This is a genomic window from Fodinibius sp. GM108 (genome assembly GCF_058386985.1).
Genome location: NZ_JBYEIR010000007.1, coordinates 1 through 115,343 on the forward strand (window position 1 = coordinate 1; position 115,343 = coordinate 115,343).

The window sequence follows — 115,343 nt, forward strand, 5'->3', positions numbered from 1 at the left end:
TACGGCTTCCGCCCTCAATTCAGAGGACAGCCCCGCGGCACCTACAAACTGATATTCAATCCGCTCTTTATCAGTACCATGGATGACGGAATAATTGATTATAATAGCTCCTTAGAAATTAGTCGATAAACTAAAATGAGAAATGAATGGGAAAGGTGATGAAATGAAGATATTAAAGAAGGTTATATTATCAATAATTTTGGTTGGTATATTTGGGACAACACTTACTGCAACTGCCCAAGATTCACAGGAAACAGTCCTTAGAGAGGGATATCAAACTCCGTCGGAGGATATTGCAGAAGAGGTTCTAATGCCACGCCACAAAAATGTATCGCTAGATGATAACAATCTATCCCCCAGCGGTAACTATTTTTACAATACGATCGATGAATCTGGAATGGCGTCTCTTGCATCCTATGCCAAGCCATACTACAATTTGGCCGGCTTACAAGTAGATCGAGAAGCCAATCGCCTACGCCGCATGACGACACAATCTACTGTGGGACTTGAACTCATTGACGCCCTGAACGGTGAAAAACACTCAATTGATACACCGGATAATGCACGTATTTCCGGCATCACTTGGTCACCGGACGGATCAAAGCTAGCGTATTATGCTCATTTCAAAGATGCCACCCATATTTATGTAGCCGACGTCAATAGCGGCGAATCGCGCCGGATTAGCGATCATGTTGTTCTTGCTACGCTGCAAGCATCCATTGAATGGTCGGGCGACAGCCGCTATGTATTTGCCGTGCTGCTGCCCGAAAATCGCGGCGATGAACCCGCCAAACCTACTATACCGGATGTTATTGAAGTTCGGAACACAACTCCTGATGAAAATCGACTTCGCACCTATCAGACCTTACTGAAAAATCGTAATGAAGCAAATCTCCTTGAATTTTATATAACAGGTCAGCTGGTTCGTATCGATACCCGTAACAACGATATCCAAGAAATTGGGGATCCGGCTATGATCAGATCCATAAATCCAGCGCCGAGCGGGGAACATTTAATCGTGAGCACTGTACAGCGCCCGTTTTCTTACATCGTACCCTATTATAGCTTCGGATGGGCCGAGGAGATTTGGGATATTGACGGAAATGCACTCACCGAACTGCGCAACAGTGAAGCCCGGGAAGGAATACCCGACCATGACAAGATTGAAGATTATAATCGAAGCAATATTAAATGGCGGCCGGACGGTAAAGGATTGAGTTTCGTACTAACGCCCGGAGAAGACGAGGATGAAGAGGGGAAAGGAGATGATAATGATGAGGAAGAACCGGAAGAAAACGAAGAAAAATCTCAAAGGGATTTATACAAGATTGCCCAATGGACACCCCCATTTGAAGACAGTGACATTCAATTTCACTATGAAACCGAAGAAGAAATTCGATCGGTAAATTACAGTGAGGGTGCGAATATCTTCTTTGTATCAGGCAGTCAAAATGGCAAAGAACATCTTTATGCTGTTTTCTCCGATCAGACCGATACTACGTTCACTATCTACAAATATGATCGGGATGATTTTTATGAGAATCCGGGAAATGTTGTTAACAAACCCGGAGAGCTGGGTGAACCTGTAATCCGTACCAGCAGTGATGGCACACAGATCTATCTCATCGGTACGCAGTACCACGAAAATTATAACGAAGAGGCACCCCGACCCTTTCTCGACCGGGTTAAAATTCGTTCCGGCAAAAAGGAGCGAATCTTTCAAAGTTCGGAAGATGTGTACGAGGAAATAGCTGCTATGCTTGATGATGATGCCTCTCAAATGGTACTTGAACGTCAAACACCTGAAATGTACCCCGACTTCTGGTTACATGAAACCTCTAGTGGCGATCGTACAAAATTAACGGATAACGTTGATTACCATGAAGAGATTACCACAGCTCAGCGTGACCGATTCAAGGTAAAACGTGCAGACGGTTTTGAGTTCTGGGTTGAAGTCACGCTGCCGGTTAACTGGGATGGCGAACCAAAACCGGGATTAATCTGGCACTATCCACGAGAGTATGACGATCAGGAAGATTATAATAAAGGCCTGCGTGACTATAATAAGAATGATTTCCCCGGCATCTATCGTCGCTCTCCAGAGATCTTGGCAAAACGCGGATATTTAGTCATTAATCCCGACTGGCCTATCGTTGCAGAACGCGGTGGTTCCAATGATGGATTCGTCTGGAGCATTGTCCAAAACAGTACTGTGGTTATCGACAGTGTAGTCAAGAAAGGGTATGCAGATCGGGATCGAATGGCCATCGGCGGACACAGCTACGGAGCTTTCGGGACGGCCAATGCCATGATCCATACTTCTTTCTTTAAAGCTGGCATTGCGGGAGACGGTAATTATAACCGTACGCTTACTCCCATGGGATTCCAGCGTGAGCCAAAAGATCTCTGGCGGGGACTAAGTCGCTACCTTGAAATGTCACCGATTTTCTGGGCTGATCGTTTGGATGGTGCCCTCTTGATGTATCATGGCGAAGAGGACCAAAACGTCGGAACCTGGCCTACCCACTCCAGAAGGATGTTCCATGCGCTCAATGGCATGGGCAAGCCGGCGGCGATGTATATGTATCCTCATGAAGCTCACGGACCTGCTGCCGAGGAAACGATGCTCGATCTCTGGTCTCGCTGGTCAGACTGGTTGGATCACTACGTGAAAAACGGCGGTGATCATGTTTTGGAGACTGAGTTGGGAGAAGTGGATAAGGACCAAACAGTTACCAGTGGGAATTAATAATATTAGTAATAAGGTGGTCTAATAAAGCGAATTTAATCCAGATTGGGGCATCTGTCCGGAATAAATGATTAGCAGATATTCTCAATAAAAAGGCGGCTTTCGGGCCGCCTTTTTACTTTATAAGAGAAAACACTTTTTTGAGTGTATTTAATATCTGTAGATTACAGCTGGATATCCTTCTCTTGAAATAAGGCATACAAATACATCTAGGTAATAAGATATTCCAGGAACTTTGGCTTTTCCAACAACTGTTTCCACAGGTCCACTTCGTCATCTGCACCAACAAAGATCACTATTTCCACCTGGTCTATGATGCCAACAAGATCATCTGGATCCTGCTGTATGAGTTTGACGATCAGATGCTCTTTGACGAGAAGCAGGTTGACGTGGATATCCAGTGGAACGGGTTATCCGGATCGGAAGATTAGTCCCCAATTGCCGTTGTTCTTCCATGCCTTGCCTACGAAGGTCCCGAAGACGGTAATCTCTTCCCACTCATCAGGAGTTATGGAGATCGGCTCGTAGGCCGGATTTTCCGGCTGAAGCAGGACGCCGTCTGCTTTCTTACGGATGGTTTTTAAGGTGGTTTCTCCGTTATAGAGGATTGCCCCGATTTCCCCGTCTTTCGGCGGGCGGGGATCAATGATGATATAATCGCCATCGCGGATGTCTGCATCGATCATGCTTTCCCCGTCCACGATCAACGCAAAGTAGTGATCAGATTTGGAAGGATGAATTTCGACGGGAAGGTGCCCCAGGTTTTCGCTTATCGCCTGATGCATGCCACCGGCCGCAATGCGCCCCTTAATGGGAATGCCCGGGTAAAAACCAGGAAGCCGGTTTCGCTTGCTGGGATGGATATCATAATTGCCCCGGCCTTTCTTGATCAGATAGTTTTTCTTCTCCAGGGCGTTGAGATGTTGAAAGATGCTATTGGTAGAACTGTAGCCGAACTCCTCCTGCATCTCGGCATAGGAGGGGAATTGGCTGTAGTCTTCCAAATAGTCAATGATGAATTCCCAAAGCTCGGACTGTTTGTCGGTCAGTGATTTCATAGGAAGGGATTATACAAAGAAAAACATGAAAAGCAATATGAAGAAGGTCTTACTGATGAACACGTAGTGTTTTCTTTTGTAGCGTCGGCCCGTTGAGAGGGGCGGGAAAAGGCTATCCCTTTAACTAGGGATGGCCTTTTTTATGCGGTAGTAAATTGAATACTGCTAATATCATAGTTACTCCTTAACAAGCTGTTGCTGATCCATTTTACAACATGTTAAGCAGAGATCTACTTCGTTATAGAGTGTCTTTGCTTTCTTAAAGGCTTCTTCGTCGGTGTCAAAATTTCCCATCTTGACCACACCTTTTCTGATAGGCAACCAAACACAATTATCCCGATGAAGTTCATGTTTCCCGTACTTTTTAATATAATAAGCAGTCATCTTGAATCTCTCCCATATGTTTTATTCCCGTTTTTTCTCTAGAAAAATTCTCTCCTGTTACTAAACTAATGAAAAAATAACTTATTAGTTAGAAGCAGTCGTTCTACTCATTTTTTTTTCAAATGGTAAGCATAGAATGACAAAGATTTATTGCTGTACTTCAGTGAGTAGTTTTTGCCCTCAGAAAGAAGGTCAGATTTTGAAACGCTCAAACACTGGTGCCCGAAAGGTACCATTCGAATTAATCTCATTATATGATATTTCCGCTTTCAATATTGGTTCTATCCATGTGGTATCCTTTGATTGCGGGGCAAAGTCCGGTTTTTTTGTTTTTTTGATTTCAGAAAGAAGCGTGTAGCTCTCCTTGAGCTGTTTGTCTGAGAATCCCGTCCCCACCTTGCCACGGTATTCCAGCCCTTCTTCTGTGATTTCAGCGATTTCCAATGCTCCAAAATAGGGTGATCGATCTCCGGATCCTTTCGTATAGCCAATGATCTTACAAACAACTTGGTGCCGTACTTTCACTTTTTGCCAGTGATTGGATCTGCGACCGGGCTGGTATTTGCTTGATCGTTCTTTGGCTAATATCCCTTCAAGGTTCTGCTCTTTAACCGCCTGAAAAAGCCTTTTTCCATCCTTGAAATTTTCACTGATCCGGTACTGATTATCCGGTTGTAAGACAGTGGCCAATGTCTCCTTGCGTTTCCACAGGGGATGATTTGTTAGCGGTTCATCATTCAGGTATAAACAATCAAATAGATAAAGTTGAACCGGATGAGATTTTTGCAGTCGCTGAATTTTCATAGGATCCGACGTGCGCACGCGCTTAATGATTCGGCTGAATGATGGCCGACCATTTTCATCTGGGCAGATGATTTCTCCGTCAAGAACTGCATTTTTTGCTTTAATGGGAGGATTGTGCAACTCCGGAAATTGAGCAGTTACATCATTCTTGTTACGGGTCCGAATGCAGATCTCTTCTTTATTGTAGGTCAGGATGGCCCGCACCCCGTCCCACTTGACTTCGTAGAAGTAATCACCGCGCGGGATTCGATCCACAAGTTCGGCCAGCATCGGCTTTATCGGATCATGCAGCCAGTCCATAAGTTTCAGTCGAATGAAATTTGACTTATCCTAAACTTCCAAATGCATGATGCTGTTCCGAAAGGAAAAAAGAAGACTCCATAAGTATCAGTTGTGGAGTCCTGATTATTCAGCAAGAGAGACGCCCTAGGTTGGACGCTGTGATGTATCTATTTTTTCTTTTGGTATATCAAATTTTTATCAAATTAAAATTTACAAATACTGTTATAGTTATTGATACTTATGATACAACTTGTACCAAAGCTCATTTAAACTTATTATTGATTTCTCGTGTAGCCTTATTGAGGTAAATTTTAGCGGCAACATCGTTAGGATTTTCTTCTAAAACTTGGCTGAATTTTTGTGTAGCATCGGCAAAATGCCCCTCATGAAATTTTTTTATTCCTTCATTAAAACACTCTTTAAGTTCTTGTTTTAATTTACCTTGTGCGCTTAAGTCGCCATCTATAATTTCATAAACGGTTATGGGATTTTCTTTACCTTTAACTTTTAATTTACCAAGGCGTCTAAAGTGGTATAAGTTCTTCTCATTTATTCTATTGTATAGCTTTTCACTAATTAATAACGGGGCTTCATATTTCTCGGCCAGTTCCTCTATTCGAAAAGTTTGATTGACATCATCCGAAATTGCAGTAACCTGATACCTGTCTTCATCCCCAATAACTCCCAATTGGACGCTTCCATAATGCAGACCAGTCCTAAAACGGATAGGTTTGCGATCGTGCTTTACACGTTCTTCATTATATTGGCTGATAACTTTTTGCATTTCGATTGACGAACGGATAGCATTAATCGGTTTATTTGGGAATAATGCCATTACACCATCTCCTAGATATTTATCAATGATCCCGTTATTCGATCTGATACAAGGACTGATGCGTTTTAAAAATGCATTTAAGAGTTTGAAACTTTCTTCCGCAGAGAGTGATTCAGAAATTGAAGAGAAGCCACGTATATCTGCAAATAAGATAGTGATGTTTTCTTCTGTCTGATCACCAAGCTGTATGCTGGTTAATCCTTTATCACTCACATGCTGGATAAACTCGCGGGGCACAAATCTACCGAATAAATCCAACAATTCTTCAAGTTTATCTTGAGTCTGTTTTTGCTTGGTTATATCCTGTCCCGTGCCAATAAGATACTGCTCTCCATTCATTTCAAAACGAGACATTCCAAAAACAAACGGTGCGGTTGTCCCGTCTTTTTTTAAAAGATCAGCTTCGAAAGTGAGTTCTCTCCCTTTTTCTAGTGCTTCATTGATCTTGTTCCCTACTTTTTCTTGGTTATCGCTGTCAAAGTATTCTTCCGGTTTCATCTGGTTTATTTCATCTTCGGAGTAGCCGGTTGTTTGGGTAATATGATCATTCCAGCGGACTATTTCTCCACTCGGATTGTACATAAAAAAGTTCAACGGGAGACTGCTGATAATTTTTTTATTGAGTTTGTTTTCCTGTTTTAAAATTTCTTTTAACCGGTTTTGACCAAGGCGGAGTTTTAAATGTGCTTCCACCTCCTCGGCAAGAATACTAAGCGCTTCTATCTCATCATCGGAAAGAGTGTTCGGTTCTGAATCAAATACGCAGAGGGTTCCCAGCGGATAATCATTTACACTTTTTATGGTTACCCCTGCATAAAATCGCAACGGCGGCTCCCCTTTTACTATAGGATTATTTTTAAAACGTTCATCCTGATGAGAATCTGGAACGATCATCAAATTTTCATTCGAGCTAATAGTATGAGAACAAAAGCTTAATTCTTTTGGCATCTCAGAACTTCCCCAGCCAATATTGGCTTTAGTCCATTGCCGTTCTTTGCCGATGAAATTAACTTGGGCGGCTGAAGTATTACAAATGTGAGAAGCTAATTGGGCCAGTTTGTCAAAAGCTTCTTCCGGTGGGGTGTCAAGAATGTCATATTGATGGAGTATTTTTAAGCGTCGTTCTTCAAGATTCATCGTGATATTTACTTTTTTCGATTAAGTAAAGAACTATAGCAGAGATTTCATTACACCGTTACCAAGGGTTATTTTCTTGCAGGCGATTTTACCCTTTAGTCTGGGTTCATTTTGGTAAATTCATTTCTAATGGTAGTGCAAAGGGTACAAAGATCTTCAGTCTTTGAATGATAAGCCACCGCACCAGCCTCTAACATATCCTTAATAATATATTCATGGTTATAAAGGGAAAATCCGATAATCACCGCCTGTTGCTATTTGCAGTAATTTCTTTTGTAGCACTAATAGCATCCATGTTGGGCAGGTTAATATCCATCAAAATAATATCTGGTGAATATTTTTTTGAAAATTTAACAGCTTCCACTCCATTTGTTGCTTCAGCTATTACCACGAATCCATCCTCTTGTTCAAGCAATTTTTTAGTAGTCTCTCGGACTATCTTCTGATCATCAACAATCAGTATCTCAATTTCCTGTTTCATCTCATCCCCCCTATAAGTGAATTAGTCTTAGGCGCTCAGAAAAAGTTATTTCCTTTCACCCTATTTCGCCTTCAGCTAACTACTAACAGTCATCCTTGTTGGTTATAGACTACATCCTAAAAATACAGTTTCCTTTTTCTTTGCCAAATGGGAAAGGCTTATGAGCGAATATCAAAAAGGCGCTTATAGTTTTATAATTTTACTAATTTATTTCTACTCTTTCTGAAATTGCATAATAAAAGTCGTGCCTGTCCCCGATGAGCTATACTCGTATTCAGCGTCCAGTTGCCTGCTGAGTGTTTCGATAAGATTCATGCCTAAAGATTCTTCTCCGCTATTATCATCTTCAGGGAACCCAATTCCGTTATCTCTGATATTCAAGGTAATCAGGTCATTCGATTTTGTTAGGGTGATTTCAATCTTGCCTGTTGTTCTCCCCTCAAAAGCATGCTTGATAATATTGGTAACCACTTCATTGGCAATCAACGTGCATGGCAATGTTTGCCTCATACTTACGTAAACCGTATCACAACTGCTCACCAGGTCAATTTCTGTATCCGGATCCATGGTGGTAATGATGTCATTGGCTAATCTTTGTATATTTTCACCCAAGGCAATATCAGCAAAGTCACCAGATTGATACAGCTGTTCGTGAATACCTGCTACTGCTTTCATTCGATTGGCACTTTTTTGAAGGGTATTTACTAACTCGGGATCATCTTCTTGTAACCATTGCAGCTGTAACAATCCCGCAACCACTGCTAAATTATTTTTTACCCGGTGGTGGATCTCACCCAACAACGTACGATTTTCTTCTAACGAGTTTTCAATTCGCTGTTTATCTCGTTCCCGATCGGTAACGTCCTGGCTCGTGCCAATCGATGTTACGGCTTCCCCTTCATCATTATAACAATGAATAGCATGTGCTTCGATAAATTTAATTTCCTCATTGGGAGGTTGAACTTGATAAGTAGCTTCAAACGATGTTTGATTTTCTATCGAGTTGATATAGGCCTGTTCAACTCTCTGCCGATCTTCGGGATGTATCCGTTTTAAATATGCTTCATAGGAAGCTTCATATTCCGCTGGATCAAGTCCCAATAATCGATAAGTCTCATCCGACCAGAACAGCTCATCATTTTGTAAATCAAATTCCCAAATCCCAATACCCGCAAGGCATTCTACTGATTCAATCCATGTTTTTACTTTGGTATATTCTTCTTTCGACTGTTTTAGCTTGTCGGCTAAAGCACATCTTCGTTCGTCTGAGAGCTGTTCCCCCGATTCCAATGCATAGATAGCCTGGTCAATATTATTTTTAAAACTTCCATCTGTTGATTTCATGTCACTCCTAAAGCCTAATTATATTTCATATTAAAAATTTTTAATGTTAAATGAAAAGATGGTTTTTAGGCTATTTAAAGTCAGCACTTTACTAGTAGATGATCCTCATATGATGCGGGAAGAGCTGCGTAATATCATTGATAAAGTCGGGGAGGCAAATGTTGGAAAAAAACCATGTTTTTCCCTTTTGGATCGTCGGCCTTTAAGAGGGGCAGGGAAAGGCTTCGCTGTTAAATAGGTGGCCGATGCAAAAAACGGTAAAGTTTGTGGAGTAATTAAGGTTAGTTGATTAATATATTGTAGATATAATAAATAATCTCTTCTAAGGCTTTAAAGAATATTTTCATATGGGAGACAATACAAAAGGTAAAGAGTTGAAGAAGTTGAAAGAAGAAAACAAAAAGCTAAAAGAAGAGAATAAAAAGAAGGATAAAAAAAATCAGCGATATGAAGAGGATCTTTCCACAAAAAGCGTGATCGAACGCTGGAAAATTGGGAAATATCTACATGATTGCGGGAAATAATAGGGGCGGCAGCATCACCTTGTGAGGTAAGTGCTGCCGCCTTATTGCTCATCACTAAACCGTCGGTAGTGACTGCTTTTCGGGAAGAGGTGATATGAGGATAATGGCTGCTCAAGAGCGGTAGGTGATATAGTCAAGCAAAAGTTGCAGGCCGTGTTCGGGATTGCGGGTTGTAACATCACGCAGGCGCTTCGCCAGTTTCGGGTCAAGATCGCCGAGGCTGATAAGCACACCTGCAAATTGCCGGGAGCGCGTGATGGTCGTTATTCCGGGGGAATCCAATTCCTTGTAGATGTTATCTCGAAGGCTCGTGACGGGTTTTTGGGTAATGGTGGGCATAGCTGTAGACTAAGATTTAGGTCCGTTGGAGGTGACCAGCTTTTGCAGCTCGATAATGACTTCCGTGAGGAGCGTCTTTATTTGGTTGCTCACTGCCACGCCGGTAAAGCGCAGAAGTTGCCTGCAAGCGAGGTGGGCAGGGATATAGCAGAGCGTAGTTGCGTGTTGCCCTAATCCATCCACAAGGGGATATATCGTTTTTGCAATGCGTTCGGCTCCGATATCCCTGCTTATCGCTTCCTGGGAAAGTAGTTTGGCCATGCGTGTCCAATCCTGTATCGTAATCGGGCGCCCGTAAGACTGCATCAGTGCCAGTTGTGATTTAATGCGTTTGGCATAGCGCCCGTAGGGCTGCGGGTGGTCGCTAAGATATTCGAGGGCCATTTTGAGCAAGGGGATATGATCAGGATTCATGGCAAATATGGTTTTGATAACTAAAGGGTTGTGCTTGGCTCGTGGTGTCCATTGACGGCTGGTGGACTAAAACTGCCGTTAAGAGTAGGTTTCTCAACTTCACCAGCTTCCGGCTCCAAGTGACTGCCCCCGTCGGCGGGAAGGTGCCGAGGAGTCTCCTCCCCGGCACCTTTGGGTTGTTCGGCTTCGTTGTTCAGGAGGGCATCTTGTTGGGGTAAGTCAGAATTTTTCTGCGATTGAATCTTTTGGGCTACTGCGGCTTTAAAAGCCTCGGTTTGCTCGGGAGTTAATTGGCTTTGGCTTCCGGCCCGTTGGGCAAAGAGCCCTGAAATGACGCTAAAAAACAATGGAGCATTTTCCTCCAACATATCCAGCATGCGGCTTCCGGCATCGCGGCCGCCAGCCCGCTGTTCCATCTCCATGCGGAACTTTACCTTTTCCAGTTCTCCGAGCTCTTTTTCGAGAGCTTTGAGGTTGCTTCGTTGAATTTCTTTGAGACGGTCAATCTCGTTGCGGTGTGATTCCTTGAGGTCGGCCAGCTCTTTCTGGTGGGTGAGCAGAGTCGTGGTTTTGTCCTCGGCAAGTTCCCGCTTCAGATTCATAATCTCATCGACCTGCTGGCGGATCTTTCGGTCTGCATCGTGGAGCTCTCCTTCCAGCCGAAGAATACGATTGCTGTAATAACTTTCGTCCTTGGTCTCCCTGGAGGACGGTGATTGCCCAGAGAAGTCAGCGTCTACTTCAGCCTGCTTGTTTGGGTCGTCAATCCGGAAATTAATTTCTATCTCATGGTCGTCACCGGTATGCAGCGTATAGATGCCGGGCTCCAGGCGACACATGGCCTTGGCCACCTTGAAAGGAGAACGAATGTTGAACGGAATATCTTTTTCGACGTCGATGAAATCGTCGGTCCGGCCAGTAATGCGCCCAAAAATAGGCATACCATCACGCAGTTCCTGGAGCGTGGTGGCATAATCGCGTTGGCTTTCTACAGTATTTGACAAGTGCTGAGGCATCGGACCATAGGCTTGGTTAGTATGTCGTGATTGTATCAGTTTCGACAATCACCGATGTCAACGTAACACTATTTCAAATCAGGGGAAATACCCCGAAACAGGCTGGGATAGCCTGCAATAAGCTGTTTTAGATTGGGACAGGATGGGATAGGATGAGAAAAAATGACATAGAATTAGCGACTCATATTAGGGGGTAGTATTATATCAATTGCCGTTGATATAATATGCCCTATAAACCACCTATTTGTTTATTTGCTGTTTATCTACCATACTAGATAAAGCAACATAATAATTTATACAGTAATGCCTGTTGCGTTAATTATAGGTTAGGTGGCTAAACTAAACTCTAAAGAGGCTATTATGACATCAAAAAATTATGATAGAGAAATTACATTAATGTGTCCTACTTGTGGTGAATCACAATTCCTATATGATATGGAAGGCGAAATTGAAACAATGGAATTCAAATGTATTTCCTGTAATCAAATATTTACCAAAGACGATTTAATGAAAGAAAATCGTGAGTTATTCGAAGAACATTTTTCTGAAATAGGTAAAGAAATATTAGAAGATGCTGCTAAAAAGCTTAGGAAAGCATTTAAAAACCTTTAAATAAAATTGTTGGAGAATCATTTGATAGAATTTGTGCTGAAATATCTAAGTGAAATTATAGCTTTATTTGCCTTACTGCTTTCGGGTTTTGCAACTATTAAATCTTTAAAGTTCAAAAAGAATGAAAATGAACTAATCGAGGTTCAGAAAAAATTAAACAAACTAATGCTCGAAAAAGAAAAAAGAGAAGCTACTCAAGCTAAAAGAGCTGATTTAGGTGCAAATTTCATTACTATCGGTAAACATAAGCATCGACTTAAAGTGTTTAATAAAGGAGAGGGTACTGCGTATAACGTCGATATTACATTTCCAGACGGAAATGATTTGATACTTGAACATGGCCTAAAAGAAAAATTCCCTTTAGAAATAATGGAACGAGGACAATCCGTTGATTTAGTTGCAGCATTTGACATGCAATCAAAAAGTAAGCTAAAGGTTAAATTAAAATGGGAAAATGAAAATGAAGAGGCCGATGAAAAAATTCTCTATCCTACTCTTTAGAAATACCAGCCACCTAACCCGCGCATGAACTCGGACAGATCTCGCTATGACCTTGCCTCCTGTTCATTTATTAGTTAATCTTTCATTTTACAATTAATTCGAGATTCCGGCGCCTGCCGATTGAGCGTCATGTCGTTAGGCATTTACCGACAATTCAAGAGATAAATAAATGAAAGAATATTTTGCATATGTAGATGAATCAGGAGATCCCATCTTCAATGAATCTGCATCTCGAATTTTCTTTTTAGGTGCAGTTCTTATAGAAAAAGAAGAGCTTGAAGAAACACGTCATAAACTTGCCGAGTTAAAAAATGGATACGGTGTTGGTGAAGAGTTGAAGTCTTCCAAGATCGGCAGTTTTAGTAGAAGGTTAGGGATAATTACTGATCTTGCAGATCTAAATATTAAATGTCTTTCAGTATGGGTTAAGAAAAGAGAGTTAGAAGGCGAATGGTTTAAGTTTAAAACCACTTTCTACAAATATATTCAAAGCCTCTTAAATCATGAGATTTATAGATTATTCAGAAATGTCAGTGTTACTTTAGATCGATATGGTACTAAAGAATACAGAGAATCACTCGAAAAATATCTAGATGAAGCTTTACAAGGAGAATTATTTGATCCAGCTGTTTATATTGGTAGCGCAAAGAATGAAGAGTTAATCCAAATTGCAGATTTTTTCAGTGGTACTCTTCGTAAGATTCTACGCAGTGATTTTTCAGAACAAGAAAAAGCCCAGTTATTATCAATTCTTGAACCAATTTGGAATGTGAAGATTGTAATTCCAGATCAAGGGAAGTACGTCAATACTGAAATTTTAGAAGATAGCGACGAGTATCTAGATTATTTTGTTAAAGATACACGCAGATATCTCGACAGAGAAACACATCAAGAAAAAGCAAAAATACGATCACTTGAATATTTATATAACACAGCAATAATTACACCCGATGAATTTGTTTACACTGATGAAATTCTAAATTGGCTAACAAACTTCAATATTTATTTGTCGAAAGAGGAATTTCGTAATAAAGTTACCGCATCTTTAAGAGATGATGGCCTCATAATTATTGGGACTCGAAAAGGGTTAAAATTACCAACAAGATTAGCAGATATTACTGATTATCTCGATTTTTCTATCAATCAAGCACTGCCCATTCTAAAAAGAATGAAGAAAGCTATTACTACAACATCAGCTCATCCCGATTTACCTAATTTAGCAGACACGCTAAGCGATGAGATGCGATCAATATTGAGAAAAGTAAATGCCTGACTCACCTTTAACGCGGACGTGTCTCGCCAATTTTTTGCCCCTCTTGGTTTTAAGTCTCTACTTTCGTTAGTTGCTAATTCAATATTAATGTGTGCGCAATTTCGTTAGGTGTTTTTGGAATTTAGTTAATCAATTTTTCCACAGACTTTGAAATCCTTATATCATGGTTATCGGAGAATTGAATTATTACATCCTTAATTCCAGAGTAATTCTTAACTAACCATTGATTCTGTTTTTTTGATATGTAGTTTACTCCTCCTGTAGTTGATTGTAACACAGCAATTACTTCATCGGATTTTAAATTCTCTTCAAGGTATTTGTAGGTAGCATCATCAGATTCTGGATGAGAAATAACAATATTACTATCACTATTTATAAAAATGTCGTAATTGGGTGGGATACTCATATTTGTTTCTTTTGTTGAAAGATGATTAGTTAAAATTATTTGTTCTTGTACAAATAAAAACACTTACCCCGCCTTTAAGTAGACGTGTCTCGTCCTGTCTTGTCAGTTTTGGGTTACTCAATTTCTGTAGTACATTTTGTTTTTTAATCAACTTTGACCTGCACGCAGCTTATGTGCAATGTCGTCAGGTACTTTTTCAATCAATCAAGCCTTAATAGTTCATGGAAGTTGCATTTGATGAATCTGGTAATACTGGACAAGACTTATTGAATAAAGCCCAGCCCGTATTTGTATTAGTTTCTTGTCATTTAGAAGCAGACGAAATAAATAAACTTGATAAGGTTTTTAATACCCATGCTGATGAAATTAAATTTACAACCCTAAAAAGATCCAACTCAGGCCGAAATCAAGTTATTGATTTTCTATCTCATCCATTAGTAAATGAAAAGCATTTCAAGGTTAGTATCTACCACAAAAAATACATGGTAGTAACAAAAATAGTTGATTTACTAATAGAAAATGTTGCTTATCGACAAGGTATTGATCTTTATGAAAAGGGAGCAAATTTAGCTATGTCTAATGTTATATTCTTTACATTTCCACCCTTTATAGGATCAACTTCCTTCAATACCCTTTTAGAAAATTTCGTAATCCTTATTCGTGAAAAAGATCAATCTAGTGTTTCAAAATTTTATAACCAATGTGAACTTCTTTTTAATAGTGTCAACCAACAATTAAAAGGAATCATAGGAACTATATTAAAATCAGAGGAAATAATTGATGATATATTAGAGCAGGTCGATATTGTAGCTTTAGATCCGGCGATACCCTCTTTTATTGTACATTGCGATTTTTGGGGTAAAGAATTGAAAAATAGATTTGATATTATTCATGACAGTTCAAAGCCATTAAAGCAGTATAAAGAAATTATTGAATCCTTAATGAGTGAAGAGGTCGAAGAAAAAGTAGTTGGCTATGATAGGAGAAAATCAACATATCCACTTAAAGTTGATAATTTTAATTTAAAGGATTCAAAATCTGCTAAATCACTTCAATTTTCTGATTTATTATCTGGTACATTTAATCATTGGCTGAAAGGAAAAATAGATAATTCAAAACAAGATAAACTTTGGAAAAGAATTAATAGTAATTTAAACGAAGACCTTATCATAAATAGTGTTTGGCCATCCCAAGCAGTAACCCCACAAGAATTAGGAACAGATCAAGGAACATCGGAAGAAACTTCTGGTTTTGATTATATAGGTCAAATCATAAAGGAAAATAGAGAAAAAAATACCTAGCCCGCGCATTAACTCGGATGCACCTCGCCCTTCCTTGTTTTACTTTCTTATCAGCAAATAGTAAACTAAAAATTAAATTTAAAACAGTATGTACGCCGGTTATGCGCTATGTCGTTAACATGCTTAAAATTTAGTTCCGTTTTATGATCCCAATTTATCAACAAGGTGATGGTCAGGGAATAGGACATTCTTTCCAGAGTTTTAGAGAGGAATTTTTATCAATATGTAAAACCCATATTAAGGAAGATCGGGCCCAAGCATTCGCCTTTATCTTTTATAATTTCAGAGATAAGGGGGTCAGACATGTTCTGAAATCTCAAGGTGGTTTTGCAAGACTTGACCGTTTGTCTGGCAAAGATCTGTCTGTCTTTTATCTCCACAATGATAATCAAGAAATGATCGATAAGTTTAATAATCATTTTTTGAATGCCTTGAATGTTAAGGAGGATGTCCATCTTCCATGCGTTTTGTTTTTCAAACTAAAAGATGAAAGTATCGTAGATATTACTATTGTTGAACTTGAAAGAGAGGACTTGGCATTTGCCTTCGATGAACTTTACAGCTCAATTGAAAATTACATTGAAGGTATCGATAGCCAGATAGGAAACACTACAAAAAATAAAGTTATAAAGGTTTACAAAAAGACTACGTCAATCGCATATAACAAATTCATTGAAATATTAATGGAAGGAGCAATTCAGTCATTTTAAAATTAATCAGCATGCTAACCCACGCATTAACGCAGACACCTCGCTAATTCTCTGCCACCTTGGTTTTGAGACTCTACTTTCGCTAGTTGCAAGATAAACTACTAATCCGTGCGACGGTTATGCGCAATGTCATTATACTGCATACTGCTATTTTACACATGAAAAAAATTTACAAATATCTTACTGAGCATATTGAAGCTATAGTTGCATTAGGTTTTGTTATCTGGATGGTTTCATATGTAGAAGGTGCTGAGTCCAAAAAGGGGATAATAAATTTTACAATCCCATTGTTGATTTTTCTTTTCTCACTCTACAAATCATTTTACTACGTGTTGTATTTAAAAGAAAGAATAGGTTTGCATTATGTTAAAAACCGTAATTTTGGAAAAACTGTATTTGCAATAGCTCTTACACTAACTAGCATCTCAATATCTTTCGCTGTTGACTATCTTTTGATTGACCATTTTGTACAAGGTTCATTTTCTGGGTATAGTGGTACGACCTTACTATCAAAAATTTTTGATTTTACATATTTCTCAATTATGACTATGACCACGCTGGGATATGCTGGAGTTGAGCCATCTGGTTATTGGTCAAAATCGATTGCAGCGATTCAAGTCCTTACTTCATTTTCGATAATTGTATTTCTAATTGCCAACTTAGATGAGGTTAGACCGTTCAGTGAAGAAGAGGAAAATATGTATTAGATCAGTATACCCCGTGCATTCAAGCGGACAGGTCTCGTCTATTCTTGCCAGCCTCACTTTTTATAGTTAAAATTTCATTTTAAGCAATTTCAACGCGTTGGCGCGTGCAACTTAGGCGAAATGTCATTATGTACAAATTATCTTAAATATGAAACCAAAAGAAATAGCTAGAAAAGCTGGTAGAATTTTCGTGAATGAAATCCCAGCTGACTGGATTTATAGAGATCAGGAGGATCAAGAAGATTATGGGATTGACGCTGAAATTGAGCTTACAAATGAAAATGGACATGGGAATGGATTTATTTTCAAAGCTCAAATAAAGGGGCAAGAAAAGATTGAAAAAGATAATATCTCAGTCTCTTTAAGTTTAAAGAAACTGAACTATTATTTAAATAAAGTAAAAATACCGGTAGTACTTACACTCGTTGATATTAGTGAAAAACTAATATTTATCCGTACCCTTCAGGACGATAAAGCCTTAAGAAAAAAGTACAGGAAAGCTAGTAATTCAAACCAAGAAAGCCTTTCAGTTAAATTCGATTCAGAAAGAGATTTATATCACAAACCTGAAGAACTAATTAACTCAGTTGAATCAAATTTTGAGTGGCTAAGACTAAATGAGCTCAATAATATATCCGAGAAAGCTAGTTCTATAATTGATGAATTAGAAGATTCTGAAATAGAAAAAAGCTTAAATAAACAAAAACTGCTGAGCTATTTTCTTTATACGAAAAAGTTCGAGCAGTTATTTAGAGAAGGGAAATATCAAGAGTTATATGATGAAGCTAATAAAGTATTCTCAAGTGAAACTGAAAAGATTGAAACCCGTTTAAGCTCTGCGAGCTATATTGAGAAAATATATCTTGATGAGTTTCAAAATGATTATTTAAATCTAAATAGAAGACTTTTTGGCCTTTTTTCCACTATTTTAAAAATAGTTCGTACAAATAAAGTTCCGGATCATTTAAAGTATTACGCTATTGGTCTAAATAGACAGCTTAAATTAAAAACATTAGTAGACCATGATTATCAGCTCTACATTAGTAAAGCAACAACTAAAAATGATCCCATTTCTTCTTGGGTAGTTGATTACACAAGGAGTCAGGTAAGTTATCAAGCAACAAAGAATGTAAATAAAGCGATTTATTACTTATCTCGATGCTTGAGATATGGATACATAAATATTTATGTCGAGATGGTACCCCGTCTGATACCTAAACTTAGTTTATTTGCAAGTCGGTTACATCAAGAAGGGCTAAGAGAGAAAAGTGGCAAGCTTTATAAAATTTTAGAAAATTTTGCTGATCTCGGCTCTGAAATTATAATTAAGAATGAACTGAATGACTACTTACCTGATTATGCCATTTTATATGCAAGTTTTGTTCATGGCAATGAAGCCAGAAAAGAGGAATTAATATCTAAGGGGAAAAGATTATTAGATCAAATCTCGAGAAATGATATCAAACAAAACGTAGAAAATGTATTTACCCAAATTCTACAAAACGACTCTGGAGAATCTAAAGACCTCACTCCTGAAGAAGAAATTCAATGGTACCGGCGAAGAGCCCAAAGTATGGGTATAGATGTTGATAATCCTGATGATGAAATTGGACGAATAATAGCTCAAGGTTTAGAGGACTATAATCCTGAAAGAGTAATCAAAGATTGTGAAAACTTAGTCGTATTACATTCAGGGATACTTGGAATTCCAGCTAAAATGGTAGGATTGCCTACTGCTGGAACTAAATATTTGTATTGCACCAAGTTTGAATATCTTCACGGAGGGTGGTCTCTAGATGAGATTTATGATGGTCCTTTAGGAGGTTTTAAAGAGAAACATTGTAAAGGTTGTGAAGCAAAATGCCCTCGTCCTGATGATTGGAAATGGTCTAGCGAGTGGCAAGAAGAGATAAACCAAAAATATATTGATGTAATTAATAGAATGGGAGAAATGTAAAATTTGTACCTAACCCACCTTAAGTTGGATAGACCTTGCCAATTCTTGCCAGCCTCACTTTTTATAGTTAAGCTTTTATTATGTAAATAACTTCAACACGTTGGCGCCTGCAGCTTATGCGCGATGTCGTTAGGCATACTGAAAAAACTACAAATTAAGTATGGTTGGAATACTTGCTTACGGATCATTGATCGACAATCCTGAAACTGAGATTGAAGACCGTATCGTGAAGATTATCGATGAAGTGGAGACCCCGTTTGCGGTTGAATTTGCACGGTCAAGCAATGGTCGGAGTGGTGCCCCCACCCCCTCATTCCAGTAGAGAAAGGTGGGGCGCGAGTTCGCGCAAAGATTTTTGTCTTAGAAAAGGACGTTAGCGAGCAAGAAGCAAGGGATCTCGTTTATCGGCGTGAGATTAATCAGGTTGGGACTAACAGACGTTACGATCCCCCGGATCAGCCAACAGAAAATAGCGTGCTAGTAGAGACGACTGACAAATTCACTGACTTTTCAGCTGTCGTGTACACCAAAATTGCCAGTAACCTGAAAGACACAAGCCCTGAACATCTTGCCGACCTTGCTATTGAGAGTGCAAAGAAAGAACGCAGTAGTGGGCGCGACGGCATCAGTTATTTTAGATGCGAAACGAAATAGCATAGAGACACCTCTGATGCAAGATTATGAGAAGGAAATCCTCCGAAAGACAGAAGTAGTTTCATTGGAGGAGGCTCACTCATCTCTCACGTCTTGAGGATGGCATAACCCGCCTTTAGATCCTAAATAGATTCCAAGTACGACAGGAGCCAAGGAGGATAGCCACATAACTCAGATCTTTTTTCACTCGCAAAATACCTCAAAGGTCTTTCCCAAGAATATTAATTCTAATATTGGCTATACTTCAAAGTAGTAAAAAGAGTGCAGGTATTTATGAATTAATTTTAAAAGCTATGGAATACGACAAAGAAAAAGTTGATGAGGTAGTACTTGCCTTGTTGTGGCTAACAACATTCAATGAAAGTCCTGGGACTCGGGCTTGGAAGGGGCATAGCTGGGAGCACCTGGATCGACTACACGAAAAAGGATATATTGGCGATCCCAAAAACAAGAATAAATCCGTCATAGTAACAGAAGAAGGGGAGAGGCGTTCAAAAGAGCTTTTCAGCAAGTGTTTTGGAATAGAAAATGCATAGGAAGTTGGATTACGCATTAATTGTACCTACCCAAGTTCCCAATCAACAGCTTTCAGTCGTTCGGAAACCCTCTTAATATTACTAAGTACAGCGCGATCGTCCGGAAGATCGCCAATAACCAACTCTTTAAAAGTGCCGTTATAAACAGACTTGATCTTATCCCAGGTCGCTTCAGGTTTGTCAAAAAGCAGGGCTGATGCGGGGTGCTCGTACAGCCAATCGTATTTGTCACCATAGCTTTCGATATCATCGGCTCCGACTTGAAGTAGCATCTGGTCCAGCTTATCGCTTTCAAAGAAGTCTTGGATCGCGGGTTGTTTTAACAGCATGTGAATATCGTAGGTATGGCGGACTTTGTTTCCGAGATCCTCATACGGGTTTTCGGCATGTGAGAAGCGGACCAGCGACATTATTTTTTCGCAAAAGGTTCGCTCTATAGTTAGTACTTTCAAGGGGAAGGGGGCTAACCCATATTTTTCAACCAGCTCTTCCTGACCTCTCGCTTTCATCATATCGGCAATGAACGAATGAATCTCTACTTCTTCATGAGGTTCAAAATGCCCTAGTCTTGATACTTCTACAATGATTTTATCACGAACCTGGCCAAAGGTTTGGTCATATCCATGTTTCGCATATTCGTAGGCTACTTTCCTGTTTTTACCACGTTTCATAGTAATCCCCGGCAATGGGACTTCCTCCAAATCAGTATCATCAACCACTTTGCTGACGTCCCGGACTCTTTTGTCCATTTGGTTGTTGGACAGCTCGGGATCTTCTAACACCACAAGATCTATATCCTCAGAAAACCGGTTGATCGCCTGGTAACATTTGGAGAGGGAGGTGCCGCCCTTAAATACAGCAACGTCTTTCATATCCGAATGAAAGATCGCATGAAGGGCATAAGTTACCCAGTAGTCTTTCTCGATATAGATTTCCCGGATATTCTTATGATCGGCCGTAGCCCTTATGGCATCCCGAAAGATTTCGGCATCTTCATGTAGATTCATCTAGACAATATTCCAATTTTGAGCTGTGGGCAAGCTATTGCTAAGACTGCCGAACTCGTAACTTGACATGGGATTTAGGCTATTTTTCAATTTGGGGAAAGCGCTGTTGAATTCCTGATAGGTAAGCAAGGCTCCCAGTAGCGCCCGCACGCGGGGAGGATATTGCAGGGCATAGGTAATTAGTTTATTTCTGTCGGGAGTACTTAAATCACGGATGCGGCCTTGCAGTTGCTCGACAGCATTATCGATATCCAGGTCGGGAATTTTATTGAAATCCTTTATAGCATCCAGGATCTCCAGGAAGCGGATATTCTCGTCAGTGGGATCCACATAGCTCTTAACCGATTTAATTCTCAGGTTATCGATCTCTGTATTGATCCTCTTTTTATTACAGGCCAGGGTAACGGTTTTGGGAACCTGTGTCGTAAGTCCCATCCGGTTATACAGGGACAGGCCGGTGATATAAGCGATACGATTGTCCCCTTCGTACATATAGGGTTTAAGCAGCTGCTCTTCATTGGGCTTTAAATCACCAAATACCGACGTCTTGGGCTTGTAAAACAGACCTTTGGAAATCCTTTTTACAACACCGTTGGATATCAACCGCTCGATGGCTTTGGTAGCAGCCGCGTACTCGCTGTTATCGATGCCGAGCTGGTCATATTTAAACGTTGTTCCTTCGTCAAAGGAAGAAACTTTCTCTTTTATTCTTTTAGCAGTACTCATAATGCTATGTCTTATGCTAATGGCCTTTTAACAGCTTTTATTAATATAGCATTTAATTGGTAGATATGTCAAGTTTTTTACGTCTTTTACTTGACATAATTGAATGCTATAGTTTAAATGTTTTTAAAGAGAGGGGCCCAGGTGAGGAGGTTAAGGCGAAAGTCACTTGGTTTTTATTTAGTGAAGATATCAAGTGCTAATTCTTCAACTTCTTCATTTGTTAGTAGGTTTGCATCGCTACCTATTAAATCCTGGTACTTAAACATTGTTGAACTCTTATTTGCAGTGATAAAATACTCTAATGAGTTACGAGCAATAATTTCAGGGATTGAATCCCCTGGATTAAAATCATCTCCTCCCAATAAAAGTTTATTAGGAGATAGGGGAAGTAGTATTGCTTTTAGTTCAACAGTTTTATCTATAAAAGTTGTATATCCTTTTTCACCAGCTAACTTAAATAATACCGGAGCATCTCCTTGAATTAAATCCCCATTTTCGAACTCGATTATGCGATAATTAAAATCTTTATAGATGTCTCTCCTTACTTTCGGGGCAATCGTCTTCTTTAAAACATCTATATGACCTGATTTAACAAGAGATTTTATTTTTTGTTTTGAAAGCTCGGCACTCATTTTCTTCGCAATTTCGGGCAGAAATGGTCTGATCTTATCTATCATCTTTTCAAGATTTGAAGAATACATTTTCAAGAGGAATCCAGCATTCTCCCTATCATACCCGGTATCTTGAACTAAACGATCAACTAATTCTTTATAGATGTATGAGCCAGAGTTAACAGCCTGTCTCTTTGCATACTTTAAAAATAAATCTTCATCTGTTATAAACTCATTAAGCTGCCTGACCAACATCTCAGACATTTTTTGAAAGTTTAATCGAAGATGTCTGGTCCTAATTTCAATATGTGCAATAAGCTCAGGTATTAAAGAATCTGTAACGGTAGTAGGTGATTCCTTCCTAAGAAAATGTAATAACTCTCCAAACTCCGACTCAGCATCGGTGATTATATCATCCGCAGTAGAATCATACCCTAAAGTATAAAAGTCACCTTCTACACCAATATTCTTAATATTGGGATTAAATGGCTCTCCTTCTTTCCTAAATACCCAAGTATAAATTTCTTCACCCTCAGTATGACTTGCGAAACCTTTTTGAAGAAACTGAGGAATGAAATGTTGCCGGCTGCCAGACATGTATACTTTAAATTTTTTCTGGAAGATCAGGTTCAACTTCAATACCTGCCATTAAAAGTATTATCTGCTGATAAAATTTGACCAGTACTCTTAAATCATAAAAAGTATCTGTAATATTATCGTCATCATATACATCATCTTCTTTTACTAACCAGTCTGGATGGGCATTACGATGCCTCATATTTTCAAATGACTTTATAACTTGTTTTCGTACATCTCTCCATTCCGAACCATCGGCATAATCTGGAACAAGATTATTTGTTAAATAATTAGGTACATACAAATCGTCATCTGAAGGAACCTTATATAATGTACGTAGTATAGCTTCTAAGATCGTTGATGTAAGTAGTTCTTGACCGGCAAGCGTTTTTTGTTGTTCTGCTTCTATAAGTTGTGCTAGTATTCTACGAGCAACATAAGATTCTGGATGTTTATTCTTGTCAAGGTACCCCATTGTAAAAAACTTGGATATCTCCCAAACATCGTGGCTATTGAAAAATTGGAAGCTTTTTAAACCTTGGTAAATCGGCATATTCTTGATATCTGATAGCCTCTTTGTAACCATTACATTACTACTCTTGCCATTCATTTCAGATTTCAGCCGTTTTGCTTCCACACCCAATAAAAAGGAAATAGCATGTCGAAAACCACAGGGGAAATTTAACGCGAAACGTTGAGGATATTTATCCTTCTTGAAACCAAACTTCAAATGCAGATATTCATCCTCTTCAAGCCAGCCTAGTATGTATTCATTTTCGGTTTTATATTGGATTCCTTTGCGATGCCAGCCTTTTCGAAAATCCTTATCTCCAATTTTTTCTTGTTTATGGATAGTTTCAGGGAAATTATAATTTTGTTGTTTAAGCCTATATATACCGTTACCAAAGTAATAGCTACTATCTTCCTGAAAATTCTCCTTAAAAAAGACTAATTGGGGTGTTCTAAATGAAAGGGTCCCGGTCGTCGAAATATCAAAACGTTCTCCCAAGTATGCTGCAGGCACTATAGCTTTATTTAAGCCAATATCATTTATTGAATCACCGAAATAAAGATGAATATTTTGTCTATCACTCTTCTTTATAACTGAAGAAGATCCAAAGGTTTGGACTTTAGGTTGTTCATATTCATCACTCTCAACAAATAATTTTATATCAAATCCTCTCTCCTTACTCCATTTCATGAACCCATGACCATCAAACAAAGCATCACCATAGGTAAACTTAGCACGTTTTATTACATACTCTCTATCTTCAAAATATTTCACTGCACTTCTTTGCTAACTTTAGTTTTTCTTGTTAAATAAAATTATCTGTTCCAAGGTGAGTATTTCTATAATCGATATTCATCTTATACAACAATAGGCGCTCTGCTATAGCTCTCATTATTCTCTCTTGTTTTAAGGCTAAGTCAAAATCTTTTTCAAAGGTATCAAAGCCGCTATGTATATATCTGTCTCTTAAATCTGTAAAAATAAATTTTTCATCATTATCTGACTCGATTTTATCCATTACTTCTTCTTTTACTAAATCATCAATAGGGATATTTAATTTTTTACAAGTTCTTAATATCTGTTGGCTTGGATTTCTCCCTCCCATTCCAAAACTATTCCTCAAAAAATCTAAAATAGAATGCCATCTTATAAAACTGTCATCAAATGTTTGGGCTAAATTAGCTATCTGAAAGCTTTTAATTAATTTTAGTATTTCATTCCTCTTATGTGAACTTCTTTTTTCAAACTTTTTTAAAGCTAAAGTCAAAAAAGAATGTAACTGTGCCATAGGTGTATTGACTCTAAAACCCCCTTCAACGGGTAAATAGATCTTTTTATATTTGTCTTTAAACTTTATATATGATGTTTTTTCTGTACCAGAAATGGTATAACGACTATGGCTCCAGTCGTATCTATTTCTTTCAGATAAACTTAAAAGAGCTAATATCTCCTCAGCTTTTTTTTCAAAGGCTTTAATACTGTTATGAGCCTCACACATATCAGAGATATTTCTCTTCCATGACATAACAGATTGTTTTAACAGCAATTGTCCCGAAAAATATTCTGTATGTTCTGAGGTTTTACGAGATTCTTTAAACTCAAATTGATCGCTAATACTTATCTCCCCTATTTTTGTCTCTAATTTCAGAACTTTTTTCTCTAACTCTACTAAATTTCTATCCTCCTCAAGTATATTACCATGAAAAAAACCATAACCACCATGGATTATCTTATTTCTCTTGTTATTGGTTGTAGGTGTAAGAGGAAAGTTAATACGAGCTGATAATCTCTTTACTTCCTCTTTATTATCAAAGTTTCTGGTTTTAATGAATTTCTTTACTGGCATTTTTATATAACCTTCAATACCACCAAAATAAGAGGATGACAAGGCCGGTCTTAAGTAAAATTGATAATTTATGTCTCCGAAATAATTACTGACAATTTTAAGTTTTGATTTTTTATTCGACCTTGATGAATTCACAACACTATTTAAAACTTGTGGTCCCTCAAATATTTCCACCTCCATTTCATTCGTTAAATAAGGATTCCATCGAAAGACAAACCTGCATTCTCCCAATTTTTTATCTTCTTTATAAAGTATTCCCTGATATCTTTCATTTTTATCCCAGTAGTGGATCATAATATTTAGAAAATTATTTTCAAATACTCTCTTCCACAATCTCAATTTCCTCCTCACTCAATCCATAAAGCTCATACACAAGCTGGTCTATTTCCTCTTCCAGCTCGCTGGTGTCGGCTTCAGGATTTTCTTCTTTGGCAGTGAGAATTTGATTCGCTTTCTCAGCAATATTTTTTTGGATAGAATTATTCGCTAATGGTATCGGTAACTTTCTAAGTTCTGTAAGGGTTGTTTGGCGGAAGTCGTCTTTTGTGGCAATTGAAGATGTATTTATATATAAGTATGAAATAAATTTACTTGCCATTATGCCTAAAACATATTTAGGATTTAACCGCGAGTCTTTTATTACAAAAGGATTAATATCTTTTTTGAATACTAACTTTTCTTCTGTGTAACCTACATCTAATCTATTACTTCTATTAACAATCCTCCGGATCATTAACTTTGGTTCAGCCTCATAAAACCTTTTTAAGTTTTCTTTGTCTTCTAAAGAAGTGTAAGTAATTTCATTACTTATTAGTTGATAGTTGTAAGCTTGGCCGTCTTCTAAATAAGGATAGTCCGTTGGATTCTCCTTTTTTTCAGTTCTATCAAATCGACTTCCTGATAAGCCTTGGGTCGAAATTGTAATATCACCCAGTTTTACAAAATCCTCCCCTTCTGTTCTCGATAAAATTCGAGCTACAGTTGGATTAAAAATAACTTTATAACTTGGAGAGGATACGAGAGAAGAGCCTATATCATTAAAATCGATTTCTTCTAATGAATCAATTTTAGCTTTCTTATTAAAGATGTGGATTTTGTATCCCTTGTCATCCACGGATTTATTTTGAAAGTGAAATATCCCTGTTTCTACATAAGCATCTTCAAATACATCAAAAGGTAGATTTATAATCTTCTTGATATTGTAATTTTTGAAAAGCTGTTTTCTTAGCTTTTTATAATTACTTCCTGTTTCCCAAGTAATTGGAGAGATAAATATTATTTCAGCTTGCCTTCTCCCAATTTCAAAACCTTTTAGGAAGAAAAGAACTGATGATTCAAATTTTCTTTCAACAGGATCAAATTCATTTTTATAATATTCTCTGGTTTGTTTTGGAGTATCTTCTAAAGAAATATATGGTGGATTTGCTACGATTACATCAAAGCCAGCAAAATGCCCATCCTCATCCAATACTTCAGGAAACTCAAACCGCCATTCAAAAGCCTGGTCATAAAAAGTGGCATTTTCAAGCTCTTTTAACTCTTTTTCCAGCTTATCAATCTTTTTCTTAGTCTTATCAATCTTTTTCTGCTCCTTTTTGCTCTTCTTTTCGCCCTCAAAAAGGTCCAGCTTGGCTTCTTCCTTAATTAGAATTTCACGCTGCTTTTTTAGTTCCTGTCGGACGGGGTGCAGTTCTTTTAGTCCCACCGAAAAGCTCTCCTTAATAGAATTAATCTGCTTTTTCAGTGCCCGCTTGTCCTCGCGGTCGCCGGTTTCCTTATAGCTTCGGACGGTCTGTTTGTATTCCTCAATTGTCAGATCTTCGTTGTTAGACAGAATCTGGGAAAGATTGGCATCCAGATCGAAACGGCTTACTAGTGAGTTACCCTGTTTGATGTTAATATCAATATTGGGCAGCACTTCGAGTTGTTGAAAGTCCGTACTTTCCTTGTAATAGGCGTGCTTAAGTAGCTCAATCCACAGGCGCAGCCGGCAAATATTGACCGAGTTTGGATTGATATCCACCCCAAACAGGCAGTTTTCAATGAGGATATTCTTTTCCCGGAACAGTGCTTTCTGAAGGCGCTGGGTGTCGGGGCCGACCGTACGCTCAATGGTGCCATTTTCTTTCCACTCCGAATGCACACGGTATTCGAAAAACGGATCTTGTCCCACCGAGATGCTGAGCTCATCATTGTCCACGCTGATCTCCACATCCCGAATGCGGTGGTTATCCTCATCCACAAAGATGCGGAGATCACTTTTAATGGCTATCAGCTCATTCAGAGCCGAAACCAAAAAGTGTCCGGATCCCACGGCCGGATCACAGATAGTGATATTATTTACAATCTCGTTGGCCTTATCGTATGGGATTTCATGGCGGGATATCTTGGCGGCAACATCATCAATGGACTTGCAGTCCCAGTTCTCATAGGTGTCATTAAATTTTTGTACAACCGCCCGACGGATAGTCTCCCGACACATGTATTCGGTGATATATCCGGGTGTAAAAAACGATCCATCTTTATAACCATTAATCTTTTCAAAGATACGTCCCAGTACTGAGGCGTTTATAAGCGTCTTGGCTTCTTTCTGGACTTCCGCCGTTCCTTCGGCATTAAAGTTATAGGCATCCAGGAAGCGAAGCAGGTATTCCAGGGCAGAGAGGGATTCACCTTTCAAGCGCTCACCGTCCCGGTTGCGGATTTTACTGCGATTGTACACCGGCATCTGGAGTCCATCCTCCAGTTCCGAAATACGAATAGTATCTTGCTCGATATCAGCCACATCAAACAGGGAGCTGTTCAGATAGGGGATATGTCCAAAATGCTTGTTGATGCGCTCGGAGCGATCCTCCACAGGGACGGCCAATACCTGGAAGAAGAGCTTGTTCAGTCCGTCGTACTCTTTAATGTCGCGATGGTTTAAAAACCGAAACCGATCATCTTCCCGATGATATTTAAAAAGTTGGGATTCCAGTAACTTCAAGAAGAGGATGCGGTTGATCCAGGTGATCAGCAGCTGGATGGCCACATTGAACAGTTGTTCGTCTTCATCTTCGCCAAACTCCGATCTGTTGGGAAGCCGCGAAATCACGTTCAGGCTTTTAAGCTGGGTAATGGTGTTTTCAATCAGGGAGGCATGCTGGCGGTTTTCCTCATCAAGCCGGGTAATATAGTGAGTGCCTTTCTCCTTGTATTCCTTCAGGCCTATGATATAGAGCAGCTCACGGTAAAAGGCTTTGTTGAGCTCATTGCTGTCGCTGGCAAACGGTTGTTTGAGCAGGTGCGTAGGCGTAAAAAGCTTAAAGACTGGTACCAACTTTTTCTGCTCGTCTCGGCTTAGCTCGTCCTTTTCCAGCAGTTTTCGGTAACTGCTCAGATCTAATTCGGCTGCCTTAATGCTCCCGTCTAGCTCTTCCACAAATTCCGAGAGATGATCATAGACAAACTGCGTGCGGGAACTCACTTTTTGCCCCTGTTTCCACTCTTCATACCAGCCGGTTAGTTTCTTCGACTCGTAGAAATGGCGCTCAAAATCCTGGGCATCGAAGACATACCAGTGATAGACATCGGTAATAATGATATGTTTGATATCTTCGTTGCCGTTATCGATGCGTTCCCGAAGATAGTAGAGGATGGATTCATGAAATGCCTTGCGGTTCAGGTCATCCCCGGTAATCATCTCCGAGCTGTTGGACGGCCGCTTGGCTTCAATGATGACTCCCACGTTCGACTTTCGGGTTTTGCCGTTGTGGATGGCCAGATCCTGCCGCTCCTTGGTGTTGATATAGTGATCTTCCTCAAAATTGGTATTACTAAAGAATGGCTTGATCAGATTTTTCAGATGTTCTTCGGATTCGCCTTCCTCTACGGCATCATCAGCTTGATTCAATAACTTTAACAGCCGCTGCCGAAATGTTTCGAATTCCGTTTCTGTAATCGACTCTTGTAGAAAAGCGTTGTCAACGGCTTTTCGTGCGGTAATCGTCTCTATCTGCATCTGTAGTAATTAAGAAACCAACTTTATATTTGCCCTCATTCTAAGGACTGCAGTCCGAACAAGCAAAAATAGAAGAAGACTGGAATTCAATAGGAGTTAAAGCTTGTGAGAATATTGATAGCTAATAATTCAGGTCAGTCGCATGTTGAGTTTCTTGAACAGAGCTTTGAGAAAACTGATCAATTTGCCAGATGGAAATCTCTTTTCATGTAGACCATACTTATGCCAAAGAGCTATAATATCTTGTGCATCACTGCTGAATTGCTCAACCGGTACCCCTCCGCCTGAGGATCTGCAAGCTTTACTAGATAAACAGATATCGATATCGTTATAGTCAACTGTAATTCGTACACAAACAGCTCCTGAATTATTAAGGCTTTGATGGTATGATTGCAGGATCCACTTTGTAGTTATGTTTGGTGTGCTACGCTTATTTCCTCCGAAATCGATCGTAATCATAATATCGTAATCATAATGATGTCTCTTTTAGTTAGTCATTGCTTATTTCGATACATAAGCCTACTAACCGACAACGTTATGTCACCCCATTGCATTAGAAATTGTTAATGATATTTATAGACTACTGGCTGCTCCTTTCTTATGCTCTTTTTTGAACTGTATTTTAAAGCAATCCTTTTCATTTTCTTTGTAATAATCAAGTGTAGCTTCTAATTGCTGGATAAGAACTTCTATTAGAGTGGCAGGTAAAAATTGGCTTGCATCAATTAATTGTTCTTTTAATTCCTGATCAAGACCTTGAATATCTAACTCAGTTGTAACTTTATTTTTATTATCAATAACTATCGATAATTTTATTTCCTTGCAGGAGCCACCCTCGTTAGTGGTCAGCCGGGATAATATTTCGTTAATGATTAAGCCCAGAGGTACGGCTTGATTAATATTCAGATTTAATTCTTCACATTTGATATCAAAGCTAGGATATCCTTTTTCCTCTTCTTCATTGAGGAGAATATCTCGCAGTCGACCAAGGAAACGATCAAAGGGAATGTTTTTAAGGCTTTGTTGCTGAAAAAGGACTTCATGAATTTCAGCAATGGTAAAAATTCTGTTGCGTGTAGTTTTAAGCGGAAGGGCATGAAAACTTTGTTGGTACTCTTGCATCTCCAGCTCGATTAAACCTGTAATCAGAGCAAGGTTATTTTTAACACGATGATGCAGTTCACTCAACAGAACCTGTTTTTCCTGATTAGACTTTTCTAGTTTTTTTCTTGTTTTAACTTGTTTTGACACATCTATGGCTTCAACAAATATCCCCGTGCTGTTTCCATTTCCATCTGTTATAGGCTTATAAATAAAATTGCGATAAAAAGTAATTTCCTCACCATCGTGTTTGACCACAAAAGGAACTTCATTCCCTTTGTGGATTTTACCCGTGCTATAAACTTTGTCTAATAAATCAAAAAAACCCTGTTCCTGTAGCTCTGGGAGTGCCTCTTTAGCTGTCTTTCCTATAAGTTTCCTTTTACCCACTAACTTATAGTATTCTCTATTTGCATAGGTATACCTATGATTAGGTCCTTCTAGTATACAGATAGCAGAGGGAGCTTCTAATAGGATATCTTCTAACTGCTCCTTTTCTTGTTCTGTTTGTTGTCGGTTGCTTTTTTCCTTTTCCAGTAGTTCTCTAATTCGCTCTCGTCTGGCCCTAATTTTGACAGCATCCCGACGAATAAAAAAGTATAGTACAAAGGTGGTAACCAGAACAAACGCCCATCCTTTATAGGTTTGCAAAGAAAGTAATATCGCTGGCTCTTCAACCAAATTATTTATTAAGCGATCACTGTAAAAAATCCATGCAAAAGAGATCAGGAAATATATAATAGCAATTTTTATCTCGTATTTATCGAAAGTAAATAGTTTTTTCATAAAATTGAGGATTTTCACCGATTATTGGCTTTTTTAATATGTAATAATCACAGGAATAAAAAGGATCATCTAGGTTAAAATACTTAAAAAGAAGTATTTACTAATCTCACCGGTAAGCTCTTCATCCCAATCTGCTTGGCAACAAAATAGGTCGAATTCCCATCTATAATATCAAAAAGACCTTTCTCTTTTGCATTTGGCCTAACAGAAATAGGATTTCGCCGGGGTAGTACTCCCTGATAAGCCTGACGCATTTTAGTAAACCCGTTAGCGATACCTTTCGGGCGTTTCCTCGTAGGCCGAAGCCAGCTGGTAGGTATAATGGCCGTAGCTTCATTCATATCAAAGAAACGATCTAGGCGGTTGGGGTTCAGGCAAAACATACGCCGGTAGTTGGCAAGGTATGTCCCAACTTGTTCCATATCGATCCAACCGGTGAGAATCACATCTACTTCCTCATCATTTGTATAGCTGATCTGCAGTAACTGGTCTGTTTTATCTACAGAGAGATGCAGTTTGTTGAAATTATGATACTGCGAATTGATCATATCTACTTGTTTCTGCAAAAGATCAACTTCTGCAGATGGAAGTGCTATTTTGGTTATCGTATTAGCCATTCTATCTACACTCATTACAGGTTTTCGGCCTGGGGATTATCCCTAATTAGCCTAATGATGTCGTCCACTTCGGATTTTTTGCAAAGCTTAATAGCCTTACGGCCGTTTTTTATGTTTCGGCCATAGCTTCGGACTGTCAACAGATCGCGATATCCGCATCGATAGAACGAGGTGCGGGAAATACGGCCCAGTTGCTCGCACATATAACTGATCGCTTCTCCAATCGTCATGAAGTTCTCGCTTTGGGAGGAATCGTTTGGGACTGAAGAGAGCGGGGTTTCAGAATTTTCAAAATTAGACATAACCTTTCTTATTTTCTTAGATGCCATAGTTAAGTGTAGTAAAAACCGATAGTTAGCCGCCTAAGAAATCACCAAAGATTCATCTTAGATGTCTTAGGTCAATCTTAGCGTTCTTAGGCGTTTCTTAGGTGATTTCTTAGATATATTATTATTAACTAACTTATTATTTATTATATACTTACAGGGTGTTGTTTTGGTGGAGAAATGAGGATCTAAGAAAATAAGACACTTTTTTTAGATTCTTAGATAATCTCAATTTTACCGGAAATCTGCTAAAATGGTGGTTCGATTTTTGAACCACCTGTAACAATGTGCTCGTCGATTTGTTGGGATTGTCGGCTTATCATGATCGCTGCTTCTTCTCGTTTGCCAAAAGCCCGGAGCCAGGATGGTGTTAAGTTCGTTCTGGGGATATGATAGCCGTGGCGGTTTTCTTGGACGGTTCCTTTTACGGGATCCTCATAGCTGTAATAATTGGTTTTTGCCTTTCCGTGAAGGTCCAAGGCTTCTATTTCCTCCCGGATAATATCCTGGCTGATATACTCGCGTCCTTTATTGTAATTGGTGTAGGCGTCCCAGATACCACTCCAATACATAACGAGTCCATCCTTTTTATTCCATCCGTAGTAGCGTTTGGGGAGCTCCCCGTTATCATTCATAATCTCAATGCTGGCCAAGAACTGTTGCAGGGGCGTTTGGTGGACCTCCTTTTCTGCTGAATTCGCTAAAAAGGTCACTCCATAGCGGAATATTTCTGTGGAGATGCGATTGTCCCGGAGCAGTTGCTGCATCTCCTGCCGATCTTCCGCACTTATCGTTTGTTTGTTGTCTTCCTCCAAGGACTGTTGGACGAATTCCGCAAATTCTACATCACTGGGCCGGCAAACAAATAGATCTACGGTAATAAGAGCCGCCATATTTTCGATTTGACGATCCTTAATTTGAAAACGAACCCCTTCCTGGTCACTTCGCCGTTCCAGTTCCTGTTCCACGGCTTCGGTAAGCAGGCGTTTGGTCCAGAGTAGCTCACCTTTGAACAGCTCGCGATTGAAATCATTAAACTTGTAGAGCAGAGACAGAAAAAGTCGCTGCAATTCCTTTTTATGATTGTCAAACCACCACAAATTGTGAACAGAGCCCCGTTTATCTTTGGCGTATTCAATCATAATGCACCGGGAGCGGAAGTGGTCTTCGGTCGGTTTATAGTTTGATATAAACATCAGTTGCGAGCGTACCGGGCTCCAAGCGTTTTTAGATCGATCATGGGAGGCACTTACCCCACGTTGTCTCAACTCGTACCACATGTTAAACACCTGTGGCGTGATCTTGCCTTTGCCGGGAACAAACTCATCCATGATCACCGGAATCTTGCTGTGGTTGGCCAACTTGTTTTCGGCGGACTTAAGGGTAGGGTTGGAATCCACGTCCGTAAACGACTGTCCAAAGAAGTTGAGCATGATCTGCGAGAGTTGCCCTTTCCCCGTCGAAGGCTCTCCATACAGATACAGGAAGACCACATGTTTAAATACATCGTAGATCTCATCAAAAAACAGAAAGGAGAGCATATAGGAGAAAATAAGGTAGCCCTCGGCTTTCTTCTCGGGCTGTTGCCCGGCGATAAGTTCTCCGAATCTGTCGCGGACGGTGTCGGTAAAATACCGGAGCTCGTTGCCGGTGAGAAGCTGGTGTTCCTCGTCGCTGTAAAATCCATCCTTGGCTGGGGACAGGTCTAACAGTGGCGAAGGTTCAATACGTCCGGGTTTTACGTAAAAGGTAGTGTCGGCAGCTACCATGGGGAATAGTCCAGATTCCCGGTCAGGAGCGATGATATACTGGGGCTGGTGCAGATGATCGTCGGGAATGGTGACTAAAGCATTGCGCGTCAGATAGAACTTGTAGCCGTGATGCTCTACAAACCCGTAGTAATTGAATTCATACACCGTTTGCGGCTGCCACCGGTTGCATAGGAAGCTCATAAAGAACAGGATTTCATCATCGGACTTAAATCGAGCCGACTGATAGGAATGCTTAAAGATCTGAATCTGAAATGCTTTCTTGGACAACAGGTCTTCCGGCTCCAGAACAAAGAGTTCGCTTTGGGTCAGGGTTCGGGTTTCCGGGGTAAGCCAGCTCACCTGGCATTCATAAAGCGTGGAATCCCACTTAAGAGTTTCGGGATTATAGCGAATGATTTTTGAGTGGATTTCAATATCGAAGGTGCCGATCCGGCGACTGGTGCCATCGGTTTCATTGCGATACCAGCCAAAATCCAGGGGATCGGAGCTGTCCACATATTCAAACGGTTCTTTTTGAGTGTCGGATACAGCAGATGGCCCGTAGTCATCGGATTGTTGCCGGTTGTTTGGTGATAGTAGTTTTAGAGACCCGTCCTGTTTTTTGCTGCTCATTTAATTTTCGTTCAGATATTAAAATTTTGTGTTCGCTCACATGGTTGAGCTCGTAGAGGTTGTCGCCGTATCCATAAATTACCCAGAGGTCAAAACCTTCAACCAGTTGGGTTTCGATCATGCGGACGATTTCCCTGCGCGGCCTTCCTTCGCCGTCAATAAATTCAATGGGATCACCAAGACTATAGCGGGTACGTATTTTGGCCATAGGTAATGCGGTAGGTTAGAGGATTAGTCGAATTCCTTTGGCTTTGCAAAGAGCATCGATGGGGAGGTTAAACTCACGGTTTATCCGATGGCTAAGTGTTTGCTCGGAAATCCCTAATGCTTGTTCCATTTTGCACAAGCGGTGATCTGAAATGTAGTAGGGCTTCTTGAACCACTGCCGAAAAGTGTTGAGCTTTACGTTCGGGTAAAGAGCAACTCGAAATTCATTAAAGGTATCATACTGATCGATTATCTCACCTTTGATGATACTTAGCCGCAGCCGATTTATATCATATTTTGTTATAGCTGGATGCACTGAAAAATTATCTTTTTAATAAAGTTGGTTAGTAGTATTATATGCTCGACATAGGTAAACTATACCGTTACCACAGAGGCTAATTTACTGATGTGATAACAACGAAACAATAAAATTATGTCGTGATCACAACTTTATTTTGAGAAGAGAGGATGTAAGTACGGCTAAATCAACTACTTAAGGAAAGGACAAGGAAAGTGAAAAATATTGAAGAAGATATTCTCCAGGAAAATATTCAGGATTTACTAGATAAATATTTTGATGGAAATGTATCGGAAATGCAGCGTCAAACCGGAGCTAACCGGTCGGTAATATCTGAACTGAAAAATGGAACCAAAAGCGAGGTAAACAGCTCTACGTTACGACATTTTGCCGAAGCTGGTATTAATCTAAACTGGCTTTTGACCGGCGAAGGTCCACATTTTGTGATTGGTAATGAAGAGGAGCTAAAAACTGAGCTGGAGCAAAAGCAGTTGCTTGAAAATAGAATGGCGGAAATAAAGGAATTGGTCTCAGATATTGATCAGCAGTTAGAGGAGCATCCGGATCTTAAACTGGATCCGGATGTTTTGAAAGCATTACTTGACCTGTTGAAAAGGGCTATCAAGTAGAGAAGGAATTAATTATTGGGGGTGAATAATCGTTGTATAACCTTACGTTCAAAGTACTTACGACGAGCACCCACCCTAAAACTGGGGATATAGTTTTTATCATTTGGTAATAAATTACTACGGTTTAAAATCGTTCGTTGAGCAATGCCGAACTCGTTCTGGATATCCTGAGCCGTCATGTACTTTGACTTATCTGGTTTTGCGTTCATCGAGCTTAATACAAAGTCTAATTTCGCTTCCAACGTAGCGATTGTCTCAAGTAGGGAGTCTTTGGGATTTTGTTCTTTCATAAATCATTTTTGCTGCATTATATTTTTTGAACGCAAAAAAGAAATGACTTTTCCGATTAAAAAGCACCTTTTTTAATCAACATTTTTTGATAAAATAACTTCTCAATAGATTGCTGAATGCATATTTATGCCACTCAACGACTTAGCTATCTAGCTTAGTAATAAGACCATTATTACTGGCTGTATTTAGCAAGTCATTAGCGACCAGATGTACATATTTATTCGTGACATCTAAGCTTTTATGCCCAAGCATATTCTTTACTTCAATGACATTAAAACCATTTCGAAGTAGAAAGGTAGCACATGAATGACGCAGACTATGAAAATGAATGGTGTTTTTCAGCTTAGATTTTTTGACATAGAATTTGAATCGTCTGGAGACAGTTCCACCCGTTAATGCAATTTCTCGTTTGGAATTTGACTTGGGACTCGGAAATACCAATCCTGATTTTGGATGTCCTATAAATTTATGCCAAGCTTTTAATCGCCAGTAAAGCGTGTCGAAAATGGGAACGGTACGTTCACTTCCATTTTTTGTATCTGTAACTCTTATAAATCGGTTGTCCAGATTAACATGCTCCCATCGAAGTTGTATAATTTCTTTTCTTCGTAATCCGGTATAAAAGGCAAGGGTAACTAAGGGTTTAAACCAGTGCTGCATTTGTGCTGATGATTGTATAGCACCATTACTTCTGTGCTTTTGTTGGTGATCACGAAACTTTTTAAAGATGAGTTTTAAATCAGCCTCTTCAATGATTTTATCAACTAAATTATCCCGTTTTTTAGGTAACTTAACATCATCACATGGATTACTTTCTAAAATTTCCCGGTCGATAGCCCAGTTGAAGAAAATTTTAAGATGTGTTAGGTAATTTCTTTTTGAAGCATTAGATAGTTTTTCTCTTAAACAGAAACTCTTGATATCAGTAGTATTAATTTTAGTAACAGGCATCGACTGGCCAACATGTTCCTTAAACTGATTTAAAACCTGTTTATACCCAGCCTTTGTTTTTGCAGTTACATTAGTCTTAGATTTCAGAAATTGTTTCGTTAACTGGTTAAGGATTGGGCTGGTATAGGCTGTGCCTTCCAACTCTTTCTTTTTTTCATATTCTTGCAGATTCCAATCGTCATCAAAAGGATTAATTTCTCCAGCCTCATAAAGCCTTTCGTATTCTAGTTTCTTTTGAAGAGCTATATTCTTGTATTTCGTACCTAGGGCATAAGCTTTTTTTATTAGTTTTCCATCTATCCGAGTGGCAAATACGATGGAGTAGTAGTTGTTACGCTTTTTTAAACTGGCCATTTTCCCAATTTTTAAATGGTTAATAGTGGTGGGTACATGTACCCACATATGTACCCACAGTTTAGGAAATAATGTCTTATTTAGGAAAAGTTTTCACGAAAATGTGTTAGAAGATAGGCTGCTTATAAACAAAAAACCCCACTTAAACTTAATTAAGTGGGGTTTTTAGTGTCTTTTGAAGGAGTACGCCTGAGAGGATTCGAACCCCTAACCTCCTGATCCGTAATCAGGTGCTCTATCCAGTTGAGCTACAGGCGCATCTGAAATGAAATGCTTCTTTCAATAAGAGGCCAAAGATAGCCCTATATTTATTCCATTTCAACTATTTTGTACTACTAAAATTTATGTCAGCAGAGTTTTTTGTAACCCTTTTTTCATCCTCAACGTAAGAAATTGGGGACATTATTTTTATTTGCTATATATTTAAAGATGCAACTCTAACTGAACAAGAAAATCACTATGAGATACACATTGCTAATGATACTGTGTGCCGGATTGCTGCTATCGGCTTGTTCGACTACCGATTCGGTTGTCGACAAACAGCAAGACGAGGCACCGGAGGCTACAGAAAATAACTACGAGGAGCTGATCAAAGATGCCGACAAGTACGAGGGGTACTTCGATCTCTATCAGAAAGAAGACAACCTGTATCTGTCGGTACCGGCAGAGCGGCTGAACGAGCAATTTCTGATGAATTTTGAGCTTGCCCGCGGAATTGGCTCGGCAGGTCTCTACGGCGGAAGCATGCTCAATATATTTGAAGGGCTGCTGGTTTCACTCGAAAAACATGAAGGGAAGGTGAAGCTGATTCAGCATCCGCACCGTTATACGGCGGATGAAAATAGTGCCACATACAATGCACTGGATCTTTCGTACGGAACTTCGGTGCTCGAAACGGCGGATGTCGAAGCTTTTAACGTCGACAGTACGCGCATGCTGATAAACGTGTACGACTGGTTTGTCGGTGACCTGTCGAATATTTCGGAGCGCGTGGGATATGCCGTTTCAAGTAACGGAACTCCGGGCCGGGTACAGTTCGACAAGGAGCGCTCGCACCTCGAGAAGATTCAGGCTTTCCCTGATAACGTAAATATTCAGGCCAAGCTGACCTTCAACAATTCGGAGCGGAGTGCTCCCCGAACAGTGGCCGATAAACGATACATCCCACTCTCACTATTCTATACGATGGTGAAACTCCCGGAAGAGCCGATGAAGCCGCGCATAGCTGACGACCGCACGGGGTACTTCATGACGGTACACAAAGATTTTTCCAATGAGGAAGACAACTTTTTTAAACGATATGTGAATCGCTGGCGCCTGGAGTGTAAGGATGAAGTTCCTGAAGGAGAACTCTGCACTCCCAAAAAACCGATTACCTATTATATTGATCGCACGGTTCCGGAACATTATCGGGATGCGATGATAGAGGGTGTCGAGGCGTGGTCGGATGCCTTTGAGGATGCCGGATTTGAAGACGCGGTTCAGGCAGAATTACTTCCCGAAGATGCCATGGCTGAAGATATTCGCTACCCGACGCTGCGCTGGAATACTTCCGACCAGCCGGGATACGGTGCCATCGGTCCGTCGGTAGTAGATCCTAGAACGGGCGAAATTCTCGATGCCGATATCCTTTTCGAGGCCAGCATGCTGCTTGGTGATAAAAATGAATACCGGCATATGGTGGAGCCGCGCAGTGCCATTGATGAAATTTTTAATGTCAGTGATGAGGAGTTAGCGCTGATGAGCCAGGGCGGCAAAACCGAATCGTTCTATAATGAGATGAATGCCCAGTTCGATCTGGTTCACAGCCTGATGCTGGCAGAAGGAAAAATTGCTCCGGGTGAACCCGTGCCCCAGGAATTTGTGGATCAGGCGCTCAAATGGGTGACCATGCATGAAGTAGGGCACACGCTCGGACTTCGGCACAACTTCCGTTCATCCGTAGATACGCCGCTGGATAAACTTTACGACGAGGAGTGGACCCGCAAAAACGGCGTATTCAGTTCAGCAATGGAGTATCCTTCGGTGAACGTACATCCCGATTCGAAATCAAAAGACGCCTACTATTATAATCCGGGCGTCGGTTCGTACGACCGCTGGGTGATCTCCTACGGATACACGCCGGATGAAGAGAAGGCGAAAGAGATTGCTCGTCAGGCTGCCCAGGCGGGACACGCTTACGGTACGGATGAAGACGCCCGCGGCGCGGGTGCCGTGGATCCGCATGTAAATGTGTACGACCTGGGATCCGATCCGCTGGCATGGGGACAGGAGCGAGCTAAACTTTTGAACGGCCTTATCCCGCAGGTAGTAGATATCAAGCTGGCGGATAATGAGCCTTATTATAAGGCGACGGATCTGTTTCAGAGCTACCTGTATCAGTATGCTCGCACATTGACACCGGCCGTTAAATATATTGGCGGACAGCATCAGTATCGCGATCACGTAGGCGACCCCGACGGACGCATGCCTTTTGAGCCGGTTAGTTACGACAAGCAGAAGCAGGCGCTGGATATGATTGTAGAGCTGGCCTTTGAAGAGGATGCGATCGAGCTGCCGCAGGATGTGTTCCAGAAGATGGGCGCCGACCGCTGGAGCCACTGGGGTAACAGCAACAGCTACAGCGGACGTGTTGACTACCCGCTGCACGGTACAATGCTTGGTATCCAGAGCGCGCTGCTGGACCAGCTGCTCGATCCCGTGCGATTGTCCCGCATCCGTGATATCGAAGTAAAATTCGGTGCTGAAAATACGGTAACGATTCCCGATCTGATGAACGCACTTACGGAAGCTGTCTGGTCGGAAGTGCTTTCTTCTCCGGGTCAAAATATTGACAGTAATCGTCGTGATCTGCAGCGTGATTATCTGAATCGGCTGACAAAGCTTGTGACGAATGCACCGGATGAGACTCCGGCCGATGCCCGATCGGTAGCCCGTCAAGAGCTGAAGGATCTGCACAGCCAGCTGGATGCCCGACTTTCACCGCCAACGTATGACTTTGACGAGTATACGAGAGCTCATCTCGAAGAATCGAAGTCCAGAATTGATGCGGCGCTCGAGGCAGGACTGAGTATTGAGAATTAATATTTAGCTTACTTTCATCAAAAGGAGTCCACTTCGAAGTGGACTCCTTTTTTTACTCAGAAGGCTTTCGGGCAGCATGACATAGGTGGTTTCCATCTTGTTCCGTCCGATCTTCCGCGGTGGAACTTCCCATAGACACCCTGCGTCTGGATTGGCAAGAACTTAAATGCTATCAGAACCTTTTTTGACAGCCTCCATTATTTTGATGGTTCTGTAATGATTTTTTCGGGATTGGATCACAATATATGTTTAATTATTTTTTATAAAAATTGAACAAGTCAATGGACTCATTTACCATATCCCAAGTCGCCGAGTTTACCGGTGTTAAGCCTCATACTATCCGTATGTGGGAGAAAAGGTATAATGTAGTCGAACCAGATCGGTCGGAGGGGAACACCCGCTATTATAACAATTCACAACTTCGCCGACTGCTGAATATCGCAAGTCTTAAAGATACCGGTTATAAGGTTTCGGAATTATGTGTCATGTCGGATGATAAGTTGTTCCGATTAATCGATAAACAAGAAGATATTCCGGTCAATGAACAGGAGGCATATTTCGTAAGACAGCTGATATCGGCAGGAATGGGTTATGATGTATCTCATTTTGATAAAACATTTTCTCACTGTGTGCTCCGGTACGGACTGAAGGAAACCTATACTCAGGTTATATATCCTGTCTTATTGCGGCTCGGATTAATGTGGACCAGCAACCAGTTGCCGCCGGCCCACGAACATTTTATCAGTAACTTAATTCGTCAGAAATTATTTACAGCAATTGATTCACTGCCGCCGCCAGCAACTGGATCGAATACCTGGTTGTTGTTTCTTCCGGAAGATGAGTATCATGAAATCGGTTTGTTGTTTGCTCATTATCTCATTCGTTATTCGGGACAAAAAGTTGTTTACCTTGGTGGTAATGTGCCGTTGCAATCAGTTGAAACTGCTGTTAAAGATACCAAACCCGCTAATCTGCTTTTATTTTTAGTGCACAACTATCTTCCGGAGAGTGCTGAGGCCTATCTGGACCAATTAGGTGAACTCATTGGTACCCCCAAAGTATATATTTCCGGGAAACAGGAGCTGATTGATCAATTAGAGGACCGGAAATGGATTAATTGGTTGAAATCAGCAAAAGATTTGGAACTATTGCTGTAATTATTTGTTTAAGTATTGGTGATAAATATTTAAACAATGTGTATATGTCTTCTATATCAGTAATAGGTGCCGGTTTTGCCGGTTTAAGTGCTGCCGCTTATTTATCAGCTGAAGGCCATGAAGTAACGGTATATGAAAAGAATGCCACGGCAGGTGGCCGCGCCCGGCAGTTAAAATCAGAGGGCTATGTTTTTGATATGGGACCCAGCTGGTACTGGATGCCCGATATTTTCGAGCAATTCTTCAACGATTTCGGATACAGCCCTTCAGACTTTTATGAGCTGAAACTGCTCGATCCCTCTTTTGATATGGTTTTTGATGATGATCACATTAAAGTACCATCGGATTTCCATGATTTGTGTAAGTTATTTGATTCCATTGAAAAAGGAAGTTCGGTGAAGTTGAGAGAGTTTATGCGTGAAGCCGAATACAAATACAAAAAAGGAATGAAGGAAATGGCTTATAAGCCCGGACTCTCCATTTCTGAGTTTGTAGATGCAGGTTTATTAAAAAAAGCTTTACGCATGGATATGTTTTCCTCGTTCAGCAAGCATGTTCGCGATTATTTTTCTGATCCCAAATTAATAGCCCTGATGGAGTTTCCGGTCCTGTTTTTGGGCGGTATGCCCCAGGAAACTCCGGCTTTGTATAGCTTGATGAATTATGCCGGTTTAAAGCTCGGAACGTGGTATCCCAAAGGGGGGTTTAAGAAAGTAGTGGAAGGTGTTATGAAAGTAGCTGAAGAGAGAGGTGCAATATTTGAGTTTAACGCTGGTGTGGACAGCATTATGGTAGAGGATCAAGAAGTGAAAGGACTTATTGTCAATGGGGAGAAGAAGAAGTCTGATGCTGTAGTTGCTACCGCCGATTACCATCATGTTGAGAGTCAGCTGCTTCCCGATTCATATCGTAATTACGATGAAGATTACTGGGAAAAAAAGACTTTTGCTCCATCCAGTCTGATTTTTTATCTGGGAATTTCGAAAAAAATAACGTCCCTGCAGCATCACACGTTGTTTTTTGAAGCGGATTTGCTTCAGCATTCCAGGGAAATTTATCAAGATGCGCAATGGCCCTCGAACCCTCTCTTTTATGTATGCTGTCCTTCAGGTACGGACGATACTGTTTCTCCTGAAGGACATGAGAATTTATTTCTTCTGATGCCCATTGCTCCCGGATTAGAAGATGATGAGGCTATCCGTGAAAATTATTTTCAGATTATGATAAGTCGTCTGGAAAAACACATTGGGGCATCCATTACTCAACATATCGATTTTAAACAAAGCTATTGCGTCAGTGATTTTATCCATGATTACCATTCGTATAAAGGCAATGCCTACGGCCTCGCGAATACGTTAAAGCAAACGGCAATAATGAAACCTAAAATCAGAAATAAAAAAATCGATAACCTCTTATATGCAGGACAACTTACCGTACCCGGACCCGGTGTACCGCCGGCGCTGATCTCCGGTAAAATCGCTTCGAAACAGTTGCTAAAATTTTTAAGGAGCAGAGAGCATGAAGCAGCTATTTGATAATTTGTCGTGGAACGTTAGTAAAAAAGTAACCCGGACTTATAGCACAAGTTTTTCTCTGGGAATTTACTTTTTACATGATCGTCTGAGAGATCATATCTACTCGATCTACGGGTTTGTACGACTGGCTGATGAAATTGTGGACAGTTTTGAGGGATATGACAAAAAATATTTGCTTACAAAGTTTAAAGAAGAAACATATGAGGCTATTGAAAGTGGCATATCAACGAACCCGATATTAAATGCTTTCCAGCAGACCGTTCATCGCTTCAATATCGAGCAGGATTTGATTGAAGCTTTCTTTCAAAGTATGGAAATGGATCTGGAAAAGATTAATTACTCTTCCAAACAATATCAGAAATATATATTTGGATCTGCGGAAGTAGTAGGGTTGATGTGTCTGTATGTTTTTACTGAAGGTGATCAAAAGAAATATGAAGAACTTAAGCCATATGCCATGAAGCTGGGGGCGGCTTTTCAGAAAGTGAACTTTTTGAGAGACTTAAGAGAGGATTATCATATTTTGGGAAGGGTATATTTCCCCAATGTGGATCTGACAAACTTCAGTGATCACTCAAAAAGACAGATCGAAGAAGAAATTGAAGATGATTTTGATATAGCATTGCAAGGTATCCGTCATCTTCCGGCCTCATCAAGAGGGGGCGTTTATCTCGCTTATGTGACTTACCGGTCTCTATTTAGGAAGATAAAGAAACTGCCGGCCAGCCAAATTATGAATGAGCGGGTAAGAATCAACAATGGGAAAAAGTTTGGACTGATGCTCAATAGCTTTTTGCAATATAAACTAAATTGGATATGAAGAAAGCCATGCTGGTTTGCTTACTGCTCTTTTGCGGTACAAGTTGTTATGCACAAAACGATTTTATGAATAAGGTGAGGACTCTTTATCAGAAAGCAGCAACGGAGAAAGAAGCCTGTAAGAATCTTAACAAACTGATAGGATCTGAGGATACTACAGGGAATCCACTTTTGTTAGGTTATAAAGGAAGTGCAACCATGATGATGGCGAAACATGTTGCCAATCCTTTTGCTAAGTTATCCTATTTCGAAAATGGTAAGAATATGCTTGAAAAAGCTATTGAGGCTGACAGTGTAAATGTGGAATTGCGCTTTTTAAGATATGCGGCCCAGACTAATGCTCCATCTTTTTTAGGATATAATGACCACATTTCAGCCGACAAGGATTTTTTACTACAATCCGGTGATTCAGCCGATGACACCCTTAAAGAATTGATCAGTTCACAGTTGAAAACAAAATAAACGGATTAGCCATGGAAAACATAATTGTCAATGCAGCTTTTTTACTTGCAGCTTTCTTAAGTATGGAAGCGATTGCCTGGTTCACTCATAAATATATCATGCACGGTCCATTGTGGATATTGCATAAAGATCATCACAAGAAAGAGTCGAAGGGATGGTTTGAGCACAATGATTTCTTCTTTTTGATTTTTGCACTGCCGGGAATTACAGCTTTGTTTATCGGTATGCAAAACGATTATAATTTTCTTTTTTGGATCGGACTTGGCATAACCATCTACGGACTTGCCTATTTCCTGGTGCATGATATCTTTATTCACCGCCGATTAAAAATTTTTTCACGGACCGATATCACTTATTTAAAAGCGATTCGAAAAGCACATAAAGTTCACCATAAACAGCTCCAAAAAGAAGACGGTGAATGTTTTGGTCTGCTTTGGATGCCTTATAAATATTATATAGAGCAAAAAAACAGATAGAGTGACATACACATACCTGCTGATCAATTTATTCACCGTCGTCATTCCGTTTGCTTATTCCTTTCATCCCAAACTGCAATTTCATAAAACATGGTATGCTTTTTTTCCGGCTGTAATTATAACGGGTATTTGTTTTATCGGCTGGGATATCTGGTTCACCAGCTTGGGAGTATGGAGATTTAATGAACAGTATCTGATCGGAATTGATATCGCAAATCTGCCGGTAGAAGAGGTTCTGTTTTTTCTGTGTATTCCCTATGCCTGCGTGTTTACATTTTATTGCCTGACTCTTTTCCGGGAAAATCCATTTTCAAAGAAGACAGAAACGAAAATTACTGCCGGTCTCATACTACTGCTAATTTGTACAGCGGTTGTCTTCCATCAGAAAATCTATACGGTAATTACTTTTACAAGTCTGGCAATTATGCTGGGTCTGGCCCAATACTTCTTCGGGGTAAGTTGGCTCGGCAGTTTTTACATGGTCTATACACTCTTACTTATACCTTTTTTCATCGTAAATGGAATATTAACAGGATTGGGTTTGGATGAACCGGTTGTCTGGTACAACGAAATGGAAATTATCGGAATCAGGCTGCTGACGATACCGATGGAAGACGTTTTTTACGGAATGGGATTGATACTGATGAATTTATTGATCTACTGTGCCTTGCTTAATCGAAAGTCGACAAAGGATCACTCGGTGACTGTGGTATGAAAGGAACACTGCAAATAAGTAATGGTATAGCGCTTATTTTAGTAATAGTTATTAATTATCTCTCCACAACCGGTATTTTCAATGGAAACACGATTGGCGGTGTTGCTGACCAGTATCAAAATTATTTTACTCCCGCAGGATACGCTTTTTCAATCTGGACTCTTATTTATCTCGGAGTACTGGCTTTCGTAATTTATCAGGGACGCAGCCTTTTGGGAAAGAAAGGAAATGAAGAAACAGTATTTCAGGTAGGTTGGTGGTTTGTTATTTCCTGTCTTGCAAATATTCTCTGGATATTAACCTGGCTGTATGAATTTACTGGGTTATCTGTGTTGATCATGGCTTTTCTCCTTTTTGCACTTATCAGAATTATTATCGGGACCAATATGGAGTTAGAAGATGCTCCGCTGCAGAAAATAGCTTTTGTGTGGTGGCCCTTTTCACTCTATTCGGGATGGATTACGGTGGCTTTAATTGCTAACGTTGCCGCTTACTTTACCAAAATAGGGTGGCAGGGCTTTGGGATATCGGAAGTTAGCTGGACTGTTATTATGATCTTGGTAGCGGGAGTCATAAACCTAAGCATAACCTGGATCAGGAATATGCGCGAATTTGCGCTGGTCGGAGTGTGGGCTCTAATTGCCATTGGTATTGCCAATTGGGGGGAAGTGCAAATCATTGCTTATACAGCCTTTACCGTAGCTGCGGTATTGTTCGTTAGCAGTGGAATTCACGCTTTCATCAACCGAAAAAGCTTTCCATTGAAACTGTAAATCATGATAAACCAGTTATTAAATTGTACCAGATTCACCAAAAACAGAAAATTCCTGTCAGTTTGGATGAAGCATGGGAGTTCTTTTCAGACCCCGGGAATTTAAAAACAATGACCCCTGATTATATGCGTTTTGATATTGTATCGGGTGGTGATCAAAAAATGTTTCCGGGACAAATTATTGAATATGTAGTTACTCCGATAGCTGGAATTAAAATGGAATGGATTACCGAAATCACTCATGTCATTGAAAAAGAATATTTTGTGGATGAACAGCGAATCGGACCATATTCATTTTGGCATCACAAACACTTTTTTAAGCAGACTTCCGGTGGCGTCGAGATCGAAGACAAAGTTGATTATAAACTTCCTTATGGATCATTAGGGAAGATAATCCATAAACTAATTGTTAAACCCAAACTGGATCAAATTTTTTCATACCGAAGGGATAAATTGGAATCACTTTTTGGTTCTTTTTGAGCAGGAGTTTTACTGTTGCTAATAGATATGTTCGGGTTGACAATTTTGCCGCAGCATGCCCAATACCTGTTGGAAATCGCCCGGCAGATCTGAATCAAACTCGACCATCTCTCCCGTCGCCGGATGCTCAAATCCCAGTGTTTTGGCGTGCAGGCACTGTCGCTGCAATGATTTGAAGAGGTTGTTAAACATCTGCTTGCGGCTTCCCGTGTTTGCTCCATAGCGAACAGAATCGCCGCCATATTTTTTATCCCCGAAAACCCAAAGGTTATTGTCGGCCAGGTGAACCCGGATCTGGTGCGTGCGACCCGTTTCAAGTTTAAGTTCAAGCAAAGACAGATGATCAAAATATTCTAGCACTCTGTAGTGGGTTATGGCTTCTTTCCCATCTTCTTCAGGTACCACAGCCATACGTTTTCTGTTATGGGGATCCCGGCCGATGGCCCCGGTAATGGTCCCCTGCTTTTTATCAGGTCTGCCCCAAACCACTGCCCAGTAGGTGCGTTCAATGTCTTTTGTGCGAAAATAATCGCTCAAAATACGGTGAGTTTTGTTGTTTTTTGCAACGACGAGAAGTCCGCTGGTGTTTTTATCCAGCCGATGGACAATCCCGGGTCTGAGTGTTTCATCATCACCTGAAAGTTCATCAGTGTGCCACATCAGTGCATTGACAAGCGTTCCATCCCAATTGCCATAGGCAGGATGCACAACCATATTGGCAGTTTTATTGACAACGAGCAAGTCGTCATCCTCGTAAACAATATCCAGCGGAATTTTCTCGGGTTTAACTTCGGGCGGCTGAGGAATCGGAAGGCGAACATCGATCACATCACCCGGCTCGATATTGTAGGATGATTTTTTAGGATCTCCATTGACTACTACATGTCCACCGTCGATAGCTTCCTGAATTTTGGTACGGGAGGTATCCTCGATTTTGGAAGCAAGATATTTATCGAGGCGCGTGCCGCTTGTCTCATCATCTGAAACTTTAAAATGAAATTCTTCAAATTTACTGGAGTTTAAATCGGTCATCAGAGGGTTTAAATGGGGATTTGAATTGCTTCAAAAAGAAATTTACAAAATTTCTAAAATTTTTTTGTAAGGATTGGCTTCTTTAAGGGTCTTACTAGTGACTGTTCATTAAGATAGATACCTTGAAGGCGTAGTTAAAATTAGGCTCCCGTTAAAAAAAGCGGGGGCCTTTTTTATTTTTTGTAGTTAGAATAGAACACGGATGTACGCAGGTAAAACTGGTTGTCACAGGTTATTTTTTGGAATAGAGAATCCATGATCAGAAAAAAAAGAACAATGAAAATTTATTACAATCCAAAGCTCAAACAACTGTCTCGCAATTTGAGAAATAACAGTACATTGGCTGAGGTATTGTTATGGAATAACCTTAAGAAAAGACAAATGTGCGGTTATCAATTTATGCGCCAGAAGCCTATTGGAAATTATATTGTAGATTTCTATTGCAATAAATTAAAGCTAATTATAGAAATAGATGGGGAAACTCATCAATATAAATTAACCGAAGATATTGAGAGACAGGAATGGCTTGAGAATTTAGGATTAACAGTGTTACGCTTTGATGATACAGAGAGAGGTAAAGAGTGATATGAGAAATGTACTTCACAGTATTTATAACTGGATAAAGATCAATGAATGATGAACAACCCCCTTAATCTCCCTTTGCTAAGGGGGAATTATCTGAGCTGTGAAAAGATGCTAGCTCAGTCACTGTTGTGGGACTGTACTGCAAGAATAGAAGGTCTATTTAAAATTGGTAAATGCTGAGCACGGTTATTCTCCCTTAAAAAAGGGAGTCCGCGAAGCGGGAGGGTTGTATTTGCAAGGTTTTATATTAAAATAGCCTTAACGTTAATCCGTGTTCAAATTTTTATTACTTTTGGTTCTAATCAAATCAGGCGGTTATGATACAATCATTATATATCAAAGACTTTGCGCTTATCGATGAACTCGAGGTTTCATTCCAGCAAGGCCTGAACATTCTCACAGGTCAGACCGGTGCCGGTAAATCGATTATTATCGGCGCCCTCAAAATGATACTGGGTGAACGCGCTGATACCGAAGTGATTCGTCAGGGGGCAAGTAAAGCAATTACAGAAGCAATCATTGATATTGGTGAGAAAGAAGAGATCAATAAAATCCTTGAAGAAAATGCTGTTGAGCTGCGAACCGAACTGATCCTCCGGCGCGAAATTCGCGATTCGGGCAGTCGGGCTTTTATTAACGATACGCCTGTGACAATAGGTGTGCTCCGGGAGGTAGGAAATTACTTGGTCGATCTGCATGGACAGCACGATCATCAGATGCTGCTCAAGGAAGAGAACCATTGTAGTGTTGTAGATGGTTTTGAGAAGGTTGCTCCTGTCTTGAAAGCATACCGTCAAACGTATTATGAAATGGTTGATCTCCGTAAGGAGTTAAAAGAGCTGCGAAAACGTGAGCAGGAACTGCAGGAGAAAGTAGAACTTTATCGATTCCAGGTACAGGAGCTGGAGGATGCCGAGCTGGATCCTAACGAGGAGGACGAGCTCGAAGAAGAGATGCACCTGCTTGATAATGCCGAGGAGCTCGATCAAAAAGCCGCGGCGGTAGTCAAGCTTGGTGATGCCGATGAGATTAATGTGATTCAGTTGCTGAATCAGATGAAGTTGCATTTGGAGGATATCGCACGTATTGAACCTGAATTTAAGGGCTATCTGGAGGAAATAACATCGGCGCGCATCAGTATTCAGGAAGCAGTACAGTTTGCCGAGCGCTATCGCAGTCAGATTGAGTTTAATCCCAATCGGCTGGATAAACTGCGTCAGCGGCAGAATGAACTAAATAGTTTGCAGAAAAAATATCAACGGAGTATTCCGGAGCTGATTGAATATCTGCACGAAATTAAAAAAGAGCTGAATCTGGCTGAAAATTTTGATTTCGAGATTGAACAGCTGGAAAGCAAACTGGATGACAAAGCCCGGGAGCTGGCTCAAAAAGCCAAAGATTTACACGAAACGCGCGAAGAAGTTGGTGAACATTTAAGCCGCCAGATTGAAGGTGAACTTAACAAGCTTGGGATCCCAAATGCCGATTTTGAAGTGCGAGTGGACTGGATGGTGACATCTGAGAATCAGGGATGGATATCAATAGAGGGACAGCCGGTAATTTGCGATCAGTATGGCGGGGATGAAATCAGTCTGTATATTTCGACCAATAAAGGCGAGGAGCCAAAGCCGCTGGCCAAGATCGCATCCGGCGGTGAAATCAGCCGCGTGATGCTGGCACTGAAAACGATTATTGCACGTGATCAGAGCCTTCCTGTAATGATTTTCGATGAGATCGATACTGGTATCAGCGGAGAAATTTCGGAAAAGGTAGGTCGCTCAATGCGGCGGCTTTCCGAAAAGTGCCAGATTGTAGCTATCACCCATCAGCCGCAAATAGCGAGCCAGGCACACAAGCATTACAAAGTGAAGAAAGTGGAGTCAAACGGTCGAACGGTATCACGGATAATTCCATTAAATGAAAATGAGCACGTGACAGAAGTCGCTACGCTGATGAGTGGAGAGGATATCACGGATGCGGCTCTGGAAAGTGCCCAAGAATTGATTAATAAGAATAGGTTTAAGAATTAGCCACAGATTTAAACAGATCAGAATCGACTATCCAGAGCCTTACATCAACTCATCTGTTTCAAATCTGTGCGAAATCAGTGGCCTAAAATAATTAGTTATGGGAAGAGAACATTCAGATCGATTTGTGACGCTTGTTGATGATGCAAAAAATCGGATTGAAGAAATTACTCCGGATGAAGTGAAGAAAAAGATGGATAGTGATGACGATTTCGTTCTGCTGGATGTGCGGGAGCAAGACGAGTGGGAAGACTCTCACATCACCGGCGCCAAATATCTGGGAAGAGGGGTTATAGAACGCGATATAGAACAGGAATATCCCAACACCGATGAAGAGCTTGTGCTCTATTGCGGCGGTGGATTCCGCTCGGCACTGGCAGCAGATAATCTTCAGAAGATGGGATATCACAACGTCAAGTCACTGGCCGGAGGGTACCGGTCGTGGATTGAAGCAGGATATCCCATCGAAAAAAATGAAGAATGAACGATCGATAAATTAGTTTAATATCCTCCGCCGCCACCGTTACTGCCAGAAGATGGGTTGCCGCTTCGTATATCATGATCATGATCCTCATTATTGATCCATATTACCTCGGTATCGGGTGCAACTGAGAGCGAACGCGGCTGGAACTGATTGCCTTCCATAATTACAGTATCGCGCTCAACTGCCTCGACTCCAGAATCTACTACGATTTCACCCTGCATATCGGGTGCATGGATTTCACAATAATATTCTACAGTTCCTTCATCCTCGAAGGTAAAACTGAAACTTTCTCCCGGTGCAATTGTACTACTGTTAAAGAAAGGTGAGTTATCCTCATCTTCGTCAGAACCTGTTGTATTACATCCTGTTACTGCCAGCACTGTTATCAGTAATATCGACAGCATGAGTTGAAAAAATTTCTTTTTATCCATAGCCGACAAGTTTTATTGGGGATTGTTGATGTTGTAACTGACTATACAATAATAACACGTCAAGGGTTGCCTGTTTTAAGTAAACTGAATGAAAATCTTAGGTGAATCGTCTCTCCTAGTACTCGATTCTGTGACTGTTTTATAATACAGTTGATACAATTTTATCTCGTGCCGTAGCTCTGCTGCGGCACGGTTGGAAGCTCTGCTTCCGGTTATTCTCACTTGGAATACTATAGCACCTTTGCTCTTCCTTATTTTAGGGTAAACAAAGCAAATTTTACGCTGAGCGTAACTAGCCGGTCCCGACGCAGAGCATCGGGACAAGATGTTTAATTATCTCTCTTCAGTTGTTCTTCGATTGAGATAAGTAGAACTTTGGACGGAAAAAGTGGTATGGAGGTGATATAATCTAATACTCATCTATTCTGCCTAAAAGCTGTGCCGGATGAAGGGCCGTTTTATTGGTTCCGTCTTTGATTTGGTGCCGACAGGAAAAGCCGGGAGCGCAAATTTTGGCATCATCAGGAAGCGACCGTAGCATCGGGAATAAACGAAGCTCTCCGATATCCATCGATACGTCATAATGGTCTTCTTCATAGCCAAAGCTGCCCGCCATGCCACAGCATCCGGTGTCAAGAACCTGTACTTCATAGCCTGCATTTTCTAGCGCTTGTTGGATGGGTTTTTCTCCCACCAGGGATTTTGCGTGGCAGTGTTCATGAACATATACCTGCTGTTTGTCCGGGGATTCGGGTGCTTGGTCCGATAAAATACTGGCGGCAAACTCTTCGAACGTAAAGCTGTTTTTGGCAACTTTTTGTGCATCAGGTAATTGATCGTCATCACAGAGATCAAGATATTCATCGCGCAGTGTCAGAATTTCCGAAGGCTCCAATCCCACAACAGGGATATCCTGACTCACGAATCCGCTGAGTTTCGGCAGGTTTTGATCGAGGATTTTTTTAGCGTGTTCCAGCATTCCTTTTGAGATCTGCGGACGTCCGACCTCGTGAAAATCAGGTGCGATTACGCGGTAGCCCTGGGATTCTAAAAAATGAACTGCCGCTTTGCCAATTTCGGGCTCGTGATAGTTGGTAAAGATATCAATCAGAAGCACTATTTCCCGTCCGGCGGCTGATTTCGCCGTCGGGCGGATTTCACTACCACAGTTTTCATACCAATCCATAAAGGTTTCGTCAGCAAAACGCGGCAAATCACGTCGTTTGTCAATATCGAAAAACTGCTGGAGCAACTCTTTTGTCACTGGCTGTTTCATCATCCAGTTAGAAAATTTAGGCAACAAACTTGCCAGCGGATACAGCTTGCCGGCCTGACCGAAAAATCGCTCGCTCAGCGAAATGCCATGTTCCTCGTACCATCCTTGGGAGAATTCGGCTTTCATGCGCGCCATATCTACATTGGCGGGACATTCACTTTTGCATGCTTTGCAGCTTAGGCACAGGTCCAGTGCGTCTTTAAGTTCTTCCGATTTGAAGGCCTCTTTCTGCCTATTCGAGAACAGTTGCCGGAAAAGATTAGCGCGTCCCCTTGTGGAGTCTTTTTCCTCTTTGGTAGCCATATAAGAGGGACACATGGTGCCGCCGCTTTCTGCCAGTTTTCGGCATGCTCCCGCTCCGTTACAGAGCTCGGTGGCATCGGCAAAGCTTTCTTCTTTGCGCCAGTTGAAATGAGTGTCAACCTTTGGACGCTGGTACGAGGGCGAATATCGCAGATCCGCTTCCATCGGTTTTGGATCAATAATTTTACCGGGATTAAAAATATTCTGTGGATCCCAGATCTGTTTCATTCTTTTGAGCAGAGGCATCATCTCTGAACCCAGCACTTTTTCGATATAGGGAGCACGGGCACGGCCGTCACCATGTTCGCCGGAAAGTGAGCCGCGGTAACTGCGGACGAGATCGGCTATTTCGCCCGCCATCGTTTTCATCTTCTCAATTTCTTTGGGCTTCTGAAGGTTAATAACCGGACGCAGATGCAGCTCACCGACCGATGCGTGGGCATAGAACACACAGTTGGTGTTGTGTTTATCCAGTATTTTCTGAAAATCATCGACATAATCAGGAAGATCGGGCACGCGAACGGCCGTATCTTCGCTGAAGGTCGGCGTACGTCCCTCAGAACCAAGTCCCATGAGCAAACCTAACCCTGCTTTTCGTAATTCCCAGACACGGTCCATTTTTGTGTCCTCGGCAATGAGCGGTACAGAGTCACTGAGTCCCATTTCCGCCAGTCGATCCGTCAGTTTTTCGGCTTTGTCGGCAAGCTGATTTTTGTCATTGCCGTCGAACTGAACAATTAAAATGCAGTGCGGTTCCCCGTCGAGGAAAAATCGATTTTTGCGCTGCTCGATATTTCCTTTTGTGGCATCCAGAATAATATGGTCTACTAGTTCAACGGCAGCCGGATCTTCTTTGACGATTTCTACCGTCGCTTCCATCGCTTTTCGTATTGTCGAAAAATGAGGAGCAAGTATAATTGATTCTTTATCCTGGGGCACCAGTCGCACCTTTGCTTCTGTGGTCATTGCTAATGTACCTTCGCTGCCGCAGAGCAATTCGGCCATGTTGAACTTTCTTCCATTGGGATCAAAAGGCTGCATTTCACAGAGGCGGTCGAGGGCATATCCGGTGTTGCGGCGAATGATTTCGGGATGAGGATGATTTTCCAGAATCTGCTCTCGATGCTCCCGAATCAGAGAGATTGTTTCACGGTAAATATGTCCCTCAAGCGTGTCGAGTTCCATTTTTTTATTTAGCTCATCTTTGGTAAGGGGTTTAAAGGTGGCGTAAGAACCATCACTCAATACGGCATTAATTTCGAGTACGTGTTCTCGCGTGGTTTTATGTTTAATCGAAAATATTCCGCAGGAGTTGTTTCCGATCATACCGCCGATCATACAGCGGCTGGTAGTAGCTGTATCGGGACCGAACATCATATTATATTTGTCGGCCTTACGATTCAGCGAATCCCTGATAACACCTGGTTGTACACGTGCAAACTTATGTGTTGGATCGAGTTCAATAATTTGATTCATATTCCGTCCAACATCCATAACAATACCGCTGCCTGTCGTCTGTCCGGCAAGGCTGGTGCCGGCACCTCGAGCAATAATATTTTTCCGATTTTCACGTGCCCAACGCACCAAATTTACGATCTCTTTTTTGGATGCAGGAAAGGCAACGCCTTCCGGCAATTCTTCGTAGCTGGAGGCGTCGTTAGCATAAAGACGTCGTGTTTGCTCGTCAGTGTAAATTTCCGGAGTGGCTGGTGATGTCTGTATTTCCATAAGTGGAAGATATACCAATATTACCGTGCCTTTGCAAGATAAGAATATCGCTTCGATGTGAGAAAGAGTTTGGAACTTATGAGATGAAGTATGATTAAGACTAATAGGAGGGAATACATTACATAACCTGTTGGATAAAAACAGATCAAGTAGTGTTTTAAAAAATCAGTAGTACAAACTTTATCAAATACAAAAGACTATGAAGAGTCCAAATCCAATCATTCTTTTTCTATTGGCTGTCACTGTTTTTCTGCCCGGTTGCGATTTAATTGAAGGAATTTTTGAGGCGGGATTCTGGACGGCCATCCTTTTAATTGTTGCCGTTATTGCTCTCATTATCTGGGGGCTGTCCAGCTTTACGGCCACAAAAAATAAAAAGCTCTGACATAATTTTAGCAGAGAACATAGAGCATTCTTCTGGTTTTAGTCGCCGAGCGACTGAAGGAGATTAATTTGTTATTTCTATCATCTTCTCGTCCCGATGTCTGCCTGCGCGTAGTTTCCGAGAAATCGGAACGAAGGCAGGTTCTACGTTCGAGCTATCTTCATTACAAAGCAACCAACTATCTCGTCCCGATGCTCCGCGTCGGGATTTGTTTGTTACGCTCTGCGTAACGGGTTCTTCTAGCCTGAGAATCTTGGTTTTACCTGATAACCGACTACATAAAAGCCTCTTCGGATTTTTTCAGGATTTCATCACCGATTGCTAATCCAGCCGTGGCAGCAGGGCTTGGTGCATTGAGCACATGGATTTCATGTTCAGTCACCTCAAATTGAAAGTCGTCCAGGATTTCTCCGTCTGGTTTCAGCGCCATAGCCCGCACGCCCGATGGTGATGGCTTTAAATGCGCCGGACGAATAGCGGGGATGAGATCCTGCAGATTTTCTACAAATGCTTTTTTAGAGAACGACCGGTACCACTCGTCCAGCCCCATTTTCCAGTACTTCTTCGCCAGATTGTAAAAACCCGGAAAGTTGAGCGTTTCGATCGTTTCATCCAGGTCAAAAGAGAATTTATCATACCCCTCACGCTTAAAGGCAAAAACGGCATTGGGTCCACATTCTACAGCCCCGCGGACCATCTTTGTAAAGTGGACGCCCAGAAACGGAAATGCCGGATTGGGCATCGGATAAATCAATCCGTTAACAAAATGTTCAACCTCTGGTTTCAATTCGTAGTATTCTCCCCGAAAGGGCACAATTTGGATATCTGGATTGACGCCCGCCGATTGTGCGACATGATCGCTATACAGTCCAGCGCAGTTGATAAGATACCGGCTTGAAAAGGAGTCGGATTTTGTCCTTACAGATAGATCACTTTCATTTTGGGTTATATTAACAACCTCCTGTCCACATGCTACACGATTTCCTTTTTCTTCGATGAGAGCTCGTAGCTTTTTGCACACGCCAATGTAATCCACAATGCCTGAGCAGGGCACATGAATCGCTTTAACGCCCCGGGCATAGGGCTCGATTTCTTTTAATTCTTGTGGATCAATTTTCTTTATGCCCTCTATCTCGTTGATTTTACCTGTTTCATAAATATTATCAAGCCGTGGAATATCTTCTTCATCAGTGGCGACAATAACTTTTCCGCAGATTTCATAATCTACATTGTTTTGCTCGCAAAACTCCACCAGCTGGTGACGTCCTTCAACACAGTTTTTAGCCCGGTAACTTTCGGGTTTGTAATAGATACCGGAATGTATTACGCCGGAGTTATTACCCGTTTGGTGGGCAGCGACCCGATCCTCTTTTTCGAGGACGAGAATATCAGTATCCGGGTATGCCAGCGAAAGTTTGTATGCTGTTGAAAGACCAACAATACCGGCTCCGACGATGATAAAATCGTAAGTCATCATGTAATTTACATTCATCCCTGAAATTAGTCGCCTAAAATACAAAAACAGCGACTAGGGATAAATAAAAAGGCCGGAAAATTGATCCGGCCTTTCAAATGTCAAAAATATTGTGCTATTATCCTTTAAACGCCCTGTTCATTAAAGGGACGAGGGAAGGATTCATGGACAATGTCACCGGGGCGGTCGATTGCTAGCTCATCAAGCCGACCGTAGCGGCGCATATCCACCCAACGGTGACCTTCGAACCAGAGTTCGTAGCGACGTTGGTTCAACATCTCATCTAGTAATGCCTCTTGGTTTTGTACACCTCCGTAATTCGGAAGACCGGCAGTATTTCGAACGACGTTCAATGCATCCTCGGCATCAGAAAGATCAGATCCTGTATTACGGTTAATAAGTGCCTCAGCATAAATCAGGATCAGTTCGCCATTGCGGATAATTGGTACATCATCAACATTGGTTTTATAAACCAAAACATCATGTGTGAAAGTCAAATCCGCATTTTGAAAGGGAGCGCTTCGCTCTACTGCGTTTGCCAAACGTGTATCACCCGCTTCGGCATCGGCGAGCCAGTCAGGATGAGCGGTTCTGAGGTCACCGGTGGAATTCGGTGCGATCCACAGAGTGTTCAGCAGGTCTCCCGCATTGGCGGAAAAGTTATGGTAGGCACCAAGATCCAGATCCCCATTTAAATCCAGGAATGACTCATCGAGAATGGATAGCGCTTGATCCCACTGCTCGCGATACACAGCCACCCGAGCGGCTAGTGCACGGTTGAACTGACGGAATCCATTGGCACTGTTGAAATCCGCGAAACCACTGCTCAGCAGTACAGGCCAGGTTGAGCGGGCGTTGTCAAGATTAGCTGCACCTTCGTCAAGCAAATTGGCTATAGTTCCCAGTGCGGTGCTGTGATCTTCGAATGGACCAAGGTTGTCAGGATCCGCAACATCTGTACGAATGCCTCCTTCATACTGTTGATTCAGTGCCATCAACAATTCATAGGCTTGTATAGTATGTGCAAAGCCTAGGAAAGCTTGCCGTCCCTCTTCGGTGACAGTGGCTGAGGTAGTATTTGTGGCTCCCTCTATAATTAGGTTTGTGTTCTTAACTGATGCATAGCGTCCGGTATAGGTTCGCGTAGTGTAAAATGCATTGTCGTCAAGGGTTCCACCTCCGGCACCGAGCAGGTCGCCCACGAAGCGCGGGTCTGATCCTGAATAACGGTAGTGCTCACGTCCAACTACGCCTACTGCATCGATGTAAATCGGCAGGTCGACGCGCATTTGTGAAAGGGTGCCGGTTACCAGCAAGTTAAGCTGCTGGGATGTCGGGTTTTGCGTGAATCCCTCCGGGCTGGGCCGGTTTGGGTCTAAATCGTTGGTAATGTCGCAGGCGGTAAATACCATGAGCAAAATCACAACCCGCGATATATTTTTAAGAGTATTCATAGTTGTATATAAATAATGGGTTGAAATTTTGTTAGAAACCTACCGAAACATTAAACAGGAATCGTTTTGAAGACGGGAACGGAGCCACGTCTATACCTGTCGAAATCCCATTGTTACCGAAGTTCGAAACCTCCGGATCATATCCTGTGTAATCGGTGAATAACAGGAGGTTTTGTCCTGATACACCAAACTTCAGGTTTCGAATACCGGAATGGATTTTATCGATTAACGTAACTGGTACTGTATAATACAGTGATATTTCACGTAGTTTAACATACCCTGCATCTTCGATGAATACGGCAGTGTTATTACCGGAAAAGAAAGCATTGATTCGCTCCGTAGAGTTTGTAACGTCATCTCCATTGCTGTCATCATCATAATCGAATGTAGTACCACCAAAATCGGCCAGCAGGTTTGTCAGGTTTACATTTTCACCGCCCTGTTTCCAGTGCCACAGCATAGAAAACTCAAAGTTTTCCAGGAAGCCCACTTTGTTAAGGAATGACATCTGGAAGTCAGGTTCGGCATCGCCCAGCTTTACATCCGTACCGGGTGATTCGGGGGTCCGGCCTACGATCTGAGTAGGTGCTTCCCCTTCTTCAACTTTAAAGGCACCAAGTCCGGTTGAGAATCCACCGGTAATAAAGGCGGGGACACCAAGACTGGTGATTTCAGCCCGGTTACGCCAAAAATTGACCGTAGAGGACCAGTCGATTTTATCTGATTGCAAAGGAGTTACATTCAGCGACAGCTCAAACCCTTCATTCTTCAACGTGCCGGCGTTCGTATTCTGGAAGTTAAAACCAGACGATTGCGGTACTTCCGCAGTAAGAATAAGATCGTCTACCTCCTTGTAATAGTAGGTAGCACCAAAGTTGATTCGGCTCTCTAAAACTCCCAGGTCAAAACCGGTTTCGAATTCCCGGGAGCGTTCCGGTTTTATGGTTTCATCGCCCCGTGTGTTGCTGATAACCGAACCTGCGTTTCCGTCAATATTGGCAGCTCCCAGAACAGTGAATTTAGGCTGTTGCAAACTTACCCGGTTGGCAGAGGGTACACCCCCGGCTTCACCATAGGCAGCTCTAAGTTTGAGCTGATTGACAGGATCAACATTCCAGAAGTTAAAGTTTGCCAGGTTTAATGCTACTGAACCTTTCGGAAAGGCATACAGGGTATTCGGATCACCATTCAGAGAAGACTGATCAAGCCGGATACCGGCCGTGGCAATGATTTGATCTCTCCAGTTGGCTTCCTGCTGAAAGAAGTAGCCGATATCTTCCTGCTCCAGGATACGATTGAATACGTTGACGTTACCCGCCTGTTCAAGGTTGGCTTGTCCGGCTACCAGGTTAATCGCCTGGGTTGTTTCCCGGTCTTCATCGGAATGAAACCGCGAAATGCCGGCCTGTGAAGTCATTCCCAGCGTATTTAGCTGGTAGTTAAACAGCAATATTGCCGACAGGTTTGTATTCATCAGAGTATTATTACCGCGGGAGAAAAGACCATTTGTTGCCGTAACACCGGCCTGTTGAAACTGCAATGTTTCCGGGAAATAAAGCTCTGTCTCATTGGTATAGTAGTCAACACCACCACGGAGAGATAGTTGTAAGAGACTGGTGCCTTTTTGTAGCAGATTAAATCTGACGTCAGCGCCACCGGTAAACCGATTGGTACTGCCTTCAACGTTTGAAAGGGCTATCGTCTGCAATGGGTTGGATCCTGCCGTTGGGTTATTCGGATAGTTTCCGTTCTCATCAGGAAACAGGTTTTTCCACGGGAGGGTAGAAGATAGAGCCACCCCGTAAGAAACACCGGCGTTATCATTATTCGTCAGGCCGCGGGCATCTTGAGAATTTGCGTAGAAGGTGTTAAGCGATACATCCACTATGTTGGAAAGTTTATGGTCGATATTCGCGCGAATCGAGTTGCGTTCAAACCCGGTATTCCTAATTATACCGTCTTCTTCTTGCAGAGATCCGGCAATAAAGAACTGGGTGACATCATCACCCCCGGAAAGACTGATCCGGCTATTTCGGAGAAGACCATCTTCGCCATATACTTCTTTTTCATAGTTGGTGAGCCTTCCGGCTGATTGAGCCTCCAGAAACTCTTCGGCTTCAGCATCGCCAAATGTAGCTCTTACTCGTTCTTCGGTAAAATCTCTGGTCCCTGCATAATTAAGTATATTTTGGAATCCAACCTCTTGGGTAAGGTTGACCTGGGTGTTTCCCGACTGTCCTTTTTTCGTGGTGATTATAACCACACCTGCATTGGCACGAGCTCCATAGATAGCTGCAGCTGATGCTCCTTTAAGGACTTCCACACTTTGGATGTCTTCAGGATTCAGATCGGCAATTCTGTTGGGCGCGTTATCTTGAGTGGTAGCTAATACTCCGCTGGTTGAAGCCGCTGTAACACTGTTGCTTCCATTCGAGATAGCAGAGTTGTCCATATATACGCCATCAACTATATAGAGCGGTTCGGAAGCGCCCGTGATGGTAGTAACTCCCCGCAATTTGATAGAGATACCTCCACCCGGTGCCCCGGAATTCTGGACGATGTTAGCGCCCGTTAACTTACCTTGCAGTGCACCGTCAAGGGTTTGAGGAGTCACCGATTCAGCGAGATCTTCAGCTGAAATAGAGGAGACGTCGTTAGCCAGATTGCTTCTTTTTACTGATGAAGCGAGTCCTGTAACAATTACTTCTTCCAAATTGGCAATATCATTTGAAAGCTCAATAGTGATGTTATCAGAATCTGCATTTACATCAATATTTTGGGTTAAATATCCGACATAGCTGATGCGAAGCACAGCCTCGCTGCCGGGAAGATCTATCGAAAAGCGTCCATCGATATCTGATGTTGTACCTGTGTTTGTTTCAACATGAAAAATATTTGCTCCCACAAGTTCTTCTCCGGTACGTCCATCCAATATTGTTCCGGATACCGTAAACTGTGCTATAGCTGTTTGCGAAATAAAAAACAGCATAGCCAGTGTAGTCAGGGTTTTGTATCTATTATTCATAACCATTGATTAAGGGTTACTGTTAATGTAAGTTTATAATTTAATCCCAAAACCAATTGAATAGAATATTTTTTTAGTTAATGATACAAAAAACAGAAAAATGTTAAATATTTTGATATTTTTACTAAAAAATATTCACAAATAAGTTATTTAGCCTTATTTAATTTAGTTTATAACTCATAGTATATACTACAAAAATCCTCTTAATTAGGAAGAAAGGTAATTATATTTTTGCCGCTGTGAGCGGTGTTTGTGCTGCGGTTGTCTGTCGTCGTTAATCGCATCCATTGAACGAGAGGAAGGCTGCCGGAATCTTGAAATACGTTAGGGGAAAATTTAAGCCAAATTTTATAAATGCTTTTCGGCCTTAAAAGTTAAAGATAGAGAAGTTCAAATAGATGAACGATTTCAGAAGGAATGAAAAAGCTTCAGAAAAAATTCTTTAACTTGTGGCAATAAGAAAAAGTCAGTAAGAGTTATTCTAACAAATACCAATTAATCTTCTCATCTATTATGGGTAATATTTATAAAGGATTTCTGCTTATTCTTCTTGCGGGAATCTTTATCGGCTGCAATTCATCTGAAGAACCTGATACGGTTCAGGAATCAGAAGCCGAATCGCAATCTGAGCCATCCACAAAAGCCGAGTATGTTGAGCAAGCAACGTTTACGGATTTGGAAGGCGATACAGTTTCAATTTCAGAATTTAAAGGCAAAGTAGTGATGATTGATCTCTGGGAAACGTGGTGCAAGCCGTGTTTGGCTAGTTTTCCCACCTTGCAGCAATTACAGGAGGATTATCCCGATGATTTTGTTGTTCTTGCCGTAACACCTGGTTTTACGGATACGAGGGAAGACGCTCAATCATTTGCTGACGAAAACAATTACGAATTTCAGTACCTGATGGATTCCAATAATTTACATCGCAAATTAGGAGTTCAGGGAATTCCCTATAAAATATTTGTGGATGCCGAAGGCAAATTTATTAAAGAAACAATGGGTAGTTACGGACCCGATGAGGACTATGAAAAAATTGAAGAAATTATTCAAAACAATAAGAGTAGCTAACGATTACTTTGATGAACAGATTGTTGAGTTAACTCGTTAAAAATTGTATTTTTATCAACTTTCATAAAAAGGAACAAAGCAAAGATATCCATGGCAAAAGAAGTAAAAGAGAAACTTCCATATAAGGTAAAAGATATTGGATTGGCCGAATTTGGCCGCAAAGAGATTCGTTTGGCGGAGGCAGAAATGCCAGGTTTGATGGCGCTTCGCGAAGAGTATGCGAATGAGCAACCGTTGAAGGGAGCTCGCATAGCAGGCTGCCTGCATATGACGGTTCAAACAGCTGTATTAATTGAAACATTGATCGAGCTGGGCGCTGAAGTTCAGTGGTCTTCGTGCAACATTTTCTCAACACAAGATCACGCTGCAGCTGCTATGGCGGATCGAGGTGTGCCGGTATACGCCTGGAAAGGAATGAATGAAGAAGAATTTTGGTGGTGTATCGAGCAGACACTCTTTTTTGAAGATGGTAAGCCGCTGAATATGATTCTGGATGACGGCGGTGATCTGACAAAATTGGTTCATGAGGAATACCCTGAGCTGCTCGATGGCATTAACGGTATTTCTGAAGAAACCACCACGGGCGTAAATCGCCTCTACAAGATGGCAAAAGAGGGCACGCTTGGTGCTCCTGCAATCAACGTGAACGACTCGGTTACGAAGTCGAAGTTTGACAACAAGTACGGCTGTCGCGAGTCATGTGTGGATGCGGTAAAACGTGCTACTGATATTATGCTGGCTGGCAAAGTTGCTGTTGTGGCCGGTTACGGTGATGTAGGAAAAGGATCAGCTGCCTCGCTTCGGGGTGGTGGTGCTCGTGTTATTGTTACTGAAATTGATCCAATCTGCGCCCTTCAAGCCGCGATGGATGGTTATGAAGTGAAGAAGATGGATGACGCCGTTGAAGAAGCTGATATTGTGGTTACAGCTACCGGAAACAAGGACATTATTACCGAGCGTCACTTTAAGAAGATGAAAGACAAGACGATCGTCGGTAACATTGGCCACTTTGATAATGAGATTGATGTTGGCTGGTTGAAAACGAATGCGGAAAAAGAGAATTTGAAGCCTCAAGTTGATCTTTTTAAGCTTGAGAATGGCAATGAGATCATCCTGCTCTCTGAAGGACGTCTGATGAATCTCGGTAATGCAACGGGACATCCTTCTTTTGTGATGTCAAACAGCTTTACCAACCAAACCCTGGCACAGATTGCACTCTGGAATCGTCCGGAGGATTTTGATCTGGAGGTAAGCGTGCTGCCCAAAGATCTTGATGAAAAAGTGGCTCGTCTCCATCTCAAGAAGATTGGCGTAGAGCTCGATGAGCTAACTGAAGATCAGGCTGAATATATCGGCGTCCCTCAAGGCGGTCCGTATAAGCCTGATCACTATCGCTATTAATTATTGAGGATAGGTTGTAATTTTGGGCCTCATTCATCCTAGTGGTGGGTGGGGCTTTAATTTTATTTTTCTTCCACTGAATAAAATCATTAGGAAAGCAAATAGTCTGATCGCAATGCTCTGCGTTGCGATCTATACGTTCCGACGCATAGCATCGGAACGAGAATATTATGCTTAGTTTTCTTAGTGGTAAAAAATGAATTTTTTAGGAAATATGTCTGACAATAAGAAAGAAATCAGCATTACCGTAGAACTTGACGATAATAACGTGCCCGAAAAAATCGACTGGAATGCTACCGATAAAGAGGGCGAAGGCATTTCGAACTGCAAGGCCATGTTCTTATCAATGTGGGATCCCGAGCGGCAAGATACACTGCGCCTGGATCTCTGGACTAAGGAGATGACCAAAGATGAGATGAAAATTTTCTTTCATCAGACGCTGGTTACCATGGCCGATACGCTGGAAAATGCGACCGAAGAAGAAGGCATGGCAGAAGATATGCGCGACTTTACCTCCTACTTCGCCGACAAAATGGAGATTCTTGAACAATAGAATACCGAATAATGAACAAGGAATTAAGAATTTCGAAATTCAAGATTCCTTGTTCGATATTCAACGGTTCTCTTTTCTATACAAGATAGAGCCGAAGGTTACGGCGCTGTCTCGTTCACGTTGATCCCAAAGATCGTAACTTAATAATTCTCCTTTTAAATCTGGCAAAGTCTTCAGGAAGGTGTAAAGAGGAGGAAAGCCACAAATGCGATAGGCATCCATCTTTTTTTTCATCAAACTCAACATAGCCTGCTGATCGTTTGTGGAACCAAACTTCAGGAAGTTGCGGTCGAAAGATTCGACTTCGTCAAACATGGAAGATGCTGCGATATCATCCCCAAATTTTTTTCCAAAGTGAGCTAAGTCGCCGCTTATTAAAAAGAACGTCTCTTCATCATCGCCAAATTTATACCGCAATAGTTTGGAAAAATTTGTTAGCTGTTGTCCAAGGTGACCATCCTCCATGTAATAGAGATCATCAAATCCACGCATAATAAACGGCACGATTTTAAAGTCATGATCCCACAGATAGCTCAGGAAAAGCAGGTGCAGTTCGATACTGTGTTCCATGCGATGAGCGCGATCCTGTAGAGTAATGCCATTTTCGCCGTCAATGTTTGCTAATTCCTGAATTGTTTTCTGGTCCCGCTTTATCGTCCCCAGTGGAATCTCAAAGTCTTTATTTACCAGTCCAAATGGAGAATTCTTATAAATATCGGGATACAGCCCTGCGTAATGAGAAGTCGCCAAAATAACTACTCGTTTGGGCTTTAGATCTCTGATAGGAGCAAATGCTTTAACATAACTTTCCAGCGCAACTCGCGGATCAATATGCGGAGCGTAAAGTGCTTTCGCGTTGTCGATATCCACTGCATTATTGGTTTCGTAATCCGCAAAAGCATTATCCAAATACTGTTTGAGCTCTTCCGGATCAGCGGGATAAGAACTGCCGGCGGTCACAGATTTATGCACTGAAGAGTCTTCATATCCTTCTTCAATTTTTCGTGCATGATTTCTGAAATAATCCGATGAAAGTAATCGGTGTTTATCCAAAAACTGGATAAACTCCAGCAGTTCTTCCTCACTTACATTTTCTCCCAGGTGCGGTTTTAAATCACTGATGCTTTTTTGTCCGTCAAACAGCGAAAGCAGTTGCTCTACATCACGACGAAGCGCAAGTTCAGAGGTCACATACCCTCTTTCATCGTGAAAGTAGAGGTATGAATCTCCATTTTCTTGTATAGGGATGATCTGCAGATCCCGGCGCAACGCGGGGATGGGATTCGTAATAGAGTTAAATAATTTTTTCTCGCTCATCTTATTCTGCTGCTTCTCTCATTTGTTGACACTTGCACTCAACACCATATTTTTTGCAAACCGGATGGTCCGGTGGTTCGGAGATTCGTGATTTACAGGCTTTGCGTCCATGATGAATTATCAAATGCGAAAGGTTGGTCCAGTGTTCCCGCGGGAAAAGCGCCATTAAATCGCGCTCAATCTTATCGGTGTTTTTTTCGTGTTCAGTTAGCCCATATCGATTGGCAAACCGGCGTACGTGCGTATCTACTACTACGCCTACATTGATACCAAAAGCATTACCGAGTACTACGTTTGCTGTTTTACGGGCCACGCCGTAGAACTCCAGCAGATCATCAATATTTTGTGGCACTTCTCCATCATGCTCTTCCACGATTGCCTGTGCCGAACGTTTCAGCGCCTTGGCTTTATTGCGATAAAATCCGGTAGAGCGTACAAGCTCTTCCAGCTCTTGAAGAGGTGCTTCGGCCATAGCTTCTGGAGTTGGATATGTCTCAAAAAGATCCGGGGTTGTCTTGTTAACCCGAACATCGGTGCATTGTGCGCTTAGTATAGTGGCACAGAGCAGTTCAAAGGGATTGCGATAATTTAGCGCACAATGCGGATTAGGATAGTGTTCATACAGCGCATCGAGAATTTTCCGTGCCCGCTGCTTTTCTTTTTCTGTTTTTTCGGGAAGTTTTGGGAGATCGTCGTACTGCTTTGTTTTTGTCATCTTTAAAATAAGTATCTAATTGCACCTCTCATGTCATCTGACTAAATCTGATGACACTGTAGCTTTTGCTTTTTTCTGGGTGGAAATGATCGAAAAATTTCCCCTACCTTTAGCCACTTAAATAAACGAAAACAATTGGAATGTCTCTACCCAGAAAGGAAGCTAAAAAACTGGTTTCCAGCCCGTATGCCTGGCTGGTGCTGGGATTGCTGACACTAATATATATATCCAGCTTTGTCGACCGGCAGATCATAGCGGTGTTGGCGCCGAACATTCAGCAGGAACTCTCACTCAGTAATTTCCAGGTGGGAATTCTCTATGGTACTGCTTTCTCTTTTATTTATGCTATCTGCGGCATACCAATGGGACGGCTGGCCGATATCTATTCCCGCAAGCTGATGATCGTTGCCGGGCTTGTAGTCTGGAGTCTGATGACGGTCATTAGTGGTTTTGCGACTTCACTCATGTTTCTCATTGTAGCTCGTTTTTTTGTCGGGGTCAGTGAATCAGCACTGAGTCCGGCAGTATATTCGCTGTTGTCAGATTATTTCAAGCCGGAACAGCGTGGTACTGTCTTTTCAATTTATGCCTCCGGTATTTTCCTCGGGATTGGCGTCTCATTTTTAGTTGGTGGCTCCATTGCCCAGGCATATGACTGGCGTACTTCGCTCATGGCAGTAGGAGCTCCCGGATTACTGATTGCCGCAGTAGCCTGGTTTGTGATTAAAGAGTTGCCGCGCGGAATCACCCAATCACAAAACAAGCAGCGGTATGGCACCGAGTGGAGCTTTTATGAAGTCGTCTTGTATATCATCCGCAAAAAAACAGTACGCTACCATTTTTTGGGATTTTCATTTCTTGCCTTTACCGGCTATACCATTCTCGGCTTTATCGGGATTGTCCTCACCGATATCCACAGTGCGGGTTCTTTGATACCGCACTATGGCTGGTTCATGATGGCAACAGGACTCAGCGTAATAGCTTCGGGCAAGGCGGCAGACTGGCTGGCTAATAAGTTTGATGCTTCCTGCCGTTTTATGATGGGTATGGTAGCTGGCTTGCTATGCTTGCCATTGTATTATTTTGGATTGTTTGCCGAAACGGCTACAACGGCTCTTATTTTGATCGGACTGGCGAATGTGATTTCATCATCCTACAACGGAGTTGCTGCAGCCATTCTGCAGTACCTGGTAAAGCCTGATATGCGGGCACTGGCAGGTGGATTATACTTATTTGTAATCAGCGTGGTGGGATTTGGTATCGGTCCGCCGCTCACCGGCTGGCTTATCGATACATTTTTTACTGGTAATTATGGACCTGCCAAAGCACTGATATTGGTCTTTACATGCTGTGGAGTGCTTGGAAGCCTCTGCTTTTGGAAAGCGATGCAGAGTTACGAGCAGGATGAAGAGGTTGAGTAAGTTACTAGATGAAAGTATAGAATTCTGGATTCAGAATTCAGAATTCGTTGGATCCACATCTTGAAACTTGCATCCTGATACCTGCATCCTGCCACTAAACTTCGTTGAGAGCCTGGCCGAGTGCCTGCAAAGATTCCTTGGCATCCCCGAAGAACATCTGGTTGGTTTCTTTGTAAAAAAGCGGATTGTCGATACCTGCAAATCCGGGACTCAAGCTGCGCTTAAAAATAATGGTTCGATCAGCCTCATCCACATTCATCACGGGCATGCCGTAAATAGGGCTGCCCGGTTCCGTTTTTGCTACAGGATTGACGACGTCATTTGCTCCAATAATCAGGACTACATCGGTCGACTTAAATTCGGGATTGATCTGTTCCATATCATACAGCTGATCGTAAGGCACATCCGCCTCTGCCAACAATACGTTCATGTGTCCGGGCATGCGTCCCGCAACGGGATGTATGCCATATTTTACTTCCACGCCACGTTTTTCGAGCTTGTCGGCGACTTCTTTGAGTACGTGTTGGGCCTGGGCGACAGCAAGTCCATATCCGGGCACGATCACCACTTTTGTGGCGTAAGCGCACTGCAGGGCCACATCGTCGGGCGTAGTTTCGCGGACGGTTTTATCTGTATCAGTCGCTGCACCGGCACCTGCTCCACCACCGCCGAATGCACCGAATAACACATTGCCAAGCGTTCGATTCATTGCTTTACACATAATATTTGTGAGGATGAGCCCCGCTGCTCCAACAAGAGCACCACTGATAATGAGCAGATTATTATTGATTACAAATCCGGCCATTGAAGCAGCAATACCGGAATAGGAGTTCAGCAGGGATATCACTACTGGCATATCTGCTCCGCCAATAGGGATAACGGTTAAGATCCCGAGCAGTAATGCAATTCCAAATAATAGCCAGAAAATGAGCTGACTTTCGGGATCATAGGTAAGCCAGCCGACTAGAATCAGCGTGCCGATCGTCAGCAGGCCATTAAAAATGTTGTGTCCCCGAAACGTAATCGGATTCCCACTGATAAATCCTTGTAGCTTGCCAAATGCGATAAAACTGCCGGTAAAGGTAATAGAACCGATAAGGATACTTAGTCCGATCGTCACCAGGTCCTGCGTAGCTAAAACAGTTGCTTCAAAGCGGGAGAATTCACCCCAGGCTACAAGTGCCGAGGCGCCGCCACCGAATCCATTGAAGATAGCAACCATTTCGGGCATGGCCGTCATTTCGACCTTCTTGGCTGCCGTGGCGCCGATGGCAGCTCCCACGACTATGCCGGCAATAATAAAATCATAGCTGATAATTTGCTGATCAAAAAGCGTAACGACAACGCCAATAAACATACCCAAAGCAGCGAGTTGATTTCCCGAACGTGCAGTGGCCGGAGAGCCGAGACGTTTAATCCCGATAATAAAAATACCGGTAGCTACAAGATAGATCAGCTGAATAATATCGGGCAGAAAAGCTTGTACAGAAGGAGGCAGGAGGTCACTCATTGTTGCTTATCTTTTTTCTTGAACATTTCCAGCATACGGTCGGTTACCAGGAATCCGCCTACTACATTGATCGTGGCAAAGACAATGGCCGCAAAGCCGATGTACTGGGCAACCTGGCTGTCCACCTGTCCCGCAACGACAAGAGCACCCAGAATGGTGATACCAGAGATTGCGTTGGCACCTGACATCAACGGAGTGTGCAGCGTAGGCGGGACCTTTGAAATGAGTTCAAAACCTACAAATGAGGCAAGCACAAAAATGAAAAGGTTAAATATAAGTCCAGACATAGTATGTTTGAATTATGAATATCGAACAAGAAATAAAGAATTTCGAAATTCAATATTCCTTGTTGATTATCTGCGGTTCTATTATTCTTTCAGCATTGGGCTGATTATTTCGCCCTGATGTGTGATTGTTGTATTTAGTGTGATTTCATCCTCAAAATTGAATTCCGGTTTACCGTCTTTGATCAGATGTTTTAACAGGGCCAGCATATTTTTGGAATACAGCTGACTGGCATGATACGCCAACATGCTGGGAATATTGAGCGGACCCAGAATTTTCACTTCATTTTTAACAGTCGTTTCACCCGGCTGCGTAAGTTCACAATTTCCGCCCTGTTCGGCTGCCAAATCCACAATGACAGCCCCGGGGTGCATATCTAAAACCATCTGTTTCGTAATAAGCAGCGGCGCAGGCTTCCCGGGAATCAGCGCCGTAGTGATAATGATATCAGATTTTTTTGCGTGCTCATGAATCACTTGTCGCTGCCGCTCCTTTTCATCCTCGGCCAATTCTTTAGCATAGCCGCCTTCGGTTTCCGATTCTTCATCAAGGTCTGGAACTTCTATAAAAGCAGCACCCAGACTTTCGACCTGTTCTTTAACAGCGGGACGAATATCAAATGCTTCAACGACAGCTCCCAACCTTTTTGCGGTAGCGATAGCCTGCAGGCCTGCAACGCCGGCGCCAAGTACCAACACTTTAGCCGGTGCTACTGTCCCCGCCGCCGTCATCATCATCGGCAGATAGCGATCAAGCTCATTGGCTGCCATGAGTGCGGATTTATATCCAGCTATCGAGCTCATTGACGAAAGAGCATCCATGCTCTGCGCACGAGATATGCGGGGAATGGCATCCATACCAAGAGCAGTGATTTTATTTTGCTTGAGCAGTTCAACCGTTTCCTCGTTTTGCAGGGCCCACAGAAAGCAGATCAAAATGGAGCCTTCTTTCATATGGTTTAAATCATCTTCGGGAGGTGTTTGGATGCTGATAACAATGTCGGATTCGCTGAAGAGTTTATCCCGCTCTGATAGTACTTCTGCTCCGGCATCTTTATAAGAAGTATCGAGATAACTGGAAGCCCGACCGGCGTCAGATTGAATCCAAACTTCAAGACCCTCATCAATAAGCTTCTTAACAGTTTCGGGAATTAAAGATACCCGTTTCTCCCGATCAGCCGTTTCTTTTGGTATAGCAACAATCACAATAAGCCCCGACATCGTTAAAGTTAAATCATAACATATTGAAAACTGATATGATTACAAATATGAAATTCTTAAACTTTAAATCTGTTAAATAGTACCGGCTTGTTAATCGATGAATCCTATCGATGGTATAGGAAATATTGACTCAATCATTACGTCTTAATTTTGTACATTATGATGAAATTGAAGTAAACAAATATATTTGAACAATCATGGAAGATATCGCAGGAAAAACATTTGATGTTGTCATTGTGGGAAGTGGTCCCGCAGGATTAACGGCCGCATTGTATGCCGCAAGAGCTGATTTGAATCCTATTGTCTTTGAAGGGCCCGAACCGGGTGGGCAGTTAATGCAAACCACGGATGTAGAAAATTATCCCGGCTATCCCGAAGGTGTAATGGGACCACAAATGATGCAGGACTTCCGACAACAGGCACAGCGTTTTGGAGCTGATACACGATATGCCATGGTGACCAATATCAAGTTTGATGAACGTCCCTACAAAATGACTATCGATGAGGAAGTTGAAATTCGTGCTAAAGCCATAATTGTTTCTACCGGTGCATCAGCCAAATGGCTTGGTCTTGATAGTGAACAAAGGCTGCGTGGGAAAGGCGTATCTGCGTGCGCTACCTGTGATGGGGCATTTTTTCGCGATGAGCATGTAATCGTTGTAGGAGGCGGCGATACGGCCATGGAAGAAGCAACTTTCCTCACAAAATTTGCCAGCAAGGTAACTGTACTTCACCGACGCCAGGAGTTGCGGGCTTCAAAAGCGATGCAGCAGCGGGCATTTAATGATGACAAAATTGAGTTCATGTGGGATACCGAACTTAAAGAAGTTCACGGTGATGATGCTGTGGATGGAGTAACCGTTTTTAATAACGAAACTGGTGAAGAGACGACTCTTGATGATGTCAAAGGTGTATTTATCGCTATTGGGCACAAGCCCAACACCGATCTTTTCAAAGGTGTATTAGAGATGGATGAGGTCGGATATATCCAAACGAAAGGTCAGTCAACAAGGACCGATATGCCCGGTATTTTTGCTTCCGGTGATGCGATGGACGCCGTTTATCGCCAGGCCGTAACAGCGGCAGGTACAGGGTGTAAAGCGGCTCTTGATGCCGAACGTTACCTGGCCAAAGCCGATATTGAAAAAGAAGAGGTGAGCGAAGAAGCCATCGCTGAAGAGCACTGGAAATGATTTCTTGATGCGTGATGCGTAATGCGGAACGATTAAAGTTTCACGCATTACGTGTTACGCATTACCCATCATCTCTCCCAACCGTTTTATCAGTTTTACCTTCTGATGTGGTTTTGTCCTTTTCTTCAGAGGTCTCCTCATCTTCAAGATCTTCCTCATCCCGAATTTCAATGAAATCCGCTTCTACTTCATATTCGTCATTTTTTGGCTCTTCTTCGGGATAGCGTTCCACAATCACCTTTACATCATTCATAAACAGAACAAACATGCTGATGGCAGAAATTACGGGAGCGATGGCTGTGAAAAATGCTGCTCCGCCTACTCCTACGGTCAACTGGGACTGGAACAGTGTTTTGCCGTCTTTATTCTTAATGACTATTCGTCGTGCATTTCCTTCTCGTACTAGTTTTTTTACCTGATTTATGATTTCTGAGGAAGTGCCTTTCAGTTCTTCTGTAAAGGTTTTTCGTGAGTTTGATGTGTTCATAATAGCTCCTTTTAGCAATTTTTTTCTTCGAAACTGTAAGGAATCGTCAGTTCTAAGGTCTTACTACGTAAAGGAACAAAAAATGATTCACAAGGAGCATTTATGTTATCACGTGTTTACTGTGCTTCTACCATCGGGGTAGATGCTCGTCTTATCGAAATAGAAACGAATATGTCTCACGGTGTGCCCAAGTATTTTTTAGTGGGATTACCCGACAGGGCCGTCAGCGAATCGAGGGATCGGATCGAAGCTGCGCTGAAAAATTCCAATGCGGAGTTTCCCAAGGGAAGAAAAACGGTGAATTTGGCACCGGCCGATCTGCCCAAAGAAGGCAGTGCTTTTGATCTGCCTATAGCAGTGACACTGCTAAATGTATCCGGACAAATAAAGACTGATAAATTAGAGAATACACTTATTCTCGGAGAACTGGGGCTGGATGGAAGATTGCGTTCTGTCAAAGGTGTGTTGCCGATGGCAGTACAGGCTCGGGATAAGGGATTAGAAAATATGGTCGTGCCCGCCGAAAATGGTCCCGAAGCGGCCGTTGTTGATGGAATTGATGTCTATGCTTTTGAACATCTTACAGAAGTTATGGATTGGCTTAGAGATGGACAATCTATGCACCCCCTTAATGTGGACGTAAAAGAGATGTTCAGGAAAAATGGAGAGGGGGAGATCCTTGATTTCAGTGATGTGCGTGGACAGGAAAATGTAAAGCGTGCATTAGAAGTGGCAGCTGCTGGTGGCCATAATGTCATCATGGTGGGGCCTCCGGGATCGGGGAAAACAATGATGGCCCGGCGGCTACCTACAATATTACCACCGCTTACTCTTGATGAGGCGCTGGAAACAACAAAGATTCATTCAGTAGCGGGGTTGTTACCCGGAGGGGAGGCCCTGGTTACGCAGCGCCCGTTTCGATCGCCGCACCATACTGTGTCTGATGTGGCGGTCTGTTCATAGGTGGTATCATCTATTTCAACTCTTTTATGTGAATCACCTTTTTCTGGATCAAAGTCTCCTGTGAAGGGATCTATGTCAGCTTCATCACCAATAATCGGATACCTAAAATGGAAATCTATAATGTAGTGTTCTTCGTTCTCATCATAGTCGACCATTATTTTATCAATATGTTGTCTTAACAGGTCTCTTTTTCTCTCCTCAGAGATTTCACCAGATTGCCATCTTTTAACTTCTTTAACAAATTCCTCTATCCAGTTGATAGTTTCTTGTTCTTCATCAACTAAAGAGAGGTATGATTTGAGTCTTTTGATTTTGCCTGACTTCTCCTGTATTTCACTTGTCAGTGACTGCTTCTTACTTTTAAACTCATCTTTCTCTAAAGCATCATCTAAGTACAAATCCAACAATTTCTGTTTCTTATTTTCGAGTACATTAAGCTCATTTCGTAGGTTTGAAATCTGGGACTGTAACTTCTCCTTATCAGATACTGACTCGTTTTCTTCAAGTACTTTCTGTTTGAACTTTTTATATACCAGGTAAGAGTTGCTGAATATCTCCAAGAAAGTTTCCCAAACGAATTTATTCATCTTATCAAGATTCGGAGAGGGTAAAGGACAAGGAGGTTCATTTTTGTGTCTGATAGCTTTTCTCTTTCGAGTGCAATAATAAGACCGTTGGTCTGACTTAATTTTGCCTAACAATTTAGCATCATATTCCTCATGTCTTTTACAGTACAGTAGTCCCTTCAAAAGATAGAAGTGTTTGGTTCTGTTACCTTTATGATGGAATCGTTTATTGTCCTCCATTCTTTGTTGAAGACGATCCCACTGTTGCTCAGAAATGATAGCTGGAAAATCGTAAACTTTACCTCCTGTTTTCCGGACTCCTTTTCGTAGTTCAGACTCTAAGATTCTTCTGACTACATTATCTCTCCACACCATTTCATCAGTATCAACTTTCTGAGTCCCGTTGTCTCTGTCATACTCAATGTATCCTTTGTCAACTGTTTTCGCTGAGTTTGTTGGTATGTTATTATCATTTAACCAGTTTGCAATATCTCTGATTGACTTACCTTTGTGGACCATATTGACCATCTGCTTATATATCTCAGCTTGTTCTTTATCAATGATCACTAGTCCGTCTTCGTCTCTTTTATAACCGTACGGAACTTGAGCACCTTGCCACTTTCCTTTTTCATAGGATTCTTCGAGTCCAGACTTGATCCTTTTAGCCATATTATTTCTCTCAAACTCATACACTTTATTAAGGATACCTGATATGAGTTGATCCATTGGATCAGATAGGTCTTTAGGCTCTCCTTTATCTCCGATCCAAAGTTTTACATCATTTTCGACAAACTCTCTTCTCAGCCATTCACTCCAAAATGACTTACGAGATAGTCGGGAATACTCGTATACAAACAGGTGCTTACAATTTCCGTTTGTTATCTCCCGATGAAGCTTAGGAAAAGCTTCTCTTTCCATCGGTTCAGTTGTACCTGAGATAGCACCTTCGTTGAATATTTTTACGTCTTTGAATCCTTTACGGTCGGCTATCTTCTCAGCTTTCTTTTTCTGGAATTGCAGAGAATTACCTTCATCGGATTGCTTTTCTGTAGAGACTCTTAGGTAGGCGTATAAAGTTTCGTTGGAATAGCTCATTATGGCAGAATTTGGTTAACAATTCGTTAATTGACGGTAACGAAATTTCTACCACCTATCAAATAACCCCCCCCTCCTTCATTTATCAGAATCCACGTATTCGAATTTTGGTTTTTTGTACCACCCAGAACAATGCTTCCATATATAACTTGCGTCAGCGTCATAATCCTCAGCAGCTAATGACAACGAGTCATATATTTTTCCCGATTCAATGTGTCTAACTTTTCGTATATCAGCAGTATCCCTCTTTTTGGTACCTTGCATTGCTGGCACATATTCACCTGACACATACTTTGGATCATCTATTTTAACACTTTTAGTCTCACCAGTCTTAGGATCTTTTACACTAACTAATCCTTCATTATGAAAACCTTCACGTAGAACTGCTTCGTTTTGGTTTAATTCCTCATCTATACATTCTTCAAGCAAATCAATTTTATAAAGTATTGCGTCCTGTGCTGACTCAAAACCAATCTCAATAATCGTTTTATCTAAATTTGGTTCGTTTTCTTTAACCCATTTATTATGCCAACCGTAGTGATCTTTATCTTCTTTTGGATCACATTCACAAGTTCGTGAACCGATATAATACTCTCCGCTATCAGGATCTTCTACTTTAAATACGTAGTGATGTTTGTCATTCATATCACATCGAATTTATAAAAAACAATGTTCTTTAATTATATCTTTCAACTGGTTATGATTATCTACAAATCTTGAAATGTCTATTTTGCCTGAGGTATCTAACCACAATTTATGCTCCATTTTACCAACTTTAAACAAACTAAGATCTATTTTAAGAGCACACTTTGGTTTGCCTTCTTGAGAAAATAAACTATTCTGATCTGAATTTTTTGAAACTACAAATCCATGATATTGATAATGCTTTAAAACGTTGCCGTAATATCTCTTTGGGTCTTTTGATAAACTATCAGCTAGTTGATCACTGTATACTGATATACCAAAATCATGGTCAGAAGGATCAAATTTTTTAGTGTTTTTTTGTATCGTGTATGCATTATATGAAACTGAACCTAAATCTGTCTCAAGCCACTTATCCTTTGGAGCCGTAGGTGCGTTGTCTACACACAATTCATTTATATCAGAACCACTATACCACCAGACTTTTTCTACGCTGAAAATGTCATTAAAATATTTCTCGACTCGCTTACCTACTTTATAAAGATATTTTACAGGTTCCTTCTGAATCAGAAATTGATAGTTTTTTGCATTAAAACTGATATTCATGTTGAAAATTGGATTTAATAGAATGGAAAATCTTTTGCACTAAAATTATTAAATGCTTTCTCAGTTATTTCGAAAGCATTTTTATGATGATCTATTTTTTCGACAACTAAAGTAATCCAGTTTGGTTGAGTTTTAAGACGTAACGTAAACACATTTTCTAGTTCTTCAAATATCCAAAGCTGTAAAGAAAGTTTAGCAGCACACTTCTCTATTTCTTTGCTGCTATATAACCAATTATGGTCATCAGTTTTAGATATTAAAAAACCACGATATGTAAACTCAATTGGAGTAGTACCTTTGTAATAATCCGGATCATGTGATGTTGCCTCAACTACTTCAGTCCCATTATTTAAAAGTCTTTGTTCATCTAATGATTTGTCATGTCTATTTTCTGAAATGGATCCTAAATCTGTAGAATGCCATTTATCCATCCAATCATCATCAGATAAATCATCTTCTATTGTATCTTGTAAGTAATCTCCGTCATACCACTTCAAATCTCTGACATCAGGATGATTTTTTATAACCTCATCAACTTGTTTTCCTACTTTGTGTAGATGTTTTATAGGTTGATTTTCAAGCTTTTGTTGGTAGTAGTTTACTCTGAATTCAAACATGGAAATCAATTTTGAAGTAAGTAAAAGTATAAAAAGATGTGAGCCGGCCTTGTTATCACCTCCAACTCTTAGGAGCATGTAACCGGCCGACCCACTATCCAAGCACTGTCCAAGCGACTAAGCTGAGCCGCTCGTTTGCTTGAATTAAAGTTCTTCAGCATTAAGTTCAGATTCGTTCATCTTTTCTACACTTTGAATACGTTGTGCTATATCAGCTTTCTTAAATTTCAGTGCATCAATTAGATGTTTTCTTGCTGCTTCGAAACCTTTAAAAACCTCATCTACTTCCAGTTCCGGTTTATAATCATCTTCCAGGGTTTCAATTTTTTTGATATCTACAAAATCTAAATTGCTCTCAATTTTTTTTATATCGAGACCTAGTTGGCTTCTGTCTTGCTTACTACGAGTTATGAAATAATAAGTGTTATTAGGCATAATGTGGGTATTTTTTAATTTTGTTAAGTGTATTTGTAAGTACTACTTACAAGATAAGAAGCTTGAAAAGTGCCCTCAAAATATTATAGCTGACTTTAAAGTATAGGTAACAACATGCTCAGATTGATTTAAACGCTGATTTTTACAAAAAATAAAATAAAATGTTATAGGAAAAATATACTGTCAGATATAAAATCAGATACAAAAAAATATACAAATGAGAGTATATACAGAGAATTGATCGCTGTGATTCAGATTTTGTATCTATATATTCAAATATTAACCCTGTTTCTGTTACTGATTCATACTTATTAACAGAACGATCCCACCACCGCCAGAAAGAGATTTGTTATTAAAAGGTCTATTGGATCACATTACTTGGCGGTGGTGGTTGATCTGATAGACCTTTTTTATTTTCTGAGAGACAAATGGAATCATTCACATTACCACAAAATCTATTTGATAAAGTTCAGGAGTTATCAAATTCAACTTCTCAGACCTACCGTATACTTCAATTTTTAGAGCACTATTCTAAGCAACTTGCTTATTCTGATGATGTAGTGAATGGTTATGTCGGAATCCCTTCTCGTACGTTAATGAATTTCGGTGGCTCTAAATACAAAGAACGAATAGTAAAGCCACTGAAAAAAGCAGGATTATTAACCAATACTTCTTATTCATCAGGAAGATTTTGTAAAGCTTATAGAGTTCCATTGATGTTAGAACCAATGCAGAAAGAGATAAGAGTAAAAATGGTATATAAGCTGAATAGGCTAAAGAGCGGTCAGGAAGTTGATTTGATAGAAGACGATCAAGTAATAGAGCCTAAATTCTACGACACGAAAGATCATCAGTACCAAGACTACACTTCTTCATATACAAAAGAACTTATTAAGGATCTGAAGATTGATTACTTAGGTGCTAAGAAGGAAATATTAACTCCACCATTGAAAGACGGTTTTGAGTCACATCAAAGAAAGATAGCTGACATTCGAGATAAGAAGTTTTTTGTATCCAGATCAACTACGAATGATAGACTGAATAGTAGTTTAGCTTTCTTCCCTTCTTATTTACTGAAGTATATAACCCATAAAGACAAAAATTTAGTTGAGTTAGATTTATCCTGTTCTCAACCGTTATTGATAGCTGATGAAGGATTAAAGAAAGGTGACTTTAAAAAGACGGATAAGTTTGTACAAGATGTAGAGGAAGGAAGCTTTTACGATAATATTGTCAGTGAATATAATAGCCGGTTTTCAAACAAAGTTGATAGAGATTTTATAAAAGGACAATTATTTGGTGTTGTATATGGAAAGAATATAACGAGAGCTAAAATCAGGAAAACAGTTAAGGTAGTATTGGATTTATATCCTGAACTGTTACAACACACTGAATATGAAAAACAAGAATTGAAATACCACAACCTATTACCAATTAACCTTCAGAAGAAAGAGTCTTCAATCTTCATTGATGGAATTTATAAAGAAATTTGTGATAGGGAATTGGTAGCCTTCAGTAAACATGATGGAATTTTAACTACTGAAGAGAATAAGGATGAGATACTTGAGATAATGAAAGGTGAATTGGATGAACAATTAAAAATGCGCTACAATATAAAATTTAAATCAATTTAAAATATCATTTCATTTTACCTTTACTATTATTTTATGTACAAGGGTTGTGTTTATAACGTTTAAACGGCGATTTCAAGGGATATTAAAATTACAAATCAAGAGTAAAATTATGGGAAAACTTGACATTGAGACGTTAAAAAAGAAGCTGGAAAGCATCGATTATTCATCTAAAAATGAACCTGAACAAGAACCTGTTTGGGTATCCGATCCAAGTCCAGTAACTACAACAAGACCACTCTGGGTAAAAGATAGCTATCCTCCAAGAGATGATTATCTAACCTTTGAGTCTGAACAAGAAGCTGCTAACTATATTGGATGGACAGCTGAAGAGGTTTGGCTTGATTGTGTTAGAAGGAATGAGACTTTTGTATTTGTGAATGAGAATTGATATCCAAGGATTGGCTATTAGAGGGGGATAGAATCCTTGAACTTAAAACCTAATACTAAACCACCTGAACCAGCCCTAGGATCTTAAGCTTTTGGAGATAAGCCTAGTAAGAGTTATAATTAGTTATAACTAGTTCACACTTGTGAATCACAGATGTAAACTAGAATATTTAAAAAACTGAAGTGGACCCACCGGGATTCGAACCCGGAGCGCTCCATGCCAAATGAAGTGAGTTAACCTTTAACTCTATGGGCCCTTCAGATAAGCCATCCAGTTACCGCTGGATGGCTTTTTTTATTTCTTACTACATTATAAGCATCATCAAGTAAAAAGTCGTGATATTAAAAATTGTGTAAATCTATCTTAGCATGCTCTAAACGTCGATAGGTTTACAAACCTTAACCTGTTCATGTTGCACACTATGTGCGAGCCTCACTACAATTTTTCCTCACTATCAACTTAATAGATTGCAAACAGAATTTCGTTACTTTTAAAATTTTGGTTAGAGAGCTCTAAGTCGATTTAGAACAAGCTGACGTGGGTACTGTTATATTATAACAGTTGTAATTTACATTCAGCTTGTGCGAGTATTACTCCTTCATCAACATAAGGAATGGTGAAGTCTTACCGAAGGAAATTGTATTACACTGAGTACAATTCAATGATAAAATTGTTATCCAGTTGACAAAATTGTGAACCCATTTAACATTTGTCGAATTGAATCCGCCGTTTAAACTATTTTGAGAAAGGTGGCGTAAAAAATGTTAGAATAACATTAAGGAATTCTAACACGGAAGCGCCTTTAAATGCTCCAAAATGTTAAGTTTTTAATTATAAATTTAATTGAAATTTTAATTAAGTCTCTTCTGGTTGTGCGAGCAATCAAATCAAACGACGGTTTTTCTTTTTCGGCAAGTACTTATTAGTGGAGACAAAAAAGTCTTCGAGATATCACACTTCTTCGAGATTGGTGGCTTAGGTTTTTTGTGTCTCCTTACATTCCCTGAGCCACCATTCTTCTTAAAACAAATTAGAGAGAAAGAGAGTGACTAAAGAGAGTTCAATTTTTAAAAAATTGCATGAGAAAGGAATACTAGGTGCAGATAGGATACACGAGCTTTTTATAGCTAGTGCACATCGAAATGACTTTGTCTTGTATACGTACTTCATCAGCTCATTTAAAAAATGGGAAAAGACACTTCTTACTGATGAAGAAAGAGAGATGCTATACGAAATGCTTAATGATAAAGCAGTTCAAATCTTAGCTGATTTACGGAAGAGACCAATCAATTCTAGAGATATCGAAAGCAAATGTAGTAAGCTGATGAAAGAATTATGTGTGGAGAAGGACGATTAATTCAGATTTCCCGAAAGGAATTGTAGTACATAGCATGAGTGAGTATATCGTTTATGAAGGCTCTTCTTGGTATGCTAAAGGATTTCTAGAACAGGTTGGATTAAGCGTTCATGCTTTGATAAAACCAGATGGAAAAGTTGATCAGATGGTTCCAACTACTGAAAAAGCTTTACATGCTGGTAAGTCAGAGCACAATGGTATAACAGGGTTGAATGATCACTACTTAGGATTCGAACTGCTTGTTTATGGAAATAATAGCTACTCAGAATTCTTAGATAAAATTGAGAAACGTGAGACTTATACAGATCAGCAAATAGATTCAGCAGTTCTCTTAACCAGAGTTTCGATGGAAGCCTACAATATTACAGAAGAGAATGTAGTAAGACATTCAGATGTATCTGGTGATGATATCAGGGGAGAAGGAAAAGGTAAGAAAGATCCAGGTGATGGTTTTCCATGGCTTTTATTTAAAGAACGAATATCAAATTAATAAACATCATAGATGTCTATGACATCTGTTAATTCAGGAGAGAAGTAATGTCAGATAAATACTATTCATTCATAGAACTACAAAATATTCATAATACAATTGAAAAATTTTTGCATCAATACGAAGACGACATCTCTAAAAAATTAGAGTGGTTGTTAAGGGTAAATAAAAAACGTGCAAAGGAAGAAGCTCAAACTGCTCGTTCAATTATTCAGAAAGATTTAAAAGAAGTTAGCGATAAGTACAAAGAAGACATCCAAGATCATCAAGAGAAAACTCTTGATGTAATAGAGGAGAACGGTGGTACTATAGAAAAGAATGAGGATGGAGAACCTTTCTGGACTAACCGAGATGATATGTCAGATGAGAAGCTACAAAACATCAACAGAAAGATGGCTGAAGTAGATGAGAAATATGAAGAAGCAATTAATGAACAAATGGATGTACAGCTACATAATTCTCAGGTAATGAGTGAAAAAATTGCTGAGGTAAGATTCAAAGAGATCGACATTGAGATGTTTTTAGACTTTATGGAAATGAAAGATATACCTGAGCATCTACTTGAAATAGTATCATTTGGAGAGTAAGCAGTGGTCTCAATCAAAGTTGACTACAAACCTAATAAAACAATCGTCGTTGGCAGTCTGAAGAGTATATCATTTCGAGATGAAAACGGGGTTATAAAAGCTATTTATAAAGACGGTGAGCTAATTAAGTAGAGAGAAGTAGATTGTCTAAAGATTATTACTGGGATGAAGAAGTAAATAATGCAATTGAGGAATATGTTTTTAACAAATATCTCAAAGAATATGAACTGGAAAAGCTATATCGAGAAAAGATTCATTCAGTATTTAAAACAGCTGCTGAGTCTATAGTCTATAGAAATGGATACCACAGTTCTAGTAAATTAAGCGGAAGAGAACTTGTTCAAGAAGGTATAACATGGGCTTATAAATTACTTAGAAAATCAAGAGAGCATTCTGATGCAGATAAGTACTTTGATCCTGAAAAGGGCAAATCCTTTTCCTACTTCTCTTGGTGTGTTAATATGAGAGTGCTACAGGTTGTTAAGAAACAGCGAAAAAAGAATCTCAACAATCTATCTGTTAATGTGGCTCCAGGTAATTATGATAGCGATCAATATTGGGAGAATCGTATTCACCGTGAATCGCAAATTGAAGTATCAAATATAGATGACATAGAGCGAAATGAATTCCAAAAATTTGAAGAGCAATTTAAGTCATACGTCAGAGAAAATTTAGAAGACTTATGGGTCAAAGACGATAAAAGGAAAGCTGCAAAAGCTTTTCTACGATACATTGAAGAAGAAAATATAACTGAATTTCATAATGGTGATTTTGATGCTATCAGAAGTAAAGTAGAATGCAACGTTAAAAACAATACATCTTACACTAACGTCAGAAAAGATTTACTAAAAATTTTTGACAGGCTTAAAAGAAAATGGGAAGAGGACGGAAAAATATCTAAGGATACAATCATTTGGATGAGAGAACAGAATTGGCCCGGTAGCCCTTCAGATCAAGAAATGGAAAAGATCACAGAAGACTACTATGAGTTACAACGAAAAAGAGGCAATTTGTAATGATTAACAGAGAAGAAAATTGGTAAGAGTATCAGTAGATGTGAGAGACGGTGATTTCGAGAAAGCGTTGAGCATATTTCAAAGTAAGGTGAAAGAGAGTGAGATATTATTCGATCACAAACAGTCCCAGAGATTTATACCCAATACTAAAAAACGACAAGATGCTGAGCACGCAGCTCGTAAGAGAGAAGAAGCTAGACCAAAGGAATATCCCGGTAAGAAGTTAGGAGAATAGTAGTGCCTAAGAATTTAACTGACTTACGTAAACAACAAGAGAAAAGTGTTGGGAAAACTGTAAGAGAAATCAGTTCTGGATTCTATAACACTTACAAATGGAAGAAATTCAAAGAAGAGTGTAGGAAAGAGCAAAGAAAAATTGATGAACTAAGAGTTATAGATGTTTTCGAGAAATATGATGACATCTCTTCAGGAGATCTTTATCAATTCTTAACTGATCCTAAGCAGTATCCATTGTGCAAACATTGTTTAGAATATGGTGCTATCAGTATTGGTAATGTTTTAGATCATATTGTTCCTATCAGAGACGGTGGTGCTAAACTGAGTAAAAGTAATGTTCAGTTCCTATGTCACGACTGTCATGCTGTGAAATCAGGTAAAGAAGCTCATTAAAAATTATCCGCTCGCTTTTTGTTAGCGACTTTCTATGTATTAGTGGAACTGTTAAAAGTGACACACAAAAAGGAGTACTGAGGTGAAGGACAGATATTATGTATATGAAACGAGAGATCCTGTAACAGGTGAGTATTATATAGGAAGCAGAGATTGTAAAAGTAGTTGGTATGGTAAAAAAAGTATCACAAATTTAGCTGAATTAGACATAGGATATTCTGGATCATTTAGATCTTGGGTCCCTGAAAATCAGGATAGATTACTAAAGAGAATTCTAAAGAAAGGATTTAATTCTCGTGAGGAATGTATAGAGTATGAAGCTGAGTTGATCGAAGATTGTATTGATGATCCTAAGAATCAAAATTATTACATACCAAACAAAGGGTTTTATACAAATAACTTAACTGGTTCAGCTCATCCTAGACATGGTAAAGAGCCGTGGAACAAAGGAAGAGAACGCTCAGAAGAAACGAAAAGAAAATTAAGTAAAGCTTTATCTGGAAGAACGTTTAGTGAACGAAAAGGAAAAAATAATCCTAATGCTAAAGCAGTCAGATACATTGAGTCAGGTAAAGAATTCGATACAATAACGGATGCAGCTAAATACTTTAATTATAGTTTATCTTCTGTAAGTGATCATTGTAATGGGAAAGTAAAAGCAAAGAAATTTGAATTCGTAACTGAGGAATAAGGTGATAAATGATGAAGAGTTAAAACGGAAGAAAGAACGTTGGTTAGAGATTTTGAATGATATTCTAACTAGCAAATACAGTGAAGAAGAGTGTGCTGAGATATTAGAGGAAATGCGATCTCAATTGACAAACTACTCAGCAGAACAATACAGAAAAGTTGATAACAGAATAGACTTATCAGCTAAAGAGAAACTGAAACAACAATTCGAATACCTAGAGGGAGAATAATGGGAGTACATCTAAATAATCTAAATCAATCGTTCATGACTAACTTCCTAGTACAAAAGTTAGAACAAAGTAAACTAAAGCATATGTCAGTAGAACTACAGGATAATGGTAAAGAGGTGATAACAATAGAGATAGGTAGTAAAAGCAAAGAAATGTCTAGAGAACAAATAACTGAAGAGCTAATGAAGATATCAGAGAAAGAGAGTGAATAGTAATAACCAACAAAACAGTAATGAAGTAGGTTGGCTTACACTCCTTTACCAAGGAGTTGAATACTGCTTTGAAACCCTGACAACTCTGTGTGCAAGTGTATTTCTGCTGACAGCAGCAGTGTTCCTTATGGCTGAGTTGTTTGTGGATGTTGCAGTGCCAATAACTTATTCAATATTGCTAATGGCTGGTGCAGTGTTGAGTGTAGGATTGAAGAAGCTGTACAATTACGATTTTAATGCTAGGGGCCGAGGCGATAGCATAAAATAGATTTTGTAAGATGCTTCTTAATGAAGATTTTATAAGTACTAGTCGTTTCATGATGTTACCTCATCATGGCCAACAATGGGCCCCACATTTTTGCCGGTGTGGGGCTTTTTTATTTCTGGCATTCCGTTCATACAGAAATATGATGCTTTCAACAAGTCTAGCTAGTTTTCATTTCAGTTCTCTTATCAAAGGTTTCAGAATTAAAATTTGAAAATCTTATTAATAACTTTTCTTGTGATTTTCCAAGGGCGAAAATGAACATTCGACACGTTATCCCTAATAGACTTACACAAAGCACTATAACCATCATACTTAGAATGATAAGCTACGGCACCTGCTTCTTTCATAATCTTAATATATTGTGTTTTACTACTTGCTGAAAATCCAATTATTACTGCCTGATTGTTATTGGCTATAATTTTCTTAGTGGCTTCAATGCCATTCATGTTTGGCATCTCGATGTCCATTAAAATAACGTCAGGAGAAAATTCTATAGCAAGCTTAACTGCTTCTATTCCATCCGATGCTTCACCAACTACCACCATATCATCTTCTATTTCAAGCCTTTTTTTTGTGGCTTCTCTTAGTATCGAGTCATCATCTACGATCAGGATCTTAATAAGGTGTGCCAAAGTACAGTAGATTTTTTTAAGGGTTGGGTACTTATATGATGAAGCAATGGTATTGTTCCAAAAACCTGTAATATTAAAGTCATTAGTTGTGTAATGGATATATTACAAGCTTTATGGAGCCGATAGATACTAGATGATCACTTCTTTTTTATAATATTAATTTTTTAAATTTCTCTAATTATTTGACTGGCAGATAGTTATAGAAATATATTCCATTGTAAAATGCAACTAAAATCACTAACGGACAAGTATGTAATTCAGGAAATAGTTATTAGATAACCGATAGAAAAACTATTATTAAACCCACTTGGGTTTAAAAGCTTCCTACATTTCATGCTTAGCAGTCACAGGTTACTGTCAGTATCTCTATTACGTCTCTCTTTTATCCAATCTGGAACTTGAACAAGTTTATATCGTGGTGGAGAAGTACGACCTCTCACCTGAAATCGTGATACAAATTCAGGTGTTCCTTTGCCAGAAGTCTTCTTTTCTTGATCCGGGAACAGCTCTATTTGATTGCAATTTTCCATACTTAATATAGTAACGGAGTACTCTGTCAAATCATGTCAGGTCAATATAAGATGTCACAATGACTTGGTTATTGAGCAACTTACTATAATGAGCTTATTTGGTAAATATCCTGAAATTACTACCTTAAATTAGTTTATAAATATTATAATTATTTAATATTAGTAATTATTTAAATTTTTATGCAAAATCCCTTGACCACCGACAGGTATGAAATAAAAATTGCTCTCGTTTATTTCCTGGTCTCATTTCTTTGGATTTTCTACAGTGATCGTTTAATCAATACAATGATTGAGAATCCAGAGCTACTTCTTTCAATGCAGACTTATAAAGGGTGGTTCTTCGTGTTAGCTTCTGCTTTAGTACTGTACTTTTTTATTCGACGAGATGCTATAAAGCTAAGAGATAGGCGAAAGAGAATTATAGAACTTCTCGAAAAAGAAAAAAATAATCGCAAACAAGTTGAAAAAGAGAAAGAAGAACTGGAAGAGATTCTTTTAGAAGCCCCTTCTGCGATTTGTATTCTTGAAGGACCTAGTCATCGGTTCACTTATGCTAATGATGCATATCAGCAAATGGTAGGTAATCGTGAGCTTATAGGTAAAACAGCCAAAGAGGCTCTACCGGAATTACAGGAGCAAGGATTTTTTGATTTACTAGATAAAGTTTTTAAAACAGGACAGCTACATAAAGGCTATCAAGTGCCCTTTGAGGTTCAACATGGTGAAAGGAAAAAAACTTACTACCGAAATTTTTTTTATAAGCCGTTAACTAATGAGAAAGGAGAATGTACCGGAATTTTTGTTGAGGCTGTGGATGTAACAAAACAAGTTAAAACCTATAAGGAACTGGAAAAGTCGAATCAGGAGAAACAACTACTCCTAAGTGAGTTACACCACCGGGTTAAAAACAATCTGGCTCTTATCGCTGGATTTATCGAGCTTGAGTTGAATGAATATCAACAAAGTTTACATGCAATTCCGCTTGAATCCACCCGCAACCGAATTTTTATTATTGCCGAAATTCATGAAATCCTTTTTCAACAGCAAAGCCTTAAAGATATTCCATTTCATAGTTTCCTGAATAGTTTGCGAGAGATTCTATTCAACAGTGAAGAAAAATTAGAGATTAAATCCAGTGAGTTGGAGCTTAATATTAACCAAGCTGTTCCTCTTGGTTTAATGATTAACGAAATACTATCCAGACTTAGTAATGGAAATGGTGATCGACTTTGTGATGGAATAAAGCTGTCTTTGAGGATTAATGATAAAAACGAAGTAGCGATAGAGTTACATATTCAGCGACTTGATCAGCAGGTAAAAGAAAAGCTAATACATCCAGAAGAACATCTTCCTGCCAAGCTTATTCACGTACTTACCCGACAATTAGAAGCTGCTATGGAATACGTAGAGGAAAATGATAAAGATGTTTTCAAAATTCGATTCCAAAAAAAGGATAAAAAGGGAGCGTCTAGCAACATATAAACTACTCAAGAATAGTAGAAAGAAGAATGAGGCATGGGAAAATCACTAGTAACAGCCTCTCTTAGAAATCTTCACCACCCTTTCTTTTTTTTGTCAGAATAATATAACCCGGCCAAGTTTACGGAAATCACTAATATTGTGAATTTAAAATATCAATAAACTCATTTGTTCTAATTCTTCTCTGGATTTCTCTTTCGACTTTACCCCGTAAGATTCTAGGAGAATCTTGAAATTCCTTTCTGAATCCACAATTGTCGCAATCTATAAATGAGTTATATGAGCCCATCCTACTGATATTATTCTCAAGGACGGGTTGATAAGCACATTCGGGACATAATGGGATCAGATCTACTATTTCACCATAATTCCATCTCCATTGCCAATCAATTCCGAAAATGTTATCCCTTCTATACAATTCATATTCAGGTTGATTTTCTGAATCACTTCTTAAAAGTAGAAATAATCCCAGTACACCAAATCCAAAAGATAGGAGTAATAATAAACCAAATAACCAAACTGATATAGAGAAGGTATAGGTGAGTCCAGACCATATCGAGGAGAAAATTGAAGTAACAAAGTTCCAAACTTCAACATCGAGTAAGACTTCAAGTATTATACCACCTATTACAGTACCTGCTACTGTTACTATTAAGGAATTTCGCAGTGTATTTTTCTTGCTCATTGAAAATGTTTTATTGACAATTTTAATTATTTGAGGATTGTAAATTGAAGCTGAAATAGCAAATACGATCTTTGATTTGTATTTCATTTCAAGAGTGTAAAAAAATAACCTACCCAAGTTCTATTTCTGAGATATTTACTATGTAGAAAAAAGAGCAATGAGAGCAATGTGATGAAAAATATCTGGAACTACTTAAAATACATTCTTCTAATAATCGGTTCAGTACTCGGATACATCTTCATCTCCAATCGCAATATCGATGAAGAGATCAAAGAGGTTGACAATAAGATTCAGGAGAATAAGAACAAGGAAAAAGAGCTCAACAAGAAGATCGAAAAGAAGAGAGAGCAGATTTCCAATACAGATTCAGATATCGATAAAACTGAGAAGGAAATCAAAGAGACTCAAAATGAGCTCCATCAAGTGAAGAAGAAGGTTGAAAAAGAATCCATTAAAAAATCAGCTAAAGAGAAAGCGAAATATCTTAAAGAGTTTGCTAAAAAGAATGGTTAAAAAAGCACTTCTCATATCAACATTCCTACTCTTACCATTACTAGGATTCAGCCAATCAAGTGACAGCACGTTTTGCTTCACTGCTACAGAGATAGATTCACTTTATTCAAAGGTAAGAACACTGCAAATAAACGATTCACTTAAAACGATTAAGCTGAGACAGCAACATACTTTAGTTACCAGGCTTAGAAACCGAATTTCACAGTCTGACAGCTTAATATCCCTTCAGGAGAACCAAATTGACTTGCTTAATAAGAGAGTAGAGTTGAAAACCGAAAAAGTGGATCTACTAGAAAGCAAGATCAGAAGGAATCGAATCAAACATATCTTAATTGGTTCAGGAACAGGAGTTCTTATAGGTGTGCTGATAGCTCAATAAAAAAATAATCCACCCAAGTTTAGTCTCTGAGATATTTATAGACAGACAATTAAGAGAGAAAACCTATGATAGAACTGAAAATGAAAGAGGTACCAACAGCACCAGATTTCTTAGATGAAATTGGAGCAGAATACTTCAAATCATATTGCAAAAAGCTACTTCAGAGAGGCGATCTTGATAAGACAATCATATCAAGAGTAGCAGTTTTAGCTTGGAACGAGCAATGTATTTATGATCTGGTAAGTAAAATGCAGAAAGAAGGACTCACCTACCAAGCAGGTGGTAAGAATAGACGTTCAGGTTACCATACTACTTACGAGAAAGCAATGAAGGACGTGAAAGATTTAAGAAAGGAACTTCAGCTTGCTCCAAAGTATGAGCCTGAAGAAGCAGGTCCTTTAGGTATTGGTCCTCCTGGAAAGAATTAAACTTAGAAGCGGAATTAGTGTAGTCTGGAAACACGGCTGACTTCCAATCAGCAGCCACCAGTTCAAATCTGGTATTCCGCACTACTCATTAAGAGAGAAGTTTATTGTCGCAATTCTATGAAATGGGAATCCCGGAAGCGGATTCTTATTGCAAAGCAGTACTTGATGACGAGATACCTACAAATAAGTGGGTAAAAAAAGCGGTTGAAAGAAACCAGCGTGATCTTGCTAGACAGAATGATGATGATTTTCCTTTCTATTTCAATCCAAAGTTAGCAGAGCACTTCTTCAATTTCTGTGAAAACTACGTTCATCACTATGAAGGAATTTTTGCAGGGAAACCATTCTACTTAGAACCTTGGCAGAAATTTATACTTGGTTGCATTTTCGGATGGCTTAAAAAGGAAAAGATAGCTGGTAAACATATCAGGAGATTCAAGCAGGCTGATATTTTTATCGCTAAGAAGAATGGTAAGTCATTCATGGCTGCTGCAATAGCATTGTATATGCTTTACTGGGATGAAGAACCAGGAGCCCAAGTATATTCGGTTGCTAAGAATCAGAAACAAGCATCTGAACTTTCCTATAGAGCAGCTAGAAATATTATTCAGAACTCAAATAAGCTATCACCTTATTTCAAGATCAATAGATCGACAGCTGATAGGAAAATAGAGTTCCCTGACAATGATGCTAACTTCAAACCACTCCCTTCTAAACCTGAATCTACTGACGGTTTTAATGTTCACTGTGCAGTATGTGATGAGATTAAAGACTTAACCGATCCAGAGATTCATTCAATTCTTAAGGATGGTACAGCTGCTAGAGTAAATTCATTAATTCTGAATATCACTACAGCAGGACCTAACACAAATTCACTTGGTTTTGAAGTACAGAGAGAGGCAGAAAAAGTACTCTCTACTGAAGTCGAAAATGATCAACGGTTCTGTATCATCTACGGAATTGATGAAGGTGATGAAGAGAATTGGGATAAAGAATACGTATGGAAGAAAGCCAATCCAAACTACGGTGTATCAGTTCGTAAAGATTACTTTAAAACAGCTATTAAAGAAGCTAAAGGTAATCTCAGGAAAAAGAATGATTTCCTTACTAAGCACTTAAATGTTTGGGCTCGCTCTTCTAAAGGATGGATGGATATATCAAAATGGGATAAATGTGAAACAGACGTATCCATTGAAGACGTAAAACATCTGCCGGCAATTATTACCATTGACCTTTCCAGTAAACTTGACTTAACAGTAGTACAACTGACCTTTTTTGAAGGTAACTCATTAGGTAATCTGACATTCTATCCATTTACATTCTCATTCGTTCCAGAAAAAAGGCTTACCAAAGAGAGTGGAGAGAATACTGACAGGTATTTTACTCAGATGAGAACCTGGAACGATGAAGGATTTATTGATACAGCTGGTATAGAGTCAATTGATCAAGATGTGATTAAAGAAGATGTAATTGAATTGTTCAGTAAGTACAATATTCAGGCTCTAGGATATGACCCTTCAGAAGCTAATCTATTCATTACTCAATTACAGAAAAGAGGAATTCCAGATGAGAAGCTGATCCAGATATATATGTCTCACAAGAACTTTTCTGAACCGATGAAAAGTTTGGAGGCAATGATCTTAGATCAACGAATTCAGCATAACGGAAATCCAGTTCTGAGGTGGTGCATTTCTAATACAAATGTTAAAGAGAATTCAAAAGAACAAATCCGTCCAATAAAGCTCTCCAATGACGAAAAAATTGATGCTGCTGTAACTCTGATTATGGCTGTATCTACATATATATGGGGAGTTGATAATGCTGAAGTCCAACAAATAAATCCATACGCTCAGAGAGCAGAAGCTGAATTGGAAAGCAAAAATGAAATTGAAGGATATCAAGAGAAAGAGAACGATCAATTCAGTAATGGACAAGACTTACATCCGTATGCAAGACGAGCTATGAAGGAATTAGAAAAAACGGGTTAGAAGCGTTTAAACACAAGTGGGATACATAAGATAATAGTAAGAGAGAAATTAAATGGATAAAAAATTTAAAGAGAAAGTTAAGAGTAGAAAATTAATTGCAACATTAGTTCTATTCGTCACCATGACAGCCATGCTATTTTATGGTATTGGTGATTTCAGCACTTACACAGAGTTCATGAAATTCCTATTTGGTGCATATGTAGTTGGTAATGTAGGGGAGCATTACAAAGAAGCATTAGAAGGAAAGAGTGAATAAAAATCCTTTCAAAGCACCACGCTAACAATATTTATTTAATGACATGTCAAGAGAGAAGAAACTGAGAAAATGTAATGCCAAAGAATTACTTCGGGCAAGCCCTTAGTGAAATTAAGAATGAATCCACTTCTACATTAAAGGATCCAAAACCGTGGTTGGTTGATGCTATTGGTGGAGGTACGAGTACAGGAATTAACGTTAATGAACAGACTGCACTTACTATAAGTGCTTACTTTGATGGAGTTAATCTTATTGCGAATCACTGTGCCTATCTTCCTTTTTCAGTGATTCAGAAAGATTATAAGACTGGAAATATAACACACAAAACAGATCATCAAGTAAGGGAGCTTCTTCGATACGAACCAAATCATTATCAGAATGCAAGAGAGTTCAAATTTCAAATGACTCTCTGGTTGTTGACCTGGGGAAATGCTTATGCAGTCATTGAAAGAAATCGAAATAATATTGTAGGACTACATCCTCAGAATCCTTGGGATACTGTTGTAAGGCAAGACAGAGAAACAAGAGATGTGTTTTATGATTTTGATAACTATGACAGACCTATTCATTCAAGAAATGTATTGCATTTGAAGCAATTCGTACCTAATGCTGATAAGCTTAAAGGACGATCAATAATTCAGTATGCAAAAGATAGATTCAGCGGCCATATAGCTACTGAAAAATTTGGTGAGAAGTACTTTAAAAACGGTACACATGCTAATGGAATATTGAGTACAGATCAGTCATTAGGATCAAATGAACAAGTGACAAATCTTGCTAAGTCCAAAATCAGGAGAGAATTCACAACTAATCACAGAGGTGATGATAATTGGTTTGAGCCGATCATCTTAGACGGAAAGTTTGAGTATCAAAATTTAACTATTCCAGCTTCTGATGCAATGTTAATTGAACGAATGAAAGTAACTACAGAAGACGTAGCTAGATGGTTAGGTATTCCAGTATCAAAACTCAAAGGTGATCAAAACACTTCTTACAACACACGGGAGTTTGAGTCTTTGGATTATGTTCAAGATGGACTTAAACCAAGACTTAATGTTTGGGAGCAAGAGACTAGAAAGAAATTACTACTCGAAAGTGAAAAGCGTAAGAGCTATGAAACTTTCATAGATCCTAAAGAACTACTCAGAGGTGATCTCAAATCACTAGGTGAATTTTTATCAGCAATGGTAAGTAATGGAATATTCACACCTAACCAAGCGCTCAAGTTCTTAGGTGAAGATACATTTGGTGAAAATGGTGATATCCACTTTATGGATATGAATAAGCAATCCATTGAAGATTATATGGAGAAACTGAATTTCAAGAGAGAAAACGGTGGGCAGTCCAACAATTCTGTAGATGAGCTTATCAAAGCATTGCAGGAATTCAAGAATAAGGAAAACGGTCAGAAAGTAATGACCAACGGACACCACTAATTGAAAATAATTCTGTGAGACAAATCACATCGGAGATATTTATTAGGTGAAAGTTCAGAGGTGAGCAATACCTCTATCAAGAGAGTTTAACACAAGCGTAAATCAAAGATTTGAAAGTCTTTGACCGCATTTAAGAGAGAATTTAATTGAATGAAAACAAGCCACTTCTATTCAATTTAGACATAGATCAAAAAGAGAAAGAAGACGGTAGTGTTGTAGCTGAAGTTGATATTCAGGGAATAATCGGAGAAGACTTCTTTTCTGAAGATAACACTACTAAGCAGGAGATGAGAGAGCAGCTCAAAGAAATCTCTGAAATTGATGCTGATAAAATACTTGTCAATATCAGTTCTTTGGGCGGTGACATTGATCACGGTTTAGCCATTCATGACTTACTAGCTGAGAATGATGCAGAGGTAACTACGAAAGTTAAAGGGTTAACAGCTTCTGCAGCTACAGTAATTGCTCAGGCTGGTGATGTTCGGTCAATGTCAGACAATGCCATGTACCTAGTTCACAATGCTTGGACGATAGGTGGTGGTAATGCTAATGATTTTGAAGCATTAGCTAAAGACCTGAGAAAGATGGATGACCGCATTTCTAATATCTACGCAAAACGCTCAGGTAAAGACCAAGAGACTTTCTTAGAGCTTATGGGAAAGTCAAATGGTGATGGAATCTGGTTAAATGCTGAAGAAGCTGAAGAGTTCGGACTTATCGATGAGATAACAGAGCCAATGAAAGTTGCAGCTGTAGATAAGTCAGTTTTCGAAAATTACGGACTTCCAATTCCAGAAAGTAAGACGGCTGATCTAGAAGAGACTAAAGAAGAATCTACAGAAAAAGTTACAAGCGAATCTGATGCTGGTGAAGCAGATAAGGATTCAGAAGAAAAAGAAACTAACGAAAAAGTAAATCATCAAGAGACTGGCTACAGCGTGGCAGCGCGCGAGCGGACGTTGTGGCTGCTAAATCAAAAGAGAGAAAATTAATGGATAACATTAAGCAAGCAATCGAAGAACGTAACGATGCTTTGGAAACTCTTGAGCGCATCCACAACGAAAATCCGGAAGGAAACTTAGATGAAGATGCCCAAAAAGAGTGGGACGAAGCAGAAGATATAGTGAATGAAAAGAACGCATTCATTGAGCGAGAGAAAAAATTAGAAAATGAAAAAGCCCTCAACGCGTCTATCATCACAGATTGTGAAGGTAGTCAGAAGGAAGAAGTAGCTAAGTATTCATTAATGGATGCTGTTAAGTATGCTAAAGATCCTAATAGCGTTGATAGCAAAGTTCGTGGAAGAATTGAAGAATTTCATCAAGAAGGTAAACGTGAAGCTCGTAATGCTGGCGTTACACTCGAAGGTGGAAGTAACAGTCTTGTAATTCCACAAAAGGTATTAGCAAACAAATTCAGTAATGACTTAACAGTTGGAACTGAAGGTGATGATGTAGTTGAAGATCGATTTGGAAGCTTTATTGATAAGCTGGATGATCGTTTGGTTCTCACATCTATGGGAGCTGATTTCCAATCTGGTTTGCAAGGTGATGTTCCAATGCCACGCGAAACCAATAAAGCTGATATAGTTTGGGAAGGTGAAACTGATCAAACATCTAATGAACACACACCTACATTTGATCAGATTAAGTTGTCTCCAAAACGTGCAGCTGTTTTCACAGATGTATCTAATCAGATGTTAGCACAAACGTCTCCATCAATGAGACAGCGTGTTGAAAATCAGTTAGTAAATGCTGCTCGTAGAGGTATTGAATCAACAGCCCTAACTTCAGCATCAGCAAAAGCACCAAATGGTATTTTGGATACTGGTGTAAATGATAAATCTACTGCTTCAGGATCTGCTCTTACATGGGGTGATATTGTTGATCTTGAAAGTGCAGTTGCAGCTGATAATGCTGATATCGGATCACTTGGATATCTTACAAATGCTAAGGTTCGTGGACAGTTGAAACAGACAGTTAAAGAGTCTGGTGAAGCTACTTATATCTTCGGACCAGGTAATGAAATGAACGGATATCAAGTAGGTATTTCTAACCTTGTTCCATCTGACTTTTCACGAGACGGTGATTCTGATCTTTCAGCTATCATCTTCGGTAACTTCAATGACTTAGTGATAGGTCAATGGGGCGGAATTGAGGTAATGGAAGATCCATATACTCAAGCATTAAAAGGTATAACACGATTGGTTCTTAACCTCTACGTGGATGTTGCAATCTTGAGAGACGAAAGCTTTGCGTACAGAAAAGACGTAAAAACTAGCTAATCTTAGTTAAGGTTAGTTCATAATTTTATCTCCTGAAGGGAGCAGTCACATTTAAAAGGCTGTTCCCTTCTTATTAAGGAGTGATCTATATCAAGAGAGCCAGTAATGCATTTCTATAATATCAGTGATTATAACTTTAAAGCGTCTTTAGAAAAAGTATCAGAGCCTCCAAAAGAACCAGTAACACTTGATGAGGCAAAAAGCTTTTTTAGAGAAGATCGGTCTATAGAAGATCAAATGATTAGCTCTTTAGTTTCGGCTTCACGAGCTAATATTGAAGATCAGACTGGATGGCACTTCATTAATACTGATTTCCAATTACACTTAAATCATTTCACAGATGTTAGAATTCCTAAGAAGCCAATCTCAGGATCAATAACAGTCAAGTATGATGATAAAGATGGAAATGAACAGACTTTATCAAGTTCAGAGTACACGACTTACAGTCAAGAAGATCCAGTAAGAGTTGAGTTTCATGGAGATTTACCTGACTTGTATAGTGATGAAAGTGAGGATTATCCAGTTCGCTTAGAGTTTACAATCGGGTTCGGTCCAGAAAATACTGACGTACCTGATAAATGGAAGACAGCTATCAAACTCTTAGCAATGATTTACTGGAAACGAGATATACCAAAGTCTGAAAGGGAGAATATTAATCCATTCAATATTTCAGTTTTTGGTTCGCTGATTGATGGTGATAGGATAGGTCGATTCCATTAAGAGAGAAGTATAGTGTTAGATGAAAGAATCACATTTCAAGAACCATCATCATCTATTGATTCTAGTGGTGGAGAACAGACAAGTTGGACTAATATAGATACTGATCCAATAATGTGGGCTGATATTCAACCTTCAGCTGGTTCAGAAGAATATGTAGGAGGTATAAAATCAGCTGATAAGACATACAGTTTTAAAATCAGACACAGGGACGATATAACCACAAAAAATAGAATCAAATGGAATAGTAAGAACTGGGATATAATATCAGTCGATCCATTCTTCAAAGAGGGAAGAAATAAGTTCGTCTTGATTGAAGCTAGATATCAGGAGAACCAAAATGACTAATGAGATTATGCAAATTGGAGAAACAGCAAAGGTGTACGGTGGAGCTGCAACGAACTATTTAATTTTCTTATATCAAGTACTTGGAAAGGGATTAGAGCAAAATCTTAGCACTATTCTAGTAGCGTGCCAGATTATTTTTACGATTACTTTAATCATCTATACCTACCACAGAATTAAAAATGCTAAGGATAAGAACGATCAAATTAACGAGAGAGTAGAAGATGAGGAATAAGATTTGTGTCAGGTGGAAAGAGGATTTTCCTGAAGAAGAATATGATTGGATTTATGTACCAGGAACTTATACAAAGTTACCTGAAGAGAAAGCATATCAGGTAATGATCAAAGGTCACGCTTTACAGTTTAATCCTGAAACGAGAGAAGAATCAAATCCTATCTTAGATGAAGATTTCCCGGGACGAGATAAATTGTTTGAGTCTGGATTGTACACAAAAAATCATGTCAAAAATAATCTTAATAATCTGTTAGAAGTAGATGGTATTGGACCTAAAACCTATAATGAAATTAAAGACAGGATTGGAGCTGAGAGAGTGATGGATATACATAAAAAAGCAAAACAAGAAGCTGAATAAAGATATTTATAGGGTAGAAAACAGATTAAATCCTTCCAATTGGTTGAGCCACATCAACCTACATCAAATCATTTTTAACCGTGGTAGAAACGAAATTTGAAGGTGATAACCGAGAATTAAAGTGGCTAGAGGCAACGATGTATCATTTGAAGTAAATGAGAAAGAATTTCAAGATGCTTTGAGGTCACTTCGAGAAATGGGTGATGCGGTTGATGAAGATTGGTTGAAGCAGACTATTAGAAGAAAAGCTCGGCCAATGGTTAATGAAATGAAACAACGCTCTTATTCAGCTCGGTTATTGCCAACCATAGGTATGACAACTCGGAAGAAATATACTGGTGGCGGTGGAGCTGTCAGAATTGGAGTTGTTAAGAATGATGCTGATGTATTTGAAAATATATCATCATTCGGCTTAGCTGCTATTCTTGAATACGGTACTCCTGAACGATTTAGGAGTGCTAAAGTTGGTGGAATCGTAACTGGTAAAATATCAACTGGTAAGATTGAAGTTGGTAGGGGTAAAAAGATTAAACCTTTCTTGAGACCAGCTTGGGATAATAACAGAACTAAGCTTATCAAAGAAGTTGAGAAAACAATCAATTGGAAAATAGAACGAGCTGCTAAGAAATAGAGAAGATGAGTGAGCAGAACAGATGCACTTTATTCACTGGTAACATCAAAGAGCGCAATCACTAATGAAATCGGTGATCGCTTTTCTCCTAATGTCAGGAGAGATGATAAGCTTCCAGCAATCACTTATCGCAAAGTTTCTAGTCCTAGAGAGTATGATGATGACGGACAAGATGGCTTTATAGAGCAGCATTTTGATTTGCACTTCTACGCCAGTGATAAGCCAACACTTCAGGATTTAATGGAAACTGTAGAATCAGAGATTGATGAAGAATCTGGTTCATACGGTGGAGAGACTATTGACTATGTGATGATCTCATCTGGTGGTGCGGATGATTTCATAGAGGAATTAGAAATATACACCGACATAATGGAAGTGAAGATCACTTTCAGAAAATAGAGCATTTTTTTGAGTCCACTGTGATAGGTGGCAGCAGAATTTAAAAGTAACTATTCAACAAGAGAGAGAATTAAAATGTCAGACATTTTAAAAGGTAGAGATTATGAATTTCACTACGAATCAAATAAAGTAGGTCACGTACTTTCAGCAGACGTTTCACCTGAACGTAATACTATTGATGTGTCAGATGATGACTCTGGTGAAGATTCGGAATTTATTGCCGGTCGAAGAAGCTGGACGATGTCACTTACATGCAACTTTGATCCTTCAGGATCTTACATCGATACGATAATCGACGATTTCCATAACGGTTCAGGTAAGGGGACAATCAAGTTGCAACCAGCTGATCAAGTTTCTGGAAGTATCACGTTCTCAGGATCAGCTATTACAACTTCTTATACAGTTGATAAGTCTGATTCCGATGATAAAATGGAAGCAAGTTTTGACTTCCAAGGAACAGGACCACTTACCTATTCACAAGTATAATATAATTTCAACTTCAGGAGAGTAATACAATGGTACAGTACCTAGAAATAGACGGTGAAGAATACCCTTTCTTCTTTTCAATGAGAGTTCTTTACGATTTCACAGCTAAGCAGAATCAGGAATTTGACGAAATGTCAATGCCTGAATTTGATGCTTTTTTAGATCTGTTTGAGAAAGCTTCTAAGAAAGGAGCTGAAAAAGATGATTCAGACAAAGCATTATCAGCTGAAGAATTAGAAGAGTTTATGGATGAGGATGCAGCACTCTTCATAAAGCTTCAAAAACTCTATCAAGAGAGCCAAGCTCACAAAGCTATTAATGGTCAAATGGAAGAGTTAGAAAAAAAGGGAAACTAAAAGAAGCTGATGAGGACACTAACCAAAGAGTAACGTGGGATAGAATATTTGGTTGGGCTTTTGGGGTTTTATCTCTGAGCCAAGAAGACTTTTGGGATATGACTCCCAGAGTCTTTTTTGCTGCACTTCGAGGTAAGCGAGAGCATGATGATAAACATCTAGAAGCTCTCAGGAATCTAATATACGGTTCATCAAGATATAACGCCCAATCTATAGTAAATGTCTGGTCAGGTAAGGCAGCTAAGCAAATCGCCAGACAAAGATTCCCATGGGAAAAAGGCTCGTCCTCAAGCAAGCGTGAAAGCTTTGATGTACTCACCGAAAAATTCAAATCAATAGCGGTTCCAGAAGAAAAAGAAGACTAATGCATTAAGAGAGAAATGAGTTGGCTATCCAAAGAGATATTAATTGGATTCTTAGAGCCAATACTAAGCAATTCAATAAAAATCTAAACAAGGCTTCCAGACGATTTCAGAAGTTTGGAAGAAAGTTAAAAAGAACCGGGAGAAGCCTATCTCAAAATGTCACGCTTCCACTTGCCGCAATAGGTGGAGCATCAATTAAAGCAGCTGCTGACTTCGAATCTTCGATGACCAAAATTGAAACCTTGGTCGGTCTGTCAGGAGACAAAGTAGCTGAAATGAAAGATGAGGTTAAGGGTCTTGCAGGAGAGACCGCTAGATCACCTCAAGAATTATCAGAAGCACTTTTCACAGTTACTTCTGCTGGTCTTCGTGGTAGTGCTGCTATGGAAACTCTGGAAAAGGCAGCTAAAGCTTCAGCAATTGGATTAGGTGATACAAAAACAATTGCACGAGCAACAACTGGTATTCTTCAATCTTATGGTGAAGAAAATATATCAGCAGCGGAAGCAACAGATACTTTAGTTGGTATTGTAAGAGAGGGTAATCTTGAGGCTTCTGAACTTGCTCCTGTCCTTGGTCGGGTTACAGGTATTGCTTCTCAGCTTGGAGTATCATTTCAAGAAGTAGGTGCTAACATAGCAACATTTACTCGATTAGGTGTTTCAACTGAAGAAGCAGCTACTGCACTTCGTGGAGTAATGAACTCTGTTATTAAAGGTGGACCTAGAGCTAATAAAGCTTTACAAACTATTGGTTCATCTGTTCAGAATTTAAGATCCCGTATTGAAAAGGATGGTCTAGCAAGTGCACTTCAATTCCTTATAGATAATTTTGACGGGAATATTTCAGCTATAAGAAAGGTAATTCCAAATGTACGTGCTCTTTCAAACGTACTTGGTACTTCAGGAGCTCAGGGAGAAGAATATGCTGAAGTTCTTAATGAAATACAGGATTCAACTGGTAATGTTGATGATGCATTTGAAAGGGTTTCTGAAACTACATCTCATAAATTTAAACAAGCTCTATCTGATTTAAGAACAGCTGGAATACAACTTGGTAGTAAACTCCTTCCAATATTCAACGATTTAGTTGAAAACATATCCGATGCAGTAGATTGGTTTACTAGTCTAAGTGATGAGACGCGAAACATGATAATGGTTGCAAGCGGTCTTGCAGCAGCTTTAGGTCCAGTAATCTATATGCTCGGTACTATTTCAACTGTTATGGGAGCAATCATTTCACCAGCTGGTGCAGTGATCGCAGCTATAGGAGGGTTAATTGTAATTGGTAAAAATCTATATGATAACTGGGAGATAATTGCAGCTGGGCTCAAATCAATTTGGGAAGGATTGAAATTAGCTTCATGGAAAATAGTTGAAGGAATTGTTGATTCCTTTGCTTGGATGTTTAAGAAGATAATTGGTGTGCTTGCAAAAGTAGTAGCTAAGTTTGCTCCATCTATGTTGCCTGGTCTCGCTAAAGTACATGGAATGATCGAAGATGCTACAAGTGGTATAGATACTAAAATCCAGAAGGCTACTAAATCTTTTAACGAGGCCGTACAAAAAGAAAAAGAAATGAGAAAAGAGACTGTTGGACTTGGTGAGAGTTTTAACAGTCTCAAAGAAATATTGAAGGACGGTTTAGGTGACTTAGCAGATTACATTGGACTGACTGAAAAGGCTACGAAAGCAACTAAAGAACTTACTCAAGCTCAACTTGCTCAGAAACGAAATGCTGAATTTGGTAAAGCTGATTTTAAGAGACAAAAAGATGCTGCACCTTTCTTTACTGACATAACAGAAAAGGGTGCTGGATTTGATACTGATTCATTTAAAAAAGTTGAGTCACAATTCGATTCTGTTCAAGAGGCTATGGGTGGTATGACTGAAAAGGCTAAGGTAATGGGACAAGCTCTTCAGTCAACAGTAACTTCAGCTATTACTGACTTTGCTAGTACACTTGGGAATGTATTTACAGGTGATGCTGGAGCAAAAGGATTCTTTAATAATATTCTACTTATTGTAACAGATTTTGCTAATAAGTTCGGAAAGTTATTGATAGGAGCTGGTGTTGCAGCACTCGCATTTGAAAATCTACTAGCAAATCCAGTTGCAGCAATTGCTGCTGGTACAGCTTTAATAGCTGCTACGACTGCTGTTAAAAACTTACTGAAAAAGGGTCCTGACGGCAAAGAATCAAATAGTAGACAAGCAGGAGGGAGTGTACCTAAAATGGCTCAAGGTGGTATTGTTCCTGATGGATTTCCAAATGACACCTATCCAGCTATGCTTTCATCAGGAGAGACAGTTATCCCTTCACCTAAACCACTTCCAAAAGGTGAGACATTAGCCAGTTCACAAAATGTGAATGTTGTTGGTAAGGTTGATATCAAAGGAACCGATTTAAGAATTCTCTTTGAGAAAGCAAATCAAACGTTACGATAAAGGAACTATTCATCATTAATGGAGAAGATATGTGGCATTTGGATTAAAATATCAATGCACACAAAAAACACCTGACGAGATAGGCGGGAATACCTATACCATTGAAATTTTAGAGGATGGATTTTCAGGTAGTGTTACAGAGGTAACAGGGTACGGCGATGAAGGTGTATTTAAACTTCATTATGACAAACTGAATCCACAAGAGCCATTAAAAGAGCCTATCCAAAAAGGGCGACTTGAGTTCTTTCTACAAATTCGGGGTCAAGGTGTAGATTCTGGATTAGGATATGACGGAAAAGCAATATTAGATGAGATATTCGGAGCTGATGAAGATCAGTTTCGTATGCGACTTAAGATTAATGGTTCTGTTTTCTGGACGGGTAAAGTATTAAGTGACTTATTAGAGTATCCAGAAGGTAACTACACTTATTCAGGTAAGATTGTAGCTAAAGATCTTACAACACTTTCAGGTATTGACTTTCCGCTTACTAATGATCGCAAAAAGATTATCGTTACGATTGCTGATCTATTAGATGATCTTGGATTCGGCCTAGACATCTACACTTACACAAGTTGGATTACATCTGATACGACAGACTCTGATGACTTTCTAAATCAGATTTACAATGAACGTAAAGCACTGAGAGAGTTTGCTAGTACAGGTGATGAAACTGACCAATCGATAAATCACATAGAGGCTTTAGAGTACGTATTAACTAATTACGGTCTTATTCTTCGACAAGCAGGTAATGCATGGCGTATATATCAACTTTCTGAATTAGAAGATCCTACGACCGTACACGAATTCCAATATGATTCAACAGGAACGCAACAAGCAGCTAATACAAGTAAGGATATAAGTGTAAATGTCGACCGAGTGTCACGATATATTCTACCTTCAAGTGTTAATCAGATTAATCCAGGTGTTAAGAAGATAGAAGGGAAGTTTAATCACCGCACGAAAGCACAAAATCTTAAGCTTCCTAGTGATATTGTTCTTGAGGGTGGGAACAAATCTTATGAGCAGTTCTTCGTTTCTGATGGCGACCAATTTGTTGTTATTTCAGGAGATGCTGAAGCTTCAATGCCAGATGGTAATCACGGAAGTACTATTGATGCTCCTATACGAATCCGAGCTGGTACATCAGGAGGTACGGAGTATTGGTGGGATGGTAGTGATTGGGTTACAAGTACTAGCAATGTGAATACAAATCTGGACCTCATTACTGATAATGAATACTATGGAAAGATAAATATAGAAACTGATAAAATTCCGTCTGGTGCTGATGGAGTGCTTGAAGTTACATTCTATAGTGCAGGTACAGCTACCACTACTGCAAACAGGACTGAATACAATGTAAATTTCGATGTAAAAAACCCAATAGGTCCTGAAGATACAACGTCAATAGATTACAGACTTACCCAAACTGGAAGTTATTCAGTTGTACGTGAATTACCTGATACAATATTTGGTGACGGTCCAGTAGGATATGCTGTTTCAGCTCTTCGCTATTCAACAAACGATGGTGCTACGACTTCTGACTCGTGGCAACGGCGCGGATCTACGTCCTACAGAAATCTTCATAAAAATCTATTCAAAGAACATCTCGACTTACAACGCAAGGCTACTCGAAATCTTCAAGGTAATCTATTAGGAGATTTTAGTCCTGTAAACATTCCTGTATACAACTCGACAAATTTATTCTTCTTAGGAGGTACTCTAACAGGTGAGTCAAGTACTTGGGATGGATATTTCTTAGAGTTATCTGTTAATGAAGATAGCTCAGATACTTTTAAGGATATTTTAAATTTCTCAGACAGTGATAACCAAGGTACTAGTTCAACAGACGGTACAAGTGACAGCACATCTTGGAGTTCTATTTCAGGTAAGCCAGATACTGAAAGTGAATGGGAATCAGAAACTGGTTTTGATAATCGCTATTTAAAGAAAGTTAACAACCTTTCTGGCCTCAGTAATGTATCAACTGCACAAGCAAATTTGAAGCTGAAAGATAAAACGGCTGATCTTGATTTAAGTAGTATATCGATTAGTGGTACAAACTTATTCCCTGATAACGATCCTCAGACTCTTGGTACAGGAGATACTGTTCAATTTGATTCTGGTTCATTCAGTGGAAATGTAACAATATCTGGTGATCTCACAGTAAACGGCACAGAGTTTATCACTAATACAGAAACAGTAGAAATTGAGGATAACCTAGCCATAATAAACTCTGGTGAAACAGGAGATGGAATCTCTGCTGGATTTGCTGGTTGGGAAGCCGACAGAGGTACTCTTACGAATTATCGTTGGGGATTTGATGAAACTGATGATCTATGGAAGATTGGTAAATCAGGATCTGTTCTACAACCAGTAGCAACTAGAGAGTTATCACCGACAGACAAATATTTAGCACGATGGAGTAATTCTGAAAGCCGATTTAATACAGTAAATCTCGCATCTTTAATTTCAGGAACAACACATCAAGTTAATGTAACTGATGATGGAAATAGTACTCTTACACTTTCATTACCTCAGAACATACATACCAATGCAGATCCGACTTTCAGTGATTTAACAGTTGATAGTATTACATCTTTAGGGAACGCATTGTTAGGTGATGCTGCGGATGGTACCGTTCATACCGTAGAACCAGCCAATTATTCACTGACAACAGACTTCTCTGGAACAGGGTGGCAAGGCACAGACGAAGGGGATTTCAATATTAGAAATCTCGTAGTTCGTGAAACAGCACGGTTTAGAGAATTAATCATTGATCAATTAGGAATTATTGCCGGATCTGATTTAAGGTCAGTTGCTAGAGCAAAAATCAAAGAAGTTGATCCAGATGGTGCAGGAAATAAAGTAGTTATTGAGAATCCAAATGAACGCTCTACAACAAGTTTTATTGATGATAAAGACGATGGTTCAGGCGGTAGAGTATCTGGTTCAGGTGATTTCTTTTGGGTCAAGTCCGTAGATATTGACAGTGGAATTTTCCAAGATCTAAAAGGACAAGTAACAAATGTTGCAGTTGATTCAAACAATAATAATGAGATTACATTAACGCTGGACACAACTGTTACAGGTGGTACTCATGAAGGAGGTACAACTGATGTAACTAGTCTATCTGCTGGTGATGTCATGGTTCAACGTGGACATCCAACAGATTCAGATAGACAGAAACTAATTTATACAACGGTATCTGATAGTGATGCACCAGTACAGAAATACTTTACAGGAATTGATTCTCTTACTGCGTTTGATAGTGTCAGTAATATTACCACTCAAATTGGTATTCTGACATCTCAAAATTCATACAGTACAATCAACAGTGGAGATGAAGGATTCTTCTCTTCTAATGCACATTTAACTGATTCTGTTGTTGTTGGAGATCTTAACAAGACCGGAGATTACTTGGAATACAGCGGAGGTAATTTAAATGGTGTATTCAATAGCATAGATTTTACATCTAATGTTTTCACACTCAATGCAGGTGGAAGTGGATATAACTCTGCTGATATTCACATGAGTTCAGCCAACCAGCAATTTAGCTTAGGAAGCAAGTTCTTATTTGATGGAAGTGCTGGAACAGCACAGCTTGCAGGATGGGATTTCACAACATCTGAATTCAAAAAAATAGTAAATAGCTCAGGTGGTGGGAAGATCGCTCTTGATTCTTCTAACAATAGAATGGAAATGGGTGCATACTTTGAATCTGGAAGTTTATCAGGTAGTGTGCACGATGTATTGCATATTGGTGCTAATACGACAACTCCAAGTGTTAATGAATATCTAAACCAAACTGTTTCAGATGTATCAGTCAATGCTGGAAGTCTTGCTGGAATGTATTCTTCAGACAGTGAGCAGGTAAGTAATGCAAAAGATGATCAGCAATTGACTCTCACGTTTTCTATAACAGATAATCTCAATTGGGGGAATGTTGATTACGTTCAGATTCGGCTTAGAGGACAAGTTGGTACAAATACTCCTATTACCATAGATAGATTGAAGTGGGATACTCAAAATGAAATGGATACTGAAGAAAATGTTCTGGAAGCAAGTTCTGGAACTTATGATAACTTTGAGTTTCGTGTTGAAGTTCATACAAATGGAAGTGGTGACGGTGGATCAGTAACCGCTTCCAATCCTAGATTTGTAATCTCTAATACCACGGTAGCCATTAACAAAGATGGAATGTTCCATAATTTAGGTAATGGGATTACAAGACGTGTTGGAGCAGGTTCAACAAGTAATAGCACTCCACCAGTTTCATCTGTTTTCAGTAGAACGGGAGATGTTACGGCACAGCAATCTGATTATGACAGTTACTTTGTTCCAAAAGGCGGAGGTACGTTTTCAGGTTGGGTGACGTTTGAAGATGGTATGGCAATTAAAAACCCAAATCCAGATGGAGATTATCTTAATATAAAAAGCTCTACTGCTGGAAACACCCATTTAGCTTATCGAAACGATGGTTTTTATATATCATATAACAGTGCTAGCCGTGGTATTATACGTGAGTATGATAATTCTGCTGATTCATATAACGAAATAGTTCGGTTTACTGGTGGTAATGTTGGTATAGGTACATCAAGTCCATCTGAGAAATTAGATGTAGTTGGAAGTGATGCAAGAGTTAGAGTAGAGGATACGGATCAAGGAAGAAATATTAATATTGATCCTAATGCTGATGCAATAAGAGGTTGGGATGGAAGTGGAAATAATACATTTAGAATTTCAGGTGACACTGATTCGTATTTAGCCACAGGAGGTGCAAACGTTGGTATAGGAACAACGAGTCCATCTGAAAAGCTTGAAGTTACAGGAACTACAATTATCAGTGACTTGCGTTTTACTGCTGCAAGCGGTGTTAATTATATCCAGAGCGGTGATGGCAGTGCTGGTAGCTGGAGTGAGTTACGATTTTCAGAATTTTCCAGTAGCACGTGGATAGCTCGCCTGACTTCTGGCAGAGATTTTTATCTCAACGATGGCTTCTTTCACGGGAATGCCGTTAAGCTGGGAAGCAGTATCAGAATTAGTGATAATGATTCTGGTGCACCACTGATCGAGTTCAGCGACAGTACCAGTTCCCTGCTTATGTCAACGCAGGATGGCAACGGCCGATTCCAGCTTAAATGGAATGCAACACGTGGAACTGGTGAAACATATCTCGAAAGTAGTGAACCAGCATTCTTTATAGATATGCATACATCTGATCCATTTTTTGCCTTAAAGTGGGGAGATGGTGGAAGTGCAGGTGGATCTATTACTTGGGAAACAAAGATGGAAGTTAATTCCAGTGGAAATGTAACTGCTAATAACTTTATTCTTGATTCCGATAAAAGGTTAAAAAGTAACGATGAATTGCTTGAGGGCTCCCTTTCTACATTACTAGATATACCAGTTAGGAGATATTACAAGAAAGGTGAATTTGAGACAGGATATTTTGCTCAAGATGTACAGGAGTTTTATCCAGAATTAATTAAGGTAAACAATGATGGATATTTGACTCTGAAACAACACTCCATGACTGCTCTGAATACACGAGCTATTCAGGAGTTGGAAGAGAAGAAAGCAGAGAAATCACGAGTAGAAGAACTCGAAGAAAGAGTTCAGAAGTTAGAACAACAAGTAAAAGGTTTGGGAGGTACACTGTAAATGGCAGTATCAAGTCCAGCAACATTAAAAAAGGTAAAAAATGAATTTGGGAACGATACATTCAATGCGTTACCTAGTCCACAAGGTATGAAAGAGATGTATGATAAAATCTTTGGGTATGATGGCTCCAGTGATGATCTAAGAGATTTTGAAGGTACGGGAAGACCTGCTGGTATGAATGAACATGGAGCAAGTAATGTCGATTATGAAAGTGCTGATTTGGACGTTAGCGTAGATGATGCAGGAGGTGTTTCTGGTGGTGCTACAATAAAAGCTGAACTTGATACAGCATCGGATTTCAGCAACAGTCCTTTTATTTCAAACGATGCAGAATCTGGAGGGGATGGGGATGTTGTAACCATAGATGTGAGTGGACTTAACGATGGTACTACGTATTATTACCGATGTGTTGCATATAATGATTACAACGATGCATCAAGTTCAGACTATAGCAGAGATTTAGGTTCTGATTCTTTTACGACAACACAATATTCCAGTGCTCCTTCAGATTGTGCACTCTTCATAGACACCACAGACGGTACAATGACAGCAAGTTGGAATGCACCTTCTGATGGGTCTGCAGCCAGTTATAATGTTTATCGCAGTGTTAATGGAGGAAGCTGGACATATGTTACCCAAACAACTGACACGTCATATTCAGAGAGTTTTTGTTCCGTAGCTCAGGATGGGGATGATGTTAAATACAGAATATACTCAGTAAACTCTTCCGGTCAGGAAGGTGGATACTGTACGACAGGTACGGTTACATATAGCGATTGTTCGATGTAAATAAAAAAAGCAAAACAGGTATGTTTAAAAATCACAAGGGATTAGGCGACACGATAGAAGCGACATTAAAATTTTTCAAAGCAGATAAGTTGGTAGCTAAGTTTACCAATGCTGACGGTTGTGGCTGTAAGAGTAGAAAACGAAAGTTAAACAAGAAGTTTCCTTATAACTTTAATTAAATCATGAATCATTATGACTATAGCAATAGTAGCATTTATAGCAGGTATAGGTGTTGGTGTAGCATTTTCCAAATGGTATAGGAAAGATAATTCTTCTGATGTATCAGTTGGAGGATCTACAAAATCACCTAAGAAAGATGTAGACAAGAAATAAACTCAAATCTAAAAAGAGAGGGCCTGCCAGAATTAACTGACAGACCCAATTGGAACTGATTGTGGAAGGCAGGACTCAGTTCCTTTGATATGAAATGTCTATAATATGTGGGTAAGCAATTGCAATTTCTTCCATCTTATTCCATGCCTTTTTAATAGTGTTAGAATTCGCACCTCTATTTTCTACTTCGAGTTCATTATTTCCAAATCCAGCTTTTGTATTCCCGGTAATTTGAATAGTCGTTTGTTCTCTATTTAAAACTGACACATTCATTGATAAGGAAGTTCTGAATACTTTGCTGAAATCTTGTATATCAGTTTTAAGCATTAGCAGGCTCTCATCTGTATTCTCAAAACCGAATCCTTCCGAACTCAAATGTTGAGCAAAATTTTGATACGCCTCTTGTGGCGATTCATTTACTGTAAGTAGAATCGTATCAGCTTTTTTCATCGGCGTATCTGATGGTCCAGCTGGTGGTAAAGTTGATGTGGCTGCACATCCTGTGAATATAAATACTAAAGCTACTGCGATTGATTTCTTCATAATTTTATCTCCTTAAATTGACATTCAACAGAACCATCCACCTATACTTTTGAAAGGTCAACGGCTGATTATAAATAGAAGTGCAATTCAGGAAACAGGTAGGATTTCTAAAAAGAAAAGCCTGAGCTCGATCAAAAGCTCAGGCTCATATATATGAGGTATATAAAACTACTTTGCTTCGTCAGAATCGATTGCGTAAATATATATCTTCGATTCATCAGCAGTCTTCATAGTCCTAAGTTTAATCTCAGAACGTTGCTCTTCTCGATTATATTGAGAAGCAAGAGACTGGATATAATCAATTCGCTCATCTTCACCAGGCTCTACTTCTAAAGCACCATCACCAGGCTCAATCTCATCAAACTTAGCATACATTCGAGATTTAAGACTATTGGGGTCTTTGCGTGATTGTTGATTCTTAACTTTTTCGAACTTTTCCTGATCTACCTTTTTAACGTTACTCATAACTTTAACCTTTAGTTGTGATTGATTAGTTGATTAAGTCTCGCTTTCGCATCGACGTATGGCCACCTTCCGAAATGATTATGTGGTCGACAACCTGAATCCCTAATAATTTTCCTGACTCAACTATTCTGTTTGTTAGATTGATATCAGCTTTGGAAGGATCTAAATTTCCTGATGGATGATTGTGAGCTAGAATTACTGAGTTAGCATCGGAGAGTAATGCAATTCTCATTATCTCAGCAGGATCAACTATAGTAGCAGTCTGCCCGCCTTGAGATATCAGAGCGTATCCTATCACCACTTTTTGTGAATTCATAAGCCCTATATAAAAGGACTCCTTTCTAGCCATTTGATCATTCCAGATTTCTCGGAAGAAGGGAATTGCATGATCTGGACCTGTAATGACTCTTGGTTCTAAGTCCGTACGAGCTTTGTATTTCAATGAGAGCTCATTTACTACAGCGTACTCAAACTCAAGTTGCTTACATCGATTGCTTGGCAATCTCTGATTGTCGTTATTTGAATCACTCATCGAGATATGCAATTTCGTTATGAATGACTTCGATAGCTTCGATCTCTCCTAACCATTCTTTCGTACCGTCAGGATAAGCTATCTCATAATTTCCATTATCGTCCCAGTCAGTAATCTCGATATCGGACTTATGAATGAGCTTGAAAATTTCGAGTCCTGATTTAACCTCTTCGTGTGTCATCTTTCTAACCTTTTATTAACCTTTAATCTCTACGGGGACGGTCGTAAAAATTTTGAAGGGAGAGCAACTAAATTTGCGAGATTATTTCCGACTTGGGACTATGGGGAAAAGCATAAAAATCGTTACAGAAATCGCTGTATATAGCGTATATAACGCGCCGTATTGTAGATATGTTGAGGGTTAGAGAGGTTGGCCGTAGGAGAGCATTGCTATGTAGCCTAACCCAAAAAGGATTCTAACAAAAATAATTTGTAAGGATTACTTCTCTGAGAGGTCTTACTAATAGTGAACTCATAATGTGGGCCAGTTTCTCTAAGCAGGGCTGGTCCTATTTATTTCAATCCTTATGGCAGATCCAGATAATTTTAAAGATTGGTGGAAAACAAGTCTTGCCTATTGGCTTATCTTTGGTCTTGTATGTTTCGTTTTGTGGTTATTGAGATAGTTATACTACTCACTTTTATAGACGTTAGTCGTGGGCAAAGTATGACTAAGGTGACCTATCCCTTGCTAATGGTTAATAACATTTAAATAATGAGCTATATTAAAAAATAAGTGCGAAGAAGAATTTAAAGGTTTAACTCATTCAAATACATGCAAGAAACAGACTTGAAGGAACATATACTGAGAACTACATTAGATGATGATTGGACTCTAGAAGAGCTTTCCAATTTTTTAGAAGGATTACTTTTTATATATGATTTCAATTTGGCAGTTGAAGTTTGTTATAAGTTTAAAAATAAGTACGGGGAGTCAAGTCCTTTTGACATCACTCGTATTCCTTCGGCAAAAGATATTTTTAGGTATCTCTATGAAAAAAATTTAGAGGTGCATTCTCAGTTTGATACTAGCCGAAATTACCCAAGTCAATTCTATAGAGCAACTGCAAGTTTAGAGTACGAAATTCTAAGAGATGATATAGTTGAGGATTCAGAAATCAAATTAATACCTAGAATTAATAGGATTGAGATAAATTCTCCAGGCTCACTGGATTTAATGGGGTTTGGTAAAGTTTTGGAAGCTATCAAAGATTGGCATTTAGGTTACAGAGAACAAAGAAGAAAAGACAGAAATCAGAAAATGGATGAAACAATTAAGACAAATAATTTACTGAAGGATTTAGGGGTTGATTTTGAAAAGAGACAAAAAATTATACTCCAAAAAATGAATAAAGAGAAATTAATAACTGCGCCAATAGATGCAGGAAAAATAAAGAGAATGGAAATTATCGATTCAGATGGAAACGGGGGAAAAGTTGTTAATCCAGAAGAGGTTCCTACATAATAGTAGACTTTAACCAGCTTCTTATTTTATGGCTTTTCTTAGGTGCGTATGTTTAGTTAAAAAAATCCGATTCTTCAAAACCCATTTTATCAAGGTTGAACATTTTGGTATGAGCACAGTTTGAGCAAAAAACTGTTACTATTGGATCGTACCGACCAGTATCATCCATCGCGAAAATCTTTGATAGTCTTTCGTTAATAGAAAGAGATTTGATACCACCACATTCGTTACAATTAAAATTTATATCGTGAGAAAGGAACCAGTTCAGCACTTTTTCTTTTTGCTTATCTGAAAGTTTCATATAACTACTTTGTGAATTTTATTAAATGTGGTATGAATTAATAATCTTTTTATTGCTACTACTATTCTCTTAAAAAATGTACTCAACTCCAAAAATGCCCACGAACATCATCTACGGATCTGTTTTTTATCAGGTTGAAAGGTCTCAGTAAACTGAAATGAATCTTTACCACCTATCAATCCAAACGTAACAGATGTAGCCCTTGTGGGAGGAGGAAGTATCCCTATGCCCGGTGAAATATCGATGGCGCATAACGGCGTATTGTTTTTGGATGAGCTACCAGAGTTTAAGCGAAGTGCCCTGGAAGTTATGCGTCAACCGCTGGAGGATGGCTCAGTTAGCATATCACGTGCGCGAATGAGTGTGAGCTATCCGAGCCGCATTATGCTGGTGGCTTCGATGAATCCGTCGCCAACGGGAGACTGGTATGATCCTGCGGATCCCGGCGGAGCCTCACCATCGCAAATGCAGCGTTATTTAAGCAAAATAAGCGGACCCATGCTCGATCGCATTGATCTGCATATCGAGGTGCAAAAGGTGAGTTATGATGAGCTTTCGAGTAAATCAAAAGGAGAGTCTTCTCAAAGTATACGGGAACGGGTGATGCAGGCGCGGGAAGTACAAACGCAGCGTTTTATGGGTTTCGAAAATGTTTATTGTAATGCGCAGATGAACACAAAAATGTCGCGCAAAATTTGCAAGATCAATGATGCCGGAAAACAGATGCTCAAAAAAGCGATTACCTCTCTTGGATTGTCGGCGCGAGCGTATGATCGTATCCTCAAGGTTTCGCGTACTATAGCTGATTTGGAGCGGTCAGAGTCTATAGAAGCCAATCACATAGCAGAAGCTATACAGTACCGAAGTCTGGACAGGGAAGGCTGGCTGGGTTGAATGCTATTTAGAGATTAAATAATTGAATAACCATAAAGGCAAATAAATAAAAAAGGAGCTCCGATTGTTCGAAGCTCCTTCTTTTAAAGATTAGTAATAAGCTTATTTAATTAGAACTGGCATATCCTGTATCCCAGAATAACAGTGTTGATTTTTCATCGCCACCAATATTATTTGCAGCAGCCTCCCAGTTTGACTGGTTTAGGTTCTGTTCATCTACAGGATAGATCCAGCGAACAGGAATATCATCCTCGCTAATACCTACACTGGCTATACCATTGAGAGTAGGATGATCAAGTCTTCTCCACTCGGTATAACCTTGATAACCCTGCATATAGAGCGCGAGCCATTTCTGTTCAGCTATCGCATTAATCTGCTCATCTGATGACCCACCAGAAGGAAATGCTACCTCTGGCTGTGTTTGGTATGTGGTAATCTCACTCTCGGTGATTGCCTCACCACCAGCGGCGTTGCTCCAATAGTTCATGTCAGCTGCAATAGCATTATTATAATGCTCTTCAGCTGTAGTGGCCGTGCCTTGTAGCCATCCTCTTGCTTTTGCTTCAGCACGGATAAATTCTACTTCAGCATACTCTAACAGCGTGCCTTCGAAACTCTGGTCAATGACCGGGCCTACGATATGAGAGAAATTAGAGTAGTCATTGCTTTCGCCATAGATGCCACCTTCATATTCTCCCCCAATTTGGGTAAAGTGAATATCACGACGCGGGTCGTCGAGATTATTCATCATATTGATAAGCGTATTGGCCGGTACATAGTCGTTACGGCCACTTTGTACCAAACGTTCCCACACAGGATTTGTGTGAGGGGGGGCATTGGTAAAATCAATAGTAGCATTATCCGCGTTAGAGGTAAATGCATTTGGCGATGCTTCTTCAATGGCCGTTTGTGCGTCACCTGGATTTACATCGGCGATAGTAATCGCCATACGCATCTTTAATGAATTAGCAAATTTAATCCAGGCATCCACATCGCCACCATAATAGATATCGGCTTCACCGAAAGACGAAGCACTTGGATCCAGATTGTTTATAGCGGTATTAAGCCGACTCATTAAATCCGCATATATAGTCTCCTGATCATCATATGCGGGTTGTGTAATCTCTGGATCTAATGCTTCTGAATAAGGAATATCCCCAAATAATGTAACCAAATGATAGTAAGTCAATACATTGATGACTTCTATCATGGCCAGCTGATTTTGTTTTTGGGCTTCATTAATCAGATCATTTTCTTCGATTAGCACAGCAGCTCTATCCAGATCTTTTAGAACGTCCCGATAAAGTTCGCTCCAAAAAGTTGACGGTATTGCACGTCCGGTAAGATTATACTGGGATTCATCCGCATAAGTGGTTGCTGCCCAGTATTGTGCCATGTACATGAAGATATTGCTGTTTACATTGGGATCGGTTAGTTCCGTCCCAAAGCTCATTTGTGCATTCGAAAATAGTGGGTCTCCTGGTACTTCAGATGCGCCTTTTGGATCCTCATTCAAACTCGTGAGATCGTCTTCACACGCACCAACTACCAGTGCTAGTACTAGTATAGGTAATAGTAATTTTCTCATGGTATTCAATCCTAAAACTCAAGTTTCAAATTCAAAGTGATGTCACGCGTGCTCGGATGAACGGCGCCTTGGTATCCCTGAACGTTACCTGCTGCGATTCCTTGATCAGGATCAGCATGAGGAAGATTTTTGTGGATGATCCACAAGTTTCTACCAATGGCAGATAACGAGGCACCCTGAATAGGACCAATTCTATTGATGAGATCTTGCGGGAGGTTATATGTCAGGCCTACTTCACGAAGCTTCACATATGAGCCGTCATAAACAAAGTGTGCAGCGGGGTTGTTTACCCATCCATAAGCACCAAGCACGCTTCCGGCTTCTGCTCTGATTTCATTTCGAGAACCATCTTCGTTATAACCGTCCAGAATAACACCACCGCCATCGGCTACTGGGTCACGCTTGGGATTACCCAAATCATTGAGTCCAGCCGTAATAGGATACATTCCTGTACCCTGGCCGTAGTATTGGTCAAGAGAGAAAATATCTCCGCCCCAACGGACATCAACAAGGAAATTCAGCGACCAATTTTGGTAATTCAGCCGGTTGGAAATACCACCTGTCCAATCGGGATTCATATTCCCGATGATGTTGTTTGAGGACGAAGTAACTTCATAAAAGCCGCTGCTGTTTATGAGACGTCGACCTCCATTTTCGCTCCACGGTTCTCCGTCGAGATTTACATAATCTGTTCCGCGGATTGCACCATACGGTTCTCCGAGAGCAGCACTTATTGTAACATCGCCTTGCGGACTTGCGAGCTGATAGTTGTCTATTCCGGGTGCGAGCTCTTTAACTGTGTTAATATTTTTACTCCAGTTAACATCAACCGTCCAGGCAAAGTCACTGCTTACTACCGGTCGGCCAGTCAAAGTTACTTCAATACCGCGATTTTCTACGTTACCGGCATTTACAAATTTGGATGCAAAACCGGTAGCCCGAGAAACTTCCGTGGCCAATATTTGATTAACGGTATTTTGATCGTAGTAATTTACATCAAAATTAAGCCGGTCCTGCATAAGACCCATTTGAATTCCGACCTCCCAACTCTTGGTGCGTTCTGGTTTAAGGTTGGGATTGTTTTTGGTGCTCGGGAGTGTATAAAGGCCCGCGGGTCCAAAGTTTGCCGGACGATCAAAAGTATCATCTATACTGTGGGGTGGTGCGGTGTTACCGACTTCAGCCCAACTTCCGCGGATCTTACCGAACGACAACCAATCAGCGTCAACAAATTCGCTGAAGATAAACCCAGCTGAAACAGAAGGATAATAATA

General features: G+C 40.0%; 114 protein-coding genes, 3 tRNA genes and 1 pseudogene (1 of these 118 running past the window's edge). 67 read left to right on the plus strand and 51 right to left on the minus strand.

Features of this window, described 5'->3' with window-relative positions; all coding sequences use genetic code 11:
• The first annotated feature begins 142 nt into the window (after positions 1 to 142).
• A complete protein-coding gene (locus ACT3ID_RS13350; RefSeq protein WP_491542550.1) occupies positions 143 to 2,749 on the plus strand; it encodes a S9 family peptidase in 2,607 nt (868 codons plus the stop codon).
• A 410-nt stretch (positions 2,750 to 3,159) separates the two neighbouring features.
• Here the strand turns inward: ACT3ID_RS13350 and ACT3ID_RS13355 are convergent, their stop codons facing one another.
• The 5 genes from ACT3ID_RS13355 to ACT3ID_RS13375 form a co-directional block, all read right to left on the minus strand.
• Entirely contained in the window at positions 3,160 to 3,807 is a 648-nt protein-coding gene (locus tag ACT3ID_RS13355) for a LexA family protein (RefSeq protein ID WP_491542551.1), read from the minus strand.
• A gap of 576 nt (positions 3,808 to 4,383) precedes the next feature.
• Positions 4,384 to 5,295: a non-homologous end-joining DNA ligase gene (gene ligD, locus ACT3ID_RS13360; RefSeq protein WP_491542552.1), complete on the minus strand. Its 912-nt coding sequence runs from the start codon at positions 5,293 to 5,295 to the stop codon at positions 4,384 to 4,386.
• A 244-nt stretch (positions 5,296 to 5,539) separates the two neighbouring features.
• Positions 5,540 to 7,249, minus strand: coding sequence for an adenylate/guanylate cyclase domain-containing protein (locus ACT3ID_RS13365; protein ID WP_491542553.1), 1,710 nt, complete (start codon positions 7,247 to 7,249; stop codon positions 5,540 to 5,542).
• 241 nt (positions 7,250 to 7,490) lie between these two features.
• Positions 7,491 to 7,730 carry a response regulator gene (locus ACT3ID_RS13370; protein ID WP_491542554.1) on the minus strand — a complete coding sequence of 80 codons (240 nt, stop codon included), beginning with the start codon at positions 7,728 to 7,730 and terminating at the stop codon, positions 7,491 to 7,493.
• Positions 7,731 to 7,943: 213 nt separating this feature from the next.
• Entirely contained in the window at positions 7,944 to 9,074 is a 1,131-nt protein-coding gene (locus tag ACT3ID_RS13375) for a sensor histidine kinase (RefSeq protein ID WP_491542555.1), read from the minus strand.
• 347 nt (positions 9,075 to 9,421) lie between these two features.
• On the opposite strand from ACT3ID_RS13375, the gene ACT3ID_RS13380 reads away from it, so the two are divergent.
• Entirely contained in the window at positions 9,422 to 9,598 is a 177-nt protein-coding gene (locus tag ACT3ID_RS13380) for a hypothetical protein (protein WP_491542556.1), read from the plus strand.
• Between the two features lie 111 nt (positions 9,599 to 9,709).
• Here ACT3ID_RS13380 and ACT3ID_RS13385 read toward each other — a convergent pair whose 3' ends face one another.
• Genes ACT3ID_RS13385 through ACT3ID_RS13395 form a run of 3 tightly spaced genes read right to left on the minus strand, consistent with a single transcriptional unit; the run spans position 9,710 to position 11,190 of the window.
• A complete protein-coding gene (locus tag ACT3ID_RS13385) occupies positions 9,710 to 9,937 on the minus strand; it encodes a hypothetical protein (protein ID WP_491542557.1) in 228 nt (75 codons plus the stop codon).
• 9 nt (positions 9,938 to 9,946) lie between these two features.
• Positions 9,947 to 10,351 (minus strand): hypothetical protein, encoded by a 405-nt coding sequence (locus ACT3ID_RS13390; protein ID WP_491542558.1) that lies wholly within the window; start codon positions 10,349 to 10,351, stop codon positions 9,947 to 9,949.
• Positions 10,352 to 10,371: 20 nt separating this feature from the next.
• The gene (locus ACT3ID_RS13395; protein ID WP_491542559.1) at positions 10,372 to 11,190 is read right to left on the minus strand and encodes a hypothetical protein; all 819 of its coding nucleotides are present in this window, start codon (positions 11,188 to 11,190) and stop codon (positions 10,372 to 10,374) included.
• Positions 11,191 to 11,697: 507 nt separating this feature from the next.
• On the opposite strand from ACT3ID_RS13395, the gene ACT3ID_RS13400 reads away from it, so the two are divergent.
• From ACT3ID_RS13400 to ACT3ID_RS13410, 3 genes are all read left to right on the plus strand, one after another.
• Positions 11,698 to 11,979: an ECs_2282 family putative zinc-binding protein gene (locus ACT3ID_RS13400; RefSeq protein WP_491542560.1), complete on the plus strand. Its 282-nt coding sequence runs from the start codon at positions 11,698 to 11,700 to the stop codon at positions 11,977 to 11,979.
• A gap of 9 nt (positions 11,980 to 11,988) precedes the next feature.
• The gene (locus tag ACT3ID_RS13405) at positions 11,989 to 12,480 is read left to right on the plus strand and encodes a hypothetical protein (protein WP_491542561.1); all 492 of its coding nucleotides are present in this window, start codon (positions 11,989 to 11,991) and stop codon (positions 12,478 to 12,480) included.
• A gap of 169 nt (positions 12,481 to 12,649) precedes the next feature.
• Complete coding sequence (locus tag ACT3ID_RS13410) at positions 12,650 to 13,753, plus strand: DUF3800 domain-containing protein (protein WP_491542562.1); 1,104 nt, start codon at positions 12,650 to 12,652, stop codon at positions 13,751 to 13,753.
• Positions 13,754 to 13,874: 121 nt separating this feature from the next.
• Here the strand turns inward: ACT3ID_RS13410 and ACT3ID_RS13415 are convergent, their stop codons facing one another.
• Positions 13,875 to 14,222, minus strand: a complete 348-nt coding sequence (locus ACT3ID_RS13415; protein WP_491542563.1) for a hypothetical protein — start codon at positions 14,220 to 14,222, stop codon at positions 13,875 to 13,877.
• A gap of 158 nt (positions 14,223 to 14,380) precedes the next feature.
• Between ACT3ID_RS13415 and ACT3ID_RS13420 the strand changes: the two genes are divergently transcribed.
• From ACT3ID_RS13420 to ACT3ID_RS13450, 7 genes are all read left to right on the plus strand, one after another.
• Positions 14,381 to 15,460: a DUF3800 domain-containing protein gene (locus tag ACT3ID_RS13420; RefSeq protein WP_491542564.1), complete on the plus strand. Its 1,080-nt coding sequence runs from the start codon at positions 14,381 to 14,383 to the stop codon at positions 15,458 to 15,460.
• A gap of 143 nt (positions 15,461 to 15,603) precedes the next feature.
• Complete coding sequence (locus ACT3ID_RS13425; protein ID WP_491542565.1) at positions 15,604 to 16,170, plus strand: hypothetical protein; 567 nt, start codon at positions 15,604 to 15,606, stop codon at positions 16,168 to 16,170.
• 119 nt (positions 16,171 to 16,289) lie between these two features.
• Positions 16,290 to 16,877, plus strand: a complete 588-nt coding sequence (locus tag ACT3ID_RS13430) for an ion channel (protein WP_491542566.1) — start codon at positions 16,290 to 16,292, stop codon at positions 16,875 to 16,877.
• Between the two features lie 148 nt (positions 16,878 to 17,025).
• A complete protein-coding gene (locus tag ACT3ID_RS13435) occupies positions 17,026 to 18,834 on the plus strand; it encodes a DUF4365 domain-containing protein (RefSeq protein ID WP_491542567.1) in 1,809 nt (602 codons plus the stop codon).
• Between the two features lie 160 nt (positions 18,835 to 18,994).
• Positions 18,995 to 19,156, plus strand: a complete 162-nt coding sequence (locus ACT3ID_RS13440) for a hypothetical protein (RefSeq protein WP_491542568.1) — start codon at positions 18,995 to 18,997, stop codon at positions 19,154 to 19,156.
• A 152-nt stretch (positions 19,157 to 19,308) separates the two neighbouring features.
• On the plus strand, positions 19,309 to 19,488 hold the full coding sequence (locus tag ACT3ID_RS13445; protein ID WP_491542569.1) for a hypothetical protein: 180 nt from the start codon (positions 19,309 to 19,311) through the stop codon (positions 19,486 to 19,488).
• Positions 19,489 to 19,781: 293 nt separating this feature from the next.
• Positions 19,782 to 20,024: a DUF6429 family protein gene (locus ACT3ID_RS13450; RefSeq protein WP_491542570.1), complete on the plus strand. Its 243-nt coding sequence runs from the start codon at positions 19,782 to 19,784 to the stop codon at positions 20,022 to 20,024.
• Between the two features lie 26 nt (positions 20,025 to 20,050).
• On the opposite strand, the gene ACT3ID_RS13455 is transcribed toward ACT3ID_RS13450, so the two are convergent.
• From ACT3ID_RS13455 to ACT3ID_RS13510, 12 genes are all read right to left on the minus strand, one after another.
• Entirely contained in the window at positions 20,051 to 21,031 is a 981-nt protein-coding gene (locus tag ACT3ID_RS13455; RefSeq protein WP_491542571.1) for a nucleotidyl transferase AbiEii/AbiGii toxin family protein, read from the minus strand.
• Positions 21,032 to 21,757 (minus strand): type IV toxin-antitoxin system AbiEi family antitoxin domain-containing protein, encoded by a 726-nt coding sequence (locus tag ACT3ID_RS13460; protein ID WP_491542572.1) that lies wholly within the window; start codon positions 21,755 to 21,757, stop codon positions 21,032 to 21,034. It lies immediately after the preceding gene.
• Positions 21,758 to 21,930: 173 nt separating this feature from the next.
• Positions 21,931 to 22,965 carry a DUF4238 domain-containing protein gene (locus ACT3ID_RS13465; RefSeq protein ID WP_491542573.1) on the minus strand — a complete coding sequence of 345 codons (1,035 nt, stop codon included), beginning with the start codon at positions 22,963 to 22,965 and terminating at the stop codon, positions 21,931 to 21,933.
• Positions 22,966 to 22,972: 7 nt separating this feature from the next.
• Entirely contained in the window at positions 22,973 to 24,229 is a 1,257-nt protein-coding gene (locus ACT3ID_RS13470; protein WP_491542574.1) for a hypothetical protein, read from the minus strand.
• A 31-nt stretch (positions 24,230 to 24,260) separates the two neighbouring features.
• Positions 24,261 to 25,595: a hypothetical protein gene (locus ACT3ID_RS13475; protein WP_491542575.1), complete on the minus strand. Its 1,335-nt coding sequence runs from the start codon at positions 25,593 to 25,595 to the stop codon at positions 24,261 to 24,263.
• A gap of 19 nt (positions 25,596 to 25,614) precedes the next feature.
• A complete protein-coding gene (locus ACT3ID_RS13480) occupies positions 25,615 to 29,301 on the minus strand; it encodes a type IIG restriction enzyme/methyltransferase (RefSeq protein WP_491542576.1) in 3,687 nt (1,228 codons plus the stop codon).
• 573 nt (positions 29,302 to 29,874) lie between these two features.
• Entirely contained in the window at positions 29,875 to 31,188 is a 1,314-nt protein-coding gene (locus ACT3ID_RS13485) for a sensor histidine kinase (protein ID WP_491542577.1), read from the minus strand.
• Positions 31,189 to 31,271: 83 nt separating this feature from the next.
• Positions 31,272 to 31,805 carry a hypothetical protein gene (locus ACT3ID_RS13490; protein WP_491542578.1) on the minus strand — a complete coding sequence of 178 codons (534 nt, stop codon included), beginning with the start codon at positions 31,803 to 31,805 and terminating at the stop codon, positions 31,272 to 31,274.
• A gap of 14 nt (positions 31,806 to 31,819) precedes the next feature.
• Positions 31,820 to 32,107, minus strand: a complete 288-nt coding sequence (locus ACT3ID_RS13495) for a hypothetical protein (RefSeq protein ID WP_491542579.1) — start codon at positions 32,105 to 32,107, stop codon at positions 31,820 to 31,822.
• Positions 32,108 to 32,379: 272 nt separating this feature from the next.
• Positions 32,380 to 34,515, minus strand: coding sequence for a hypothetical protein (locus ACT3ID_RS13500; protein ID WP_491542580.1), 2,136 nt, complete (start codon positions 34,513 to 34,515; stop codon positions 32,380 to 32,382).
• On the minus strand, positions 34,448 to 34,723 hold the full coding sequence (locus ACT3ID_RS13505) for a hypothetical protein (RefSeq protein WP_491542581.1): 276 nt from the start codon (positions 34,721 to 34,723) through the stop codon (positions 34,448 to 34,450). Before ACT3ID_RS13505 ends, ACT3ID_RS13500 begins: the two co-directional genes overlap by 68 nt.
• 15 nt (positions 34,724 to 34,738) lie before the next feature.
• On the minus strand, positions 34,739 to 35,038 hold the full coding sequence (locus tag ACT3ID_RS13510) for a hypothetical protein (protein ID WP_491542582.1): 300 nt from the start codon (positions 35,036 to 35,038) through the stop codon (positions 34,739 to 34,741).
• 197 nt (positions 35,039 to 35,235) lie between these two features.
• Between ACT3ID_RS13510 and ACT3ID_RS13515 the strand changes: the two genes are divergently transcribed.
• Positions 35,236 to 35,649: a helix-turn-helix domain-containing protein gene (locus tag ACT3ID_RS13515; protein ID WP_491542583.1), complete on the plus strand. Its 414-nt coding sequence runs from the start codon at positions 35,236 to 35,238 to the stop codon at positions 35,647 to 35,649.
• A gap of 8 nt (positions 35,650 to 35,657) precedes the next feature.
• Here ACT3ID_RS13515 and ACT3ID_RS13520 read toward each other — a convergent pair whose 3' ends face one another.
• The 3 genes from ACT3ID_RS13520 to ACT3ID_RS13530 all read right to left on the minus strand — a co-directional run bounded on the left by ACT3ID_RS13520 (position 35,658) and on the right by ACT3ID_RS13530 (position 37,503).
• Positions 35,658 to 35,939 (minus strand): hypothetical protein, encoded by a 282-nt coding sequence (locus ACT3ID_RS13520; protein ID WP_491542584.1) that lies wholly within the window; start codon positions 35,937 to 35,939, stop codon positions 35,658 to 35,660.
• Between the two features lie 142 nt (positions 35,940 to 36,081).
• On the minus strand, positions 36,082 to 37,245 hold the full coding sequence (locus tag ACT3ID_RS13525) for a tyrosine-type recombinase/integrase (RefSeq protein ID WP_491542585.1): 1,164 nt from the start codon (positions 37,243 to 37,245) through the stop codon (positions 36,082 to 36,084).
• 184 nt (positions 37,246 to 37,429) lie between these two features.
• Positions 37,430 to 37,503: transfer RNA gene (locus ACT3ID_RS13530), tRNA-Arg, on the minus strand.
• Between the two features lie 201 nt (positions 37,504 to 37,704).
• On the opposite strand from ACT3ID_RS13530, the gene ACT3ID_RS13535 reads away from it, so the two are divergent.
• The 9 genes from ACT3ID_RS13535 (at position 37,705) to ACT3ID_RS13575 (ending at position 46,745) form a co-directional block, all read left to right on the plus strand.
• A complete protein-coding gene (locus ACT3ID_RS13535; protein WP_491542586.1) occupies positions 37,705 to 40,329 on the plus strand; it encodes a zinc-dependent metalloprotease in 2,625 nt (874 codons plus the stop codon).
• A gap of 281 nt (positions 40,330 to 40,610) precedes the next feature.
• On the plus strand, positions 40,611 to 41,486 hold the full coding sequence (locus tag ACT3ID_RS13540) for a MerR family transcriptional regulator (protein ID WP_491542587.1): 876 nt from the start codon (positions 40,611 to 40,613) through the stop codon (positions 41,484 to 41,486).
• A gap of 44 nt (positions 41,487 to 41,530) precedes the next feature.
• Positions 41,531 to 43,021 carry a bifunctional phytoene desaturase/3,4-desaturase gene (crtID, locus tag ACT3ID_RS13545; RefSeq protein ID WP_491542588.1) on the plus strand — a complete coding sequence of 497 codons (1,491 nt, stop codon included), beginning with the start codon at positions 41,531 to 41,533 and terminating at the stop codon, positions 43,019 to 43,021.
• Entirely contained in the window at positions 43,005 to 43,841 is an 837-nt protein-coding gene (locus ACT3ID_RS13550; RefSeq protein ID WP_491542589.1) for a phytoene/squalene synthase family protein, read from the plus strand. The genes crtID and ACT3ID_RS13550 overlap by 17 nt, the downstream gene beginning before the upstream one ends.
• Complete coding sequence (locus ACT3ID_RS13555; protein ID WP_491542590.1) at positions 43,838 to 44,302, plus strand: hypothetical protein; 465 nt, start codon at positions 43,838 to 43,840, stop codon at positions 44,300 to 44,302. The genes ACT3ID_RS13550 and ACT3ID_RS13555 overlap by 4 nt, the downstream gene beginning before the upstream one ends.
• An 11-nt stretch (positions 44,303 to 44,313) precedes the next feature.
• Positions 44,314 to 44,778: a sterol desaturase family protein gene (locus ACT3ID_RS13560; RefSeq protein WP_491542591.1), complete on the plus strand. Its 465-nt coding sequence runs from the start codon at positions 44,314 to 44,316 to the stop codon at positions 44,776 to 44,778.
• Between the two features lies 1 nt (position 44,779).
• Positions 44,780 to 45,493, plus strand: coding sequence for a lycopene cyclase domain-containing protein (locus tag ACT3ID_RS13565; RefSeq protein WP_491542592.1), 714 nt, complete (start codon positions 44,780 to 44,782; stop codon positions 45,491 to 45,493).
• Positions 45,490 to 46,266: a TspO-related membrane protein gene (locus ACT3ID_RS13570; protein ID WP_491542593.1), complete on the plus strand. Its 777-nt coding sequence runs from the start codon at positions 45,490 to 45,492 to the stop codon at positions 46,264 to 46,266. Before ACT3ID_RS13565 ends, ACT3ID_RS13570 begins: the two co-directional genes overlap by 4 nt.
• 17 nt (positions 46,267 to 46,283) lie before the next feature.
• On the plus strand, positions 46,284 to 46,745 hold the full coding sequence (locus ACT3ID_RS13575; protein WP_491542833.1) for an SRPBCC family protein: 462 nt from the start codon (positions 46,284 to 46,286) through the stop codon (positions 46,743 to 46,745).
• A gap of 18 nt (positions 46,746 to 46,763) precedes the next feature.
• Here the strand turns inward: ACT3ID_RS13575 and ACT3ID_RS13580 are convergent, their stop codons facing one another.
• The gene (locus ACT3ID_RS13580; RefSeq protein ID WP_491542594.1) at positions 46,764 to 47,777 is read right to left on the minus strand and encodes an RluA family pseudouridine synthase; all 1,014 of its coding nucleotides are present in this window, start codon (positions 47,775 to 47,777) and stop codon (positions 46,764 to 46,766) included.
• 276 nt (positions 47,778 to 48,053) lie between these two features.
• On the opposite strand from ACT3ID_RS13580, the gene ACT3ID_RS13585 reads away from it, so the two are divergent.
• The 3 genes from ACT3ID_RS13585 to ACT3ID_RS13595 all read left to right on the plus strand — a co-directional run bounded on the left by ACT3ID_RS13585 (position 48,054) and on the right by ACT3ID_RS13595 (position 50,873).
• Complete coding sequence (locus ACT3ID_RS13585; protein WP_491542595.1) at positions 48,054 to 48,362, plus strand: endonuclease domain-containing protein; 309 nt, start codon at positions 48,054 to 48,056, stop codon at positions 48,360 to 48,362.
• A gap of 317 nt (positions 48,363 to 48,679) precedes the next feature.
• On the plus strand, positions 48,680 to 50,392 hold the full coding sequence (gene recN / locus ACT3ID_RS13590; protein ID WP_491542596.1) for a DNA repair protein RecN: 1,713 nt from the start codon (positions 48,680 to 48,682) through the stop codon (positions 50,390 to 50,392).
• A gap of 97 nt (positions 50,393 to 50,489) precedes the next feature.
• On the plus strand, positions 50,490 to 50,873 hold the full coding sequence (locus tag ACT3ID_RS13595) for a rhodanese-like domain-containing protein (protein WP_491542597.1): 384 nt from the start codon (positions 50,490 to 50,492) through the stop codon (positions 50,871 to 50,873).
• Positions 50,874 to 50,890: 17 nt separating this feature from the next.
• Here ACT3ID_RS13595 and ACT3ID_RS13600 read toward each other — a convergent pair whose 3' ends face one another.
• Positions 50,891 to 51,304 (minus strand): cupredoxin domain-containing protein, encoded by a 414-nt coding sequence (locus ACT3ID_RS13600; protein ID WP_491542598.1) that lies wholly within the window; start codon positions 51,302 to 51,304, stop codon positions 50,891 to 50,893.
• A 409-nt stretch (positions 51,305 to 51,713) separates the two neighbouring features.
• The gene (locus tag ACT3ID_RS13605; RefSeq protein WP_491542599.1) at positions 51,714 to 54,611 is read right to left on the minus strand and encodes an FAD-binding and (Fe-S)-binding domain-containing protein; all 2,898 of its coding nucleotides are present in this window, start codon (positions 54,609 to 54,611) and stop codon (positions 51,714 to 51,716) included.
• A 199-nt stretch (positions 54,612 to 54,810) separates the two neighbouring features.
• Here ACT3ID_RS13605 and ACT3ID_RS13610 point away from each other — a divergent pair, with 199 nt between their 5' ends.
• On the plus strand, positions 54,811 to 54,996 hold the full coding sequence (locus ACT3ID_RS13610) for a hypothetical protein (RefSeq protein ID WP_491542600.1): 186 nt from the start codon (positions 54,811 to 54,813) through the stop codon (positions 54,994 to 54,996).
• Between the two features lie 274 nt (positions 54,997 to 55,270).
• Here the strand turns inward: ACT3ID_RS13610 and lhgO are convergent, their stop codons facing one another.
• The 3 genes from lhgO to ACT3ID_RS13625 all read right to left on the minus strand — a co-directional run bounded on the left by lhgO (position 55,271) and on the right by ACT3ID_RS13625 (position 60,949).
• Complete coding sequence (gene lhgO, locus ACT3ID_RS13615) at positions 55,271 to 56,473, minus strand: L-2-hydroxyglutarate oxidase (RefSeq protein ID WP_491542601.1); 1,203 nt, start codon at positions 56,471 to 56,473, stop codon at positions 55,271 to 55,273.
• 122 nt (positions 56,474 to 56,595) lie between these two features.
• A complete protein-coding gene (locus tag ACT3ID_RS13620) occupies positions 56,596 to 57,924 on the minus strand; it encodes a RagB/SusD family nutrient uptake outer membrane protein (protein WP_491542602.1) in 1,329 nt (442 codons plus the stop codon).
• Positions 57,925 to 57,955: 31 nt separating this feature from the next.
• Positions 57,956 to 60,949: a SusC/RagA family TonB-linked outer membrane protein gene (locus tag ACT3ID_RS13625; RefSeq protein ID WP_491542603.1), complete on the minus strand. Its 2,994-nt coding sequence runs from the start codon at positions 60,947 to 60,949 to the stop codon at positions 57,956 to 57,958.
• Positions 60,950 to 61,462: 513 nt separating this feature from the next.
• Here ACT3ID_RS13625 and ACT3ID_RS13630 point away from each other — a divergent pair.
• The 3 genes from ACT3ID_RS13630 to gldC all read left to right on the plus strand — a co-directional run bounded on the left by ACT3ID_RS13630 (position 61,463) and on the right by gldC (position 63,971).
• Complete coding sequence (locus tag ACT3ID_RS13630; protein ID WP_491542604.1) at positions 61,463 to 62,017, plus strand: TlpA family protein disulfide reductase; 555 nt, start codon at positions 61,463 to 61,465, stop codon at positions 62,015 to 62,017.
• A 90-nt stretch (positions 62,018 to 62,107) separates the two neighbouring features.
• Positions 62,108 to 63,418, plus strand: a complete 1,311-nt coding sequence (gene ahcY, locus ACT3ID_RS13635) for an adenosylhomocysteinase (RefSeq protein ID WP_491542605.1) — start codon at positions 62,108 to 62,110, stop codon at positions 63,416 to 63,418.
• 214 nt (positions 63,419 to 63,632) lie between these two features.
• Positions 63,633 to 63,971, plus strand: a complete 339-nt coding sequence (gene gldC, locus ACT3ID_RS13640) for a gliding motility protein GldC (RefSeq protein WP_491542606.1) — start codon at positions 63,633 to 63,635, stop codon at positions 63,969 to 63,971.
• A 60-nt stretch (positions 63,972 to 64,031) separates the two neighbouring features.
• Here the strand turns inward: gldC and amrB are convergent, their stop codons facing one another.
• A complete protein-coding gene (gene amrB / locus ACT3ID_RS13645; RefSeq protein WP_491542607.1) occupies positions 64,032 to 65,288 on the minus strand; it encodes an AmmeMemoRadiSam system protein B in 1,257 nt (418 codons plus the stop codon).
• Between the two features lies 1 nt (position 65,289).
• Positions 65,290 to 66,003: an endonuclease III gene (gene nth / locus ACT3ID_RS13650; RefSeq protein WP_491542608.1), complete on the minus strand. Its 714-nt coding sequence runs from the start codon at positions 66,001 to 66,003 to the stop codon at positions 65,290 to 65,292.
• A 140-nt stretch (positions 66,004 to 66,143) separates the two neighbouring features.
• Between nth and ACT3ID_RS13655 the strand changes: the two genes are divergently transcribed.
• Positions 66,144 to 67,424, plus strand: coding sequence for a spinster family MFS transporter (locus ACT3ID_RS13655; protein ID WP_491542609.1), 1,281 nt, complete (start codon positions 66,144 to 66,146; stop codon positions 67,422 to 67,424).
• A 94-nt stretch (positions 67,425 to 67,518) separates the two neighbouring features.
• Here ACT3ID_RS13655 and ACT3ID_RS13660 read toward each other — a convergent pair whose 3' ends face one another.
• The 3 genes from ACT3ID_RS13660 to ACT3ID_RS13670 all read right to left on the minus strand — a co-directional run bounded on the left by ACT3ID_RS13660 (position 67,519) and on the right by ACT3ID_RS13670 (position 70,424).
• Positions 67,519 to 68,934: an NAD(P)(+) transhydrogenase (Re/Si-specific) subunit beta gene (locus tag ACT3ID_RS13660; protein WP_491542610.1), complete on the minus strand. Its 1,416-nt coding sequence runs from the start codon at positions 68,932 to 68,934 to the stop codon at positions 67,519 to 67,521.
• Positions 68,931 to 69,221, minus strand: a complete 291-nt coding sequence (locus tag ACT3ID_RS13665; RefSeq protein ID WP_491542611.1) for an NAD(P) transhydrogenase subunit alpha part 2 — start codon at positions 69,219 to 69,221, stop codon at positions 68,931 to 68,933. The genes ACT3ID_RS13660 and ACT3ID_RS13665 overlap by 4 nt, the downstream gene beginning before the upstream one ends.
• A gap of 81 nt (positions 69,222 to 69,302) precedes the next feature.
• Positions 69,303 to 70,424 (minus strand): Re/Si-specific NAD(P)(+) transhydrogenase subunit alpha, encoded by a 1,122-nt coding sequence (locus ACT3ID_RS13670; RefSeq protein WP_491542834.1) that lies wholly within the window; start codon positions 70,422 to 70,424, stop codon positions 69,303 to 69,305.
• 212 nt (positions 70,425 to 70,636) lie between these two features.
• On the opposite strand from ACT3ID_RS13670, the gene trxB reads away from it, so the two are divergent.
• Positions 70,637 to 71,632, plus strand: a complete 996-nt coding sequence (gene trxB, locus ACT3ID_RS13675) for a thioredoxin-disulfide reductase (protein WP_491542612.1) — start codon at positions 70,637 to 70,639, stop codon at positions 71,630 to 71,632.
• A gap of 61 nt (positions 71,633 to 71,693) precedes the next feature.
• On the opposite strand, the gene ACT3ID_RS13680 is transcribed toward trxB, so the two are convergent.
• Positions 71,694 to 72,119 (minus strand): DUF4342 domain-containing protein, encoded by a 426-nt coding sequence (locus tag ACT3ID_RS13680; RefSeq protein ID WP_491542613.1) that lies wholly within the window; start codon positions 72,117 to 72,119, stop codon positions 71,694 to 71,696.
• A gap of 102 nt (positions 72,120 to 72,221) precedes the next feature.
• On the opposite strand from ACT3ID_RS13680, the gene ACT3ID_RS13685 reads away from it, so the two are divergent.
• A complete protein-coding gene (locus ACT3ID_RS13685) occupies positions 72,222 to 73,082 on the plus strand; it encodes a YifB family Mg chelatase-like AAA ATPase (RefSeq protein ID WP_491542614.1) in 861 nt (286 codons plus the stop codon).
• On the opposite strand, the gene ACT3ID_RS13690 is transcribed toward ACT3ID_RS13685, so the two are convergent.
• From ACT3ID_RS13690 to ACT3ID_RS13710, 5 genes are all read right to left on the minus strand, one after another.
• Positions 72,980 to 74,743: a recombinase family protein gene (locus tag ACT3ID_RS13690; protein ID WP_491542615.1), complete on the minus strand. Its 1,764-nt coding sequence runs from the start codon at positions 74,741 to 74,743 to the stop codon at positions 72,980 to 72,982. The two genes, ACT3ID_RS13685 and ACT3ID_RS13690, sit on opposite strands and share 103 nt — an antisense overlap.
• A gap of 78 nt (positions 74,744 to 74,821) precedes the next feature.
• A complete protein-coding gene (locus ACT3ID_RS13695) occupies positions 74,822 to 75,388 on the minus strand; it encodes a hypothetical protein (RefSeq protein WP_491542616.1) in 567 nt (188 codons plus the stop codon).
• A gap of 12 nt (positions 75,389 to 75,400) precedes the next feature.
• A complete protein-coding gene (locus ACT3ID_RS13700; RefSeq protein WP_491542617.1) occupies positions 75,401 to 75,991 on the minus strand; it encodes a hypothetical protein in 591 nt (196 codons plus the stop codon).
• 14 nt (positions 75,992 to 76,005) lie between these two features.
• A complete protein-coding gene (locus tag ACT3ID_RS13705) occupies positions 76,006 to 76,608 on the minus strand; it encodes a hypothetical protein (RefSeq protein ID WP_491542618.1) in 603 nt (200 codons plus the stop codon).
• 144 nt (positions 76,609 to 76,752) lie between these two features.
• The gene (locus tag ACT3ID_RS13710; protein WP_491542619.1) at positions 76,753 to 77,043 is read right to left on the minus strand and encodes a hypothetical protein; all 291 of its coding nucleotides are present in this window, start codon (positions 77,041 to 77,043) and stop codon (positions 76,753 to 76,755) included.
• A gap of 428 nt (positions 77,044 to 77,471) precedes the next feature.
• Here ACT3ID_RS13710 and ACT3ID_RS13715 point away from each other — a divergent pair, with 428 nt between their 5' ends.
• Both ACT3ID_RS13715 and ACT3ID_RS13720 read left to right on the plus strand, forming a co-directional pair.
• A complete protein-coding gene (locus ACT3ID_RS13715) occupies positions 77,472 to 78,677 on the plus strand; it encodes a hypothetical protein (RefSeq protein WP_491542620.1) in 1,206 nt (401 codons plus the stop codon).
• 109 nt (positions 78,678 to 78,786) lie between these two features.
• Positions 78,787 to 79,065 (plus strand): hypothetical protein, encoded by a 279-nt coding sequence (locus ACT3ID_RS13720; RefSeq protein WP_491542621.1) that lies wholly within the window; start codon positions 78,787 to 78,789, stop codon positions 79,063 to 79,065.
• 183 nt (positions 79,066 to 79,248) lie between these two features.
• Here the strand turns inward: ACT3ID_RS13720 and ACT3ID_RS13725 are convergent.
• Positions 79,249 to 79,321, minus strand: a tRNA-Pro gene (locus ACT3ID_RS13725).
• 789 nt (positions 79,322 to 80,110) lie between these two features.
• Between ACT3ID_RS13725 and ACT3ID_RS13730 the strand changes: the two genes are divergently transcribed.
• The 9 genes from ACT3ID_RS13730 (at position 80,111) to ACT3ID_RS13770 (ending at position 84,277) form a co-directional block, all read left to right on the plus strand.
• Positions 80,111 to 80,422, plus strand: coding sequence for a hypothetical protein (locus ACT3ID_RS13730; RefSeq protein WP_491542622.1), 312 nt, complete (start codon positions 80,111 to 80,113; stop codon positions 80,420 to 80,422).
• On the plus strand, positions 80,403 to 80,912 hold the full coding sequence (locus ACT3ID_RS13735; RefSeq protein ID WP_491542623.1) for an N-acetylmuramoyl-L-alanine amidase: 510 nt from the start codon (positions 80,403 to 80,405) through the stop codon (positions 80,910 to 80,912). The genes ACT3ID_RS13730 and ACT3ID_RS13735 overlap by 20 nt, the downstream gene beginning before the upstream one ends.
• A 47-nt stretch (positions 80,913 to 80,959) precedes the next feature.
• Positions 80,960 to 81,499 carry a hypothetical protein gene (locus tag ACT3ID_RS13740; RefSeq protein WP_491542624.1) on the plus strand — a complete coding sequence of 180 codons (540 nt, stop codon included), beginning with the start codon at positions 80,960 to 80,962 and terminating at the stop codon, positions 81,497 to 81,499.
• Between the two features lie 143 nt (positions 81,500 to 81,642).
• Complete coding sequence (locus tag ACT3ID_RS13745; protein ID WP_491542625.1) at positions 81,643 to 82,515, plus strand: hypothetical protein; 873 nt, start codon at positions 81,643 to 81,645, stop codon at positions 82,513 to 82,515.
• A gap of 40 nt (positions 82,516 to 82,555) precedes the next feature.
• Entirely contained in the window at positions 82,556 to 82,750 is a 195-nt protein-coding gene (locus ACT3ID_RS13750; protein WP_491542835.1) for a 30S ribosomal protein S21, read from the plus strand.
• Between the two features lie 2 nt (positions 82,751 to 82,752).
• On the plus strand, positions 82,753 to 83,145 hold the full coding sequence (locus ACT3ID_RS13755; protein ID WP_491542626.1) for an HNH endonuclease: 393 nt from the start codon (positions 82,753 to 82,755) through the stop codon (positions 83,143 to 83,145).
• Positions 83,146 to 83,227: 82 nt separating this feature from the next.
• A complete protein-coding gene (locus ACT3ID_RS13760) occupies positions 83,228 to 83,836 on the plus strand; it encodes an NUMOD3 domain-containing DNA-binding protein (protein WP_491542627.1) in 609 nt (202 codons plus the stop codon).
• A gap of 1 nt (position 83,837) precedes the next feature.
• Positions 83,838 to 84,065: a hypothetical protein gene (locus tag ACT3ID_RS13765; protein WP_491542628.1), complete on the plus strand. Its 228-nt coding sequence runs from the start codon at positions 83,838 to 83,840 to the stop codon at positions 84,063 to 84,065.
• Between the two features lie 35 nt (positions 84,066 to 84,100).
• A complete protein-coding gene (locus tag ACT3ID_RS13770; protein WP_491542629.1) occupies positions 84,101 to 84,277 on the plus strand; it encodes a hypothetical protein in 177 nt (58 codons plus the stop codon).
• A gap of 468 nt (positions 84,278 to 84,745) precedes the next feature.
• Here the strand turns inward: ACT3ID_RS13770 and ACT3ID_RS13775 are convergent, their stop codons facing one another.
• Positions 84,746 to 85,177: a response regulator gene (locus ACT3ID_RS13775; protein WP_491542630.1), complete on the minus strand. Its 432-nt coding sequence runs from the start codon at positions 85,175 to 85,177 to the stop codon at positions 84,746 to 84,748.
• A gap of 815 nt (positions 85,178 to 85,992) precedes the next feature.
• On the opposite strand from ACT3ID_RS13775, the gene ACT3ID_RS13780 reads away from it, so the two are divergent.
• Positions 85,993 to 87,189: a sensor histidine kinase gene (locus ACT3ID_RS13780; protein WP_491542631.1), complete on the plus strand. Its 1,197-nt coding sequence runs from the start codon at positions 85,993 to 85,995 to the stop codon at positions 87,187 to 87,189.
• Between the two features lie 130 nt (positions 87,190 to 87,319).
• Here ACT3ID_RS13780 and ACT3ID_RS13785 read toward each other — a convergent pair whose 3' ends face one another.
• A complete protein-coding gene (locus ACT3ID_RS13785) occupies positions 87,320 to 87,871 on the minus strand; it encodes a hypothetical protein (protein WP_491542632.1) in 552 nt (183 codons plus the stop codon).
• A gap of 171 nt (positions 87,872 to 88,042) precedes the next feature.
• On the opposite strand from ACT3ID_RS13785, the gene ACT3ID_RS13790 reads away from it, so the two are divergent.
• The 21 genes from ACT3ID_RS13790 to ACT3ID_RS13890 all read left to right on the plus strand — a co-directional run bounded on the left by ACT3ID_RS13790 (position 88,043) and on the right by ACT3ID_RS13890 (position 108,281).
• The gene (locus tag ACT3ID_RS13790) at positions 88,043 to 88,384 is read left to right on the plus strand and encodes a hypothetical protein (protein ID WP_491542633.1); all 342 of its coding nucleotides are present in this window, start codon (positions 88,043 to 88,045) and stop codon (positions 88,382 to 88,384) included.
• Positions 88,385 to 88,828: 444 nt separating this feature from the next.
• Positions 88,829 to 89,191, plus strand: a complete 363-nt coding sequence (locus ACT3ID_RS13795) for a P27 family phage terminase small subunit (protein ID WP_491542634.1) — start codon at positions 88,829 to 88,831, stop codon at positions 89,189 to 89,191.
• 8 nt (positions 89,192 to 89,199) lie between these two features.
• Positions 89,200 to 89,272: transfer RNA gene (locus ACT3ID_RS13800), tRNA-Gly, on the plus strand.
• Between the two features lie 23 nt (positions 89,273 to 89,295).
• A complete protein-coding gene (locus tag ACT3ID_RS13805; RefSeq protein WP_491542635.1) occupies positions 89,296 to 91,179 on the plus strand; it encodes a terminase large subunit in 1,884 nt (627 codons plus the stop codon).
• 52 nt (positions 91,180 to 91,231) lie between these two features.
• Positions 91,232 to 91,435, plus strand: coding sequence for a hypothetical protein (locus ACT3ID_RS13810; RefSeq protein WP_491542636.1), 204 nt, complete (start codon positions 91,232 to 91,234; stop codon positions 91,433 to 91,435).
• A 74-nt stretch (positions 91,436 to 91,509) separates the two neighbouring features.
• Positions 91,510 to 92,871 carry a phage portal protein gene (locus ACT3ID_RS13815; RefSeq protein ID WP_491542637.1) on the plus strand — a complete coding sequence of 454 codons (1,362 nt, stop codon included), beginning with the start codon at positions 91,510 to 91,512 and terminating at the stop codon, positions 92,869 to 92,871.
• Between the two features lie 146 nt (positions 92,872 to 93,017).
• Positions 93,018 to 93,863, plus strand: a complete 846-nt coding sequence (locus ACT3ID_RS13820; RefSeq protein WP_491542638.1) for a head maturation protease, ClpP-related — start codon at positions 93,018 to 93,020, stop codon at positions 93,861 to 93,863.
• Complete coding sequence (locus tag ACT3ID_RS13825; protein WP_491542639.1) at positions 93,833 to 95,155, plus strand: phage major capsid protein; 1,323 nt, start codon at positions 93,833 to 93,835, stop codon at positions 95,153 to 95,155. Before ACT3ID_RS13820 ends, ACT3ID_RS13825 begins: the two co-directional genes overlap by 31 nt.
• Positions 95,156 to 95,260: 105 nt before the next feature.
• Positions 95,261 to 95,875 (plus strand): head-tail connector protein, encoded by a 615-nt coding sequence (locus tag ACT3ID_RS13830; RefSeq protein ID WP_491542640.1) that lies wholly within the window; start codon positions 95,261 to 95,263, stop codon positions 95,873 to 95,875.
• 12 nt (positions 95,876 to 95,887) lie between these two features.
• Positions 95,888 to 96,220, plus strand: a complete 333-nt coding sequence (locus ACT3ID_RS13835) for a phage head closure protein (RefSeq protein WP_491542641.1) — start codon at positions 95,888 to 95,890, stop codon at positions 96,218 to 96,220.
• Between the two features lie 7 nt (positions 96,221 to 96,227).
• The gene (locus ACT3ID_RS13840) at positions 96,228 to 96,452 is read left to right on the plus strand and encodes a hypothetical protein (protein ID WP_491542642.1); all 225 of its coding nucleotides are present in this window, start codon (positions 96,228 to 96,230) and stop codon (positions 96,450 to 96,452) included.
• Positions 96,442 to 96,810: a hypothetical protein gene (locus ACT3ID_RS13845; RefSeq protein ID WP_491542643.1), complete on the plus strand. Its 369-nt coding sequence runs from the start codon at positions 96,442 to 96,444 to the stop codon at positions 96,808 to 96,810. Before ACT3ID_RS13840 ends, ACT3ID_RS13845 begins: the two co-directional genes overlap by 11 nt.
• 121 nt (positions 96,811 to 96,931) lie before the next feature.
• Positions 96,932 to 97,441 (plus strand): hypothetical protein, encoded by a 510-nt coding sequence (locus tag ACT3ID_RS13850; RefSeq protein ID WP_491542644.1) that lies wholly within the window; start codon positions 96,932 to 96,934, stop codon positions 97,439 to 97,441.
• Positions 97,442 to 97,450: 9 nt separating this feature from the next.
• Positions 97,451 to 97,840 carry a tail completion protein gp17 gene (gene gp17 / locus ACT3ID_RS13855; RefSeq protein ID WP_491542645.1) on the plus strand — a complete coding sequence of 130 codons (390 nt, stop codon included), beginning with the start codon at positions 97,451 to 97,453 and terminating at the stop codon, positions 97,838 to 97,840.
• A 75-nt stretch (positions 97,841 to 97,915) separates the two neighbouring features.
• Positions 97,916 to 98,326, plus strand: a complete 411-nt coding sequence (locus ACT3ID_RS13860) for a phage tail tube protein (protein WP_491542646.1) — start codon at positions 97,916 to 97,918, stop codon at positions 98,324 to 98,326.
• 29 nt (positions 98,327 to 98,355) lie between these two features.
• Positions 98,356 to 98,682, plus strand: a complete 327-nt coding sequence (locus ACT3ID_RS13865; protein ID WP_491542647.1) for a hypothetical protein — start codon at positions 98,356 to 98,358, stop codon at positions 98,680 to 98,682.
• Positions 98,683 to 98,726: 44 nt separating this feature from the next.
• Complete coding sequence (locus tag ACT3ID_RS13870) at positions 98,727 to 99,047, plus strand: hypothetical protein (RefSeq protein WP_491542836.1); 321 nt, start codon at positions 98,727 to 98,729, stop codon at positions 99,045 to 99,047.
• Between the two features lie 20 nt (positions 99,048 to 99,067).
• A complete protein-coding gene (locus ACT3ID_RS13875) occupies positions 99,068 to 101,494 on the plus strand; it encodes a phage tail tape measure protein (protein WP_491542648.1) in 2,427 nt (808 codons plus the stop codon).
• Positions 101,495 to 101,525: 31 nt separating this feature from the next.
• Positions 101,526 to 107,159 carry a tail fiber domain-containing protein gene (locus tag ACT3ID_RS13880; protein ID WP_491542649.1) on the plus strand — a complete coding sequence of 1,878 codons (5,634 nt, stop codon included), beginning with the start codon at positions 101,526 to 101,528 and terminating at the stop codon, positions 107,157 to 107,159.
• Positions 107,160 to 107,255: 96 nt separating this feature from the next.
• Entirely contained in the window at positions 107,256 to 107,948 is a 693-nt protein-coding gene (locus ACT3ID_RS13885; protein ID WP_491542650.1) for a hypothetical protein, read from the plus strand.
• 192 nt (positions 107,949 to 108,140) lie between these two features.
• Positions 108,141 to 108,281, plus strand: coding sequence for a hypothetical protein (locus ACT3ID_RS13890; protein WP_491542651.1), 141 nt, complete (start codon positions 108,141 to 108,143; stop codon positions 108,279 to 108,281).
• Between the two features lie 75 nt (positions 108,282 to 108,356).
• On the opposite strand, the gene ACT3ID_RS13895 is transcribed toward ACT3ID_RS13890, so the two are convergent.
• From ACT3ID_RS13895 to ACT3ID_RS13910, 4 genes are all read right to left on the minus strand, one after another.
• Positions 108,357 to 108,824: a hypothetical protein gene (locus tag ACT3ID_RS13895; RefSeq protein WP_491542652.1), complete on the minus strand. Its 468-nt coding sequence runs from the start codon at positions 108,822 to 108,824 to the stop codon at positions 108,357 to 108,359.
• A 168-nt stretch (positions 108,825 to 108,992) separates the two neighbouring features.
• Entirely contained in the window at positions 108,993 to 109,289 is a 297-nt protein-coding gene (locus tag ACT3ID_RS13900) for a hypothetical protein (RefSeq protein ID WP_491542653.1), read from the minus strand.
• Positions 109,290 to 109,314: 25 nt separating this feature from the next.
• Entirely contained in the window at positions 109,315 to 109,821 is a 507-nt protein-coding gene (locus tag ACT3ID_RS13905) for a JAB domain-containing protein (protein WP_491542654.1), read from the minus strand.
• Positions 109,814 to 110,002 carry a hypothetical protein gene (locus tag ACT3ID_RS13910; protein WP_491542655.1) on the minus strand — a complete coding sequence of 63 codons (189 nt, stop codon included), beginning with the start codon at positions 110,000 to 110,002 and terminating at the stop codon, positions 109,814 to 109,816. The genes ACT3ID_RS13905 and ACT3ID_RS13910 overlap by 8 nt, the downstream gene beginning before the upstream one ends.
• 594 nt (positions 110,003 to 110,596) lie before the next feature.
• Between ACT3ID_RS13910 and ACT3ID_RS13915 the strand changes: the two genes are divergently transcribed.
• Positions 110,597 to 111,286: a hypothetical protein gene (locus ACT3ID_RS13915; protein WP_491542656.1), complete on the plus strand. Its 690-nt coding sequence runs from the start codon at positions 110,597 to 110,599 to the stop codon at positions 111,284 to 111,286.
• Between the two features lie 52 nt (positions 111,287 to 111,338).
• On the opposite strand, the gene ACT3ID_RS13920 is transcribed toward ACT3ID_RS13915, so the two are convergent.
• Positions 111,339 to 111,587, minus strand: coding sequence for a hypothetical protein (locus tag ACT3ID_RS13920; RefSeq protein ID WP_491542657.1), 249 nt, complete (start codon positions 111,585 to 111,587; stop codon positions 111,339 to 111,341).
• A gap of 186 nt (positions 111,588 to 111,773) precedes the next feature.
• Between ACT3ID_RS13920 and ACT3ID_RS13925 the strand changes: the two are divergent.
• Positions 111,774 to 112,481 (plus strand): annotated as a pseudogene (locus ACT3ID_RS13925) (YifB family Mg chelatase-like AAA ATPase); the annotation flags it as partial.
• Positions 112,482 to 112,587: 106 nt separating this feature from the next.
• Here the strand turns inward: ACT3ID_RS13925 and ACT3ID_RS13930 are convergent.
• Both ACT3ID_RS13930 and ACT3ID_RS13935 read right to left on the minus strand, forming a co-directional pair.
• Positions 112,588 to 114,069 (minus strand): SusD/RagB family nutrient-binding outer membrane lipoprotein, encoded by a 1,482-nt coding sequence (locus ACT3ID_RS13930; protein ID WP_491542658.1) that lies wholly within the window; start codon positions 114,067 to 114,069, stop codon positions 112,588 to 112,590.
• Positions 114,070 to 114,080: 11 nt separating this feature from the next.
• On the minus strand, positions 114,081 to 115,343 hold the 3' end of the coding sequence (locus ACT3ID_RS13935; protein ID WP_491542659.1) for a SusC/RagA family TonB-linked outer membrane protein. It continues 1,992 nt past the right edge of the window; the window shows 1,263 of its 3,255 coding nt (coding positions 1,993-3,255); its start codon lies off the right edge, out of view; its stop codon occupies positions 114,081 to 114,083.

Excerpts from the sequence above, each read along its gene's own strand:
- ACT3ID_RS13350 (WP_491542550.1), top strand. The coding sequence starts at position 143 with ATGAATGGGAAAGGTGATGAAATGAAGATATTAAAGAAGGTTATATTA.
- ACT3ID_RS13355 (WP_491542551.1), bottom strand. The coding sequence starts at position 3,807 with ATGAAATCACTGACCGACAAACAGTCCGAGCTTTGGGAATTCATCATT.
- ligD (WP_491542552.1), bottom strand. The coding sequence starts at position 5,295 with ATGGACTGGCTGCATGATCCGATAAAGCCGATGCTGGCCGAACTTGTG.
- ACT3ID_RS13365 (WP_491542553.1), bottom strand. The coding sequence starts at position 7,249 with ATGAATCTTGAAGAACGACGCTTAAAAATACTCCATCAATATGACATT.
- ACT3ID_RS13370 (WP_491542554.1), bottom strand. The coding sequence starts at position 7,730 with ATGAAACAGGAAATTGAGATACTGATTGTTGATGATCAGAAGATAGTC.
- ACT3ID_RS13375 (WP_491542555.1), bottom strand. The coding sequence starts at position 9,074 with ATGAAATCAACAGATGGAAGTTTTAAAAATAATATTGACCAGGCTATC.
- ACT3ID_RS13380 (WP_491542556.1), top strand. The coding sequence starts at position 9,422 with ATGGGAGACAATACAAAAGGTAAAGAGTTGAAGAAGTTGAAAGAAGAA.
- ACT3ID_RS13385 (WP_491542557.1), bottom strand. The coding sequence starts at position 9,937 with ATGCCCACCATTACCCAAAAACCCGTCACGAGCCTTCGAGATAACATC.
- ACT3ID_RS13390 (WP_491542558.1), bottom strand. The coding sequence starts at position 10,351 with ATGAATCCTGATCATATCCCCTTGCTCAAAATGGCCCTCGAATATCTT.
- ACT3ID_RS13395 (WP_491542559.1), bottom strand. The coding sequence starts at position 11,190 with ATGTGTCGCCTGGAGCCCGGCATCTATACGCTGCATACCGGTGACGAC.
- ACT3ID_RS13410 (WP_491542562.1), top strand. The coding sequence starts at position 12,650 with ATGAAAGAATATTTTGCATATGTAGATGAATCAGGAGATCCCATCTTC.
- ACT3ID_RS13420 (WP_491542564.1), top strand. The coding sequence starts at position 14,381 with ATGGAAGTTGCATTTGATGAATCTGGTAATACTGGACAAGACTTATTG.
- ACT3ID_RS13425 (WP_491542565.1), top strand. The coding sequence starts at position 15,604 with ATGATCCCAATTTATCAACAAGGTGATGGTCAGGGAATAGGACATTCT.
- ACT3ID_RS13430 (WP_491542566.1), top strand. The coding sequence starts at position 16,290 with ATGCGCAATGTCATTATACTGCATACTGCTATTTTACACATGAAAAAA.
- ACT3ID_RS13435 (WP_491542567.1), top strand. The coding sequence starts at position 17,026 with ATGAAACCAAAAGAAATAGCTAGAAAAGCTGGTAGAATTTTCGTGAAT.
- ACT3ID_RS13440 (WP_491542568.1), top strand. The coding sequence starts at position 18,995 with ATGGTTGGAATACTTGCTTACGGATCATTGATCGACAATCCTGAAACT.
- ACT3ID_RS13450 (WP_491542570.1), top strand. The coding sequence starts at position 19,782 with ATGGAATACGACAAAGAAAAAGTTGATGAGGTAGTACTTGCCTTGTTG.
- ACT3ID_RS13455 (WP_491542571.1), bottom strand. The coding sequence starts at position 21,031 with ATGAATCTACATGAAGATGCCGAAATCTTTCGGGATGCCATAAGGGCT.
- ACT3ID_RS13460 (WP_491542572.1), bottom strand. The coding sequence starts at position 21,757 with ATGAGTACTGCTAAAAGAATAAAAGAGAAAGTTTCTTCCTTTGACGAA.
- ACT3ID_RS13465 (WP_491542573.1), bottom strand. The coding sequence starts at position 22,965 with ATGTCTGGCAGCCGGCAACATTTCATTCCTCAGTTTCTTCAAAAAGGT.
- ACT3ID_RS13475 (WP_491542575.1), bottom strand. The coding sequence starts at position 25,595 with ATGATCCACTACTGGGATAAAAATGAAAGATATCAGGGAATACTTTAT.
- ACT3ID_RS13480 (WP_491542576.1), bottom strand. The coding sequence starts at position 29,301 with ATGCAGATAGAGACGATTACCGCACGAAAAGCCGTTGACAACGCTTTT.
- ACT3ID_RS13485 (WP_491542577.1), bottom strand. The coding sequence starts at position 31,188 with ATGAAAAAACTATTTACTTTCGATAAATACGAGATAAAAATTGCTATT.
- ACT3ID_RS13490 (WP_491542578.1), bottom strand. The coding sequence starts at position 31,805 with ATGGCTAATACGATAACCAAAATAGCACTTCCATCTGCAGAAGTTGAT.
- ACT3ID_RS13495 (WP_491542579.1), bottom strand. The coding sequence starts at position 32,107 with ATGTCTAATTTTGAAAATTCTGAAACCCCGCTCTCTTCAGTCCCAAAC.
- ACT3ID_RS13500 (WP_491542580.1), bottom strand. The coding sequence starts at position 34,515 with ATGAGCAGCAAAAAACAGGACGGGTCTCTAAAACTACTATCACCAAAC.
- ACT3ID_RS13505 (WP_491542581.1), bottom strand. The coding sequence starts at position 34,723 with ATGGCCAAAATACGTACCCGCTATAGTCTTGGTGATCCCATTGAATTT.
- ACT3ID_RS13520 (WP_491542584.1), bottom strand. The coding sequence starts at position 35,939 with ATGAAAGAACAAAATCCCAAAGACTCCCTACTTGAGACAATCGCTACG.
- ACT3ID_RS13525 (WP_491542585.1), bottom strand. The coding sequence starts at position 37,245 with ATGGCCAGTTTAAAAAAGCGTAACAACTACTACTCCATCGTATTTGCC.
- ACT3ID_RS13535 (WP_491542586.1), top strand. The coding sequence starts at position 37,705 with ATGAGATACACATTGCTAATGATACTGTGTGCCGGATTGCTGCTATCG.
- ACT3ID_RS13540 (WP_491542587.1), top strand. The coding sequence starts at position 40,611 with ATGGACTCATTTACCATATCCCAAGTCGCCGAGTTTACCGGTGTTAAG.
- crtID (WP_491542588.1), top strand. The coding sequence starts at position 41,531 with ATGTCTTCTATATCAGTAATAGGTGCCGGTTTTGCCGGTTTAAGTGCT.
- ACT3ID_RS13550 (WP_491542589.1), top strand. The coding sequence starts at position 43,005 with ATGAAGCAGCTATTTGATAATTTGTCGTGGAACGTTAGTAAAAAAGTA.
- ACT3ID_RS13555 (WP_491542590.1), top strand. The coding sequence starts at position 43,838 with ATGAAGAAAGCCATGCTGGTTTGCTTACTGCTCTTTTGCGGTACAAGT.
- ACT3ID_RS13560 (WP_491542591.1), top strand. The coding sequence starts at position 44,314 with ATGGAAAACATAATTGTCAATGCAGCTTTTTTACTTGCAGCTTTCTTA.
- ACT3ID_RS13570 (WP_491542593.1), top strand. The coding sequence starts at position 45,490 with ATGAAAGGAACACTGCAAATAAGTAATGGTATAGCGCTTATTTTAGTA.
- ACT3ID_RS13580 (WP_491542594.1), bottom strand. The coding sequence starts at position 47,777 with ATGACCGATTTAAACTCCAGTAAATTTGAAGAATTTCATTTTAAAGTT.
- ACT3ID_RS13585 (WP_491542595.1), top strand. The coding sequence starts at position 48,054 with ATGAAAATTTATTACAATCCAAAGCTCAAACAACTGTCTCGCAATTTG.
- recN (WP_491542596.1), top strand. The coding sequence starts at position 48,680 with ATGATACAATCATTATATATCAAAGACTTTGCGCTTATCGATGAACTC.
- ACT3ID_RS13595 (WP_491542597.1), top strand. The coding sequence starts at position 50,490 with ATGGGAAGAGAACATTCAGATCGATTTGTGACGCTTGTTGATGATGCA.
- ACT3ID_RS13600 (WP_491542598.1), bottom strand. The coding sequence starts at position 51,304 with ATGGATAAAAAGAAATTTTTTCAACTCATGCTGTCGATATTACTGATA.
- ACT3ID_RS13605 (WP_491542599.1), bottom strand. The coding sequence starts at position 54,611 with ATGGAAATACAGACATCACCAGCCACTCCGGAAATTTACACTGACGAG.
- ACT3ID_RS13610 (WP_491542600.1), top strand. The coding sequence starts at position 54,811 with ATGAAGAGTCCAAATCCAATCATTCTTTTTCTATTGGCTGTCACTGTT.
- lhgO (WP_491542601.1), bottom strand. The coding sequence starts at position 56,473 with ATGATGACTTACGATTTTATCATCGTCGGAGCCGGTATTGTTGGTCTT.
- ACT3ID_RS13620 (WP_491542602.1), bottom strand. The coding sequence starts at position 57,924 with ATGAATACTCTTAAAAATATATCGCGGGTTGTGATTTTGCTCATGGTA.
- ACT3ID_RS13625 (WP_491542603.1), bottom strand. The coding sequence starts at position 60,949 with ATGAATAATAGATACAAAACCCTGACTACACTGGCTATGCTGTTTTTT.
- ACT3ID_RS13630 (WP_491542604.1), top strand. The coding sequence starts at position 61,463 with ATGGGTAATATTTATAAAGGATTTCTGCTTATTCTTCTTGCGGGAATC.
- ahcY (WP_491542605.1), top strand. The coding sequence starts at position 62,108 with ATGGCAAAAGAAGTAAAAGAGAAACTTCCATATAAGGTAAAAGATATT.
- gldC (WP_491542606.1), top strand. The coding sequence starts at position 63,633 with ATGTCTGACAATAAGAAAGAAATCAGCATTACCGTAGAACTTGACGAT.
- amrB (WP_491542607.1), bottom strand. The coding sequence starts at position 65,288 with ATGAGCGAGAAAAAATTATTTAACTCTATTACGAATCCCATCCCCGCG.
- nth (WP_491542608.1), bottom strand. The coding sequence starts at position 66,003 with ATGACAAAAACAAAGCAGTACGACGATCTCCCAAAACTTCCCGAAAAA.
- ACT3ID_RS13655 (WP_491542609.1), top strand. The coding sequence starts at position 66,144 with ATGTCTCTACCCAGAAAGGAAGCTAAAAAACTGGTTTCCAGCCCGTAT.
- ACT3ID_RS13660 (WP_491542610.1), bottom strand. The coding sequence starts at position 68,934 with ATGAGTGACCTCCTGCCTCCTTCTGTACAAGCTTTTCTGCCCGATATT.
- ACT3ID_RS13665 (WP_491542611.1), bottom strand. The coding sequence starts at position 69,221 with ATGTCTGGACTTATATTTAACCTTTTCATTTTTGTGCTTGCCTCATTT.
- trxB (WP_491542612.1), top strand. The coding sequence starts at position 70,637 with ATGGAAGATATCGCAGGAAAAACATTTGATGTTGTCATTGTGGGAAGT.
- ACT3ID_RS13680 (WP_491542613.1), bottom strand. The coding sequence starts at position 72,119 with ATGAACACATCAAACTCACGAAAAACCTTTACAGAAGAACTGAAAGGC.
- ACT3ID_RS13685 (WP_491542614.1), top strand. The coding sequence starts at position 72,222 with ATGTTATCACGTGTTTACTGTGCTTCTACCATCGGGGTAGATGCTCGT.
- ACT3ID_RS13690 (WP_491542615.1), bottom strand. The coding sequence starts at position 74,743 with ATGAGCTATTCCAACGAAACTTTATACGCCTACCTAAGAGTCTCTACA.
- ACT3ID_RS13695 (WP_491542616.1), bottom strand. The coding sequence starts at position 75,388 with ATGAATGACAAACATCACTACGTATTTAAAGTAGAAGATCCTGATAGC.
- ACT3ID_RS13700 (WP_491542617.1), bottom strand. The coding sequence starts at position 75,991 with ATGAATATCAGTTTTAATGCAAAAAACTATCAATTTCTGATTCAGAAG.
- ACT3ID_RS13705 (WP_491542618.1), bottom strand. The coding sequence starts at position 76,608 with ATGTTTGAATTCAGAGTAAACTACTACCAACAAAAGCTTGAAAATCAA.
- ACT3ID_RS13710 (WP_491542619.1), bottom strand. The coding sequence starts at position 77,043 with ATGCCTAATAACACTTATTATTTCATAACTCGTAGTAAGCAAGACAGA.
- ACT3ID_RS13715 (WP_491542620.1), top strand. The coding sequence starts at position 77,472 with ATGGAATCATTCACATTACCACAAAATCTATTTGATAAAGTTCAGGAG.
- ACT3ID_RS13720 (WP_491542621.1), top strand. The coding sequence starts at position 78,787 with ATGGGAAAACTTGACATTGAGACGTTAAAAAAGAAGCTGGAAAGCATC.
- ACT3ID_RS13740 (WP_491542624.1), top strand. The coding sequence starts at position 80,960 with ATGTCAGATAAATACTATTCATTCATAGAACTACAAAATATTCATAAT.
- ACT3ID_RS13770 (WP_491542629.1), top strand. The coding sequence starts at position 84,101 with ATGACTAACTTCCTAGTACAAAAGTTAGAACAAAGTAAACTAAAGCAT.
- ACT3ID_RS13780 (WP_491542631.1), top strand. The coding sequence starts at position 85,993 with ATGATTGAGAATCCAGAGCTACTTCTTTCAATGCAGACTTATAAAGGG.
- ACT3ID_RS13785 (WP_491542632.1), bottom strand. The coding sequence starts at position 87,871 with ATGAGCAAGAAAAATACACTGCGAAATTCCTTAATAGTAACAGTAGCA.
- ACT3ID_RS13790 (WP_491542633.1), top strand. The coding sequence starts at position 88,043 with ATGAAAAATATCTGGAACTACTTAAAATACATTCTTCTAATAATCGGT.
- ACT3ID_RS13795 (WP_491542634.1), top strand. The coding sequence starts at position 88,829 with ATGATAGAACTGAAAATGAAAGAGGTACCAACAGCACCAGATTTCTTA.
- ACT3ID_RS13810 (WP_491542636.1), top strand. The coding sequence starts at position 91,232 with ATGGATAAAAAATTTAAAGAGAAAGTTAAGAGTAGAAAATTAATTGCA.
- ACT3ID_RS13815 (WP_491542637.1), top strand. The coding sequence starts at position 91,510 with ATGCCAAAGAATTACTTCGGGCAAGCCCTTAGTGAAATTAAGAATGAA.
- ACT3ID_RS13830 (WP_491542640.1), top strand. The coding sequence starts at position 95,261 with ATGCATTTCTATAATATCAGTGATTATAACTTTAAAGCGTCTTTAGAA.
- ACT3ID_RS13840 (WP_491542642.1), top strand. The coding sequence starts at position 96,228 with ATGCAAATTGGAGAAACAGCAAAGGTGTACGGTGGAGCTGCAACGAAC.
- ACT3ID_RS13845 (WP_491542643.1), top strand. The coding sequence starts at position 96,442 with ATGAGGAATAAGATTTGTGTCAGGTGGAAAGAGGATTTTCCTGAAGAA.
- ACT3ID_RS13860 (WP_491542646.1), top strand. The coding sequence starts at position 97,916 with ATGTCAGACATTTTAAAAGGTAGAGATTATGAATTTCACTACGAATCA.
- ACT3ID_RS13865 (WP_491542647.1), top strand. The coding sequence starts at position 98,356 with ATGGTACAGTACCTAGAAATAGACGGTGAAGAATACCCTTTCTTCTTT.
- ACT3ID_RS13885 (WP_491542650.1), top strand. The coding sequence starts at position 107,256 with ATGTATGATAAAATCTTTGGGTATGATGGCTCCAGTGATGATCTAAGA.
- ACT3ID_RS13890 (WP_491542651.1), top strand. The coding sequence starts at position 108,141 with ATGACTATAGCAATAGTAGCATTTATAGCAGGTATAGGTGTTGGTGTA.
- ACT3ID_RS13895 (WP_491542652.1), bottom strand. The coding sequence starts at position 108,824 with ATGAAGAAATCAATCGCAGTAGCTTTAGTATTTATATTCACAGGATGT.
- ACT3ID_RS13900 (WP_491542653.1), bottom strand. The coding sequence starts at position 109,289 with ATGAGTAACGTTAAAAAGGTAGATCAGGAAAAGTTCGAAAAAGTTAAG.
- ACT3ID_RS13905 (WP_491542654.1), bottom strand. The coding sequence starts at position 109,821 with ATGAGTGATTCAAATAACGACAATCAGAGATTGCCAAGCAATCGATGT.
- ACT3ID_RS13910 (WP_491542655.1), bottom strand. The coding sequence starts at position 110,002 with ATGACACACGAAGAGGTTAAATCAGGACTCGAAATTTTCAAGCTCATT.
- ACT3ID_RS13915 (WP_491542656.1), top strand. The coding sequence starts at position 110,597 with ATGCAAGAAACAGACTTGAAGGAACATATACTGAGAACTACATTAGAT.
- ACT3ID_RS13920 (WP_491542657.1), bottom strand. The coding sequence starts at position 111,587 with ATGAAACTTTCAGATAAGCAAAAAGAAAAAGTGCTGAACTGGTTCCTT.
- ACT3ID_RS13930 (WP_491542658.1), bottom strand. The coding sequence starts at position 114,069 with ATGAGAAAATTACTATTACCTATACTAGTACTAGCACTGGTAGTTGGT.